Here is a 114,960-nt window from a genome sequence, read left to right on the forward strand (position 1 = left end):
AAACGCAATTAATTTCCCTTTTTCTGATAGCTGTTTTACGATATATTCACTATGACCTGCTCCGCCAAGCGTGCAGTCGACATATACTCCATCCGGCTTAATATTTAAGCCTTCCGCTGCTTCTTTAAGCAAAACAGTTGTGTGATTAAACATTATGACACCTACTTCTTTCTAAACTACTTAGTTATGTATACAAAAAGCAAAAAACGGTGTTTTTCTTTGATATATATACACGTTTATATTATATATCAAAGTTCAACATTATTTCAGCTATTTATATAAGAATTAAGTAGAATTTTGTCTTTTTGTCACAAATAGTGTCATTTTGTTAAAAGTAGGACATATTCGTAGAATAAAATGTAAGGAATATAAGGTTTTTTTACACAATTAGAAATAAATACCTTATAAGGATTCAATTGGTTAACATTCACCTTGTAGACTTTTTCTCTTTTCCAAAATAAAAATCCTGCTTTTCAGCAGGATTTTATTAGACATAACAGACTTTTAACTGGTGATTTAATTCGACTTCAGCACTTAGTAAATCTGACACAAATTGCATACCATAACCATTTAAATAATACATAATATTCCACATGCGTTCTTGTGGAGCATTGTAGGGACGAAGAGCAAGTTCAATTTGAGCATATTTTGAATGCTTCACATCGTGCTTAATTAGCTGTTTGGATTCGACAATCTTTTGAATGGTTTCAAACTGCTTTTGAATAATCGCTCGATTTTTAAGCATGACTTCATCAAATGTTTTGTCTTCTTTTTGAATATTTTCACGAAGAGTTTTATGAATTTTTTCGAAATCTTCTTTCGCTTTTTCAAAATACATTTCGTATGGGTTGTGAACTTCTGTCTTAAGCCAGTGCTCTCTCTCTGCATCTACACCTTCGTTCACTACGTTCGAAAGGTCTAACTGAAGTTCATCCATATACTTCTCGATATGTCTTTCTACGATTGCATAGGATAACCTAGGGACCACGGGAGGCATTTTAAAGCTAAATAAAGAAAATGCTTTTTCAAGCTCTGCCCAATACGCTACTTCCCCCGGACCTGCAATAAATGCAAGGGTAGGAAGTAAGTACTCCTGCATAAGGGGTCTAGTCACAACGTTGTTACTAAGAAGCTCAGGCGTTTGTTTAGCAATTTGAACCAGCTCTTCTTTAGACAGCGCGAGTTCATTTTGCTTTCCAACAAACTGCTCTTGTTCTGCATCTCTTTCTAAAAGTACTCTGTTTTCATTGTGTGAATAAAAGAGATGAGCCGTTTCTTCTCCCACTTCAATCATTCGTCCATATTGTTTTTGAATCTCTGTTTGCTGTTCCATAACGGCTGACGATAATTTGTCATTTTGTTCAATTAACGTCACAAAGAAAGAAGATTCAATGCTGCGCACTTCTTTAGAAGCTGCATCCATTAAAATAAGACCTGACTCTGCGAACATTGTGGTAACCAAATGAGCAAAGAAATCGACATAGGTACGTGATTTATCTAACGCTTCTAAAACAAAGTGTAATACCTGGTTTGTATGCGCCGTTTCGTTAAACGTTTGAAATACATCACGAACCCAGCTTCTACAGGCCTCATGGTCTAGTTCAATTTGAGAAACCATTTGCTTTTTCTTTAAAGAATGCTTTAGCGTTTTCTTTAAAAGCTGGTTTTTATGCTCTGTGTATACATGGTTGATCTCAGCAAAATCATGATCTTCTCCAGCAATCCAAAATACCGGAAGCACGGGCACGTTTAAAGCTTCCTCTTGTTGTTTAGCTAGGAGCACAATTGAAATCACTTTATGAATGGTGTACAAAGGACCGGTAAGCAGCCCCGCTTGCTGACCTCCAACGACCACTACGCTGTTAGGATCTTTTAGCTTTTCAATATTTTCAATCGTCTTAGAAGATGCTCCGTAGCGCTTATTAAAATCAAGCAGATACTCAGCAAGCTGTTCTCTTGGATAAGACTGCTTTTGAACATCCGCTAAACGTTTTTCATATACGTCTTTTTCGTGTATATTATAATGAAAAAAGGAAAGTGCTTGCTTTTCACCTTTTATGTAATCGTTCGTTAGTTTGTTTCCCGCCTTTAAAGAGACGTCTGTAATCTCCATGAAAGAACTTCCTTTCTTTTCCTAATACTTATATTCTCTACATATAGCTTCATTATCCATAATGTAACTGCCCACGTCTAGTAACATGCTTTACAGAGAGGAAATACGAAAAGCGATTCCACCTATATTTAATACAATATGTGCAATAAGAAACAAAACAAAATTCATCCGAAAGAACCCTTTCGCGATAAGCTTCATTTCTAAGTCATGTTTGACTTTCCAATGTACAAACATCATAATCATTGCTACAACTAAAAGGACTAACGCAATCAACCACAAAAAAGAGTGCCCGAAAATTTCCACAGCTGCATAATGCACGGAAAAAATAAGAAAAACCGTAGTAACGTACGTTGCTATGTGGACAGATTTCCTTTTATTTTTCGTCAGTTTGCGTAAAAGCATGTATAGAATAAAAAAACCAACGAGCGGCAGAGTGACAAACGTCGCAAAAACTCCAGCAATAAAACTTCCCATGTTAATCACCCTTTTCTTCTTCGATTCCTTTTATTGACCCATATAAAAAGTCAACAATAGGCGTCGACGTTCTTTTTTCAGCAGCTTGTGTTTGAATATAGCCTAAAATAGCATCAATTTCTGTTTGCCGCCCCTCCTGTATATCTTTTAGCATAGAAGATTGATTTGTACTCGTGCGCGAACAAACCCCCAGCGCATTTTCCCAATAATTAAAAGCTGAATCCAGTTTTAACACAGCCGCAATCTCTTCAAACAATAGACGCATCGTTTTATAAAAATAGCTGTTGTGAATCAGCTGCCCATTTTTTACCCGATACAGCGCCGTAAGAGGATTGATAAGCGCATTTACAACTAATTTCTTCACCAGCATCCCATACCAATCTGTTTCAATCACCCAAGGAAAATTCACAATTGGCAAGATAGACTCCATTTCTCCTCTGTACGAAGCAATACGGGTTGTTCCTATTCCTGTATGATGGACGCTATCCATATTTGTACGCATTGCCCCGTGTTCAACTGTACCCAAATAGAGAGTGCTCTGGGGGAGATTTTTAAGAATTTCAATATGGCTCATACCGTTTTGGATAAACAAAAGGGGAGTATGTATAGTAAGGGTTTTGATAAAAGGAATAATCTCTTTTAAATGATACTGTTTTACAGTAACAATGATTAAATCTGCTTCTTTTATGCTTTTTTCTAGAGGGATAGCACTGACTTTTTTAGTGTGATGTTCCCCTTGTCTATGTAAGGTAATTCCATTTTCGTTAATACACTTTGCTTGAGTTTTTGTTTTCGTATACAAGGTTACATCATAACAATCTGATAAATACGCGCTAAACAACAGACCTAATGATCCGCCTCCAATAATACCTATAGTTTTCATCGTATTTTTTGTTCCTCTTTCTATTATTGAGTTTCATTTTAGCAAAAAAATGCTTTGAATTAAATGCATTCTTAAAATTTTACCTATTCATATAGCCCGTGTGATTAAAAATCACCGGGCTTGTTATAAATTATTTAGAGTGATCCCGTTTTTTTCTATTATACGGGATACACCGGATGTTTACGACGGCTAAAGGTCACATTCTTTGTTTCATATAATCGAAAGCGGTCAATTAAAGTTCGACGCAGTTCGTTAGCAGGAACGATGTCGTCAATAATAAGTTCAGAAGCCAGCGTATAGATATCAATGTGTTCTTTATACTCCTGCTGTTTCTGTTTAACAAACATAAACCGCTCTTTCGGATCTTCAATTTCATTAATTTTATTAGAATAGACGGCATTTACTGCCGCTTCAGGACCCATTACGGCAATTTGAGCAGTAGGTAATGCAAGGCAGCAATCCGGTTCAAAAGCTGGACCAGCCATAGCGTAAAGCCCTGCGCCATAAGCTTTGCGCATAACTACGGAAATTTTAGGAACTGTAGCTGAACTCATCGCTGCAATCAATTTTGCTCCATGTCTAATGATGCCTGCTCTTTCTACTTTGGTTCCAATCATAAATCCAGGTACATCCGCTAAAAATAGCAAAGGAATATGGAAGGCATCGCACAGTTGAATAAATTTTGCGCCTTTATCTGCTGAATCTACAAACAGCACTCCTCCTTTGACCTTCGGCTGATTGGCAATAATCCCTACTACTTTTCCATCTATTCGTGCAAGCCCTGTTACCAATTCGGCGGCAAACAGTTTTTTCACTTCAAAGAAGCTCCCTTCGTCAATAAGGGTATCAATTGCTTCATAGATATCAAATGGAACATTTTGATTCTCTGGAATTAGTTCTACTAAATCCTTTGTCTGCTTAGGCTCTTTAGCTTTTTGTACTTTAGGCTTCTCTTGATAGTTTTGTGGAAAGTAGGTTAAATAAGATTTGGCATACGAAATAGCTTCTTCTTCAGAATAAGCTAACACATCTCCACATCCGCTAACGCTGCAGTGCATATGTGCTCCTCCCATTTCCTCTAGCGTAACCTTTTCTCCAATAACAGCTTCGGCCATACGTGGCGAACCTAAGTACATAGAAGCGTTTCCATCTACCATCACAACAATATCACAAAATGCAGGGATATATGCTCCTCCAGCTGCTGACGGACCGAAGAGCAAACAAATTTGAGGAATGACGCCGGAAAGTTTTACTTGATTGTGAAAGATCCGTCCAGCGCCTCGACGGTTTGGAAACATATCTAATTGATCCGTAATACGTGCTCCTGCAGAATCCACTAGGTACAGCAAAGGCACATGCAGTTTTTCTGCTACTTCTTGAATACGAATAATTTTCTCTACTGTTCTGGCCCCCCAAGACCCTGCTTTTACAGTAGAGTCATTAGCCATTACACAAACTGTTTCACCGTTTACTTTTCCAATTGCGGTTACAACACCGTCTGCCGGCAACCCTTCGGCTTTATTATTTGCAAACATGCCGTCTTCTTCATATTTCCCGTCATCAAATAAAAGCGCTAAACGATCTCTTACAAAAAGCTTCTGTTGTTTTGCAAGTTTCTCTTTGTACTTCTCCGCGTTGCCACGCTCTACTTTTTGACGATTTTCATCATATTTTTTCTGAGATTCACCTGTATGTATCATGATATCTCTCCTTTATGAGTTATGAAATAGTCACCAAAACGTCGCCTTCGTTCACAAAATCCCCCACGGCTATATGGACAGTCTCTGCAATACCAGCTTGATCGCTTTCAATAGGAATTTCCATTTTCATAGATTCTAATACAACAACAACTTCTCCTTTGGCTACACTTGCACCTTGCTGAACAAACACATTAAATACCATGCCTGCCATTGTCGCTTTGATTTCACTCATTGTGGTGCTCCTCCTTTATTTAATACGGTTGATAATAACGATGTGTTATAGGTGCCTTTTTCATATAACTCTTCATTTAACAACTGCTTAAATAGAGGAATATTCGTTTTGATTCCCTCTACAACAGCTTCCGTAAAATATGATTTAGCGAGTTCAATTGCATTTGAACGCGTACGACCAGTAATGATAACTTTTGCAATCATTGGATCATAAAAAGGTGTAACCGCATTCATATCACTGTAGCCACTGTCTACGCGCGCATAGGTTCGCTCCGGCAAGTGATAACCCGTAATTTTTCCCGGAGCCGGTAAAAAAGTAAACGGATCTTCTGCATAAATTCGAAATTCAATGGCATAGTTATTTGCTGCTATTTCCTCTTGCAGACGAGGAAGCTTTTCTCCGCGCGCAGCTAAGATCTGCCACTTAACTAAATCGACCCCTGCAATTTGCTCGGTGATCGGATGCTCAACTTGCAGCCGCGTGTTCATTTCAAGAAAATAAAAATTTTCGTCTTCATCCACGATAAACTCCACCGTACCTGCATTATAATATCCGATTGCTTTAGCCGCTTGAACGGCTTGGTTTTGCATGGCTTGTCGCGTACTTTCTTTTAAAGAAAGCGCAGGGGCTTCTTCAATCACTTTCTGATTTCTTCTTTGTACGGAACAATCGCGTTCAAAAAGATGAACGACATTACCATGCTGATCTCCAAACACCTGTACTTCGATATGTTTTGCATTTGTGATAAGCTTTTCAATAAACATTCCTTCTTGACCAAAATATGCTTTTGCTCTTGCTTTTGTGGAGGCATACACTTGTTTTACTGCTTCTTCGTTATCGCAGCGCACCATCCCAATTCCGCCGCCGCCTCCGCTTGCTTTTAACATAACGGGATATCCAATTAGACTCGCTACTTTACAAGCCTCTTCAACTGACGTCACATCGCCTTCGCTGCCGGGGACAACAGGTACACCCGCTTCTTTCATCGCGGCACGAGCAGCAATTTTGTCGCCCATCATCGAAATGATTTCGGGAGAAGGACCGATAAAACAAAAACCTTCATCAATCGCTCTTTTAGCAAATGCACTATTTTCCGATAAAAATCCATACCCAGGATGAATGGCATCTACTTTTTCTTCATGACTAATTCGCAGCAATTCTTCTACATTCAAATATGACTTTTGCACAGGAGGCTCTCCAATTCGACGTGTTTTTGTAGCTGCTTGAACATAAGGAAGCTCTGCATCTGCATCGGAATAGACAGCCACCGTTTCAATGCCCATTTGTTTGCATGTATGAATAATACGAAGAGCAATTTCTCCTCGATTTGCAATCAGTATTTTTTTCACCTTTCTCTCCCCTTTCCTCAAATTTCTACTTCCCCCCATATAATTCTACAATAATTTTAAAACTCCTCTACAATTTTTGAAAACGCTTTCTATTTGAATCTCACTTTCCTTTTGCTTCCTTTCTAAAAAGTGATGCTTATAGTAATGTATTCTTCGTATTTAACTGAAAGAATTCATTTTTCCTCATGCGCATTGAATATTCGTTCACCAATCATGAAAACAGAATATTTTGTGTTTTTGTTATATAATATTAGATGAACGAACCAAGCCAGTTCGTTTGTCTAGCAAGGAGACATAACAAGGGGGATATGGGATGAATTACGAAGTGAAGCATTTAAAAATTAATTTTAAAACGCTAGAAGAGTTCAAGAAATTCAAAGAATATGGCATTCAAGAACTTTCAATGCTAGAAGAATTACATGCCAAAATTTCCGATAATGAAATAAATTCTCCGTTTTACGGTATTTATTTTGGAAATAGCTTAGTGGCTCGGATGAGTCTCTATAAGCGAAACAAACAGTACGATCAATATTTCGAGCCGCCTCAAACGTATATTGAAGTGTGGAAACTCGAAGTGCTCAGCGATTTTCAGCGCAAAGGATTGGGTCAAACGCTCGTTGAATACGCCAAATCCTTTCAATTACCTATCAAAACAAGCCCACGAGTAAAATCGAGTGATTTTTGGTCAAAAATGGGGTTCGTACCTGTAACGTATGATATCGATCGTGATTTGGGAGAAAACCCTCTTATTTGGCTACCAAACGGTGTAAGCGAACAAAAATAAACAGCTGATTTCCAGCTGTTTATTTTATATCTATGTGGTATATATGATCAACATGAAGTAGGGAGCATTCAAACTGTCGCTTTACTTTTGAACTTTTTCTAAATTTAAATTTTTATCCACTTGAAATTTCACTTTTCTACTTTTTTCATCCTCTTTTAATACAACCATTTTACGAGCCCTCTCCATAATTTCAATAAGAGCTTTATAGTCATCTTCTACAATTAACAAGTTGTTTTGCAAAGCTTTTTTTTCTTTTTCCAAAATCGTTACTTTCTCTTGTAAACGTTCAATCTTTTGCTGCAGTTCTTCATTAGCTTCGAGAAGCTCTGACGAGTGCCTTTGCCCTTGATCTACATTTTCTAAATATTTAATTACCTCATTAAGCGAAATATGTTTCTCTGCTTCCATATATGATAAGCGTGCAGGCTGCTCGTCATCTTTTGAAACAGTTCTTGCTTTTAATTCTTTTCTCTGTTTTTTCGCAAGATCAATACCAGTCTTGTATTGTTTGCGCACAAAAGAATTCCAGCGGAAGCCACAAGCTGCTGATGTTCGTGTAAGTTTCTTCCCCACTTCTTCAAATGCAGCTAGCTGAGTGCCACCTTCACGTATATGACGCAGTACAATTTCTGCGAGTAATAAATCTTCATCATGAGTCCATGCATCTTGACGAGAAGAAGTCATTTTTCTATCCCTCCTTATCCGTACTTATTAAATGAATATGCACCTACTAGATAAGATAGACTATTGTTCCTCTTCTCAATCAAGAAAATCTTTCATATACTTTGAAGCAAAATGGGAAACCCGTGATTCTTTCATCTTTCGCTTATTCACTATATTGCTATGGAAATGCAGTTCATAACTATGTTTTTTTAACGATGACCTTTTGAACCGCTTCTTCATGCTCAGGCGACTCCCACAATATCGAACAGCGATGAATTTCTTGTTCCATCCGATTCCAAACCCGGCTTTGCTCCCATTTCTCAATAGCGATTTCTTTGTAAGCTTGCAATACCTGGGTCGGTTTATGAGTGATAGGCGCTAACCACTCCTCACACCTCATAGTTAGCTCTTTAAACGACGTGACATAGGAAAGAAATCCAATTTGCTTTGCTCGTTCTACTCCATACAGCTGAGCACTGTAGATCATTTCCATCGCCTCTTGATAACGCAGCTTTTCAAGAAGAATGGTTCCTCCTCCCCAGCCTGTTGTAATTCCTAAATTCCCTTGAATAAAGCCCATTTCGCTATGTGTTGCACTTATACGGAAGTCACATGCAATCGCAAGCTCACATCCTCCTCCAACCGATGTTCCATTCAAAAGAGCAACTGTTGGTTTTGGGAGTGTTAAAATCTCATAAAGAATTTTCCCCATTTTCGTTAACATTTGAGACGCCTCTTTCGAAGTCTTTAGCTCATGAAATACGCTTAAATCTCCTCCGCTGCAAAATGCGTCTGAACCAGCACCTGTAATTACAAAAGCTTTTACTAACTGATCATGTTTCACATAATCTACAGCTTGCTGCAGTTCATTCATAACATCATAATCAATAGCATTACGCTTTTCAGGACGATTAATCACAAACGTAGCAATACCTTGGCTTGTAGTAAACAGCTCGCTTTTTTTCATGCTTTTTCCTCCTTATAGAAAAGATATAAATCCTTTTACAACAGTAATTGTTTATTTAAAAAGAGTTCTTGTTCTATAAAAAAAATCCTTCTCTTCCAAAGGACAGAGAAGGAAAAAAGGCAAAAAAAAATAAAAGACCCTTAAGAGGGTCTTTTATTTAAATAAGCAATTATTTGCTTACTACGTCATTTCCTTTGTAAGTACCACAAGCTTTACATACGCGGTGTGATAGTTTCATTTCACCACAATTTGGGCACTCTACCATACCAGGAACTTGTAATTTAAAGTGCGTACGACGCGTTCTTTTCTTCATTTTAGATGTTCTTCTAAAAGGTACAGCCATTATTCCCACCTCCTTAAAAGAATTTTAAAATCATATGAAGGCCCGAAAGCCGGATCTTCGCATTTTTATTTCTTTTTGTCTTTAAAGAAATTTTCGAGTACGGCTAAGCGGGGATCTACTTTTTCCTGCTTTTCTTCTTCGGTAACAACTTCCCAGTCTTTTCCTGACTGTGGAGCTGCTCCTGCCGCTTGCTGATTTTCACTAAATACCTGCAGAGGAATTTCAACAATAATTAACTCTTGAATCAAAGGTTGTAAATCAACCGTTTCTCCCTCTACAATGCGTACTTCAGCATCTTCTTCATAATCAGCATTCACATTCAATAAAAACGTTTCAGTTGCGTTAATTTCAAACGGATACGGAACGTCAACTAATGTACGAGCACAAGGCAACGTCATTTTTCCTGAAATTTTAAGGTGAAACGTTACTTTCGAAGAACTAATGTCGGCTCTTCCTTTCACGTTTACATCTGACATTCTACGAATTTGAGGATCAGCATTCATAAACTCTTTGCCGTCAATCACTTCGTCAAATGTTAGACCTTTATTTTGCAACTGATACAATTGATGTATTGTCCATTTCATTGTTAATCACCTCAAGGCAACAAAGGTTATTATAGCTTTCACAAGATTATTTGTCAATATTTTTTCTTTACACTATAATGTACTTAAATATGCTTTTTTGTAAAAATTTCTTACTTTCATAAAAAAATGTTTTTAAAACAAAGAGCTAGACTAAAAATAATAAATTAAAAGGAGACATTATGCAAGCAGTTGGAATAATTGTCGAATATAATCCTTTTCATAACGGACACGCTTATCATTTGCAGCAAGCGAAACAACAAACCGGAGCAGATTGTGTGATTGCTGTGATGAGCGGGCACTTTTTGCAGCGCGGAGAGCCTGCTCTTGTATCAAAATGGTCCCGCACAAGAATGGCTTTAGCCGCTGGTGCAGACTTAGTCGTTGAATTACCCTATGCTTTTTCTACTCAGAAAGCTGAAACATTCGCAAGCGGCGCTATTTCTATTTTAGAATCCCTTCGCGCTGACTTTATATGCTTTGGCAGCGAAAATGGCAATATTGACTCATTTACCCGCACCGCTGATTTGCTCGAAGCTCATGAATCAGAACTATCCGCTTTAATTCAACAAGAGATGAAAAAAGGGAACAGTTATCCAAAAGCAGCTTCCAATGCTTTCTTACAGCTTTTCACGAAGGCTCCTATTGATCTATCTCAGCCAAATAATGTGCTTGGAATGAGCTATGTAGCTGCCATCAAAAAACAGCATGCATCTATTAAACCATATACAATCACTCGAATTCAATCACATTATCACGATGATTCCCTGTCTTCCTCTTTTATTTCAAGTGCTACAAGCATACGTAAAGCTATTTTTGACAGCAGCAGCCATGGGGACCTGAGCAAGCACATGCCAGTTAGTACGGCAAATGAATTAACAGCTTACAAGCAAGCACACGGACAGTTTCATCATTGGGAGCATTATTTCCCATTTTTGAAATACAAATTATTAACTACTCCGCTTTATGACTTACAGCGTATTTATGAAATAGAAGAAGGTATTGAACATCGGCTCCTATCTTATATTTCTTCAGCTACTTCATTTGAAGATTTTTTAACAAATGTTAAAACGAAGCGATATACGAGAACCCGTTTACAGCGCATGTGCGTTCACCTTTTAACCAATACAACAAAAAGTGAGATGCAACAAGCTGATCCTTATATTCGCTTATTGGGAATGTCAAAGACAGGACAAGGCTATTTAAAAACGATTAAGAAAAAGCTGTCCCTTCCTATTGTATCCACTGTATCGCAATGTAAACTAAAAGAAATTGATACCGATATTAAAGCGACACATGTTTATAGTATGCCGTTTCAAGAGCCTCTGCGCTCTCAATTTATGAAACAAGAATACACGCAGCCTCCTATCATTTGGCCATAAAAAAATCGTCTGCAAGAGACGATTTTTTATGGTTTCAGCTTTTCCAAATACGTTACGGCGTCCGAAAATGAATCTACGGGTACAATTTTCATATCACTGTCTATTTTTTTAGCTGTCTTCACTGCTTCTCGGTAGTTAGAGCCCGCAGCCCCTTTTTCATTTGGTGCAAAGAAAATCTCTGCTCCTTCTTTATCTGCGGCTACAATTTTTTGCGAAATACCTCCGATTGGTCCTACCTCTCCTTTATCATTGATAGTCCCTGTACCTGCAACGCGATGGCCTTTTGTCATGTCCTCTTTAACAAGCTGATTATAAATTTCAAGCGAGAACATCAGTCCAGCTGAAGGCCCTCCTATTTTTTCAGTATCAATATGTATATCGGGCTTAACTTTTAGTTCTTGGTTCGTTTCTAAGGCAATTCCTAGGCCTACTCGTTTCGGCTCGTCAGGGAATGCTTTAACTTTTAGAGTATGTTTGCTTTCTTTGCCATCTCTTTTTACATAAATTGATACTGAATCTCCTGCTTTTTTAGTCGATACGTAGTTGATTAAGTCCTCAGCAGTTTGAATTTTTTTCCCGTCTACTTTCGTCACTACGTCTCCAACATGAAGTTTTCCATGTGCAGGCATATTTTCTACGACATATGTAACATATACGCCTTTATTGAGATAGGAAACGCTCTTTCCAGCTGCTTCGTATGCTACTGAAATAGCAGCATTTTTTGACGTATCCATCATATGTAATTGCCTTGTCGAGTAATCTTCATCGCTTTCACCTTGCTGCAAAATTTGCTTTGTAGGGAAAATTTCATGAAAGTCCTGTATTTTCGCAAGACCATATGAAAGAGGAGTTGCTCTGCCCATTCTTACAGTTGTCAGCATAAACGTCCCTTTTTCATGGTATCCATCTTCTACCTTAATAATAGGCGCAAGTTCTTCTGCCATTCCAGGCTTTGTAATGTAGTACGGCAAAGGATAAAAACAAAGCATTGCCACCACTGCAATAACAGCCAAATATGCCAAAATTCTAATTCTAGATTTCACTTTTTCTGTTCTCCTTCCAATGATCAATTGCTTGCAGGATAGAAGGCAACTGCTCATGTGCTGCTTGTTCACCAATTGAAATCATTTCTTGAATGTTTGTAAACGCTCTGGAACTAAAAGTATCGAGATTAGGACGAATCATAATGTCTGAAGCAATGGTCCGATGAGCTACTAGCTCATCTTGCAAAATATCTAAACTTTGCATAATGACATCAAAAATAGAGCTGATTTCTGCATTCACTTTCGCTTTTGATACATCGACTCCAATGACAATATCAGATCCCATTTCTTTTACAACCGATACAGGAATACGGTCCACTACCCCGCCGTCTACAAGCAATCGTCCATCAATTACTTCGGGAGCAAAGATTCCTGGAATTGAAATACTTGCTCTCACCGCTTCAGCGATAGGTCCTTTTTTAAACACCACTTTCTCTCCTGTTTTCAAATCTGTCGCTACAATGGCAAACGGTACAGATAGCTGTTCAATGGTTCTATTCTGCGTAAAGGTGCGAACCAACGATTTTACTCTGTTTCCCGTAATAAATCCCATTTTAGGCACGGTAAAATCCAAATAATACTTTCGTTTGAACGTTAGCGCCATTTTATAAAGAGTTGCCAGTTCAATACCTGACGCATATAGTGCACCAACTAAAGCTCCCATGCTGCTGCCAGCTAGAAAATCAATAGGAATGTTATTTTCTGTTAGCGTTTTGATTACTCCTAAATGTGCAAAACCTCTAGCTCCACCTGAGCCTAACGCAACTCCTATTTTTGGGCTTTCCACTTTACCTGCCCCCTCGTTTTACCTTATAGACTTCTAAAAATGTAAAAACATTTGATGAGCTTCTCTATCATTGTTGCCCTGTATTCGGTAGGACTATTCTTCATTTTCTATTTGTTCATTTAGTATGAAGCTAAAGATATGTTTTGCTCAATACACGGTGGTTATTAAGCATTATACTATACTGAAGGTTGTTTTAAGAAATTCTTACTCTTCGCTTGCTGCATATACGTTTTTTTACTCCTTGACTATCCTAGGAGTGCATTGATTTATGTATATGAATTGTATTTCCAAATGTGACAAGACGCCTTTTTATTCAATATGAATTTATTTTCTCCTTACTCATAGGCATAAAGTCGATGCATAGCTTCGTATATTGATATATAGAAGAACTTGTACATTCGCCTAAAACTCCTCATTTCATTCATATCAAGATGACGTGAGCTTAGAAAAGGAGATGAATCGTTCGTTGAATAAATCAATGGTGAAAACACTTCTGCTCGGGACGAGCGTAACGCTTCTCGCTATTGCGCTTATTGTATATCCAAAAGAAGCGCTAGAAGGTTCAGTAAGAGGTCTCAACACATGGTGGAAGGTCGTCTTTCCTTCTCTGCTGCCCTTTTTTATTGTTTCAGAAATGCTTATTGGGTTTGGCGTAGTGAAGTTCATTGGGATCTTATTAGAGCCGTTTATGAGGCCTTTATTCCGAGTACCTGGAGTAGGGGGTTTTGCTTTAGCAATGGGCATGGCTTCTGGGTTTCCTTCAGGTGCAAAAATCACTTCCCGGCTGCGTCAAGAAAAGCAGCTAACAGCTATCGAAGCTGAAAGACTCGTATCATTTACTAACTCATCTAACCCTATTTTTATTTTTGGAGCTGTGGCAGTTGGCTTTTTCCACAATCCAGCTGTCGGTATCATATTAGCTCTCTCACATTACATAGGGAATATTTGTGTAGGATTGGTGATGCGGTTTTATGGATCAGCAAAACCGAAAGGACAAGTAACTCAAAAACCTTCTTTATCGTTAGCTTTTCATGAAATGCATAAAACGCGTTTAAAAGATAAGCGTCCTATCGGGAAGCTTCTAGGAGATGCGGTTACTTCTGCTGTTCAATCTCTCTTAATGATTGGCGGTTTTATCATTTTATTTTCTGTATTAAACAAACTTTTATATGTTACTCATATCACGGCCGTTTTAAGCAGCGGTCTAGCTTATTTATTTTCCCTGTGTCATATAGGGCCTGAACTGAGCCTTCCCTTTATTTCAGGGCTTTTTGAAATCACACTAGGAAGCCGTCTAGCAAGTGAAGCACCAGACACGCTGCTGTTTCATCAAATTATCATCGTTAGTTTTGTATTAGGCTTCAGCGGTTTCTCCGTTCAAGCACAAGTGGCTAGCATACTCGCCGAAACAGATATTCGATTTTTCCCGTTTTTTATTGCACGCATTTTTCACGGCTGTTTTGCGGTAGTATTCACTATCTTTCTATGGGGTCCTCTTCGAGAATCCATTACTACTTTTCAAGCATCTGAAGGAGCACTGCCGGTTTTTTCTCACTTGGAGTCCGTTACGATTCTATCGCAGTGGCTAAACGTGTACGGTCCGCTCTTAACGATTTTTACGCTGTGCTGCTATATTTATATATATTCAAAACGAACGTTTCTTCATCGTTCCCAGTAAAAAAAGAACGCGACGTTTTCTTATCGGCAAAGAAAACGTCACGTTCTTTTTTATCTTATTTTTGAGACAGCTGTTCAAATTTTTCCGCAAGCGCTTCTCTAACAGGGGGAGGAACTAATTCAGAAATATTCCCCCCATATTTAGCTACTTCTTTTACAATACTAGAACTTAAAAACGAGTATTGATTATTTGTCATCATAAATAACGTTTCGATTTCTTTATCTAATACGCGATTTACAGATGTAATTTGCATTTCGTACTCAAAATCCGATACTGCACGTAAACCTCTTAAAATGGTCTTTGCCTGCTTTTCTTTTGCATATTCCATTAATAATCCGCTGTACGACTCTACTACCACATTAGGAAGTGATTTTGTTACTTCTTTCAGCAAAGCTACTCGCTCTTCCCCTGTAAATAGAGGACTTTTTGAAGAATTATTTAAAACAACCACATAAATCGTATCAAATACATTTGCGCCTCGTTTAATAATATCAAAATGTCCATTTGTAACTGGATCAAAGCTTCCTGGACAAACAGCTATACTGCCCATACGTATCCCCTTTCTACATCTAACAGCTCATTGATTTAGTCAACTGATTCTTCTTTTTTGTATGTATAAATAGAAACACCAATGATACCGTACGTTTCGCTTTTTATTTTTTCAAATAAACCAATCTCATCATCTAACTGTACATCATGAGAATGCTCCGCTACAATAATTCCTGTTTTTGCTAGAAGATTTTCTTCACTTACCGTTTCGATAAGCGCTTTCAACTTTTGTGCTTTATACGGTGGATCAAGCAAAAGTAAATCGACAGTCAGCTCCCTTTTCTTTATCGCTTTCAGTGCACGTTCTGCATCATTTCGATACACTTCAGCGCGGTCTTCTAACCGGCAAGATGCTAAGTTTGCTTTAATCGTCTGAATCGCTTTGCCATCCCGATCCACAAAAATGACTTTATCTATTCCTCGGCTTAGAGCTTCAATTCCCAAGCCACCGCTTCCACCGAACAAATCAAGAGCTGTTCCACCTTCAAAAAACGGTCCAATCATATTAAAAATAGCTTCTTTCACCTTATCTGTTGTAGGGCGGGTTGAGTATCCTGGAACCGCCTTTAACGCATGGCCTTTATATAAACCTGCTACTACTCTCATCCTTATCACTACCTTACTTTTACTTCCTTATTCTTCATTATCCTAACATATTTTGAATTACAAAGACTAGCAAAAATCCTCAATTTATTCAATGCTGTATACATTCTATGCAGTAACCAGCAGCTTGCTTTTATGCTGGACTTTTACGGCCGTGTCCTTAGATACACTGATTCTTTTCTAAAAGATACACCTATGAAGATCATTCGGCATTTCGTTCATAGAAGAATTCCTTTACTTTAATATGTCATAACAAACGTAAATTTACCCTTTTTCTCTGTTATGTTATCAGTCTTTTATGTATTAAAAAGTGAATTTCACAAGACAGGTATATGAACGTTTAAAACGGACATACTGACTAGTAACAACATCATCTAACCGATGTTGTTGCCAACCGCGGAGAAGACTTACGTTTCCCCATAAGTTCTTCCTCCGGTTTCTCCTCTCCCTTTGCCTTCATCAAGGTGCATGTAATCGCAGAGGTGATTATACCCCTTTATTGAAGGGCCCTACAATGAGTAGTTGTAGGGGTTTTTTTATTTACTCTTAAAATATTCAGTGATACATTAAACTACGTGAGTTTGCTTTTTTAATACATAAAGGGGGAAATACATATGATTCAGCGTTTTATTGAGCTCGGAGAAGGGTATTCAGATATTTATGAGCTGTTAGAGATTGTCAAAAGCAACAAACACCGTCTTGCTCATCTTATTATGCTGCGAACAGTAAAAGAAGATCGACAAGTAGCTTCTTTTGTCGCTGTCTTGCACCCAACAGCTGAAGGGAATTTCCAACCGCTTTACGTTTGCCGAGAAGGAATTGTTTTAAAACAAAACGACAGCAAGCGCGTTGAGTTATTTAAACGAGCTGCTGAGGAAGCGGGAAAAGAAATTGTGGTACTCGATGTCAAACCATCTACTACATTTCCAGAAGCAGCACTCTACTATCAGCACCTTATTGGCATTTTGCGAATGAACCGCTTTATTCCGCCAATGCAATAATCTCATCTGATCCCTGCCTATTCGTTTACGAAGGGCAAGTAAAATAAAAAAAGGAATGTAAATAACATTCCTTTTTTGTTTAAATTCCTATCTTATAGTCATATTCCTTCGCCTTATCCGGCTTTGAATTTTCGAATTCTGTTTTTAAAAACGGCCGATAAGAAGGATCTACTTTCTTCACAAAAGGTAGAGACTGAAGTTTATGGATTGTTTTTTCAATGCCATCTTGGTTGCAATATAAGACAACATACTTTAATTCTTTAGATACGTAATGTACATTTCCGTACTTTCGCAATGCTTTTGCTTGCTTAACAGAATGCACATACGCCACAATTCCTTGACGTTCAACAAACATATTTAGTTCCCCTTTTGCATACGTTATATTGGTTTTCTTTATCATAAATTCTTTTATATGAAGTAGGTGCTTTATGTATGAATTTAGATGATATCTGGATGCTCTTTCTTACTCATTTTAACGAGCAGAGAGCTATTGAACAAGTCATTTTCAAAAAAATCACAAATATACCCTTTTTGTATATAAACACATCAATTAAGCGTAGAAAAATAGATGAGCTTCTAGAAGCTTCATCTATTTTTGCTACATCCAATACAAATGCTACGTGGCGCTCAACTTTTGTCAGAAGTCAGCATCTTACTTATGTTTATCAGCATAGGTTTTACGTTCCACAGCGTAAAATGGCCTGCTGCGGAAATTCCTGTGCTGATTGCGTTCGATTTATACAGTGAACGGCTTATGCGCTGCACCCACAGCTTCCACCAGATCCGCAGCCACCGCCGCAGCTGCTTCCCGTATCAAAAAACGGATTTCCCGTTGGTACTTTCACATGCTCTGAAACAGCTTGACCAAGGATAACGCTAATTTCATCAAGCAGCTTTTGTAATTCACTTTCTGCTTTTTTGAACGCAGCGATTGTCGCGTGTAAATCAACTTGACGCTTTACATCACGTACTTGTCTCGTAATGGTTTTATAATCAGGATGATATTTTCCAAATCGCTGAACATCCTCATACTGTTCCTTTATTTTCACAAATTCAGCAATTAATGCCTGTGCATGTGAATCTTTATTTAATCTATATAAACATTGACGATAGTTCTCGGCTACGTCTGATTGTAGCACCATGTTCGCTACGTGATCAGACTCATCGAGTAATTCAACAGTTCTCATTGTTGTCAGCATGGCTGTGCACCTCCGTTTTTATCTTATCACGTTTTGGAGCTAAAGAAAAAGAACTTGCTAAAACAGCTTACACTGATTTACTACAAGTTCTACTTTTTAACTATATAATTTCAACCGTAAAGGTATTCCTCACTTGATAACTTTCTTCTTTAGATTTCATCAGTTCAATTGTAACAGTATGAGATCCTTTTGGAAGATCACTTAAAACAAAGGCTGCTTGCTTCATTTCTTTAAATGGTTTTCCATCTACTGTAATTTGAAGGAATCCACTCTCTGTTGAAAATGAAAACCCGTTTAGAATACATTCGACGTATACATTCTGTCCTTTCACATGCTGGTGTACCATCAGTGAAGGTTTTGTATTCATTGTACCAAACGTTTCAGCTGCCCGCGGTTGAGAGGAAATTTTAGTTTCAGGTTTTGGTTTATCATGGTTGCATCCTAGCAGAGAAACTACACATAAGGCCGTCGTTAATAGTAAGCGCATAATACCATTCCTTTATCATTCGTTTCTCCATAGTGTTTACAAACTCTTTGTTTTTACTCATGACGTGCAAAAATCTCTGCATCGCTATGTATGCAGAGATCATTGATTTTTCATGGACTGAAACATATGAAACATCATGTTTGCCATTTGAATCGAATTCGAAAACTTTTCGACTTTATGAGGAATCGTTTGTTTGTAGTAGTGCTTAGATTCTAATTCAAATTTCTCCAGTTCTTCAGGATTTCTAGATAAACGCCGGTACCACATTGGCTGTTCACGAACGAAGTCGTTGAGTTTAGGACGAGACTGCATATACTCGTATATATCTTTTCTCATTGCGTTTAATCTTTCCTAAAGCCAAATGGATTCCCTGGCCCGGAAGCTGCTCCTCCACCGGATGGCTTAGATGGCTGAAATTGCTGCAGTACTTGTTGAATATTGGAAATAGCTGAATTTACATTTGTGATATGATTTTGCATTTGATTCAAGTCCATGTTTTTCAGCGAGGATACGATTGTACCCATGATATCTTTTTTCTCCTCTGTTGCAGCAGTTGGTTCAGCCTTTGCACTTTCTTCTGAACGATATGCCTCCCACATTGGATCTTCTGCACCGAATAAATACCAATCTTCATAAAGCTCTTTCCACGTTTTTTGCTGCTTTCGAACCTGTTCTACTAATTTGGGATGTGATTTTACAAATTGTTTAAATTCCACAACGGACGGATGAAGCTCTCGTTTGGTTTCCTTCACAGTCACTCACCTCATACTTAAATATAGCCTACTATATCTTAGAAAAAGAGAGCTTGTTTCGTGCGCCTATTTCAAAAATTTTTTATAGCTGTTTTTTTGAAGAAGCACGAACTGTGAACCAGTATGTAATGAAAATAGATAAAATGCTTAGCCAAAATGTAAAATAACCAATTTCAGACATATACGCATTGAGCATGCTGTATCTTGGCATCATAGAAAAAACGTAATCAATGATATCATTATGTACAGCCCATACAGCGGCAACAGCTACATGCCATAATTTAATGCGGTAAAACGGTACGTACAAAAGCCCTTGAAAAGCCATTGCTGCATGAGAAGCCATTAACATAAGCATCATCCAATCAATGTATCCTGTTAACACATAGACCAATACATTCATTACGACGGCCCAAATCCCGTATTTAAACAGCGTGATCATGGCTAAAGCTTCAAACAGTGAAAAATGCTTTCCAAGTAAAAGACCGATAAGTACAATAACAAAAAACAAGCTTGCCGTTGGACTATCAGGCACAAATAATAAAAACTTCTTAGGTGTTTCCGCTAATTGACTTCCATACCAAATATATCCGTAGATTGTTCCTAGTATATTCACAATCAGCAAAAGCGTTAAAAAACGCTTATCTTTTAAGGTATACCATAACCAAGCCATTTAGAAAGTCTCCTTTACATTTAATCTCTTCTTTATTATGTACAGTTTTTGAACAATAGCAAGCACCTATCTCATTGATGTAAAACACAGCATTAAATAAATTCAAAAAAACCAGCCCTTTGGCTGGTTTTCATTATTCTTTTCCTAAGTTGCCGACAAACTCCGAGAGCGTTTTCAATTCTTTATCTGAACCTTTGAAAACACCTTTTGGCATATTGCCTCTACCATTTTTTGCGATCTTGGCGATTTCCTCAGGAGATAAATCAATTCCTGTTAAAGCCGGAGCCGCAGGACCTCCCTGTAAGTTATCACCATGACAGGTTAAGCACGTTTGCTTTTGCATGATTTTGTAGCCTTCTGAATTTTTGTCAATCGCTACTTCTTCTCTAATTTTCCCTTGCTCTTCACGCGCTTTCCAGTCCACCTGTGTCGCTGACTGCCACGTTAGGAAATAGACTGCTGCTATAGCCAAAAGCATGAATCCTGTTGCAAACGGCCTCTTAGCTGGTCTTCTTTCTGGTCCTCGATCAATGAACGGAGCAAGCATTAATGCGCCAAATGCAATCCCTGGAATAATAAATGCACCTATAATATTATATGGACCAGAAGCAAATGAATATTTAAGCAATTGATATAGGAACAAAAAATACCAGTCAGGAAGAGGCAAGTACCCCGTATCAGTCGGATCGGCAATACGTTCAAGAGGAGATGGATGAGCGATGGTTAAACATAGATAACCGATTAAAAAAACTGCCCCTACCATCCATTCTTTTAGTAAAAAGTTTGGCCAGAATGCTTCTGTTTTCCCTGGAAATTCAGAGTAATCTTTTGGAATATTGGGTTTTCGTTCTGCAGGAACACGTGAATCTCCAACAAACTTCATCCCTTTACCACGATGCATGTTCTCCCTCCTTTTTCTCACTGTTCTAGTGAAAGTACTAACAACGGAGTATGTGCTTGATGCATATGATGACTAGTGTGATTGAATACTTCTTGAATAAAGTGTATAAAATTTTATAGTGGTCCTGAAATTCCTTGTTTACGAATCATTAAGAAGTGGGCACCCATTAAGCCAAGTAGAGCTCCGGGTAAAAAGAATACGTGAATGGCGAAAAAGCGAGTTAGTGTTTGAGCACCAACGATGTCTGGATGTCCTGAGAGTAATGTCTTCACTTGCTGGCCTATAATTGGTGTGGATTCAGCAATTTGCAAACCTACTTTCGTTGCAAATAGCGCTTTCATATCCCACGGCAACAAATAACCTGTAAAACCTAAACCTAACATAACAAAGAAAATTAACACACCCACAATCCAGTTTAACTCGCGGGGTTTTTTGTATGCTCCTTGGAAGAAAACACGCAGTGTATGTAAAAACATCATGACGATAACCAAACTTGCTCCCCAGTGATGCATACCTCGAACAATTTGTCCGAAAGCGACTTCATTTTGCAGATAATAAACGGATTCCCATGCATTTTTTATATCTGGTACATAATACATGGTTAAAAACATGCCTGATAAAATTTGAATAACGGTAACAAAAAACGTTAATCCACCAAAACAATACACAAATGCTGAAAAGTGATGTGCAGGATTTACGTGCTCTGGCACTTCATGATCGGCCACATCTCGCCATAAAGGAGTAATATCTAGCCGTTCATCCACCCAGTCATAGATTTTATTCAACATTTTCTATGCCCCTCCTTGTGGTTTGGCTTTTCCTAGATATAACGTACCGCCTTTTACTTTTTGAACGTATACATCTAACGGTCCCATCGGTGGTGTCCCCGGTACATTTTTACCGCTTTTTTCATACATTCCCCCATGACAAGGGCAGTAGAAACGGTGTGGATAGTTTTTGTCACCAGCCCAGTTAACCGTACAGCCTAAATGCTTACAAATTGGTGACAGCGCGACGATTTCACCTTTATCAGTTTTGTACACCCAAGCCGATCTTGGCTCTTCTGATTTATGCCACGCATCCACTTGCTTGATTTTAAAATCGACACGTTTCGGCTCTTTTGTAATGTCTTTAACCTGCGCCACAGCTACTAAATCCTGACCCGCTTCTTTTTCTAAAATTGGATCTACTGCGAAGCGCACCATTGGCATTAACATTCCAGCAGCCATAAATCCCCCTACACCAGTGAGCGTATAGTTTAAAAACTGTCGTCTTGATACCCGATCACCCATGCTTTTCCCCCCTTTAAAAAAGTTCAGTCCAGAGAATTTTGGACACATGATGGACCATTCTATTAAACTAGGACATAATCATGATATATTAATATTTCTGGAAGGTCAATACAATAAAAACCTAAAACATGGAAATAATCTTTATTTTTCTAAATTTTTCGTCATTATTTTGTTTGCGCTTCCATTACTTATTCTACAGTCTTTTTAAACACTCCATTTCTCTAAAAAAATCGGCAGGAGCTGTTGAACTTGTTCATGTATGAGCGTATACTTATGCGACTCGTCTATATGCTCAAGCGGTAAAGCAGGTATCCAAATGCAGTGAGCCCCTATTTCTTTTTCATATTGCAGCCAGTCTCGGTCGCTAGTAAGCACAAAAAGATGTTTGACTTCATTGTCATTTATATGCTCATTCCAACGAAGTAATGTTTCATAAACAGCAGCTACTCCATCTTTTTTTAAATATGTAAAACTAGGTGTTAAAATCACTCTTCCTTTAAATTGCCTCTCTAACTCTTCAGTAAGAGCAGTCGTATATTCACTCATAGATGCAGTAAGCTTTAAATCTTCTCCGAAATCAATCGGAATGAGTGGAACCAATACAGTATCAACATAACTTTTGGATTGTAAGTATACATCCATTTCCTTGGCCTGAAGCTTCAACTTCCTTCTCCTCTCAGCAAGCCCGCTAAAGCTTGTCTTATTTATTTTCCAAAATGAATAAGGAGATAAAAAAAGAGATTGACCTTTTTCTAAGAAGCTAGCCAATCCCTCATTTATCTACTGTACATAATGGTTATTTAAATATTCGCTTAAGCGCTGAAATTCCTCTTTATCGTTTTCATCTAATGCTTTATCAATTAGTTCCATGATTTTTGATCGCTGAAACTTCTGAATAGATTCTTCCAATATTTGCTCAGCTAATACTCTGTCTTTTTCATTTGTTTGATTAGCTTTTGGCATATACGGATTGTCTTCCAGTACAGCCACATATTGAGGCGATGAATACAACGATCGGAAGTTTAATTGAATATAAATGTCTTCTTCTCGATTCAAACGAATATCATGAAATGATTTTTCTGCATCAGTTGTCATGATATTTTCTTTATAAAAACGAAATGGAGGGTCTTCCACACAGTGCGTAGACATCACCATCCCGCGAGGACAAAACTGTGCTTGCTCAACGAAGTGAACTCGTTTCATCAATTGATCATGGCTCATCAAATAATTTAAAATCCATACACATTCTCTTCGCTTCAGCTGATAATTCGTTAAAAACCAGCGAACAAATTCTTTTTTCTCGTTGACAGTAACAGGGGTCGTCATATTCTCACTTCCCTCCTCTGTGTTTAAACTCTCAGTTAAAACACCTTTTACAGTTATTTATTCCACACGGCAGCAATAAAATCCTCTGAACTATTATTTATTCTTCTAATTGAAATAATATGTCTTGAATTTCATCTACTGTTGGATCCATTGCTAATAAGGCTTGGAAAATCCCCTTCGCTTTCGAGCGCTGTCCTTCTTCTAATAAGAAGTAGCCATACTCTTCTAAAAACGCATACTCTTCTTTAAAAACAGTGTATGCAGATTCGTAGTATTTTAGCGCTGCTTCATAATTTTCTAATTCTTGGTGAGCTTTTGCTAAATCCCATTCAAAATGAGGATCATGCTCATTATATTCTTTGGCGTGCTCGATATTCTCTACTACATCTTCATATCTCTCTTGACTCATATAAAGTTTAGAGAGAGTTAAAATGGCTTCAATATACCCTGGATCTAGTGCAATCGCTTGTTGAAATGCCGATTCAGCCTCTTCTTCTAGACCGCGCTTTAATGCTATCTTCCCTTTAAAAAAGTAAAGTTCTTTTTGAAATTCATCCTGCGCAATACCTTCGTTAACAGCCACCGCAGCCTCTTCTAGCATCTCTTCATGTTCATATGATTTTGCTAAATATAAATAAAGAGAATGGTACTCACGGTCTAGCTCTTTTAGTTCTGTGAACTTTTCAATAGCGGTCTGATAATGACCTGCTTGATACGCTGAAATCGCATATTCAAATAGTGTGTTAATCTCAAGCTTATCTTTTAGCGCTTGATCAAAGTAAGGAAGCGCTTCTTCGAACTGACCGATACCTGCTAAACTTTCAGCTAATCGCTGACGAAGATCTGTGCCGTTAAATTCTTTTTCTGTTTTTAGCAGCGTTTGATAAAAAGGAATCGCCTTTTGATAAATTCCTTGACTGCTGTAAAATTCACCGAGCCCAAAATCTATAACCGGCTCATTTGGAAGCATTTTTTTCGCTTGCATTAATTTTTGCTCACTTACTTCACTAAGGCCTTGCATTTGATATAAGTCAGCTACAAGAAGCAGAGCTGGCACGTAGTTATCATCTTCGCTGCTAATTTGATTTAAAATATGAATCGCTTCTTCTTCTTCTTCTAAATCGATAAGCATTTCAGCTTTTAATAAATACAGCTCGCCTTCTTCTGGGTATTTAGCGATGAGCTCGTCTATTAAAGGCAGCGCATCATTTACTAGTCCCCACTCTTGAAGCTGTTCAGCCATTAAAAATTTTTCTTCGTCTGTAGCTTTATCTTTCAATTCATGAATAAGGGCAAGACCTTTTTCAATTTCATTGGATTCTACGTAACCTATCGCGCGGTCTAGTTCTTTCACACACAATTCTCCTTTATTATTACATTCACTTTTTATATACAAATAAAACGAATTAATTTTCTATTCTTTTCAAACCGAAGCAAGAACACATGCTTCTATACACCATGATAAAATAGTTTGAGCGTTTGTTCAACAAATCAATTTGAATACGCTTACATTTTTCAAATAAAAATCCGAACGAGTTTGATTCTCTATTAAGAACATCAATTCATCGTTCGGATTTTCCTTCAACCAAAATGCGCTTGTTCCAGCCTCTTTCTTATTCGCTTAGTTTATCAAGATCTTCAAAGAAAGTAGGATAGGAGACGTGAATAGCTTCACTTCTCATTAGTGTTACCTCTCCCGTTGCAATGGCTGCTGCGACCGCAAGCATCATTCCAATTCGATGATCTCCATAGCTGTCTACTTCACCACTTTTTAGAGCCGCCTTGCCTTCAATGATGAGGCCATCAGCTGTTGGAGTAACAGAGGCACCGAGCTTGCTTAACTCCGTTGCAACCGTATCGATACGGTTCGTTTCTTTTACTTTTAATTCTTCGGCATCTTTAATAACTGTTTTCCCATTGGCCTGAGTCGCCAAAAGAGCGATTACTGGAATTTCATCAATTAAACGAGGAATTACATCCCCCCCAATTTCAATCCCTTTCAACTGAGACGTTTCAATCGTCAAATCGCCAATAGGCTCTCCATTTTGAATACGTTCATTAGAAATTGTAAGGCGTGCACCCATTTGCTGAAGCACATCAATAATACCTGTTCTTGTAGGGTTGAGCCCGACGTTTTTCAAAACGATTCGGCTGTTTGGAACAATGGCTCCTGCAACAAGAAAGAACGCGGCTGAAGAAATGTCACCAGGTACGTATACATCCGTTCCGCGCAGAGATTGTCCTCCTTCAATGCTTACAGTCGTTCCATCTACCTCTACGTCTACTCCAAAGGCGCGAAGCATACGCTCTGTATGGTCCCGTGATGTAAAAGGCTCGGTTACTTTTGTTGTGCCTTCCGCATGAAGTCCCGCTAGTAAAATCGCTGATTTTACTTGTGCACTTGCTACAGGAGAATGGTAATGAATTGCTTTTAAAGCTCCTCCTCGAGTGGATAAAGGCGTATATTGGCCGTGCTCACGCCCATCAATCTTTGCACCCATAGAGCGCAGGGGCACCGTAACGCGGCTCATAGGACGCTTGGCAATCGACTCATCTCCAATTAGAGACGTATGAAATGGCACACCTGCAAGAATCCCAAGCATTAAACGAGTAGTCGTTCCTGAATTTCCTACATCTAAGATAGAAGCAGGTTCACTTAACCCTTCGATACCTTTACCTTCTACTTCGACATACTCGTCTTCTCTTTTAATCGATACGCCCATCTTTTCAAAACACGAAATCGTACTTAAGCAATCTTCCCCTGCTAAAAAATGATTAATCGTTGTTTTCCCTTCTGCCATCGCTCCGAACATCACAGCTCTGTGAGAAATCGATTTATCTCCAGGAATAGAAATTTCTCCTTGGAGAGATGAAAGATTAGTTTTTAATTGTTTTCCACTCATTTCATTCACACCTTTCGTACATTAAGAAATAAACGTCTGATATTGATGCTGATGGAGACACGCTCTTGCCCGCTTTCTATCTTCCTCTGTTTGAAAGCTCAAACGTAATACTCCGTATATGTCTTCTCGTGTTTCTAAAATTCGAATGTTTGTAATACTGATTTCATCTTCTGCTAAATAACCCGTTACTTCTGAAATAATCCCCGGATAGTCAGGAACATCCACATAGAGATCATAAAAGGATGGAATCGCTCCTTTGGTTCGTACAGGAAGCTGATCTCTAAATTGTTTTGCTTGTGAAAAATATGTATAGATATCGTTCGCGTCTTTTCGTTCGATCATATTTCGCACGTCGTTCATTTCTTCAAGCCAGTGGTCAAACATTGAAAGAAGCGCATCCTGGTTATGAAGCAAGATATCTCTCCACATCGCTGGACTGCTTGAAGCAATACGTGTAATATCACGAAACCCTCCAGCTGCAAGCTGCGAAACTAGCTGGTTGTCTTGTTGGTAATATTCTGCTTGATGAACAAGGCTTGCAGCAATAATATGAGGAAAATGGCTGATGACACCCGCTAATTTATCATGTTCTTTTGGTGACATCACAATAATTTTAGCTTTTGTACCACTTAGCAATTCCTTTAAACTGCCTAAAGCCTCCGAAGAAGTAGAAGATGAAGGTGTTAATACATACATTGCATTTTCAAACAAATGAGCTTTAGAAGCAGCTACTCCGCTTTTATGAGACCCAGCCATTGGGTGACCGCCGATAAACTCAATACCTTTAGCAATAAGAGCTCCCGCTGTTTTCACGACCTCTTCTTTTGTACTTCCTACGTCTGTGACGATAACAGACTGTTTAAGCGTAAAATATTCTAACTGTTTTAGCACTTCCGCTGCTTGAGTGACCGGAATGGCAATAACAATATAATCCGCTTGCTCCGCGCCTTGTTGTAAAGAAGAAGCCGCTTGGTCAATTACACCTAGAGTTTTGGCAAGCTCCAGCTGCTCTTGATTAATGTCAAAACCTATTACATCAAGATGATGATGCGTCTTTTTTATATTAAGTGCCAGCGATCCTCCAATTAACCCCAAACCTATAACAAAAACATTTTCTTTCACTTTCCTTCACCTCATTGTACATATGAAGATGAGAGTGTGAAATCACACTCTCATCTTTTACTATATTAGGTATTAAGCTTTCGCTGCTGCTTGGTTAACAAACTGCTGAAGCAATTCAATAATTTGTTCATTTTGTTCTTTTGTTCCCACTGTAATACGAACGGAAGTTGGGAAGCCTAATGCATTCCCTGAACGAACAATAAATCCGCGTTGCAATAAAAATTGAAACACTTCATCGCCTTGACGGCCAAAATCGATTAGAACAAAATTAGTGAAAGACGGATAATAGTTTAAGCCATTCTTATCACAGAAAGCATAGTATTGCTGCAAACCTTCTTCATTTTTCTTTTTACACTCTTCAATGAACGCTTGGTCTTCAAGAGCAACGATTGCTGCTTTTTGAGCCATGCGGCTTGTATTAAAAGGTTCACGAGCCGGCTCAATTTTTTGTAGCAATGATTCGTTTGCAATACCGTAACCAATGCGCAAAGAAGCTAAGCCGTATGCTTTTGAAAATGTGCGAAGTACAATTAAGTTTTCGTATTCATTCAAAAACTCTACCGTATCCGGATAGTCGGCTTGATCTGCTGCATACTCAAAATAGGCTTCATCCATAACGATTAATGTATGCTTAGGAACTTGTTTCATAAAAGAAATTAACTCATCGCCCTTCACATACGTTCCCGTTGGATTATTAGGACTGCATACCCACACAATTGTCGTATTTTCATCAATTGCACGAAGCATAGCATGTAAATCATGATCTCCGCCGCGCAGCGGTACTTCACGAATTTCTGCACCTTCAATTACGGCATTGTGCTTATATTGAGGAAATGACGGCGTCGGCATGACAGTATTGGTATCAGCCGATAGCAAAGCTCGGCAAATAATTTGAATGACTTCATCAGACCCATTTCCAAAAATCAGCTGATCTTGCTCTACGCCTACGTGCTTTGCTACTGCTGCACGCAGTTCAGCTGCATAGCCGTCTGGATAAAGCGCCATATTTTCGATTTCTGCAGCAATCGCCTCTTTTACTAAAGCAGAACTGCCGTAAGGATTTTCATTAGACGCTAATTTTACAACGCGATCTAAATTAAATTCACGCTTTACTTCTTCAATTGGCTTACCTGGTTTATATGGAGATAAAGTTAGTAATTGTTCTTTTACCTTCAACGTGTTACACCTCGCATTTTTGTATAGGCGAAACGATGGATGCAACATACTCCTCAATTTGATTTAATCCGTCTCGGCGTGTATCCTTATTTAAAAGAACTTGTTCAAGCTGGCCAATTTTATTAACAATTGCACTTCCAATTACAATGCCGTCGCTATGTTCTTTTAATACCTCTACTTGTTCACTTGTTGAAATCCCAAAACCGACGGCAACCGGTATAGAAGCTGCTGCTTTCACATCTTCTAAAAAGGTGCCAATATCAGCTGGCAACGTAGAGCGAACCCCAGTAACGCCTAAAGACGACACGCAATATAAGAAGCCCGTTGCATCTGCAGCGATTTTTTGGATACGCTCTTTAGATGTAGGAGCAACCATTGAAATGTAGGCAACTTCATTTTCAGCGGCAAGCTCTCGGATACGGCCACTCTCTTCGTACGGTAAATCCGGAATTAGCACTCCATCTATTTCATTTTCTCGCATTAACGCGAAAAAGGATTCTAAACCTAATTGTAACACAGGATTAAAATAGGTAAAGAGAATTACCGGTATTTTCACACCTTTTTTTCTCATCACCGATACAAGCTTAATGGCTTTTGAAATAGACATGCCGCCAGATAAAGCTCTTTTAGACGCCTCTTGAATAATTGGACCATCTGCTAAAGGGTCAGAATATGGTACGCCCAGCTCTAAAATAGAAGCACCTTGCTTTTGCAAAGACAAAGCAATTTCCACCGTTGCATCTTCATGAGGATCTCCTGCCGTAATAAATGGAATAAACAATGTTTCATGTTTAGGTAGTCTCGCTTCAAACGTATTCATGTTCTTCTTCCTTCCCTTCTAGCAAGTTTACTAATGTATGAACGTCCTTATCTCCTCGACCTGACAAGCAAATTAAAATGGTTTCTTCTTTCGTCATGCTTTTGGCCAGTTCAAATGCTTTTGCCAACGCATGGGCGGACTCAATAGCCGGGATGATTCCCTCTGTTTTCGCCAGCAGCTGAAGAGCTTCGATTGACTCATCATCCGTTACACTTTCATATTCTACTCGTCCAATAGATGAAAGGTGAGAATGCTCTGGACCGATACCTGGATAATCCAAACCTGCTGAAATAGAATAAGGCTCTGTAATCTGACCATTTTCATCTTGAAGTAAATACGTGAGCGTTCCGTGAATAACACCTTTTGTGCCTTTAGCCATTTTAGCAGCATGGAGGGCTGTATTTAGTCCTTTCCCTCCTGCTTCTACGCCGATCAAGCGTACATTTTCTTCTTTAATAAAATCATAAAACATTCCGATTGCATTACTGCCGCCTCCGACGCATGCCACGACAGCATTCGGAAGTTTGCCTTCTACCGCTGTAAACTGTTCTTTTGCTTCTTCTCCAATAATTTTTTGGAAATCTCGAACCATTTTAGGATAAGGGTGCGGTCCAATGGCCGAACCAATTAAGTAAAAATGATCTTCGCAATGTTGAACCCAGTAGCGAATTGCTTCATTTGTTGCATCTTTTAGCGTTTTTGTCCCAGAAGTTGCAGGAATGACTTCCGCTCCTAGAAGCTTCATGCGAAAGACGTTCAACGCCTGACGTTCAATATCTTCTTCTCCCATGAATACTTTACATTCCATTCCGAACTTTGCAGCTACTGTAGCTGTGGCTACCCCGTGCTGACCCGCTCCTGTTTCAGCAATAATTTTTGTTTTTCCCATACGTTTAGCAAGTAAAATCTGTCCAATGGCATTATTGATTTTGTGAGCACCCGTATGATTTAAGTCTTCACGTTTCAAATAAATTTTTGCTCCGCCGAGCGTTTCGGTAATATTATCAGCATATGTTAAAGCTGTTGGTCGCCCAGAGTAGTTAACAAGTAAGGATAGATACTCATCTTTAAATGCCGGATCTTTCATTGCTTGATTCAAAGCTGCTTCTACTTCTTCAAGTGGCTTCATTAATGTTTCAGGTACGTATTTTCCGCCAAATTCACCAAAGCGGCCAAATTCATCAGGATGATTGTATGTCATAGTATGATCTTCCTTTCAATCTCTATAATTTTTGTATAGTCCTTCGTTCCATTTGTTTCAATACCGCCAGAAATATCAATCGCCCCAGGCTTGTAGGGTAACAAGTTCTCAATGTTACAAGCATTGATTCCTCCAGCAATAAAGCATTTTTTACCTAACCTTTGGGCAGCTGATTCATACTGAGGAACGAAACTCCAATCAAAAGCGACGCCCGTTCCTCCAAATTGTTCTTTAACCTTGCTATCAATTACATACCCGTCAGCCTTTTCATATACATGCATTTGCTGCACCGTTTCTTTATTGTGAGGGAGCGCTTTCCATACTTCATATCCACGCTGCTTTAACCGACGTACGTCCGCAGCTGTTTCTTGCCCGTGGCACTGAATTACATCTAAATTTGTTACGGAGGCAATTTCAAGTATTTGATCTACCGGTGTATTAACAAATACCCCTACTAGCGAGACTTGTTTTTTTATTTCATCCGTTACAAACTCATTTACTCGTTCAGGCTTTACATATCGTTTACTTCTAGGATAGAAAATAAAGCCAATGTGAGTAGCAGCCGACTTTTCGATTAAAGCTATATCTTGTTTTGATCGAATACCACAGTACTTAATGAGCATATTCACTTTCCCCAAACAGCTTTTCAATCGCTTTGGTTTGATTATCCTGTCTCATAAGCGATTCCCCTACTAAAATAGCTTTTGCTCCCGCTTCTTTTACGTAGGAAACATCATCGTATAAGTAAATTCCGCTTTCACTCACTAGCAGCTGATTTTTCGGAACATGCTTGGCTATTTCTTTGGTCTGCTGCACGCTGGTTTCAAACGTGTGAAGATTTCGATTATTAATACCAATAATCTTCGGGGTAAATACAGCTAGCAGCTTTTCAAGCGTTTCTAGAGAATGCACTTCTACTAAACAATCTAACTCTTTTTCAGCAGCTTGAAGATAAAGCTCTTGCAATTTTAATGGTTCAAGTACTTCTCCAATGAGTAAAATAGCATCAGCACCGATTCTTGCACTTTCTTCCACTTGAATGGAATCAATGATGAAATCCTTGCGAAGCACAGGGATAGAGACATGCTGTTTAATGTCACTTAAAAACGTTCGGTTTCCTTGAAAATAGTGCTGATCTGTTAACACAGACAAAGCATCTGCTTTCCCTTTCTCGTAGGCTTTAGCAATTTCCACAGGCTGAAAATTCTCTTTTATTAATCCTTTGGAAGGAGAAGCTTTTTTCACTTCTGCAATAAGAGCCAGCTCTCGATTCGGATTTGATAAAGCGTCTAAGAATGATCGTTTTGCAACATTTTGCTGTTCGGGTAACTGTAAGTTTTGAATTTCTTCTTTTTTTGTTTCAATAATTTTATTGAGCATGTTCAACCACCTTTTTCGATTTCAATCGTTGTAATTGTGTGTATGCAGCACCTGATTCAATTGTTTCTAAAGCTACAGCTACTCCTTCTTCAAAAGTAGAAACGTTTCCGCTAACGTAAATAGCTGCAGCAGAGTTTAATACGACTGCGTTTTTAGCAGTTACATTGCTTTTATTTAAAAATAGCGATTCAATAAGCTCGGCACTCGATTTCGCATCTTCTACCACTAAGTCTTCAAGCTTCCCTCTCTGTAAGTGTACATCCTCTGGTGCAAGCGTATATTCTGTAATGACATTGCCCTGTACTTCTACAACATCCGTTACAGCCGTGGCACTGATTTCATCTAAACCGTCTCTGCCCGCAACCAGAAGGACGTGGTTAGCTCCCAGTACAACAAGCGCTTCTGCTAATTTTCGTGCAAGCTCAATGGAATAAACGCCAATTACTTGCTTTGTGCAGTTAGTAGGGTTTGCTAATGGACCTAATGCATTAAAAACCGTTCTAAATCCTAATTCCTTTCGAGTAGCAGCAACGTGTTTCATAGCAGGGTGATAAAGCGGCGCAAATAAAAAGGACATATTGAGGTCAGCCACCGCATTTTTCACTTCTTTTTCATTTCCTTGAATCCATATATCCAGATGTTCTAACACGTCGGCGCTTCCGCTTTTAGAAGATACGGCTCGATTCCCATGTTTCGCAACCTTTACTCCCGCAGCAGATGCCACAATTGCACTAGCCGTTGAGATATTAAACGTAGAGGCCCCGTCTCCTCCGGTACCGCATGTATCTACTACGTTTAATTCTTCTAGAGAAATAGCATTCATATTATTTTTCATACCTCGGACAAAACCAACAATTTCATCGACGGTTTCTCCTCGGTACGTTAAGATGGTTAGTACGCTAGCAATTTGAGCTGCCGGGACTTTACCGTTCATAATATCATTCATAATTTTTTCTGCTTCTTCCGCTGAAAGTGACTCACCGCGCAAACACTTTTTTAACAATTCTTTAAACATATACATCCTCCTTTTTATCGTAGATGTCTTGGGCTAATTGAATTGTTTTGATTAAAGCGCTAGCTTTATTGCGGGTTTCTTTCCACTCAAGCTCCGGTTTTGAGTCAGCAACCACTCCTGCTCCAGCCTGGATATAAGCGGTCTGATCTTTCAAAAGAATGGTCCGAATCGCAATGCACGAATCAATGTTTCCATCAAATCCGAGATATGCTACGGTTCCTGCATATACATTTCGCGCCACTGGTTCAATTTCATTTAAGATTTGCATCGCTCGCACTTTTGGAGCGCCAGATACGGTACCCGCTGGAAATGCAGAAAGCAGCGCATCAATGGGATGTACTTTTTCGTCAAGGCGCCCTGTCACTTTAGAAATCAAGTGCATGACGTGCGAAAAGTTAACCTGCTGCATTAATACTGGTGTTTGGACACTTCCATACTGTGCAACTCGGCCGATGTCATTTCTTGCTAAGTCCACGAGCATATAGTGTTCTGCCCGCTCTTTTTCATCGTTAATTAAGTCTTCGTATAAGCGCGCATCTTCTTCTGCATCCCTGCCACGTCTTCTCGTTCCTGCAATCGGATGAATTTCTAAATGGCCGTTTTCAATTTGAATCAACCGCTCAGGAGAACTTCCAATTAGCTCCACGCCTTTTACTTTCACGTAAAATAAATAAGGAGAGGGATTAACTAATCGCAATACTCTGTAAATATCAAATCCAGCTACGGTCGTATCAATTTGAAATCTCTGCGACAATACGGCTTGAAAAACATCTCCGCTTTTAATGTATTCCTTAATTTTTTCCACATCTTGCACAAATTTATCTTTTTGGTATGACGATGTCACGCCTTCAAAGCTAACTTCGCGCTGCTCGCTTTCAAACATCATTGGCTTTTCTTTCACCGTCTGCGCTATTCTTTCAACATATCTATTGATCTCTGCTAGAGCTTCACGGTATTTTTCTTTTTTCTGCTGCTCTTTGTCTTGCTCATTAAGCTGAATGTAGTGAATCACCATAAGCTCTTTTGTTTGATGATTGTACGCAAGCATCGTTTGACAATAGATAAAGTGAAAAGTAGGCATGTTCAAATCATTTTGGGCATGTACGTTCACTTTTTCAATTTGCGATACGGCGTCGTAGCTGATAAACCCTACTGCTCCTCCTTTAAAAGGAAGTGCAAGGTCTGGTACTTTCACTTTCAGCTCTTGCTGAATTTTACAAAACACCTCTTTAAAGCTGTCTCCTTGCAGCATAGGCTGAAGCTGCTTGTTTTTTGCTAGATAGCTTCCGTTTTCTTCCTCAACATACAAAAATGGATTTAAGCCAATAAAAGAATAATTGGACCATGGTGATGATTCATCATTACTTTCAAGCAAATATACGGCTTCATCTTTTACTTGTTGAAAAAGATCAACAGGTGTCATGCTATCGATAAATATTTTTTTTATAATTGGAATGGTTAAATACTCTGTAGAGTCTTCTAAAAAAGAAGTATACGTGTTCGTCATATCTTTCAATCCTCCATTTCATGGAGAATGAGAATAGATGAGGTTATATAAAAGAGGATATAATAAATAAACCCAAAGACACATCAAAAATGGGCCTTTGGGTATACGAATGGTAAAATTCACTCAACTAAACTCTGCTCAACTGTCTCATTCTCGTCTACCCTAATCTCAACTAAACTGTCTATTGTTTTCTCATAACTAAAATCTCTAAACTAACTTGTTACCAATTGTAGTACGTTTCAAATTCATTTGTCAACTACTATCTACTTGACTTTAGACGAAACTAAGCTTTAAGCTCTTCATTCAGCAGTTTAAGAATCACTTCATCTTCTACTTGTTGAACAAAAGGTTTGCCTATGCCTTCAAGCAGTACCATGTGAACATTGCTTGATTTAGACTTCTTGTCCGCTTTCATTCTTACAAGCAGTTTTTCAGCTGAAAGATGGTTTGGGACAGACGTCTTGTAGCCAAATTTTTCAAACCATTTCGCAATGTCGTCCACAGAGAACTGACTTTTTTCAAGAACATTGCTGACTTTCATAGCAAACAGCATACCAATCGCTACGCCTTCTCCGTGACTGATTTTTCCATAGCCGCACTCCGCTTCGATCGCATGCCCTAGCGTATGTCCAAAGTTCAGATGAGCGCGAACGCCAGCTTCTGTCTCATCTTCTTTTACAACAGATGCTTTGACTAAAATACCGTTTTGAATAGCATAAATTAATTTTTCATCTTTTAAATCAGTCAGCGATTGTATATTTTGCTGGAGCCATTTATAAAATTCTTCATCGTGAATAAAAGCGTGTTTAATCACTTCTGCAAAACCGGAACGCCACTCTCTTTCGGGAAGCGTTTTAAGAAGATCAATATCATAAACAACCGCTTCAGGCTGATAAAAAGCACCAATCATATTTTTTCCAAGCTCATGATTAATGGCTACTTTACCGCCTACAGCACTATCGTGAGCAAGAAGCGTTGTTGGCACTTGAATAAAAGAAATTCCTCTCATATAAGTAGCGGCTACAAATCCAGCTAAATCGCCTACTACCCCTCCGCCAAAAGCAATAACGAGCGCATTGCGGTCAAGCTGCTGTTCGAGCGCAAATGTCTGACAATCGTAGTAATGTTGAAATGACTTTGCATGTTCACCGCTTGGCACTACGTATTTAGCCACTTTAAACTTTGTATCGATCGCTTTTACAACCGCTTCTCCATAATATGAATCTACAGCTGAATCGGTGATGATTAACACGGACGACAGATTAGGTTTTACACTCTCGATAATAGAAGGCAGCTTTTCAATTAATCCATTTCCTAAATAAAGAGGATATGTTTTGGATAAAGTTTGAATATCAATTTGCAACATTAAAACTCCCTCGCATGTGCACGCATTTTCTCAATATTTTCAGCAATTAAATCAATTCGGTCTTGTCCAAACTGTTCGATTAGCGCATCAGCCAATTCCCAAGCTACAACGGCTTCTGCTACAACGCTTGCCGCCGGCACAGCGCAGCTGTCTGAACGTTCGATGCTTGCCTCGAAGGCTTCTTTTGTTTCAATATCAACACTTTTTAACGGCTTGTAAAGCGTTGGAATAGGCTTCATTACTCCGCGTACTACAATTGGCATACCTGTTGTCATGCCGCCTTCAAAGCCGCCTAAGTTGTTTGTTTTACGGGTATACCCGTTCTTTTCATCCCATAGAATTTCGTCATGAACTTCGCTTCCTGGTCTGCGAGCCGCTTCAAATCCAATCCCAAACTCAACGCCTTTAAATGCATTAATGCTCATAACAGCTGCAGCAATCTTCGCATCTAATTTACGATCGTAATGAACATAGCTGCCTACTCCTGCTGGCACGCCTTCAATAATAACTTCTACTACGCCTCCGATAGAATCGCCATTTTTCTTAGCATCATCGATTGCTTGCATCATGTCTTTCTCAACAGCTGAGTCAAAACATCTTACTGGAGAAGCTTCAGTGACTTCTTGAAGTTCCTCTAAGCTTTTGTATTGAGGCGGATTTGCCTGTACGCCGCCAATTTCTAATACATGTCCAGCTACAGAAATCCCGAACTGAGCAAGAATTTGACGAGCGACAGCACCTGCTGCTACCCTTACAGTTGTTTCGCGAGCTGAAGAACGTTCTAATACATTTCTCATATCGCGATGACCATATTTAATAGCGCCGTTTAAATCGGCATGCCCTGGTCTTGGTCTTGAGATTTTACGCTTTACTTCTTCTGATTCTTCTTCAGAAATTGGCTCGATGCCCATAATTTTTGTCCAGTGTTTCCAGTCGTTATTTTCTACCGCTAACGTAATAGGAGATCCTAGCGTATAGCCGTGGCGGACACCGCTTAAAATTTCCGCTTGATCTTTTTCAATTTGCATACGTCTTCCGCGACCATGACCTTTTTGTCTTCGCGCTAAATCTGTATTGATGTCTTCGGCTGTTAAAGGAAGCCCTGCCGGAACACCCTCTAAAATAGTAGTCAATTGTGGACCATGTGATTCTCCTGCTGTTAAATATCGCATAATCGTACCTCCGCTTAATATGTATTATTCGTCAGAATTTTTCCATTTTTAAATATGACTATACCATACTATAACATAAGAATGTACAAAAAGTTTCACCTCAGCTTTTAAGAAACCGCTTCAGGTTGTCTCGATTAAATGGTCTTTACTTTTCTGTAAAAAAACGTATCAGCCGTTTCAAATCCATACTTTTGCGGAGTAAAAACCTGCTCTGTGCTACCTACAAATAAGATACCGCCAGGTGCTAAAGCTCTGCTAAATTTTTCATATAAAGCATGCTTTGCTTCATCTGTAAAATAAATAAGCACATTTCGACAAACAATCAAGTCAACGTTTTTTGGAAAAGAGTCTGACAGTAAGTTATGTTTCTGAAAAACAACTGTTTTTTTGATTTTTTCATCTAATAAGTACCCGGTTCCTCTTTGTTGAAAGTACTTATTTTTCATCGAAACAGGCATCTCCTGAAGTGAACGTTCATCATAAAAGCCTATTTTTGCTTTTTCGATCACTTTTTCATCCAAATCAGTCGCTAATATAGAAATACGCGAAAGAGGAAACAATGTTGATAAAACCATCGCTAGTGTATATGGCTCTTCCCCTGTTGAACAGGCAGCGCTCCACACTTTCAGGTCTGTTTTTCCTTTTACAAGAGCCGGTAAAATTTTTTGCTCCAATATATCCCACCGCTGATAGTTACGATAAAACTCTGAAACGTTAATCGTCATCCGATCTAAAAACTCCTCAAACAGTTCGCTGTTACTGCTCATCGCTCGATAATATTCAAAAAAACTAGAAAAACCTTTTTTTTCATAAAGGGAGGTGAGGCGGCGTTTCATTTGAGACTGCTTATATAGTGATAAATCAATGCCTGTTTTTATTTTTATTTTCTCCACAAACGCGTCGTATTCGTCTATCATTTTCGACTCTCCTTTCTCATTTCTATACGTTTATGTTAGACGTATAAGGAAATAAAACCTTTATATACGCTTATCTTCTTATTAATATATCGGAATACATTGTGAAAATGTTTATGTAGAGAGATATTCGCAATCAATAGCCTAGGACCTATGTATAAACACAATAAAAAAGACGAATGAAAATTCATTCGTCTCCTTGCGCTATCTAAATTAGTAAATCCAAGCGTCTGCGTCTTTTTTATAGAAAGTCAGCTCTTCACTTTCAAAGAATAAGCTGATTTCACGCTCCGCACTTTCTGGTGAATCTGAGCCGTGAATAATATTCTTATCAACAATCAGTCCATAATCACCTCGAATAGTTCCAGGAAGCGCTTCTTGAGGGTTAGTTTTCCCCACCATTTGACGTGATACTGAAATCACGTTTTCACCTTCCCATACCATAGCAAAAACTGGACCTGATGTGATAAATTTCACTAACTCACCGAAGAAAGGTTTCTCTTTATGTTCACCGTAGTGTGTTTCAGCTAATTCCTGCGAAATATGCATAAGCTTAGCTCCGACTAATTGAAAACCTTTTTTCTCAAAGCGAGAAATAACCTCACCAATAATGCTTCTTTGTACCCCGTCTGGTTTGACCATTAAAAACGTTTTTTGTATCATTTTACTCTCCACCCCTGAAGTTCATGATATGTAAACAAGTTTTGAAAGCGCAATCACACCTCATGAAGATATTAACATTGTTTCGAGCAGTTTACAACTTATGAAAGTAAATAAATCAAAATTTCCGTTTTCCAATGTACTTCGCAATTTGATGCAGCGTTTTTTTCGCCTTGTTTGGCGGCAGTTCTTCTAAAATGCTCATCGCTTTTTGCAGATAACGATCGCTCATCTCAAATGAACGTTCAATGGCGTTAGAAGATTTAATATCAGAAATAATTTCATTGATCAGCTCTTGCTCATATTCCCTCTCGAAAAGCTGTTCTACTTTATCTCGAAACTCAGCATTTTCAATGGCATACAAAACTGGCAGCGTAATATTTCCTTGCAGTAAGTCGCTGCCAACTGGTTTCCCAAGCTGTTCTTCTGATGAGATAAAATCTAAAATGTCATCGGTAATTTGAAATGACATTCCCACGTAATATCCAAACCAAAATAAACGTTTATGTATATCTTCAGGAGCTCCCGCTGCAATTGCACCTAACTGACAGCTTGCAGCAATTAGCAGTGCCGTTTTACGTTTAATTCTACGCAGATACACGCGTAAGTTTTGGTTTAGATTGTATTTGTCCTTAATCTGTTCAATTTCACCGAGCGTTAATTCCACCATCGTATTAGATAAAATTTTATGTGCTTCCACATCTTTAACCTCACTCATAACTTCAAGCGCACGAGCAAAGATGTAATCCCCTGTATACATAGCAATACGATTGTCCCATTTTGCCTTAATTGTTGGTTTTCCGCGTCGCTTATCAGCGTCATCAATAACATCATCATGAACAAGAGACGCCATATGAATCAGCTCAAGCGCTACTGCCACGTGTTTGATTTGGTCGATGTTGTAATGCCCAAATTTAGCTGCCAACAAAACAAATACAGGGCGAATTCGTTTCCCCCCTGCTTGTAAAAGGTGAAGAGAAGCATCTGTGATAAGTGTTTCATCGGTATGAACAGTTTGTTCAAGTTCTTTCTCAATAAGGGTAATATCCGTATTCAAAAAAGCGTACATCATTTTTAGTTTCATTGGACTCACCTTGCATTATATATTCATTCTTTACTCCTTATCCTACAGGCTGTTGCACCTGTAGGACAAGCTTTTTCTCTTTTATCGTTTGTACCCTAGATGCATCGCTGCTACTCCACCTGTGTAAGATTTCACTTCAACATCTGTCAAACCGGCTTCACGGAACATATCAGCCAATTGCTTTTGACCTGGAAAGTCCCTTGCTGACTCTTGAAGCCATGAATATTCATCATAGCTTTTAGCGACCATCTTTCCAAGCGCAGGCATAATATACTTAAAGTAAAGCAAGTACATTTGTCGGTAGCCGATCATCGTGGGCTGAGACGTTTCAAGGCACACCACTTTTCCGCCAGGTTTCACGACGCGCTGCATTTCCTTTAAAACTTGAAGGTAATCGGGCACGTTGCGCAGTCCGAATCCAATCGTTACATAGTCAAATGAATTATCTTCAAAAGGAAGTTCCATTGCATTGCCATGTAGTAAGGTAATATTTGAAAAAGGTGAGTTTTTTACTTTCTCTTCACCAATCTTTAGCATATTTTGACTAAAATCCAGGCCAACTGCCTCTCCTGTTTCTCCAACTGCTTCAGCCATAGCTAGCGTCCAATCCGCAGTTCCGCAACAAACATCTAAAGCTTTTGTTCCTTTTTGAACATTCATTCGCTTCATCGTATCTTTGCGCCATGCCTTATGACGCTGAAAACTAATAACAGAATTCATTTGATCATAATTTTTGTATATTTTTTCAAATACGCCATGGACACGCTGTTCTTTTGATTGCTGCATATCTCTATCCTTCTCCTACGACATTTTTCAGCACTTCTAAGCTAGATGTAAGTTCATCTAAGTGCTCTCTTAAAAACTCATTCATCACAAATTCACTTCGTAAGTATCCTCTAACAATGTTTACAGACTGTTGAGTATACGAATAAAGGTATTCTTTTATTTGTTCTTGATTCATACCAATTTGTTTGCAATAGTTTAGCAAGAGAGTAGACTCTTTATGCTGCAATGACTTTAATTGCTTTAATATCCCGTTCAAATACGCTGCATGTTTTAAAAGTTCTTTCCACTCTTCACGTTCAAAATAGTCACATAAGCATCTTACAAACGATGATTCTGCTGCTAAAAAACTATTCATAACGTCGTGTGGATTAGTAGAGCGATTGTTATAAATGTGTATCTTAGCGATATTAATTTCTTTAATAGCAGATGCTATAACTTTCATTAAATTCAGCTGGTTGCTTTGAGCTAAATAGTAATAGTACAGGCCGCTGTAATAATCTCCGGCCAAAACTACCAGCTGCCGCTCATGCAGCTTTCCTTCATTTCCGCTAACATTTTGAGTGGAGACTAGATCGTGGGTATCAAGTGCGGTTTGAACGAGCATCACAGATAGCACAGAGCTGTTCTTTTTTTCTTCTTCCATTGAAAGAGTATCTAAGAACGAACACATGTACAGTAATCTATTTTCATCAATACGCGGATGATGAATATATTTTTTTACATATGGATGACTTAATTCAACATGAAGCTGTTCTTTCATGTTGGCCACAATATCATAGATGGTTTTTACGCTCATCATCCTTGTCTCCCTTTCCATCACTATTTGTTTAAAGTTCTTTTAACTCCAAATCGATAGTGTCAATTATAACATAATTACATTATAAAATATCCTTTAAATTCTTTTGAAGCTTTTTCACGGTTTAAATCATTTAGCTGCTCATCCGCTTGAACACCGTTCATCTACATACCATCTGGATTTCTTAGACAGTAATTTAAGATATTGCTTTTAGTTTCACCATGTTTTTCCTGTTCTTATTCATTTATTTTAAATATAAATAAAAGCAGGAAAATCCCTGCTTATTTTTTCGTATCGGATTCAATTTCTCCGTGAACAGTCTGAATGACGGCTTTGCCACGAATTTTAATTGCGGATGTATGCTCAGTAAACTGCGCAATCATTACTTCGCCTTTATCTAGTTTTTCTGAATGATGAAATCGCGTATCTGCTCCTCGCGTTAAGCCAATTACGTTAACTCCATCTTCGACCGCTTTAATGACAATATACTCCGGCGTTCCTTTTTGTGTCATATTCTCTTCTCCTTCATCATCCACATTATGATTTAATCAGTGATAAAACTTCAGCTCTAGAACTTGCATCGTGTTCTAACACTCCGCGTACAGCAGAAGTGATTGTCATAGCTCCAGGCTTTTTAATGCCTCGCATGGTCATACACATGTGCTCTGCTTCCACTACTACCATTACCCCGTGCGGCTCTAATGTTTCTACAATAGAATCCGCCACTGTAGATGTAATTCTCTCCTGAAGCTGAGGACGTTTCGCAACAGCTTCTACTGCTCTTGCCAGCTTACTTAAACCGGTCACTCGTCCGCCTTTTGGAATATACGCAACATGAGCTTTTCCATAAAAAGGCACTAAGTGATGTTCACACATAGAGTAAAAGGGAATATCTTTTACAAGCACTAGCTCTTCATGATCTTCTCCAAAAACTGTTTTAAAATGTTCTTTTGGATCTTCATTCAACCCGGAAAAGACTTCCTCATACATTTTAGCTACTCGCTTTGGTGTATCTAATAATCCTTCACGGTTTGGATCTTCGCCAATTGCTTCTAAAATTAGTCTCACGGCTTGTTCGATCTGTGGTTTATTTACAGATGACATGTTGTTGCCCTCCAATTCGTTGCATTACGACTTTATGAAAAAAATTCTAGCATATGTATATACCAAAGGCAAAAAAGAAAGGTCGCAAATGTGCGACCTTTCAAAGCTCTTCATCAACGGCTATGAATAAAGCCATTTTATGTAGATATTATTTTACAGCATCTTTAAGAGCTTTACCTGGTTTGAATGCAGGAACTTTGCTAGCAGGAATTTCGATTTCTTCGCCAGTTTGTGGATTGCGTCCTTTACGAGCAGCACGTTCACGTACTTCGAAGTTACCAAAACCGATAAGTTGAACTTTGTCCTCAGCTTTTAAAGCTTCTAAAATTGTATCGAAAACAGCATCAACTGCTTTTGTAGCATCCTTTTTTGAAAGCTCACTTGCTTCTGCAACAGCATTAATTAATTCTGTCTTGTTCATGCCATTCACCTCCTCCCAAAATCGGATCATATAATAACTAAAAACCTTGTTAGAAAAGGAATCTAGTAATTCGTTATATCTCATTCTTTAACAAAACAAATGGATATTATACATAACCTATGTATCGACAAGCCTAATCATAAACGATTGAACTAAATAATTCAATGTTTTTCATTCATCTGCCGTATGTATGTAGTGAAAACAGTATGATCGATCGATTTCTGTTAAAAGATTAACATATTGAACAAGGCATAGCAAGCAGAAAATAACGCAGGAACAGGATAACCACGCGATCTATCACAATATATGTAAAGTTTTGTATGATCTATCCAAAAAGAAGAGGCTCCTTTATGAGGAGCCTAACGTTACATGCTTATAGAATAATCGCGATTAAACCTCCGGATCCTTCGTTAATAATCCGTTCTAGCGTTTCTTTTAACTTATATCGTGCATTTTCAGGCATCAGCGACAGCTTTCCTTGAATTCCTTCTCTTACAATTGAACTTAGAGAGCGGCCAAATATATCTGAATTCCAAATTGAAAGCGGATCATCTTCAAAGTCTTGCATCAAATAACGAACTAATTCTTCGCTTTGCTTCTCCGTTCCGATAATCGGCGCAAATTCTGATTCTACATCCACTTTAATCATGTGTATAGAAGGTGCCACTGCTTTTAAACGAACTCCAAAACGCGATCCTTGGCGAATAATTTCAGGTTCATCAAGGCTCATATCCGAAAGCGAAGGTGCAGCTACACCATAACCCGTTTGTTTAACCATACGAAGGGCATCAGAGACTTGATCATACTCGGTTTTTGCATGCACAAAATCTTGCATTAACTGCAGCAAATGATCTCTTCCGCGAATTTCTACTCCTACGATTTCTTTCAAAATCTGGTCGTATAAGTCATCTGGAGCATATAAGTCAATTTCAGCAATTCCCTGCCCCATCTCAATTCCGGCTAATCGAGCCTGATCGATAAATTCAAACTGGCTAAATTGCTCTACTACCCGTTCAACGTCTCTCAGCCTCTTAATATCTTTTACCGTTTCTTTAACGGCTTCTTGATAGCTTTCACGCAGCCAATGTTTATCTTTTAAAACCATTACCCAGCTTGGTAGATTAACGTTGACTTCTAATACAGGGAACTCGTAGAGTGCTTCTCTTAATACGTTCATCACATCAGTATCGCGCATGCTTTCCACGCTCATCGCTAATACTGGAATATCATATTTTTCATTAAGCTTTGCACGAAGCTTTTCTGTATCAGGATGATATGGCTGTACGGTATTAATAACCATGATAAATGGTTTGCCTACTTCTTTTAATTCATTAATGACGCGCTCTTCTGCTTCCACGTAATCTTGACGAGGTATATCTCCAATTGAGCCATCTGTTGTAATGACGACACCAATCGTCGAGTGTTCTTGAATTACCTTTCTCGTTCCAATTTCAGCCGCTTCGTGAAATGGAATGGGTTCTTCATACCAAGGTGTATTGATCATTCGAGGTCCGTTTTCATCTTCGTACCCTTTAGCCCCTGGCACCGTATATCCTACACAATCTACTAACCGTATGTTAACTTCTAGCCCGTCATCTACCAAAACATTAACTGCTTGATTCGGTACGAATTTCGGCTCAGTTGTCATAATCGTTTTTCCAGCTGCACTTTGTGGTAGTTCATCTTGTGTGCGAGCTCTTTCTGCCTCGTTCTCGATGTGAGGCAGGACCACCAGCTCCATAAATTTTTTAATAAATGTAGATTTTCCTGTTCGAACTGCTCCCACCACACCTAAATATATATCGCCTCCTGTACGTTCAGCGATATCTTTAAATACATCCACCTTTTCCAAAAGATCCCCTCCGATCTATGAGTTCATGGAATATGACATCCATTGCGAGAGTAAATTAGGACACTATATAGTTATGACGTTGTCCTATTAAAATATGACTTTTGATAGAAAAATTTATGATTTTTTTCATGCACATGCTGACTTAGTCATTCTGATTATCATTATTGGTGTACAAGAAAGAGAAAACCCCTTCTCTCTGAATATTATTCAAGGAGAAGGGGTTCATGACTTATTTTTTAAAAAATATTGGTTCATTCTTATCGTTGACTGTATAAGGAAGAGAGTAAGCAGGTACAAAATCACTGTTTTCCACAAGGAGCTTTCGTATATCTTCACCAGGTTTGTAGGAGCTTTTATGCTTTTGAATGGCATCATACAAATCAGGACGATAATCTACAAATACATCTCCCTGCCCATTAACAATTAAAGAAAGACTATTCCCTGTATATGGGCTAGTAACGACAGGAGGCTCTTTCATATTCAATTTTTTATAATTAATAGAGAATACGCCGGGAGCGATGACGTCTTTAAACGGTACGTACCCTTTATGATTTTGACGGTATATATTCAAATGTACGTTAACATCTTGAATCGTATCCGCCATCCGTAAGTCTAATAATTTAACCGTGGGCTTTGTTTCTGCATCCACAAGTACGTACGCAAATACCCCTCCGCTTTCATATGAATTTCCAGGTGCGTCTTGCATGTATCTAGGAACAATTTTCGTAAAGTCAATCGGATATTTTTGATAAATCGGCGTGTCCATATCTTTCGTTTTTATTGGCAATAAGCCTCCGCTTTCTTGTTTAAATTGATCAACCGCCGTTTGCACGGAAGCAACTTGATCTTTATAAGGAACTTGATTTTGAGACATTCTTTCCGTCGGGTACAAACAACCGGATAATACAAAAATGGTTAACCCAACAATAGACGTTAGCATGAATTTTTTCATTTTTCTCACCCTACCATATGTACATTAAGCATCTGTCGGCCCGCTGAATACAACAATTACCATAATAAGACCTGCTACAATCATAAGCGAATAGGCAATGAAAGCGAGTACAATTTTACCAATGCGGTTCGTAATTTTATAACGACTAAAGTAAATAGAAAATACCGAAATAAACATAAATACAATGGAGCCCAATGAAATCCACATCTTTAACAAACCTGGCGACAAATTGCATCCACTCCTTTTTTCACCGTTATTATAACATAAGGACTTATAGTTAAGATGGATATTGATAGAACTTTCTAAATTAACTATTTATTTACCTTCCAGTGATTCATGGTCTATAGTAATTACTTTCCTATTAAATTGACAAATTCCTGCTTTTTCACATAAAAAAATCGAAGCGAAGGGGGCTCTTCGCTTCGATCATAACTAAATATTCCCATACTAACAGTTCTACTCATCTTTATTTACACGTTATTTTATGCAAGTAAATGATTTTGGGTATCACCAATTGCCTATTTTTTCATATTTCTTTGCACTTAATTTAATTTTTCTCCTAAAACATTCGCTAAATCTTCCATTTCATGTGTTTTAGTACGAGACATAAGCGCGTCTACTGCATCCTTTGCCTTCACATCATTAAACAGTACATTATATAAAGCATCAGCAATCGGCATTTTTACGTCATATTTTTGAGATAGCTGGTAAGCTGCTTTCGTGGTGCGTACACCTTCTACAACCATTCCCATATTTTCTAATACTTCGTCTAAATTTTTGCCTTTTCCAAGAAGATTACCAGCGCGCCAATTTCGAGAATGAACGCTTGTACACGTTACAATCAAGTCTCCAATCCCCGTTAAACCTGAGAACGTCAGAGGATTAGCACCAAGCACAGTACCTAAACGAGCGATTTCAGCCAAGCCACGAGTCATAAGAGCGGCCTTCGCATTGTCACCATATCCAAGTCCATCCGTGATACCAGCAGCAAGAGCAATAATATTTTTTAACGCTCCCCCAATTTCCACACCAATCACATCAGGATTTGTATAAACACGGAAGTACTGCTGATTATTAAATAAATCCTGCACTTTTTCTGCTGCTTGTATGTTTGTTGAAGCTGACGTCACAGTTGTCGGCTGCCTTCTACTTACTTCTTCAGCATGACTCGGACCTGATAAGACAACGATGTCTTTTGTATCAATTTCTTGTTGAATCATTTGAGATATACGTAAAAGAGAATCCGGTTCAATCCCTTTACTTACGTGAACAATTGTAAATAGTTCATCGGTAAGGGATTTTAGCTGCTGCAACACTTCACGAATCGCCTTCGTTGGAACAGCTAAAATAAGGGTTTCAACACCTTCTATTGCCTTTTCTAATGACGTAAAACCTTTAATCTGATGAGGAAGCTCTACACCAGGCAAATATTTTTCATTCTTATGCGTCTCGTTGATTTGATCAATGACTTGTTGTCTATGTCCCCAAATGCGAACATCGTGTCCATTTTCCGCCAATACGAAAGCTAATGCAGTTCCCCAGCTTCCTGCTCCTAGTACAGCTATTCTTTCCACGCCGATCACATCCTCTGTTATTTTCTTGGTCTTGCAATAATTTTAATTGGAGTTCCTTCAAATCCAAAAGCTTCACGAAGCTTATTTTCTAAGAAACGTTTATATGAAAAATGCATTAGCTCAGGATCATTTACAAACACAACAAAAGTTGGCGGCTTAATTGCTACTTGAGTTGTGTAATAGATTTTTAAGCGGTTGCCGTTGTGAGTAGGCGTAGGGTTCATTGCTACTGCATCCATAATCACATCATTTAAGATGCTTGTTTCTACACGTACCGCATGGCTTTCGCTTGCAAGATCAATCATTGGCAATAGCGTATGCGTACGTTTTTTCGTTTTAGCTGAAAGGAATACAATTGGAGCATATGTTAAGAACTGAAAATGCTCACGTATATTCTCTTCAAATTTTTTCATTGTTTTTTCATCTTTTTCTACTGTATCCCATTTGTTTACAACGATGACAACAGCTTTTCCAGCTTCTTGTGCATAGCCAGCAATCTTCTTATCTTGTTCAATAATACCCTCTTCAGCATTTAATACAACTAAGACAACATCTGAGCGTTCAATTGCCTTTAATGCGCGCAGTACGCTGTATTTTTCAGTACTCTCGTACACTTTTCCACGCTTTCTCATTCCAGCTGTATCAATAACAACATATTCTTGATCTTCTTTTGTAAACTTTGTATCAATGGCATCGCGTGTCGTGCCGGCAAGATCACTGACAATAACACGGTCTTCACCTAGAAGAGCATTAACTAATGAAGATTTCCCTACGTTAGGACGACCAATCAATGAAAATTTAATGACTTCTTCTCCGTAATCTTCGTCTTTTTCTTTTGGAAAGTGCTTAGCTGCCTCGTCTAGCAGGTCACCTAAACCTAAACCATGCGTTCCTGAGATTGGGAACGGTTCTCCATATCCTAGTGCGTAGAAATCATAGATTAATTCTCTCATTTCAGGATTATCTACTTTATTAACAGCTAGGACAACGGGCTTTTTGGATTTGTATAAAATTTTCGCCACTTCTTCATCAGCTGCAGTAATTCCATCGCGTCCATTTACTAGAAAAATGATTACGTCCGCTTCATCAATTGCAATTTCTGCCTGCTGTTTGATCTGTTCTAAAAATGGCTCATCTCCAATATCAATACCGCCGGTATCAATAATGTTAAAGTCCACATTCAGCCACTCACCTGAACTATAGATACGATCACGAGTTACACCCGGAATATCTTCTACAATAGATACTCGCTCTCCTACAATTCGGTTGAAAATTGTTGATTTTCCTACGTTGGGACGACCAACAATCGCAATAATTGGTTTTGGCATACGATTCTTCCCTTTCCTTGATCTTTTTTATGTATCGGCAACCAGTCTTTAATCGACTAAAGGTATTTATCTACATGTACAAATAAATAAGATCATTCTTTTTTCAAAAATTGAGGCCATGCAGCGTGGCATGACCTCTACTAATCGATCATAAGCGATAAAGCAGGCTTTTTATCAGCTCTATTTTACATCAAGCTGATTAACTGCCTATCCGCTGAATAAGCATTACTCTTTCAATCAAACAATTTTATCAAAAATCACCGGTAACAACAATATAATTTTACGAAATCTCTTCTTCTATTTGTAAGTACTTTGCTTTTGCCTGTGAGACTTCAGCACGTACAAATCTAAATAAGCAGAGAAATAAACCAGCATCTCCCAAATAAACATAGCTCCTACTGCTGTTGCTAAAACGTCGAGTGTCCGAAGAGACCCTACTTCATAAGATGCAATATCTCGAATGACAACTGCGTATAAAAAATCTCCTCCAACTACACCTAAAATGAGCGCTGCGAATCTTTTTTCAGCATCTTTAATCACCATAAAGCAAATATATAAGATAAGTCCAGTCAAAATCCACTTACGGTCAATAAAAATCCATACAGGATCATAGAGCTCAAGTAAACAAAAACCAGCATAGGCAATTATTATTATGCCGCATACAATAACATAATATAACTGCTGAAACCTGCTGTAGCCTGAAGCATAAACACACGCTACCCCCACTAAAAACAAAGCGGTATAGCTACATGAAAACTGAGCCATATGCATGTTCATTCCGCTTAGGAGTATACTGATTAATATAATGGCTGCTACCTTCCAACGCCTAAGTGTTTTGGGCATAAGAAAAGTCGTAACAATCCATCCCATCCACGAAAGCCAATAAAAGAAAATTCCGTCCACTGAATATGGCACCTCCTCTACCTGTCATCAGTATGTATCAATTTGGTAAAACTTAATCGGAGTTTTAGAATAGAACCTCTTATTTTGGACAACCTATCAGAAAAAAGGAGGGAATCTAAAATGGGAAAAGATCGTCAAGAGAAAAAATTAAAAGAATCAAAACGAGTTGAATCTGACCGTGATCAAGGACTTCACTATCCGGGAGCAACTAGCTTGCAAAGTCCTGAAGAAGCGCGCGAGTTAAATGAGCATAAATAAAAAAATGCGCTGACTAAGTCAGCGCATTTTTTTATTTTAAAACTGGATGTGAAACAGGATAGGAACGTTCTTTCTTTCCTGTAAACAAAAAGAGAACTCCTCCCACTAACAATAGTGCTCCTGACAAATAAAACCCGAATTCCATACTTCCAAGTTTATCTGCAAAATATCCGGTAATGTAAGGTGCAAAGATCGATGACAGCATGCCGCTGAAGTTGAAAAAACCGTACACTTTAGAGTACATGGACGATGGAGTAATATCCGCCATATACGAAATCAAAATCGGATCTAATGCTAATTTACCTATCAAACCGTACACAATTAAGCCGATTAATAGCCAAGAATAACTCTCTGTATAGGGAATAAAAAATTGACACAAAGCGCCCGCTACTGACAAACTCACAATTAATGCTTTTTTATTTGCAATTCGATCAGATATATACCCAAAGAAGATTGCTCCTGGAATGGACGCCCAAGGTACTAAAGATGCTATGATGCCTGTTTGAGACCCTTCTAAGCCTCGCGAGTGCTGCAAATAATAAGGAAGCCAAGTCAGCATCCCAAAAAATCCGTAAAGAGAGCAGAAGATTAAAATGTATACGAAAATATGATTTTTTGTAAATAATACTTTTAGCGACTGCTTTGTTTCTTTATTTAGCGAATTTTTTTCTTGATCCCTTTGCTTATCTTTTACAAAGAAAGCTATTAAAATAGCTATTACTATAGTTGGAATAGCAAATAAGTAAAAAGTAAACTGCCAGTCTTTTTCTAACGTATATGTAATGTATGTAGAACCGATAAAACCAAGTGATATACCAAAAGCCATTCCACTATTAATGAGCGCCGACACTAAACCTCGGTATCGTTCAGATGTGATGCTCGAAGAAATTCCGTATTGTGAACCATAATACGTTCCTTCTCCAAGTCCTGTCAGCGCCCGCATAAGTAAGAACATACCGAAAGTAGTTGTAAGTCCTGTAACAAATGTGGCAACTCCAAACAAGATGTATCCAGCTACTAAGATCTTAACGCGACCAAATTGATCTGCCAAAAAACCCGTTGGAATTTGCATAGCTGCATATGCTGCAAAAAATACGGTAGACATTAGCCCAAGTTCAGATTTATTAAGATCCCACTGCGCACCGATATCTCCCATAACCGGAGATAAAATATTACGATCTGCATACATGAAAACCCAACCTAAAAAGAAAAGAAAAATTGTAAATATAGGATGTCCCTTTTTCATCACGCCACCTCTTTTTTCTGATTTTTCTGTTTGTTTTACTTATTATAAGGGGCTAACGTTTGGGATTTCATGCTTTTTGTCACTTCTTCTGCCAACATTTTTTGTTTTTTTAAATGAAAACGCGATCATTCATCTTTTAAAGAAATAAAAAAGCACGCAGTCAACTGCATGCTTTTTTATGATCTGTTATTAAATGTTTCTATAGATACATTTCGCTGAGTCAGCCAACTATGGGTATCCCCTGTAATAACTAGAGGCATTTGCTGAAGCTTAGCAATAGAGGTTGCTCCTAGCGCAGCCATGATGAACGTTAACTCCTCATGCAGCTCGGCTATCTCTTCTACAACTGCTTCTAAACCAGACTTCATTAAAATAGATAAAAAATATCCTGCCATTCCCGTTGCAGAAGCTCCTAACGCAATAGACTTAGCAATATCCATAGAGGTTTGAATACCTCCCGAACCAATAATGGACATACCTTCTACGTGCTGAGATACTTCTGCTAAAGAAGCTGCTGTGGAAATTCCCCAATCATTAAAGAAGTGAAAATGTTTTGCTCGTCTTTCATTTTCGATTTTCGAAAAATTGGTACCACCGTACCCACCAATATCAACGATTTCAACACCAACATCTTTAAGCTTTTGCACTGCTTGAGCGCTCATCCCAAAACCTACTTCTTTGACAATTACAGGAACGGTTACTTCTTGGACAATGCGTTCAATACGACGTAATGCATCGGTAAAATCACGATCTCCCTCCGGCATGACCAGTTCTTGTATAACATTTAAATGAATTTGAAGTCCATTTGCTTCAAGCATATCAACTGCTTTTTTAGCTTGTTCAACTGTAGCTTCACTGCCTAGGTTGGCAAAAATAATTCCGTTAGGGTTTTCTTGACGCACTACTCTGTATGATTGTTCTTCCTTTTCATCTTTAATCGCAGCCATCTGCGATCCAACGGCCATTGCTAATTGACCATGATGAGCAATTTGAGCAAACGAACGGTTAATCCGTTCCGTTTCTTGTCCGCCTCCGCCCGTCATAGCATTTATAAAAATTGGCGAACTTAACAAAAGTTCGCCAATTTTTGTATCAATATGAACATCGTGCACGCCAGTATTTGGCAAGCTATTATGAACGAAGCGAATATCATCCAGCCCGTGCAGCCGATGCTGTCCCGTTTGAATCGCATGATGAATGTGATCAATTTTACGTTTTGCTCTGCTCACAAATCATCACCATTACTTATCTTAATTTTTTTAATTGATCCCCAATCATATCACCTAATTGGAAACCTTTTGACTCTTCTTGTAATTCATAGTCACCGTAATCTTCTTGTTCTTCTTCCTCAAGATCACGAATGCTTAACGAAACGCGTCGTTCTTGTTCATTCACATCAAGTACTTTCACCGTCACTTTTTCGCCTTCAGAAAGCACTTCATGCGGTGTCCCGATATGCTTATGGGAAATTTGAGAAATGTGTACAAGTCCTTCTACTCCAGGTAGAACTTCCACAAAAGCTCCAAAAGATACAAGTCTTTTAACGGTTCCATCTACTACATCACCTTGGCGAAGCTTCGTAGAAATGTTGGACCATGGACCTTCTAACGTATCTTTAATAGATAATGAAACACGCCCCGTTGATTTGTCAACAGACAATACTTTGACTTTCACAGCATCTCCCTCAGCTACTACATCTGAAGGTTTTTCTACACGCGTATGTGAAAGCTGAGAAATGTGCACTAACCCATCTACTCCGCCTACATCTACAAACGCTCCAAAGTCTGTTAAGCGCTGAACGGTTCCTTCTAAAACCTGACCTTCTTTTAATGACTCAAGAACATTTTCTTTTTGTTGTACAAGCTCTTCTTCTACAACTGCACGATGCGAAAGGATCACGCGATTTTTTTCTTTATCTAATTCCACTACTTTGACCGTAAGAGTTTGATCTTGATACTCTGCAAAATCATCAACGAAATGAGTTTCAACAAGAGAAGCTGGAATGAACCCTCTTACACCAATATCTACTACTAATCCGCCTTTGACAATTTCTTTGACTACCGCTTCAAACACTTCACCTGAAGAAAGTTTTGCTTCTAAACCATCCCATGCTTTTTCAGCATCTACAGCTCGTTTAGATAGCACAAGCAAATCGTCTTCCACTTTAATTACTTTCGCTTCGACTTCGGCACCTTCTTGGATTACATCGCCTGCTTTTTCAATATGTAAGCTCGCTAATTCACTAATTGGAATAATACCGTCTAGTTTGCTGTTAGGTACATCTACATACACTTGCTTTTCTTCTACTTTTGTAATAGTACCTTTTACTGTTTCTCCTACTTCTAATGACGTTACCTCTACTTGATTCATATCTTCTGTCATCGTCTTTTCCTCCTCCAATATCCATCTACAATATGTATTCCCTTGTAAGAGTTCTTCACTCTTTTAGCTCATCATTATTGTATATAGCTCTGTATAGAAAAAACTCTCTTTGTTACTAACTTCTAATAAATAGAATCTTTTGTCAAGTCATAAGGTTACAAACTATTGATATTTTTCAATTAATTCACCAATGCTTTTCATAATAACTTCGGTCACTTCGTCGGCTGATGCTTTTCGTTCGCGAAGCTCATCCATCTGAATTGGCGGTCCGTACACTACTTTTAACCTTGCAAAACGCTTGTATGGACCAATAACAGCGCAAGGCACAACAGCTGCTTTTGAACGCAAAGCAAAAAAGCCTACTCCAGCCATCCCTTTGCCTAATTCCCCATCTTTACTTCTTGTTCCTTCGGGAAATAATCCAAGCACTTTTCCTTCTTTTAAAATCTTTAACCCTTGGCGCAAAGCTTCACGATCTGCCATCCCGCGCTTTACAGGGAATGTTTCTAACTTTGGCAGAACCGTCTTCAGAAAAGGTGCTTTAAACAGCTCTGCTTTTGCCATAAACGAAATAGGTCTTGGACATGTCACACCTACAGTAGGCGGATCTAAGTTGTCAATATGATTTGAACAAAGTAAAACTCCGCCTTCTGAAGGGATATTTTCTGCACCGATTACTTCATAACGATAAACTGGTGTTAAAATGCCTTTTACAATGGCACGTGCAAACATATAAAAGCTCAAAATCATCCAATCCTTTCTTTTGTAATAGAAAGTATTTTTTCTACAACTCCTTCAATCGATAAGGAAGTTGTATCGATTTCAATTGCGTCTTCAGCTTTTTTAAGAGGTGCTACTTCGCGCTCAGAATCCAGCTTATCTCTGCGGGCAATTTCTTCTTTTAAACGCTCTAAATTTGATTCAAAACCTTTTTTTATGTTTTCGTCATGGCGTCGCTGTGCTCTTTCATCCACAGACGCTAATAAAAAGATTTTAACTTCTGCGTGAGGAAGCACGTGTGTACCGATATCACGTCCGTCCATTACAACGCCTCCATCTTTAGCAAGGCCCTGCTGTCTCGCTACCATCTCTTCACGAACTGCACGATGTTTCGCTACGAGGGATACAGAGTTAGTTACTTCTGCGGAACGAATTTCACTTGTAACATTCTGCCCATTTAAGATGACTACCTGTCCAGATTCAGACGGCTTTAAATCGATGACTGTTTCGTTAAGTAAATGCAATAGCTCTTCTTCATTTTGCAAATCTACCTGGTTTTTCTGCGCTTGATACGTTAGAGCACGATACATCGCTCCTGTATCAACATAAATATATGATAAGGTTTCTGCTATAATCTTTGCCACTGTACTTTTCCCAGCAGCTGCAGGACCGTCAATCGCGATTGAAATTTGTTTTTCCATAAGTGCCTCCCTTAATTTCAAAACAGGAACAAACCACTTTCATCTTTTATACAATGAGCCATTTTATATGAAGCGTTTATAAACGAAAAAAAGAGCAGGGGGTCTTCTCCTGCCTGGTGTTCACTGCATGTTTCTTTCCTAGTTATTCTACCATACGTCCGACTACTGGTCGAATGTTTCAATAATTTTATTAAAATTATTTTTGCTAACTCCCTCATACTGAATAACCTTTGAGAAATATGTACTGTGACTGCTAGATAGTAAAATACATTGAGCAATTATTAAAAACACAAATTGAATAACCACTAATTTAATTAAAATTCGTTCTATTCGATTCACCTTTTTTCTCCTTTTGTAAGAAGTAATACCTTTGCTTACAGTTTAGGAAAGAGAAGTTTTTTTTATACGCTAAAGAAGACCTTTTCTTCTTAGGTCGAGCTGACGCTTTAAGGTATAACGAATCATCATTTCTTTCGTTTGTTTTTCCATGTCCATAAATTTAATAGATAGCTGACCTACTTTACAAGAAGTCGGGGCGGTAATTCGTACAACTTCCCCTTTTAATTCAAGATGCTGCAAAGCTCCCTCACGATTAGGAAGACTTAATCGTACAACAACCGAATCTTTCTCATTAAAAAGCAGCGAGTGATGGAAGGAGCCGGCTATTCCACCTGCACTGATGTTTTTAGTCATGATTTCCATTACATCCTGCTGTTCTTGCTCACTTTCTATCACCGCCTTCACTGTAAGCGGCACACGGAAAAAATTTCTTCTTTGGATAGATTTTAACTTTTTATCGCCCGGTTAAAAGAGCTTCACAACAGGTATGCCTTTTATTTCACGACCTGTTACTTCAGTTGGAAAAGTATATACATTTTGATCATATCCAATAAACGTAGCAAGCAATTTTGTACCTTTTAGTAAAAAAGCACTTCGCTGCGTTTCTTCATTTAGCGGATAGCTAATATAAATCACGTCTTCCGTAAACTCAACTACTTTACATCGATATGTTTGTTGTAATGTAGACTCTCTGTGCCCGCTCTCTAACGTCAGCCTCATTCCCGCTTTTATCATCTTCTCTCTCCTTCAGTTCCACTATATACACTTTTTCCCTTTATTTAAACAAAGTCAAATATGTTTATTTTGTAAATATAAATTAGTCATTTAGACTCAGTAAAATATTAAAAAACACAAAAACCGGTGTCTATAGACACCGGTTTTTACCAACTTTACACTTCATTATATAAAGGTTCTGAGTTTTGCAGTTTTTCGACTTTTTCTTCAAAACCCGTATCAGCATTGATGAAAATACGATACGTATCATTTTTTATTGTCCCTAAAAACTCATAGCATAGCACTTCTTCGTTTAAATCATTCGTAATAATTGCCAAGCGGTCTTCCATCACTTTTACATTCGAATTCAGCTTGGTTTTTGCCTGTTCTTTCGAAATTTTAGGTTTTGGAATATCTCTTGTACGATGTTTTAATAAGAAGTCTTTAGCTGAGAAACCAATCACAGATCCATCTTCTAAAGACATTTTCATTTTAACTGAATCCGGATAAATCCGAACTCCACTTTCCGTTTGCTCTACGAATGTAAAGACTCCCATGTTATCATATTGAGCGCTTTCAGCCATTACTAGGCTTTCAAAACGATGATCTTTTAAAAACTTAGTCGCTTTGTTCATAGCATCGTTTAAACTAATATTTTGTTTTTTAATATCTCGATCTTCGAGCACCCAAAGCGGATAACCACCTTTTTGTGTAATATCCATATACGTCTCTTGTTTAGTCTTTGGATCTGTAATGGTTAAGCTGTACACCTCATAATCAGCGTCTTTTCCGCTCTTTACAATATGAATTTGTTCATTTCCTTTTAAATTCAAAAACGAACGCGCCACTTGTTTTGCAACATCTTCACTAACTTCTCTACCTTTTAATTGATGAAAAGCGTTTTTTTCCTGCTCATTCGTTGCATTCATAACGCCCAAATCTGTTTCGGCAAAAGAATCCATACTTTTTTCCACGGTTTTTAATCCGTCAATAATCGTATTGTCACCTTGCTTTTCTTTTGTGGCTAGGGCTAGTTCAACATCCATCCAGCGCAAGTTATTATCAATGACTAGATGCTGTACTTGGCGCATTTCATTTTGAATTTCACCTGACTGATCATAAAGCGAATTTAACGTTTTATACTCTTTATCTGTTAAGGGTGCTTTGCTTAAATCCCTTACCGCCACTTTGTACGTAAAGTCACCAACATCTGAAAGAAACTCTTCTGTTTTATTGAACGGCAAAAGCGATAAAGGCAGCTGTCCTACATTGTTATGAGCTTCAGAAGTTAAACGCCATACTTCTGCAAGCGCGGGCGAAAGCTGATCTCTCGAACTCATGGCGAGCGTGCCACCGATTTTATCATTTAATAAATCTAGCTGATATGATAAATCATGAAATGCTCGTTGATACGTATTCTCTGCTTGAAGCAGCACAGCATCTTTTTCTTGATGTTCGCTGTACCCCCAATAGCCTACACCTACAACACCAATAGCTAATAATACAATTAAAATTGTGCGAATCATGTTTCCTTCACCTCTTTTTATCGACAGAAAATGTGTTTCCCGATTTGCTTAATTTGAGGACGTGACCAAATCCATGCGCTTGTTGCTGTATCCGGATTAAAGTAATAGATAGCATTCCCAGTAGGATCCCATCCGTTAATCGCATCCATAACCGCTTTTTTAGATGTTGGATTGGGTTCAAGCCAGATTTGTCCATCTGCTACGGCAGTAAATGCACGCGGTTCAAAAATAACTCCAGCAACTGTATTTGGAAATGACGGACTGTTAACTCGGTTCAAAATAACGGCCGCTACGGCTACTTGGCCATTATATGGTTCACCCCGTGCTTCACCATGCACAGCATTTGCCATGAGCTGAATATCATTTTGTGAAAAGCCGCTTGGTACATTCACCGCTGTTGGCTTTTGTGCTTTTTCTTTCTGTTGTTCAGAATTTCCTTTAGACGTATTACGCTGCGGCTGACTGGCAGGTTTTTTTGCTTGAGAAGATCCGCTTTGTGCTTTTTGCTGACCATTGTTCCCGCTGGTACTGCTTCCTTTAGACTGCTGATCAAGAGGCCGACCCCCATAGTGCGTAAACTTATTTCCTTTTCTAATTTGATTTTTCACATAGTTTTCGTGATATTTTGTTGCGTTGGCTAATTTAATCTTTGTTTGCCAGCCTGCTAAACCGTCAATCTTTTTAATGCCAAATTCATATTGAAAATTGCGCAGTGCCCAGTATGTGCTCCATCCAAATACACCGTCAATTTTCCCATTGTAATAACCTAAATACTGAAGTCTCGACTGCAGCTCAATAACGTCATCTCCAACTGCTCCGTGTTGAATGACTTGATTTGAAAACGCGTGAGCGGCCTTTGGACTCACAACGGACGCTGCAATAAATGAACATATGCATATGAGACATGCATACTTTTTAAAACATCGAAATGATAACATGACAAAACCTCCTACATCGTATGTAACTGATAAGATGATAGGAGTATTTTTTGTAAAGGTTGTTTTTTTATACAAGATGCGCAAAATTTACCGAAATGAAAAAACTCAGCTCGTAAATCTCTCAAAAAAGATTTACAAGCTGAGCCTAGACAATTGATGGCTGTTTGGCCTTTTTTACTTTTCTTAACGCCAGCCACCATAAATAAATCATAAATGGAATAATAATAAATACCCAATGATCCATTGTTTTTAAAATATAATCATATGTTCCATGTAAAATGAGCGGCGCAAATACGGAGTACAGCGTCCACTTCGTTTTTTCCTTTCCTTCAGAAAACTTTGCTTTCCCTAAATAATACCCCATAATGACGCCGAATAAAGCATGACTAGATACGGGTAAAAAGGCTCTTCCTAGCGCTGATTCTAGACCATTTGCAAATAAATATAAAATATTTTCAACGGTAGCAAAACCTAATGAAACAGCTGCCCCGTAAACAATTCCATCATAATGCTCATCAAATTCCACATGCTGATAAATCGTGAAATATAAAATGAACCATTTGAAAAATTCTTCTAAAAAGCTTGTCGTAAAAAATGCTTGAAGAAAAGGTGATTGAAAAACGTGTTCTTCACCAAATACATATTGAATAAACATAATTGGCAAAACAAGCATTGCTCCAAAAATAAATGTTTTTAATACCATTGAAATAGGCTCAGTTTCATATTCATCTTTCAAATAAAAAAAACTTAACAATGCCAATCCTGGCGCAATGCCTGCAGATACAATCGCCAACATAAATAGCGCCTCATCTCCTCTGTTTTTTTTAATAGTAACATGTTATCTTTAGGATGAAAATTTCCGTCTATAATGTCCTTATCTTTATATGTAAATGCTCACATAACTTGCTGTCGATTTACAAAGCCTAACAAAGACCTTAAACAAGTATACCAAAAAATGTATCATACTTATATGAAAAATTGAAAGGAGCTCTCTATGAAAACTGTTTATATTCTTCACACCGGCGGCACAATCTCTATGAAAGAAGACATGGCAACTGGATCGGTAACACCAGATATTCAAAACCCGCTTCACCGCTCCACATCATCTGTTTCAGGTATGGCCAATGTGATTGTAGAAGAAGCATTTCATCTCCCTTCTCCTCACATTACTCCTAAGGAAATGCTTATACTTTCAAAAAAAATACGCGATAAAATTAATGAAGGCAAAATTGATGCAGTCGTGTTAACTCACGGTACGGACACCCTGGAAGAAACCGCTTATTTTTTAGATTTAACAGTGCATACAGATATTCCAATTGTCTTAACTGGAGCCATGAGATCAAGCAATGAAATTGGTTCAGACGGTCCTTATAATTTTATATCTGCGGTTCGGGTGGCTATTAGTGACGGTGCAAAAGGAAAAGGTGTCTTAGTTGTGATGAACGATGAAATTCATACCGCTGAAAATGTGACCAAGACCCACACAAGCAACGTGGCGACATTTCAAAGCCCTCAGTACGGGCCAATAGGATTAATCACAAAACGCGGCGTATCTTTTCACCACATGCCTACAGAACACGAATTTTATCCTGTCAATCAGATAGATAAACAAATCACTTTATTAAAAGCTTATGCAGGAATGGACGACCATTTATTTCAAGCAGTGGCTTCAATGAATGTTGATGGACTTGTAATTGAAGCCCTCGGCCAAGGAAATCTACCTCCTCTCACAATTCCAGGCATTCAATTGCTTTTGGAGCGAAAGATACCCATCGTACTCGTTTCCCGCTGTTTTAATGGAATTGCTCAAGATGTATATGGATATGAAGGCGGCGGCAAGCAGTTGAAAGAGATGGGCGTTATTTTTTCAAATGGCTTAAATGGTCCTAAAGCACGCATTAAACTGTTAGTTGCTCTCCAAGTAACAACGAATCATGATGAACTGCAGCAGCTATTTAATCATTAGTAAAACAACGCATAGAAGCCTATGCGTTGTTTTTGTTGATAATATGAGAAGCAATTGATTTTCCATGAAAACGTCCATTTTCGATAAAAATCTCATTAGCATTGTTTCCTGCAGCAATCACACCAGCGATATAAATTCCTTCCACGTTTGTTTCCATCGTCTCTTCGTTAAAAGAAGGGCGGCCTGTTTCATCATCTAATTCCACACCCATTTTTATTAAGAACGAATGATCAGGATGATATCCAGTCATCGCAAAAACGAAATCATTACTAATCGTAGATTCTTTCCCTTCCTGTTCATATGTTACCGTTTCATCCGTTATCTTTGTTACATGAGCATTAAAATGCATCCCAATTGTTCCATTTCGAACCAGAGCCTCAAATTCAGGCAATATCCAAGGTTTTACGCTAGGTGAGTAATCTGAGCCACGATAAATAACCGTCACCCTTGCATCACACTTCACCAATTCCAGAGCTGCATCGACGCTAGAGTTTTTTCCGCCTATAACGACTACATCTTTATCAAAGTACGGATGCGCTTCTTTAAAATAATGAAATACCTTTGATAAATCTTCACCAGGCACATTCATATAATTAGGATGATCGTAATAGCCCGTAGCTATAATGACATTCTCCGCTTCATATGTCTCTTTAGATGTTGTGACAATAAATTGGTTTTCCGCTTGTTTGTCTACTTGCAAGACACGTTCAAACGGCTGAATTCGAACTTGCCTGCGCTTCACCACTTCTCGGTAGTAAGCAAGAGCTTGGTTGCGCATAGGCTTACGATTTTCGGTAATAAAAGGGACATCCCCTATTTCCAGTTTTTCACTCGAACTAAAAAACGTTTGGTGGGTCGGATAGTTATAAATTGCATTCACGATATTTCCTTTTTCAATTACAAGGGCATCAATACCTGTATGTTGAAGCTCAATAGCTGCTGAAAGGCCGCATGGTCCTCCGCCAACAATAATTACTTTTTCTTTCTTCATGCCTGTCACTCCTTCAGTTGTAAACGCACCTTTTTTTTATTTTAACGCAGTGTAAAACAAAAAAATCTCCTCATTAATGATAGGAGATTTTTTCTATTTACGCAATTGTTCTGCTGTTCTGTTTTTAAATCCAGCCTCTGAAACGAGAGCCTTCTGCCATTTTTCTTACGCCTATCATATAAGCAGCTAGACGCATGTCGACTTTTCGAGTTGTAGAGGTTTCGTAGATGTTATTAAATGATTTAACCATTACTTTTTCAAGCTTTTCTTCTACTTCTTCTTCCGTCCAATAATAACCTTGGTTATTTTGCACCCATTCAAAATAAGAGACTGTTACACCGCCGGCACTTGCCAAAACGTCTGGAACTAATAAAATTCCTCTCTCTGACACGATGCGCGTTGCTTCAAGAGTTGTTGGTCCATTTGCTGCTTCTACTACAATACTCGCTTGAATGTTATGGGCATTTTCTTCTGTAATTTGATTTTCAATCGCAGCTGGAACTAGGATGTCGCAGTCAAGTTCAAGCAGCTCTTTATTGCTGATTGTATTATTGAATAATTTCGTTACTGTACCAAAGCTATCGCGTCGATCTAATAAATAATCAATGTCTAAACCGTTAGGATCATGCAGCGCTCCGTACGCATCGGATATCCCTACAATTTTAGCCCCAGCGTCGTGCATGAACTTAGCTAAAAAGCTTCCTGCATTTCCAAACCCTTGTACTACTACCCGTGCACCTTGTAATTCAATGCCTCGTTTTTTCGCTGCTTCACGAATACAAATAGTTACTCCTTTTGCAGTCGCTGTTTCACGGCCGTGTGAACCACCTAAGACAAGGGGCTTTCCAGTAATAAAGCCCGGGGAGTTAAATTCATCAATCCGGCTGTATTCATCCATCATCCAAGCCATAATTTGTGAATTTGTAAACACATCCGGCGCTGGAATATCCTTTGTTGGTCCAACAATTTGGCTAATCGCACGAACATATCCGCGGCTTAAACGCTCTAATTCTCCAAAAGACATATTTCGAGGATCACAAACAATTCCACCTTTTCCTCCACCGTAAGGAAGGTCAACGATTCCACATTTTAAACTCATCCATATAGATAGAGCTTTTACTTCTTTTTCAGTTACGTTTGGGTGAAAACGAATTCCGCCTTTCGTAGGACCAACTGCATCGTTATGCTGCGCTCGGTGACCTGTAAAAATCTTAACTGATCCGTCATCCATACGAACAGGAATTTTTACTGTCATCATTCGTAATGGCTCTTTTAATAGTTCATACACTTCATCAGGATAGCCTAGTTTTTCTAACGCTTTATGTATCACTGTTTGTGTAGATTTTAAAACATCATGCTTCTCTTCTTGACTATTTTTACTGTCTTGCATCTTGTCGGCTACCATCTGTAAACCTCCTAAAATGTATCGAAAATTATTCGTTTTTAATTGAATGGTGCTTCTTTCATGACATAGTATACACCCTTAGTTTTACATTGCAAAGGAAAATATCGAACTTTTAGTATTTTTTGTGTTCTCCTAAGAAAACGCTTCCAATAACTTTACAAGGTATGCTACAATGTTTTAAGTCTGCCTCTTTTCTAGTATGCTTTAATCGTCTAAAAAAAATAAAAAACACCCGGTGATAAAGAGCACTTTCAACAACTTTGTACAAGCTGAAAGTGCAGCCACTCTTATTTTAATAAAAGTGCTTTATCCTTCACGGGTGTAATTATTTCAATTAAACAATTAAGAAAAGACAGAATTAATATACTCCAAAGCTCTCTTTTCTACTAACATTTTTCCATATTCATTTACGCGGTGCTTTGTAATTGTAGAGGGATTTCCATACTCCGCCAAAACCGCAATCATATTCCCAACTTCAGCCGGTGACAGCATGTGATAATCCAACAGCACGTAAAAACGTTTTTCAAATGAATAGAGCACGCTATCCGTATCGTAAAAGTTTGACATGCGTTTGGTCAGCTGAATGACATCTTCAAATGAATCAAACTCAAAAAACATGTCTTCGCTTTCATCTAGCATGACCTGCATTTCAATGAAGTCTTCGAACTCGTCTTCATCGAACTCACCGTAGCTGGTTTCTTCTTCATACTGCTTTGTCACAAATACAACCATTCCCTGTGCTTGAAGTGAAAAAACTTCTACCGAAAGAGAATTTGTAGGTTCAAAGTTCAGTTCTTGAGAAGCTTGCTCTATCATCTCACGAAAAAGCTGTTTTACTTTGAATGTATCTGTCCATAGATCTTCTTTTGTTAACCCTCTTTCTTTTAAATCATCGTAGGTCAAAAAAACTTTTAGCTTATTATAGTTTAATCGTTCAAGCCTCATTAGCGTCCCTCCCCGCTTGCACTCATAACCACATGGTTCGATAATGCAGTATATGTATTTTTTGGAAAACGGTTCGTGATGTTTACTTACGAGTTTACAGGTTTATGATAGGAAAGACAAGCTATTCTCAATCAATTTCTGCTAATTTTTTTGTTAGCCAGCTGTTCCACTCTTCTTTTGTATTTCCTAAAATAAACGGCTGGGCCTCGCCTTTTCTTTTGCTATCTAAAACATCAAACACATAACCGCCTAATCCTACTTTAAGATGGGGGAATTTCTTTATCATTTGGTTCGTCAAGTTTAGTGTTTTCTCGGCATTTTCCAACATTGTGCATGACATAAATAAAAATGTTGGGTCTACTTCTTTAACAATTAACTCGACATCTTTATCTTCAATGCTGCTTCCTAAATAAATAACTTCAAACCCTTTACGGCGTAAAAATAGCGTAAAGACTAGGAGTCCCACTTCATGTGTCTCATTAGGTCCGCATACAGCAATCGCTTTAGGTAATAAGCCATTTGAAGGCAGCGAATAAAAAATCATGCTGATACGCGTTTTTAATACTTGAGTCGTATAATGCTCATGAGCACTTGTAATTTGCCCTTTTTCCCACATATCTCCAACCGTCACGAGTAGAGAACCCAAAATATCAATAACCACTTTTTCTACCGAATACAGGCTAAAAGCATGATTAATTAAATCCTGTGCTTTTCCTTCTTCAAAAGATAAAAGCATCGTTAACAGCTCATCCCTAATTTTTTGAGGGGAATCTACTTCTCCTTCTTCTTCAAACGTTCCTACTGTACTGCTTTCCGTTTCTAATAACGAAACCGCTTGACTGATGGTAAAACCTCCGCTCACTTTTTCCGTGAGCCATTTTAATTTCCGCAAATCTTCCTCTGTATATAACCGATGCCCCGAATCGTTGCGGACAGGATTTAAAATTTGATAACGTCGTTCCCATGCACGCAAAGTTCCCGGCTGGATTCCGACCATATTTGAGATGGCTTTAATATTATACTTCCCTTCGTGAGCCATACGTAACCTCCAACTACTCTTCGTGAACTGTATCTATTAATTGAATTATAGGATAAGTTATCCTGTGTGTAAAATTTGTATATGCTATGTAAAGAGTTTGTTCAAGGCTATTCTTTCCTTTTTAAAGTGATATAATGCGTTTGGGCTCTAGCTTGTAAACGGAGAGGCAAAGAGGTTGTACCATATCCGTTACTGACAAAAAGAGGAATCTTTCTTTTTTCTTTCAGCCCTCCTAATTCATACATACCCAAATTAAATAAGCGTATCTGTCCCCCGTGTGTATGCCCGCTCAAAATTAAATCTATTTTTGATTCTTCATCTACATAATAGATAACATCAGGATTATGGCTTAGAAGAATGGTAAGCTGTTCAGGTTCAATGGAAGAAACAGCTCTCTTTAGATTCATCTGACCTTCTGATAAATCATCTACCCCCGCAAAGTGGCATGTAGTACCATATTTAGAAACGGCAAAGACATGCTCATTTTTAAGGGCAATAACTCCTTCATCTTTAAGCATCTGCTTCAATTGCATCTGACTTACTTCGTAATCATTATTTCCCCACACAAAATAGACGGGTCCTAGCGTTTTAAGCTGTTGAATATTTTGACGAGCCCGCACTAAAGGGACTCCTCCTTCTAGTAAATCACCGCCTATGATCACAAAATCTACTTCGTCCGGTATTTTTTCCAACAGATTCGACGAAACTGTTCGCTTATGTATATCCGATATAAAAAACAGGCGCAAAGGCTGCTGATTTTTAGGAAATCTTGATAAATGAATCGTTCTTTCTTCGACATATGTACGATGGGCTTCTGAAAACATAAAAATCAGCAAGCCTATGCCTAACGCTAAAACAATTAAAAGAATAACCATATATTCTCCTTCTTTTCATTTTATACCTGATGTGTTTCCTTTAAAGAAGAAAGGGCATAAATTATCGCAATTGTTAACAAACCTACTACTTGATAAAGTGCAATGGCACTTAACGATAAAATTCCTATCACACATAGACATGAAACAAGGTATTCATGCCATTTTACCTTATAGCCTTTTAGAAGCAACCGACTTTGCAGAAACACTTTACGAACTGCCGCCGACAGACAAAAAAGAGCCGTAAAAAACAAGATTATAACACTAAACACATCTAACGGATGTAAAATCATTTGAATAAGTAAATAGGTTAACGAAGCTTTTGAGCCTACAGCCGTTAAACTGCTGATATAATAACTGCATAACCACGCAGCCAGCAAGTTAAACCAATCCCTCACAAAAAAACCCCCTTCACTAAACTTCTATGTAAAAAGAGGCTTTTTCATGCGATTCTATTTGTTTTCATGATATAAATTAATTCCATAGGTTGACTGCATCCAGCGGAACGTTTCTTTTCGGTGCTCCCATGTTTCAGGCGTCGCCCATAGCTCTTTGCTTCTTTTAATAATCTCACAGCGCAAATCTTGAAAAGTCTTTTCTGCTTTCTCGCTTTTTTTCTGCAGCTGTACAGTATAAAAGTAAAGTGAGAAGGTAAGCAATAGAAACATCAAATGTCCCATGTTGCCTAACAAAAATGAAAAAAATTCGCTAAACGTCCTAAAAAAACCGCTTTGAAATATGAAAAAAAAGTAGCTAATAACAGCCGTTACACTGGCTAAAAACAAAAGCTTCCATTTTTTCTCTTTAGCTTTCAGCTTATTGACTGTCTCTTTTCTTTTAATAACGCTAGCTAATATATATTGAAGTGTTTCATCGTTTTCAAAGTCTACCACTTTGTTTTCCATTATTCCACCCCCCCTCTTATGCTAGTACAACATATGAGGGAACATAAAAGATTATGTGGGGAGTATTGAAAATAATGGCTGTTTCCTTAACCTTTACTGAATTAATTCTTTTGGCTGTGCAGATTCCCCTTTTGATTTTCGGATCTGCAGACCCAATAAAAAATCAATGAGAAAATGAGTAAAAATCGTGACATACAAATTTTCAGTCCACCAAAAAAGCAACCCTATTAAAAAGCTTAAAAACACAACCGAAATAAAAAGAAACCACTTTTTTAAATATCGAATGTGAACGAGTGCAAATACAATACTCGCCCAAATGAGGCCAAACTGAACTTGTATAACCCCTCGAAATAATATTTCTTCTGAACATGCAACGATTATGCAAATAAGGATCAGATGAGGAACAGAACGATTAGCAAATAAACGTTCATTGATCCCTCCGTCATCGTATAAATGCTCAGGTACGCATTTCATTAGAAGTATATCTCCTCCTACTACAAAGAGAGCCGTTCCTCCCCCGTACAATAAAATAGAAGACCAATCCAGCTGAAAAAACTGCAAAAAGGAATTCCACGAATCGAATGTAAAAAAACCGATGCCTAAAGCAATGAAGCAGATGAGCAGCTGTGTTACATATAAATTTTTAACTAGCTCTGCATCTGTCATGGATGAAATAAGCTCTTGCTGTGATTTTGCCATTATATCTCTCCTTGACGAAGCAAACGAGCTAATTCTAATTCCCAGCCTTGAAATGTCCATTGCTCCTGCTCACCATTTGTTTTTTTATAGTTTTCTAAATCCAAGCCGCAGCAATCGCAACAATTCTCAAGCTCTGATTTTCCCGTTTCATCGAAATAGCCAAGCAGCACGTGACGACGGCATTCTTTTGTCTCAATAAACCCCTTCATCGCACGATACTTGTCATGTTTGTTTCGAAGACGTTTATTTACAGCCGCAACAATCGTTTCATGCAGCGATGCAGGAATTTTCCAGGGTTCGACATATTCATTTTTCACTACATTTTCTTTGTACAAATAATAACGAATAAATCGCCAATGTGTTTCTTGAACACCCACTGTATAAAGAAAGTGAGACTCTACTTGTTTTAAAGGAATGGCCTGATCATGGTTTCGTAAATACGACAAGCAGTATAAGATGGTATCTGAAGAAGGAAGCTCAATTTCAAGTAAAGAATGAGCAAAATCATCGTCTCCTTCAGCATAAAGCAAGATCGCAATACTGTTTCGCTGATCACGTCCACTTCTTCCAATTTCCTGTACATATGCTTCTAACTGCGTAGGTGTATGAAAATGAATAACAAAGCGAACATTCGATTTGTTAACCCCCATTCCAAATGCACTTGTGCAGCAAATGATATCAAGCTGATTTTCTAAAAATTGCTGTTGAACAAGCATTCTTTCATTCGGTTCCATTCCCCCATGGTAATACTGCACTCGCTGTATCCCATTTTCCTTTAGAAGCTGCGTTAATGCTTCTGTCCAAGATCGGCTGGAACAATAGATAATTCCCGGACCTTGCAGTTCACTAACGTACATCAGTAATTTCTCTTTTTTTTCTTCAATACTTGCAACAAAATCAACTTCCATCGCAATATTACTTCGATTCATGGAATAGATGTGCTCGTTGACAGCAGGAAGCGATAAGTAGCGCTTAATATCTTCCACTACTTCCCTAGTCGCAGTTCCCGTTAGTGCCAGACATAGCGGACTGCCAAGTTCCTTCCATATATCTCCTAGCTGTAGATAATCTAAACGAAAATCATGTCCCCACTGAGAAATACAATGCGCCTCGTCCACAACGAAAAGGCCTACCTTTGCCTGCTTTAATGCTTCTACTACAACAGCATTTTGCAAAATTTCAGGAGATGCATAAATAAAACGATAAAAAGCTAAATTTTTTAGCGCTCGTTGTTTTTCTTCTTGTTGTAGGAAACTATTTAAGGCAATAACTCGCTTTTCTCCGCTTGCCTTTAGTTGTTGAACTTGATCTTCCATCAGTGAAATTAAAGGAGATACAATCAGCACCGGTCGGTTCAACAAATAAGCTGGGAGCTGATAGCACAATGATTTTCCTGTTCCTGTAGGCAGAACCGCTAACACATTATGACCGGTTAAAATATCTTGAATAATCTCTTTTTGTCCTATTCGAAATTGGCTATAGCCGAATTGTTTCTGTAGAAGTTGTTCTATCTTCACATCAAACACCACTTTTTTTAGTATCAGGTAAAATGTTTTGCTAATACGAGACGAATCTGAAAATAGGTAACGTCGTCTTTTACTTCTTCTTTTATCACCTTTAATTTATTTGTACGCAAACCTTCAAAAGCTGAGATAATTTTTTCCTGCTGCTTAGGCGATACGTATGCATCGATTGAAAAAGATGGAACAAACAGAGCTAATTCTGCAATATGATCTTCAATTGTACTTTCTTTCAAACGCCTTATATAAGCAATTTCTTCAAGCGTCTTGCCTTTTTGAAGCCAGCTATACGTTTTTAACGTCGAGCTTGTCAAAGGCAATTCTAAATATAGATCACGTAAAAAAGAAGACAGTACATGAAAGCTTTCATTATTTTTACTTACTTTTTCAATGATATGGTGAATAACCCCTAAAAGTTGAATATGAACATAATGCTCATCGAGTTCATATTGATATGCTAACTGATTTTTTGTAAAGCCTACTCTTTGGTATCCAGTCAGCTGCAAAACAAAAAGAGACGCGTCCCGTTCCGTGCAACCTTTCAAACACATTCGGAGCTCTTCGAATAGCTCGGCGGCTAACTCTTGACGCGTTTGCTTTTGAGACATAATATACGTTTTGACCCATTGAATGACCTCGGCATTTTTGGAAATGGGTAAAAACCCTTTTTGAAAATACTGTAGGTTTGATAAGGTCTGAATGAACAAAGTGATTCTTGCTAAAAATAATTGAGTACTGCTTGCGAATTTCCATCCGTCTAAAGCTGGATGAAAGGGTCGAGCCGTCAGTTCACCTTCAAGGCGTGCTTGTCCCTTATCTGTCATCACATACTTTTGATTTTCAGTTTCTTCAATATACTGCTGTTCTTTTAGATATGCAACGCAGGTTTCAAAAGACCGTTTATCTAAGTAAACAAATGACTGAAAAAGAAACGAAATTCCAAAAATTTTTCCGTCTTGAATCGTTTGAGCTGACTTTTTACCTGTTAATAAATGATAAATACCATAGGCGGTTCGCTCACCTTTTAACTGTTTTATACAAAATAAAATGCTAACTTGAATATAATTCAAAGGTGTCAACTTCCTTTCTCATTCATTGTACCAAAAGTGACCAATAGCATGTGAGATAAAGGCTTTTTAGCTCTTTCCTTTATGTATCAAAACGTTTGGGTAAGTGAAGAAACCTTGATTTGATAAGCATTCTCAGTGACTTTTCTATTGAAAAGTTTTATAAATCATTTTACAATGAATAAGGAGAAATTTCACTCTTGATTCGCCAAGAGATTATATAATGAGAAATTTTCGAACACTTTACAGGAGGTCTTGTTATGCCAAAATATACAATTGTTGATAAAGATACTTGCATCGCATGCGGCGCTTGCGGAGCAGCAGCACCAGACATTTATGATTATGATGATGAAGGTATTGCATTCGTAACATTAGATGATAACCAAGGTGTAGTAGAAATTCCAGAAGATCTAGAAGATGATATGATGGATGCAATGGAAGGCTGCCCTACGGATTCAATTCGCGTAGCGGATGAAAAATTCGAAGGCGATGCTAATAAATTCGAATAAGTATGGAGCAAACCTGTAGTGTACATGCTGCAGGTTTTTTTATATATAAAAATCGCTCTCCCCGGGAGAGCGATTGAATTAAACAGCAATGCGACGTGTGATCCATTGCTTCATTTTTGAAAACAATAAGACAAAGATAACCCCTGTTGCTGCTCCTTTTATTAAGTTAAACGGCAAAATACCTGCAACGATATATTGACGTGCTTGTTCACTAGACATTTCTGGCGATTGCAAGAAGATTGTATACGCTGGTAAGAAGACATAATAATTTAAGACAGCCATGAGTACCGTCATTACCACCGTACCCGTAACCAAACCTATCGTTACACCTTTAGCTGTTTTAAATCGGTTGAACATGTATGATACAGGAAGAACGAACAGTAAACCAGCCACAAAGTTCGCCACTTGACCAACTGGAACCCCTGTAGCACTTCCTTGAATTAAATAATTCAATAAATTTTTTATTCCTTCTACTATAACAGCAGCCATCGGTCCAAATACAAGTGCTGCTACGAGTGCAGGAATTTCGCTAAAATCAATTGTTAAAAACGGAGGTAATCCAGGAATTGGAAAATTAATTATCATTAAAATATAAGCAATACTACTTAACATTCCTAGTATGACCAGCTTTTGAGTTTTCTTACTTTGTTGCATCTTGCCTCTCTCCTTCTTTGTGATCCACTCTTCAAAGAAGAAAGGTTCAACTTTATATCCCCACGCAAAAACCTCCCAACAAATGATTCGTTGAGAGGAGACATGGCAGGCATATTTAATAAACGTTCATCACATTAGGTTTTGAACGCTGAACCTCCACCTTCTCCCATCCAGACTGTACTGTCGGCTTTGGAATTTCACCAAATCTGCTCGTATGTATTACATATAAGCTCGCGGGCTCAAAACAATTTGTTTTTTACCGCCGGTCGGGAATTTCACCCTGCCCCGAAGATAGACCAATATTTAATTATGAATTTATTATATGTTATCTCGAATTAAAAGTAAATAAAGAAGTTTTTTAATTCCTATTAAATTGATGTCTTTTATAAACTTCATTACTGTTTTATATGTAAAATAAGGAAATAAGTGCATAACCAACAGCATTATAACATATTTATAGTTTCAATTTTACGTTTATAATTGTGTATTTGATAACTAATCGTAAAGTTTGAAAAATATAATTGACAGAATTTTTTTAACATGGTAAATTATCAAATATTTGATGATAGTAAAATCCAAGGGAGATGTTCACGTCATGTATAATGTATTAGTAGCTGATTCAATTAGCAATGAAGGTCTTGCTCCACTACTTGAAGCTCCTCATGTGAATCTTACGCGAAAAAAAGTTGAAGAAGTTGAGAATGATTTGCATACGTACGATGCGCTTTTAGTACGGAGTGCTACGACGGTTACAGAGGATTTGCTGGCAAAAATGCCGAATTTAAAAATTGTTGCTCGCGCTGGAGTAGGTGTCGATAATATTGATATTGAAGCCTCAACCAAACGAGGGGTTGTCGTTATTAACGCGCCGAACGGAAATACCATTTCAACGGCGGAACATACATTTGCTATGATGGCTAGCTTGTTTCGGCATATCCCCCAAGGAAATGCTTCAGTCAAAGCGCGCGAATGGAACCGCTCAGCATTTGTTGGAACAGAGCTTAATCGCAAACACCTGGGCATTATCGGATTTGGACGAATTGGCTCAGAGCTTGCCAAACGCGCAAAAGCCTTCAATATGAGCGTTCACGTTTACGATCCTTTTTTAACCTCTTCCCGAGCTGAAAAGCTAGGCGTAGAACTATTATCCCTGGATGAATTACTAGCAGCAGCGGATGTTATTACCGTGCACACTCCACTTACCAAAGAAACAAAGGGATTGCTCAATCGTGACACGTTAGCCAAAACAAAGAAGGGTGTGTTTTTATTAAACTGCGCACGCGGCGGGATCATTGATGAAAAAGCCTTAGTTCATTATTTAGAAATTGGCCATGTTCAAGGTGCAGCTATTGACGTATTTGAAGTTGAGCCGCCGATTGATAACCCTTTGTTACATTTTGATCAAGTTATTACAACTCCCCATTTAGGAGCTTCTACAAAAGAAGCCCAGCTTAACGTTGCTGAAGACGTGGCACATGACGTTTTGCGTTTTCTAGAAGGTAATCCTGTAAGCTCATCCATTAATTTACCAACGCTTTCTAAAGAAGTTTTTGAAAAAATTCAGCCGTTTACGAGCCTTACTAAACAAATGGGAGCTATCTTATCTCAATGCATGCGAGAACCTGTTCAGCATATCTCTATCTCCTACGGAGGTACAGTGACGGATTTGGAAACCACTTATATTACACGAAGCTTATTATCAGGCTTTTTAACTCATCGTATCGACTCACCTGTTAACGAAGTCAATGCTTCTATGATTGCCAAAGAACGAGGAATTACATTTGGTGAAAAAACATCGGAAGATACGCAAGGATATTCCAATATGATTGACGTTACCGTAACAGGCGAACAGCGTACATTTACCATTACGGGCACCTATATAGCCGGCTATGGACCTCGAATTGTTAATATTGATTCGTTTGATATTGATTTTTATCCGGAAGGACATCTTCTTTATATCCGTCATAGTGATCAGCCTGGAGTTATTGGAAATGTAGGGAAAGTACTTGGAGATTTACGTATTAACATTGCTACCATGCAAGTGGGCCGTAAGCAAAAAGGCGGAGAAGCCATTATGATGCTTACGTTTGATAAACTTTTAGATGATTCTGTCATCGCTTCGTTAAAACAAACAAACGAAATTGTGACCATACAGCGTATTGAATTGTGACATTGAAAAAAAGAGCCTGAGCGGCTCTTTTTTTTATGGACTTATTTTTAACACTTGTCCTGCATTTAACATCGTATTTTCTAAATGATTCCACTTTCTTAGCTGATCCATATCTACTTCATATTTGACTGCAAGCTCAGATAATGTATCTCCTTGATGGATAAGAATACAGTTATCAGAAGTCTGATGTAACTGCTGAAAAACCGTGGCAGCTAAATCGCTTTTTACGTATGCAGATAGTTTTTGCTTGTCCAATTTGGCAAGTGGGTTTACTGCATTGGTTTTATCCGGATTCCACCTTCCTTGATGAACTTCAAAATGCAAATGTGCACCTGAAGATCGCCCTGTATTGCCAACTCGTCCAATGTTTTGACCTGCGGCTACACGATTTCCTTCTGCAACAAAACGTTCCTCTAGATGAGCATAGACCGTTTCGTATCCATTTGTTTGTTTGATAAAAACAACCTGTCCATATGTATTTGAATAATAAGAGCGGCTCACCACTCCTTTTGCAACAGCATACACCTGTGTACCAACAGGTGCTGCTATATCAATTCCAAAGTGTTTGGCGTGACGTGAACCAAATATATCAGTTAAGACTCCTTCAACCGGCCACTCCCACTGCTTCTCTTCTGCTTTTACCATTTGCCCGCCCAAAAATAAAAGACCTATACACAATCCCATTACTAATACAACCAATATTCTTCTTAACACGTCAATCATGAAGAAAGAACCTCCTATGTAGATCATTGCACACAAAACATACTATATGCCAATTCCTTCTCTTTTAGACTTGTTTATAGAAAAAACAAAGAGATGTGATTCTCCACTGAATCACATCTCTTTGTTATTCTTATTATTTCAGCCGAACAAGCTGTTATTTAGCATGTGTTTACTTTGGCAGTTTGATAAAGAAAGTTGTTCCTTCATTTAATTCACTTTCAACCGCAATGATCCCTTGATGTGCCTCCACGATATTTTTGGCGATTGCAAGCCCAAGACCAGTTCCTGACTTCCCTCTTGTTCTGGCTTTATCCGCTTTATAAAATCGTTCAAATACAAATGGAAGATCTTCTTTCGGAATGCCTGCTCCTGTATCTTGAACAGAAAGATGGATTTCGGATTGACTTTTATCAAGATGCAGCTTTACTTCTCCGTAGTCATCCGTATGACGAATAGCATTATCAATTAAGTTTGTCAGCACTTGTTCCATACGGTCTGAATCAATCATCGCCTCAAATTCATCTTCTACTTTTCCATTAAGAGACAATTTAATATGTTTTTCTTTAGCTAACCCTTGAAACTTACGCAAAACACGTTCTGTAAATTCAACCATTGCTACAGATTCTAAGTGAAGCTGCACATGTCCCGCTTCCATTCGCGCCAAATCTAAAAGTTCATTTACAAGCCGGCCCATACGGAGTGATTCATCATAAATCACCTGTGCAATTTCTTTCTTTTCTTCATCCGTACTTGCAATATCGTCAATAATAGCTTCACTATAACCTTGAAGCATAGAAATAGGTGTACGCAATTCATGAGACACGTTTGCAATAAAATCTTTTCTCGATTTATCAAGTTTACGCTCTTCAGACATATCTCGTAGTACGGCTACAGCACCGCGAATTTTCGTTTGATTATAGAGCGGTGACATTAAAATGACCCATGTTTTCCCTTGAATTTTCAATTCTGCACTTCGCTCGGTTTCAGTCTCTACTACCGTTTGAAACAAATGGACAACGTTTGCTGGAAGCTCCGGCACCTGCTGATTGTTGACATCCTGCTCATAATACCAAGTCTGAAGAAAATGCTCCGCTGGGGGGTTGGTAATTAAAATCGATCCGTCTCTACTAAACGTAATAACACCGTCTGCCATACTGCTTAAAATACTTGAAAGCTGCTCTTTTTCCTGATTAAGCGCATTGAGGTTAAACTTTAACTGCCTGCCCATTTGATTAAAAGCAATCGCTAACTCTCCAATTTCATCGTGAGTTAAAATAGGTACTTTTGTATCAAAGTTGCCTTTTGTTACTTCAAATGCCGCCTGCCTCATTTTTCTAAGAGGCGCTGTAATTCGAGTGGATAAGAAAAAAGCAAAGATAGTAGTTAAAATAATAGCAATACCTGCAGCCAATAAAATGAACTTAGTCGTATACTGAGCGGGTTCTTCAATTTCAGAAAGAGATTGATACAAATAAACGCCGCCTGTCGGTTTGTTATCTTTCATTAAAGGTACACCGACAACAAACATTAAAGGTTCATCACTCGTGTCTTTCTTTGTGGTCATGTACATTTTTTCCCGTATTACTTTACCTTTTTCAACCACTTGATTTAGCTGATCGTTTTGTTTAACAATGGCCGAAATAGCTTTCTTATTTTCTTTATCAGGATGGGTGGAATGCCAATAAAAATCTTTGTCTTGAACAATAACTACACTTGCTTGGTCTGCAAGTTCACGAGCAATGGATAGTCCTAGTTTTTCATCGTCCGTTTCCTGCACAATGGTAGAGATTTTAGCAGCTGTTTTAGTTAAACGGTTTTCTGCATCTACAACATGATAATTTTCAAAAAACTGAAGCAATAAAATAGTCAAAATAAATAAAACAAGCGTGACGAGCAATAGGATAGTAAACCATAGTTTACCAACTACACTTCTCCAAAACATCAGTTATTTTCAACCTCAAATTTATACCCTACTCCCCATACGGTTACAATCATTTTCGCCGCTTGTGACGATACACGATTTAACTTTTCACGCAAACGCTTGACGTGCGTATCTACCGTACGAAGATCTCCAAAGAAATCATAATGCCATACTTCACGCAGCAGCTGTTCTCTGTCATATACTTTATCTGGCGTTTTTGCAAGGTAGCATAATAATTCATATTCTTTTGGAGTTAAGTTAACTTCTTTTCCGTCTGCTGTAACGCGATGTGCATCATTATCAATCGTTAAGTGATCAAAGACGATAAGATTTTTCACGCTCGTTTCTGGTTGAATAAACGTTGCTTGAGAGGAACGTCGAAGCAGTGCTTTTACGCGAAGAACCACTTCTCTTGGGCTAAACGGCTTAACGATATAATCATCTGTACCTACTTCAAACCCTTGGACTCTGTTTACTTCTTCCCCTTTGGCTGTAAGCATGATAATAGGAGTTGCTTTTTTCTCCCGAATTTGTTTACAAACCTCAATACCATCTATGCCGGGCATCATTAAATCCAATACAATCAAATCATAGTCTATGTGTAACGCTTTTTCGATTGCTTCATGCCCATCTGCTGCTTCTTCAATGATGTATCCTTCTTTTTCTAAGTACATTTTTAACAATCGTCTAATGCGATCTTCATCGTCTACTAGCAGTAATCTTTGTTCGTTTTGCATGTATTTTCAACCTCCTAGTCTTAGTGTACAAAAAAAAACCAGCGAGTTCTACTTATGATACCCAAACAATGTGACAATTCGTGAACACCTTTACGAAAAACAGCTGTTTTTACCAAAAAGAGGTTGAGACGCAACGAAATCCATGCAATCTACAGCTGAATAAATAAAATAAAGAAGCTAGTAGGGATCGCTTGTTCCACGGCTATAAGCACCTACATACACGAACTTTGCGTTCACCATCTCAATGAAAAAATCCGAACGAATGAGATTCTCCATCAAGAAGCTCATTCGTTCGGATCTTTCTTCAACTAAAATATCTTCGTTTCAGGCTCTATGCTATTATTAAAGGTTACGCATATGAATGTAAACCTGCAATAATTAGGTTCACAGCCACTAAGTTGAACATAATGATGGCAAATCCGCCAACTGCCAGCCAAGCTGATTTTTCACCGTGCCACCCTTTCGACAGCCGAAGATGAAGAAAAGCGGCGTAAAATAAAAAGGTGATCAGCGCCCACACCTCTTTAGGGTCCCACCCCCAAAAACGCGTCCAGGCCATCTGAGCCCAAATCATAGCGAAAATAAGTGCTCCTAGTGTGAAAATAGGAAATCCAATCGCCACTGCTCTGTAGCTTACTTCATCAAGCAAGTCGCTGTTTACCTGTTTCACAAGCGGCTGCAGCGCAGCTCCAATTCGCTTCCGTAAAATAAGACGAATCAGCCAATATAAGACGAATCCACCAGCTAACGACCAAATGACCGTATTTAATTTTTTAGCATTGATAATAGCGGGCATATCAATAAGCGGCTGTATATCGTTCCCATCTGTCCATTCACTTTGATGCGGCCCCACTAGCGGAACCATATGATACACGGCTTGCTCTTGTTCTCCACTTTTATTAATCCAATTAAATGATGACTCGTAGTGTGCCGCATTAAAAGCCAGCGTCACCGCTACAAACCCAAGAGTACTAATAAGCGTATACAGGATGAATTCCAGCCAAAATGCTTTTTTATTTCGCTTGGATTGGTCAATCGTTTTGATTAAATAAATCAATCCTGCAACAAAGCTAATAGAAAGCACGGCTTCACCCGTAGCTGCGGTTGTAACGTGAATATGCAGCCAATTCGTTTGCAGAGCCGGTATCAGCGGCGTAATTTCAGTTGGAAACATGCTTGCATAAGCAATGATCAAAAGAGCCACCGGCAATGCAAAAAGTCCAAGCATGCTAAGACGATAAATAAAGTAAATAACAATAAATGCGCCAACAAGCATCATGCCAAAAAACGTCGTAAATTCAAATAAATTACTAACAGGAGCGTGGCCTGATGCAATCCATCTTGTAATGAAGTAGCCAATCTGTGCAATAAAGCCGATGATGGTAACCGCAATTCCAAACGTTGCCCACTTTGTTTTCTTTTGAGCTGCTCTCTTATCTCGAATAGCTCCTCCGAAAAAAAAGGTTGCAACTAAATAAGCAATAAACGCCACATACAGTAAATTACTACTTATACTCGCGTAATCCATGCTTTTTCCTCCTATTTTGTTTCTTTATCATTTTGGTCCTTCAGCTGTGTAAGGGATGTTGATTCTAATAAACCATTTAGTTCTTTTTTAAGCCCATACCAGTTTTTATTTGTATGTGCGGCCAACCATATCTCATTATTGACTTTTTGAATCCACATGCGGCGATGATTCCAATACATCCCTTGAATTACACCAATCATAAAGATGGCTCCGCCAACTCCTAAAAACCAAAGCGTATAGTCTCTGCGAACAGTTAATCCCGTTACATTTTTCGTTTCCACACCAGCAAAGGTCATTTTATAATCGTTATTTCCTAGGGGCTCCAAGTTCTCTCTAATTCCAACAAAAGCAACTTCACCTTTTTTATGCTGAGGGGTAATCATTTTAAATACAAAAGCCGGATTGTTAGGCACTCTGGTCTTTGTATTTGGATTTCCTTCATCATCAAAGAAAAAGTCTGGAAAGTAACTCATGAGCTTGACTTTATATCCGTTTTTTAGATCATATGTTTCTTTTGGATTATGTAAATCTACTGTAAGTGAACCAACGTTTCTATTTGCATTTTTATCTGTTAAATGGAAAGACATAGAGCTAAATTCATTTAACTTGAAATCCACTTGGTACATGGCATATCCTTCAAACTTAAGCGGCTGATTCACACGAATCTCTGAATCTTTTATTTTCTTTAACTTTGGATCTGCTCCCGGTATAAGCTTTCCTTCGCGCTTATACAGACTAACATCCGCTTCATATTTTTTGGCTACTTTATTATTCCCTGCACGATCAATTGCTTCTTGAAACACAGCGTTTTCGCTATCTTTATCATACATTTCAACAGTAAAACGATGGTTTTTCAAAAAATACTCTCCGTTCGTCCCAGGAATAACTTTTGTTTCACCTTCACGGATCCAAAGAACTTCATCTATATACATACCTGGTACAAACCTAAGCATAGCACCTAGTAAAAAGATAATGAGACCGATATGATTAACGTATGGACCCCATCTTGAGAAGCGTCCTTTTTCAACCAGCAGATTGCCGTTTTCTTCACGAATAGAGTATCTTCTTTTTTTAAGCATACTTTTTACATGTTCATAATCTTGATCCGTCCACGATGATGAAGTGGTATATAAACGCTGTCTTTTTAAGAAGTTTGGATGTTTTGTTACACTCTGCCTTTTTAGAGCTCGGTACAAAGGCACTACTCGATCTAAACTGCAAATGACTAACGACATTCCTAAAGCAGCAATTAAAAGCAAGTACCACCACGATTCGTAGAGATGATGAAAACCTAACTTATAATAAAGCTCTCCTGTCCATCCATATTCCTTTTGGTAATACTCATCTGCTGTCACATTAGGAGGTATGTAAGCTTCTTGAGGATAAATGGTTCCGACTGCAGACGCAACAAGCGTCACGATAATGATCCAAATACCTACTTTTACAGAAGAGAAAAAGTTCCATATTTTATCGATAACTGTTTTATTGTACGTTTGCGATCGCCTTGCGCTTCCTTCATAACGCATATCTACTAATTTATCAGTTGTTTCTTCTGCAATCGGCTTACCACAGGCTTCACACAAAATCGTACCATGCGGGTTAACGTGTCCACATTCACATTTTACGTGTTTCATTGTCAACACTCCCTATGGTTTAATTTCTTCCATATATTCTTTTATTTTAGATTCTTCCAATCCCCCAATAAAACTGTCTACAATCTTTCCGTTTTTATCAATTAAAAATGTAGTCGGCAGAGGATCTATTCCGTATGCACCCAACACTTGTGAATCTTTATCCATCAAAATCGGAAAAGATAGCTCATACTGTTTAGCAAATTGCTCTACTGCTATATTCGTTTCTGCAACGTTAACAGCTAGAATTTCGACACCTTGCTTTTTATATGATGCATACTGCTTTTCCATAGCCGGCATCTCTTGTTTACAGGGCTTGCACCATGTTCCCCAAAAATTCAAAAAAACTCCTTTGCCTTTGTAATCTGATAGCTGATGAGTTTCTCCATTAACATCTCTTAATATAAAGTCAGGTGCCTTATCTCCTACTGATACCTTTTGTTTATCAGCAAAAAATTGAGCATAAAGGGTATATCCAACCGCGCACAGCAAAACTGCCAATATAACTGTTCGAATAATCAAGCGCTTTTTTTTCATGGCATGAACTCCTTTTAACCGCTTTCAATACGCTTTTTTCTACCATTATATCATTTTTGTGGTAGTGGCTTTCCAATAATATTTCGACGTTTCTGTGAAGTCTTCCTCTCATTCTACAAGTTCGACATTTTTTCAAAAAACCTTGCTTGTTTTTCTAATTCACGACATTTTTCATAAAAAAAACAGGTAAGTGAAAATTACTTACCCGTTTGAGACATTGAATATAATTGTTTGACTTCATGCGCTGTAAGCTCACGAGCTTCTCCTGCATTTAATCCGCGTAAATCTAAAGGTCCGTAGCGTTCACGTTTTAATTTTAAGACAGAATGCCCAATTGCATCGAACATGCGACGTACTTGACGATTTTTCCCTTCATGAATCGTCAATTCCACAATCGCCGTCTGCTTGCTTTTATCAATAGAAAGAACTTTTGCACGAGCTGGTGCTGTTTTTCCGTCCTCTAGCATCACACCGCGCTGCAGCTGTCTGATTTTTTCACGACTTGGAATTCCTTTAATTTTAGCCACATACACTTTGTCCACTTCAAATTTAGGGTGCATTAGCTGATTAGCAAATTCACCGTCGTTTGTTAAAAGAAGTAAACCCGACGTATCATAGTCTAGACGTCCAATTGGATAAATTCTTTCTTCTACATGTGGAAAGAAGTCAACGACTGTTTTTCTTCCCTTGTCGTCGTTAGCAGCTGAAATTACGCCTCTTGGTTTGTATAACATAAAATAAACGGGCGCTTCGCTTTCTACAGGCACTTCGTCTACTTCAATTTTATCGTTAGGACCTACTTTCGTGCCCAATTCTCTTACAACTTTTCCATTTACTTTCACTCGGCCTTGGCCGATTAATTCTTCAGCTTTACGTCTTGATGCTACACCTGCGTGAGCAATCACTTTTTGTAATCGTTCCATTAACACTTCACCTCTTGTAACATCTTACTTGTTTACGAAGTAATACACAAGTGTATTTGCCACCCAGAGGTAGAATTTTCGATTTCTTACCGGCCAAACACAAGGATTACAATGACAACTGAGGCAATAATTCCTACCAAATCTGCCAGTAAACCAACCTTCAGCGCATCTCCCATTTTTTTAATGCCAACCGCTCCGAAATAAACCGTTAAAATATAAAATGTGGTATCTGTACTTCCCTGCATGGTCGATGCCAAACGACCGATAAAAGAATCAGGTCCGTATGTAGAAATTAGATCCGTCGTGATACCAAGAGCAGCCGTTCCAGATATTGGTTTGATAAGAGCTAAAGGTACAATTTCAGCCGGAACGCCGACTGCTTGCAGCATAGGTTTTAAAACAGATAAGAAAAAATCAAGCGCTCCTGAAGCCCGGAAAATAGAGATGCTCACTAACATGCCGACTAAGTAAGGAATGATGGAAAAAGCAATTTGTAATCCGTCTTTCCCTCCCTCTACAAACTTTTCATACGTAGGAATTTTTTTATAGGTTCCATAAAGTAAAATGCATCCTACGATAAGAGGAATAAACATCAATGATACTTGATTAAGCATAGTCATTTTCGTTTTCCTCCTTTTCGTGTACGTCGATAATAAAAGAAGCGATCAATGATGATAGCTCCTATCGTAGCTACAACAGTTGCTAAAAGCGTGGTACCGACAATTTCAGTAGGATTAGCCGAGTTATACGTAATCCGAATGGCAATAACTGTGGTTGGTATAAGTGTTAAACTGGTTGTGTTAAGTGCTAAAAGTGTGATCATAGAACGGCTTGCTTCGTCTCTATCGCCGTTTAGCTTTTTAAGCTGCTCCATCGCTTTAATGCCAAGAGGAGTTGCCGCATTCCCGAGCCCAAACATATTCGCCATCATATTGGACAATATATACCCTAAGGCCGGATGATCTTTTGGAACATCAGGAAAAAGTCTTGTAATGATGGGTCGAAACAGTTTCGCTAACTTGTCGAGAAGTCCTGCACTTTGAGCAATATTCATCATCCCTAACCAAAAGACCAGCACGCTGATTAACCCAATGCTGATGGTCACTGCTTCGCCTGCTCCTTGAAAAATTGCTTTGTTTACATCACCAATTTTTCCATTTATAATCGCAAAAACAATTCCGATAATGGTCAGCAGCATCCAAATAATATTAACCATCTGTTTTGGCTCCAGACTGAATAAACATTAATCGCTTCACTTTATCAAAAAAACCTTTTTGCTGCTCGGACTGCTTTTCGAAATAAATTGGAACACTGTCAATCGTCTCTCCACTTCTATAAATATCGAGCTTTCCTACCACATTTGGAACTTCCCCTGTTTCTTTCCACTGCTTTTTAGGCTGAATTAACGTTGTTTTTACTTCTACAGAGCTTTGTTCTTTCTTTGTGAGCGGATAGACGACATTTCGTTTAATATACAGCTGATCTTTATAGAAAGAATTTTTTATATCGGCCAATTCTCCTTTTGAAGCTAAACTGGTCATATCATATTTATCAAATGCATTTTCATACATGGAAATGTGATCGTTCCAATCATCTGGAGCATTAATCGTTACGGCAATTAAATCCATTCCATCTTTTGTAGCAGTTGTCACAAGCGTTCGTTTTGCTAATTTTGTATACCCTGTTTTTCCGCCAGTACAGTATGCATATAGTGTTGTCAGCAGTTTATTTTTGTTTTTCCACACTCGATCCCATTTCTCTTCAGGATGCTTCATTCGATAGACTTTTGTTCCTGAAATCTCTTTGAAAATTTTATTATTCATTGCATAGCGCATGAGCAGAGCCATATCGTGCGCGGTTGAGCGATGATTTTCATGATCGTCTAATCCGTGCGGATTTTGAAATGTTGTATTTGTCATGCCAATTTCTTCTGCTTTTTTATTCATCAAATAAACAAATCCATCTTCGCTTCCTCCAACGGATTCTGCGATAGCTACAGCAGCATCATTACCTGAACGAAGCATCAAGCCATATACTAAATCTTTTAATTTTATTTTTTCACCTTCAACTAAATACACAGAAGAACCTTCAACACCAACTGCGCTGTGGCTCACAGTAACTGTTTTATTTATTTTGCCAGATTCAATCGCCAGTATTGCTGTCATAATTTTTGTAATGCTAGCAATTCGGCTAACTTGATCTGCATTTTTAGCATATAACACTCTCCCTGATTTCTGTTCCATCAAAATAGCACTATGAGCACTTACGCTCCCCGCTGCAGATGATATGGAAGGCCAACCGCTGAGACATAGCAATACAATAAATAGATAGATGATACTTTTTTTGCTTCTTTTCATGTCATCCCCGTCCCTCTACCTGTTTGTACAAGTTTATGCTCGTCTTTTTTGGTTATGAATGAAAAGATTTGTCCATACAAAAAAGAACATAGAAAAAACTCTATGTTCTTTTACATTTTCACTTCATTTCTTGAAACGATTGAAAAAACAAATCTGCTTCTTGATCGGTTCCTTCTTGTAATAAATCTTCTGGAAGCGGCGGCAGCTCTTCGATACTTTTAAGGCCAAAATAGCCTAAAAATTCTTTTGTCGTTCCGTATAAGATGGCCCGCCCCGCGCCTTCCGCTCGTCCCACTTCCTTTAATAAAACTTTTCCAATTAAAGTTTGAAGAGGTCTTTCCGTTTTCACTCCGCGAATCTCTTCGATTTCAGCTCTTGTAATTGGCTGCTTATACGCTACAATAGCTAACGTTTCAAGCGCTGCTTGTGATAATGATTGATTAGCGGGAGCTTCTACGAGCTTCTCAATATATGGTGCATAGTCTTTTTTTGTGACAAGCTGATAGGCCCCTCCTATTTCAACAAGTGTAACTCCTCTGAACTTACACTCTTGCTTTAAGCTCTCCAAAGCACCTTGAATGTCTTCATGAGGCTTTTCTATAATCTCAGCTAGCCGGCTAATAGATAGACCTTCATCACCAGAAACAAAAAGCAAGCTCTCAATAATAGCCTGTAGATTATTCGTTGTCATTCCTCTTCATTCCTTTCTCGATACGATACATAAAGCTCGTCTAGATTGTGCTGCTGTTCCACAACGATTTCATTTTCTTTCATTAATTCCAGCACAGCTAAAAACGTTACAACAATATGATCACGCTCTTGATAAGGAAACAGCTGATAAAAACTTTTTTTCCCTTTAAAGGCTTTTAATTCATTCACAATTTCACTCATGCGCTTGTCAATTGGAATGTCTTGCCTTGCTATTTTCGTCTGCATAGGCTTTTTATTTTGCTTTCGTTTCATCAACTTTTGAAAAGCACTTAGCATATCATACAGTGATATATCCAATCCTTCATCCTGAGGCTGCGTACGTTCTTCTGCATTTATTTGCACATTACTTGGAGGTTTTGTATACACATGACTTTGGTCTTCTTCCAGCTTTTGAAGCTCTACAGCCGCTTCTTTAAACTTTCGATATTCAATTAAGCGCTGCATCAATTCTTCACGCGGATCTTCTTCATCGACCATTTCAATTTCATCCATATCTTCTTCATACGTAGGCAGAAGCATTTTACTTTTAATTTGAAGCAAAGTTGCTGCCATGACTAGATATTCACTGGCAACGTCTAGCTGAAGCTCATTCATTGTATGTATAAACATCATATATTGCTCAGTAATTGTCGCTACTGGGATATCGTAAATATCAATTTCAAATCGGTTAATCAAATGCAGAAGAAGATCTAAAGGTCCTTCAAACGCATCTACTTTTACACTATACTCCACTTTTATCTCACCAACACTTTTCAATTGCTTATCATTTCTGCTGCTTTATATAACGTTACTATCATTAGTATAGAGGATTATAGACACATGTCCAATACAAATTAACGTAAAAATAGGTCATTTGCCCATACAAAAAATTCAAACATACATATGATGTCAAGGTAATAAGATTTTGAAATGGCTGAAGGAGGAACTCGCATGGGTGAAAAATCTTGTGGATACGGTAGCGGTTTCGCTTTAATTGTTGTACTGTTTATTTTATTAATTATTGTTGGTTGTTCTTGCTTACGCTTCTAACCACACATATTGAATAAAAACAAACGTGTTCACCATACCTTGAGCACGTTTGTCTCTTTAAAGGCACCGCGCTGATGAATAGCTAATTTTTGTGATACACTACATATAGAGCCTTACCAGGAGGGAACAAGATTGTATTCACAAGCCTATATTGATTATTTAGTTCATTTTCATGGCGACCGGGATTACTTTGAATGTCATGAACTGCTAGAAGAACACTGGAAAAAAGACGAAAGAGGACACCGCAATATTATTTGGGTTGGCCTTATTCAAATTGCTGTTTCACTCTATCATCATCGACGCCAAAATTTCACTGGAGCCAAAAGAACGATGCAAAAGGCGCTGGCAATTTTAACGAAGGAAGAAGAAAATATTACGCAGCTTGGACTTAATTATCCTTCACTGCTTAAACTTCTTCGCAAACAATTAGCTTTAATCGATACCTATCAGCCATATAAAAGTATTAACTTGCCCATTGAAGATCCAGCATTATTACGAGCTTGCAAACAAAGAAGCACTGATAAACAGCTTGTCTGGTTATCAGCTTCTAATCTGCAAAATGATGCGATTGTTCATCGTCACAGCACGCGAGATCGGTCAGATGTGATTGCGGAAAGACAAGCGAACTTATTGGCAAAACAAAACAACAGGTAGCTTCTAGCTACCTGTTGTTTTATGATGACTAAGATGTGAAAGAAGCTTTCACACCTCACCTAATCATGCTTTTTTTTATTCATCCGCCTGACACTTTTCATAAAACGGAGCGATGATTTCACTCGGCTTAATTTGTGCAGTCGTGTACATTTCTTTAAGAGCTTTAATCATTTTTTTGCCAATACCCTGTTGGCGGTGTGAAGGGTTTACACTGACGTGTTGAACCTCAATCAAACTTTTATCGAGCATGGAAATGCCAACAATCCCAATAATATCTTCTTCTTGCTTCCAAAGATACAGCTGCCAATGTTCGTTTTGCTCATATTCTTTCATCGTTTGTTGAAGTTTTTTTAAATCTTTTTCCGTAGGTACAAACGATAGAAGACCCATGGCAATTTTTTCATAGTTTCGTTTATAGCGAATAAGCATACGATTCTCCCTCGTCCTCAAACTTTCCTACAAATTAATGCGCTGCGTTTTTTACTGCTTTTATCATACAAAATTTATAAGTAAATAGCAATATTACACAAAAGCTTGTCCTATGTCATGCGTGTATGAGAAACCTAATCTATTACGCTTTTTGAGCTGTTGCGCGAAGAAAAAACGCCGTAACCCCCTATAAAAGGTTGTTATGACGTTTTATCAGCTAATATCCATTTATAGCAGTATGCTCTTATTCTTCCCAGACTTTTACTTCTTTCATTACGTCGCCATTTTTCATTTTTAACACTGTATCAAGTCCTTCTGTTACTTTTCCAAATACAGTGTGAACACCGTTCAAATGAGGCTGTGGCTCATGAACAAGAAAGAACTGACTGCCGCCTGTGTCTTTACCAGCATGTGCCATTGATAGAGAACCCGCTTCATGTTTGTGAGGGTTTCCTTCTGTTTCACATTTAATTGAGTAGCCAGGGCCGCCAGCACCTGTACCAGTTGGGTCTCCTCCTTGAGAAACAAATCCAGGGATAACGCGGTGGAACGTTACGCCGTTGTAGAATCCTTCATTAGCTAACTTTTCAAAGTTTTCTACTGTTCCTGGTGCTTCGTTAGGAAATAAATCGATTAGAATTTTTTCGCCATTTTCCATTAGAATACTTGCTTTTTTCATATAAATGACCTCCAATATATGTATTAGTACCGCTATAGGCTCTGTTTCCCCTATCAAAGCGGCAAAACGTAAAAGTTGTAAGTGCCACCTAGAGTAGAACACTTACATTTATAAACTCACTCTATTCTACTACAAACAAGCTCATGAATTCAATGAATGCACTTCTTCACTTTCTTCTCGTAGGGCTCTAAATAAAAAATAGTAGTTGTGAGATGAAACTTTTTATAGTATCATCCGTCTAATACAGTGATAGAGATACATAGATTTCATTTCATATAGAAATCTACGCCTCTAGACTGATTTATCGGAAAATGATGAATTGACTCTGTTACTTCAGACCTGCCCGTATTATAATAGGGCAAGTATGGGATTAAAGGAGGAAAAAGGTTTGAAATTAACGATAAAAGCAATGATGGTGACATTAGGTCTTCTTCTATTCCTAACCGCACCCTTAAAAAGTTTTGCAGATGCTGCTCCGGGCGATGTTATTATTACATTAGGTCAGGACTTAACCAGCTCTCAGAAGCAACAAGTATTAAATGACCTTGATGCACCAAGCAATGCTCAAACAGTAACCGTGACAAACCAAGAAGAGCATGAATATTTAGGTGACTTTATTCCAAAGGCTACTATTGGTTCTCGTGCTATTTCATCTTCTAGTATTACCCTTGGTTCAAAAGATTCAGGTTTAAGCGTATCAACTCAAAATATTAATGGTATTACAGACGACATGTATATTAATGCTTTGATGACCGCCGGTGTTAAAGATGCAAAAATCCAGATTACCGCTCCATTTGAAGTATCTGGTACAGCTGCTTTAACAGGTATTATGAAAGCATATGAAGTTCAAACAGATCAAAAAATCCCAGAAGAAGTAAAAAAAGCAGCCAATGAAGAGATGGTCCAGACCTCTGAGCTTGGTGAAAAAATCGGTAAAGAAAAAGCAGCGCAGTTTATGGCAACGATTAAAGAAGAAATTGCCAAAGAAAATCCTCAAACAAAGGACGATTTACGCACGTTAATTCAGCGAGTGGCTGATGATTTAGGTATTAAATTAACAGATTCAGAGCTTAATACACTTGTTGATTTTTTCAATCGTTTAAAAGATATGAACATCGATTGGAATCAAGTAAAAGACCAACTTTCCGCGACAAAGGAAAAAGTAACAACATTTCTTCAGTCAGAAGAAGGCCAATCATTTCTTGATAAATTAAAGCAATTCTTTGTTGATATTATTAATGCTATTAAATCGTTATTCTCATAAAAAAAAGAGCCTCTTGAACAAGAGGCTCTTTTTTACGTTAATCACTCGTTACTTTTTTACCGTCACTTTGTATTTCACATCATTTTTTACAAGGTCTTCATACGTTTCCCGTTTTACGACTAACTGTGCTTCTCCATCTTCTACGAACACGACAGCTGGCTTTGGCAAACGATTATAGTGACTTGCCATAGAATAACCGTATGCGCCCGTACAAAACATCGCTAATAAATCATCTGGGTTTGCTTTTGGGAGTTGTACATCCCACATCAGCATATCCCCCGATTCGCAGCACTTACCCGCGATGGACACGAGCTCATCACTTTCATCATTCATTCGATTGGCAATGACCGCTTCATATTTCGCTTGATACAGCGCAGGACGGATATTGTCGTTCATTCCTCCATCAATCGCTACATATTCACGTACATTAGGTACATGCTTACGAGAACCAATTGAATACAGGGTCGTTCCAGCATCTCCTACAAGAGATCGGCCGGGCTCAATCCAAATTTCAGGAATTTCTACCTCTAACTGTTTGGACTGCTTTTTGACCTCTTCTATAATAACTTCCACATACTGCGAAACAGGAATAGGCTGATCTTCTTCCGTATAACGAATGCCAAAGCCGCCGCCTAAATTTAGTACTTGCGGAACAAATTTTATACGTTGTTTCCACTCTTTCATTTTTGCAAAAAGCTTTTGAGTCGCCATAATAAATCCGGTTGTTTCAAAAATTTGAGATCCTATATGACAGTGAATACCTAAAAGTTCTAGCCCCTTGCTATTTTGTACAAGACGCACAGCTTCGTCTGCTTGACCGTTTTGAAGATCAAACCCAAACTTCGAGTCTTCCTGCCCTGTCAAGATATAATCATGTGTATGAGCTTCAATTCCGGGTGTTAACCTGAGAAGAACAGGCATCTTTTTTTGATACTGTTCCGTTATTTCCTGAAGCAATGCAATTTCATAGAAATTATCAACTACAATGCAACCTACATCTTCTTTGACGGCCATTTCTAGTTCTGCTCGGCTTTTATTGTTTCCATGAAAATGAATACGTTCTTTCGGAAAGTCACCTGCTAAAGCCGTATACAGTTCTCCTCCCGAAACAACGTCTAACGAAAGACCTTCTTCATGAACGACTTGGACCATGGCAATTGTAGAAAAAGCTTTGCTTGCATAAGCGACCTGTGCTTTTACCCCATGCTTTTCAAATGTTTCTTTAAATCCTCTAGCACGCTGCCGAATTAAAGCCACGTCATATACGTAAAGGGGTGTTCCAAAATTTGATGCTAATTCAACCGTATCAACTCCACCAATTTCAAGATGACCCTGCTTATTTATGCGACTTGTTCCGTGTAAAAACATGTTTAGACCCCGTTCCTGTGTATAGTGTAAAAAAGACAGTTAACGGCAATTCGCTGCTAACTGTCTAAATATTTATTATTTTCCATATTTAAAACAAATCTATCACATCTTCATACAGGTTTCAACCACATATTTTGTTTAAGGTTTTGCAGGCTGGCGGTCTTTGTCCTGCGGATGTACAATACTAGGACGCGGATTTGCTCCAGGAACCGGTGTACGAATGATAATCTGCCATAAAGCCTGCGGGTTGAATGGAAGAAACGGCCACAAATAAGGCGTATTCAATGATTTTAGACGCACCATATAGAGAATGATACACGTTGTTGCAATAAGAAACCCTGGAGTATGAAAGGCCGCCACAAAAATTAACAGAAATAATCGCAGCATTTTATTTGCCACTGCTAACTCGTAGCTTGGCGTTGAAAAAGAACCAATGGACGCAATAGCTACATAAAGAATCACTTCTGGAACAAACAATCCTACATCAATGGCAATCTGTCCAATGAGTGCTGCAGCAATCAAGCCCATCGCCGTGGCAAGCGGTGTCGGCGTATGAATGGCGGCCATCCTCAGGAACTCAACCCCTAGATCGGCTAAGAAAATCTGGATAACTGTCGGAATGTTTGTTGTTTCGTTTGGCCCAATAAATTGCAATTTTGCCGGCAGCAGATCTGGTTCAAGTACAAATAACAGCCATAACGGCAATAAGAAAAGAGATGCAAGAATTCCTAAAAATCGTATCCAGCGGATAAAGGTACCGACAGAAGGAGCCTGCCTGTATTCTTCTGCATGCTGCACGTGATGAAACAGCGTAGTTGGTGTAATAATAACGCTTGGTGACGTATCGGTAATAATAATCACATGCCCTTCTAGTACATGGGCTGCTGCTGTGTCAGGGCGTTCTGTATAGCGTACCATCGGAAAAGGATTAATTCCTTGTTTGACTAAAAACTCTTCAATGGATTTGTCAGCCATAGGCAAACCATCTACATCGATAGCTTCCAGTTCATCTTTTATCAGTTTAACCAGTCCTGGATCAGCTACCCCCTTTATGTACCCAATCGCTACGTCCAGTTTCGAACGTTCGCCTACCTTCATAATTTCAAAACGAAACCTTCCGTCACGGATTCGTCTTCTCGTTAACGCTGTATTGATAATGATATTTTCAGTGTATCCATCTCTTGCTCCGCGAATCACTTTCTCTGTATCCGCTTCCTCAGGCGATCTGCCGGGATACGTACGCACATCGACTTCAAAGCCAACTTCTTCACCGTCAATTAAAACGAATAGCAGTCCTGATAAAACCGACACCATTCCATCATCCAGCGTCTTTAAAGGCTTGACTTGCTGATGAATAAGACGGTTTTCAACAATATCCTTTAGCTTTGCTCGTTCAACTTCATTATCATTAATTTGAACGAGCACTTTTGTAATTTCAATAATAAATGAACTGTCGCATAATCCTGTTACATAGTAAACATGAACTTCTCGATCCAAAATAAGTAGTTTACGCACGCCCACATCAAAACTTGTGTTCATACTAGCGTTTTCTTTGAACCACTGATCGTTTTTTTGTACCTTCGAAAAAATAGCTGTTTTCTGCTCTGCTAGCTTACCCAAACGAACCGCTCCTTTCTAAAATAAGTCTTGCTGCTTTTTCTGTAATAGGACATCCCAGTTTAACATCATCCATCCTAGCCATTTTGCCGATATCCCCTATTCCTACAACTAAGGGAATATCGAGCTGATCCAAGCAGTAAACTGTATCTCCATTAATTCGTCCGACTTCTAACTCTTGAATTCCGCTTTTATCCACGCCGTAATGCGATATTTCCCCAAAACGATCAATGGTCACATCCACTCTTGTCCATTCGCTTTGATGAGTACGTGACGCAACAGCAATCACTCCAAGAACTTCTACTTGAGGATGCTTTGCTACATGGAGCAAAGCAATTTCCCCAGGTCCTTCCTCTAAGAAACCGCTATCGTCAAACATTACAAAGACGGGATCATATGGTGCTTGAAGGATTAAATTTACCGTTTGACTACCTGTTAACGTAGTAGGGTTTCCATATGATCTCGAAATGCATCTGCCACCAACCGATTTAGCTACATGCTCAATTGCTTTGCGTGCATATTCATCGCCATCGGTTACAATAATGATCCTTCTTTTTTTCATAATCTTTTATCCTTTCGGCTTAAAGATTAACGCGATAATAAAAGCAAATAAAATAGCTGCTGAAATTCCAGCCGAGGTAAGTTCAAAAATCCCAATCCCAATCCCGATAAATCCATGGTCATCCGCTTGCTTCATCGCTCCGTGCAGCAAAGAATGACCAAAGCTTGTAATTGGAACCGTTGCTCCGGCGCCAGCAAATTCAATTAACTTATCGTAAAGACCAAATCCATCTAAAATCGCTCCTGCAACTACAAACGAACTCATAACATGCGCTGGAGTAAGCTTAGCAAGATCAAGCAGCAGCTGCCCAATAACGCAAATGATTCCTCCTACAACAAAAGCTATTACATACTCCATTGATCATCCCCCTCCCCAATATGTTCTAAGACGACGCCATGAGCAATTGTTGGAATTGACTCTTTTTGCTGAATCATCGTTGGACTTAAAAGAGCTCCTGTTGCTACCATAAACACTTTCTTTAAGTTTCCTGATTTTAATTCATTTAAAATATGCCCATACGTGACAATAGCGGAGCAGCCGCAGCCGCTTCCTCCTGCAAATACATTTTGATCAGGACGGTATACCATTAATCCGCAATCATTATGGTTGGTTGATATATCGTAGCCTTCGTCCTTGAGCAGCTGTTTTAAGATTGGACTTCCTACACCAGATAAATCTCCTGTTAAAATAAGATCATACTCGCTTGGAGCAACGTTTAAGTCTTCCAAATGTCTTTGAATGGTATCTGCAGCAGCTGGTGCCATAGCAGAACCCATGTCGTTTGCATTTTTAATTCCATAATCCATTACCCGACCAATCGTTGCAGAAGTCAGACGCACAATACCTTTTTCTTTTGAGACCAGCGCTGCCCCTGCTCCCGTAATGGTTGCCGTTGCTGTATCTGGTTTTTGTCCTCCGTACTCGGTAGGATTTCTAAATTGGCGCTCAGCCGTTGCGTTATGACTGCTCGCTGATGCAATAACACGATTAGCAAACCCTGCATCTACAAGAGCTGCTCCTGTTGCGAGCGTTTCCATTGATGTGGAGCAAGCGCCAAACATGCATAGAAATGGAATTTGGTTATGCCGCGCTACAAAATTAGCCGTTACGTTTTGATTTAATAAATCTCCAGCCAAAAACAAATCAACGTCTTCATAGGATAAATTTATTTTTTGCAAGCAGGAATCAATGGACTCCGTCATCAGTCTTCTTTCAGCCAACTCCCAGTTGTCTTCTTCACAGTGCAAATCTTTATGTGTAATATCAAATGTTTCTCCTAACGGTCCATCTGCTTCTTTTGGCCCTACTGCTGTTCCTGTCGCATTAATATAAATAGGATTTTCATAAACCCACGTTTGTTTTCCAGTTTTTCTCATAATCCCCCTCTTTTCATAGCAAATAAGTTTTAAAAAGGTAGCGAATAATTCCTACAATGTAAGCCGAAACCGTTCCAAATACAATGACGTTTCCAGCCAGCTTGAACATGTTTGTCGCAACTCCAAGAACAATTCCTTCACTTCGATGTTCAAGCGCTGCACTCGTCATGGAATTGGCAAAACCCGTAACAGGAACGGCTGAACCTGCACCTGCAAATTGACCAATACGATCATATATCCCAAACCCGGTTAAGAGCGCAGATATTAAAATAAGGGTTGCAACGGTAGGATTACCTGCATTTTTTTCATTAAAGTCAAAAAATGCAATATAGAAATTTTGAATTGCCTGTCCTAATGTACAAATGATTCCCCCTACCAAAAAGGCTTTTAGGCAATTTGCCACATATGAAGGTTTAGGCTGAAATGGTTTAATGCTTTCTTGATAGTTATCTTTTAATTTTTGATTATTTGCCATGTTACATACATCCTTTTCTTATTGATTAACAAAATAAATCCAATGAAATAATGATCCGCATACTTTGCCTAGTACAATGGCCATTAACAATAAAATAAGCTTGCCTTCCATTCCTATTCGTTTCGTTAACGTCGGCAATACATTAAGCACTTCTGTTAACGCTGCTGCCAGCATCCCAATAAAAATACCGCTGGTTAAACCTATGATCATAATAAGCAACCCCGGAAACTGCCACGTGTATTGATGAAGACTGCACCATCCGCCTGTAACAGCACCACCTACGACTCCCCACTCATATGCTTGAATGTATTTCATGGTTTTAGTCAGCTGCATTAAACGCGGGATGATGCCCAGCACCGTTAAAAATGCTACAAACCCAGCACCTGCAGCCAGTCCTCCCGCAAGTCCAATTACAATGGTCATCACAATGTTAATGATCATCAATTTTTTTCATACTTTCTTTATTCTCGTGCATAATGACGTATTGATCTAAGTCTTGCTGGTAATTAAACATTTCGACTTCGAGAGGACTAGGCTCTTCATTAATTCGTTTTCTAAAGACATGGTTAAAAAACAGAATCATTCCCAGGCCTAAACCGATAGAGTAAGGCACTTGAATCAGCAAAGGCTGCTTATCTCTCAGACCGGTCAGCATGTAAAACAATTTTTGATGTACTTGTCTCATGCTCACATCTTCGTGAAAGTTCATAATTGCCAAAGCAGCTCCGATGAAGAGAAGAAACCAAACAGCTAGAAAAAACAAAAAGGAATATTGTTTCTTTTTATACATGACCTCTACAATCGTTTGAGCGGGTCCAATCGTCTGAATGTCTAAATGCGGATACCGAGAGGCAACTTTTTCAATTACCTTCATTAAATCAACAATGATAATATTTCGATCACTCATACTTACTTGATATACAACTAGCTTTTCAATTTGCTTTTGAACAGAATCTCCTGCTATAACCATTGCTAATTGTCCAATATTTACAGCTTCATCAGGTTTTACTTGAATACGATGTCTCATTTTAAGATAAAGAACGTTTTCCATTCATATCACACCTTACGATTCATTATCTCCCTGTACGTGTAGTATGGATTTTCTTAAATTTTCTAATTCACGTTTCTGAACAGACCATTAATTACCAAATAAAAAAGCAATCCGTTTCACTATTCTTCTTTGAATAGCAAAACGGATTGCTTCTTAAGTATTACGTATCATTCATATGCAGCTTCATTTGTTTTAAGATTTTCTTCTCAAGCCTCGATACCTGAACTTGAGAAATTCCCAGCCTTGCGGCCACTTCGGACTGAGTTTGATCTTTGTAATACCTCAAATAGACAATGAGCTTTTCACGCTCATCAAGTTCTTCAATTGCTTCTTTTAAGGCAATTTTATCAAACCACTTCGCTTCCGTATGATCAGCAATTTGGTCAAGAAGGGTAATTGGATCTCCATCATTTTCATAGACGGTCTCGTGAATAGACGAAGGAGCACGATTAGCTTCTTGAGCTAGCACTACTTCTTCAGGAGTGAGATCCAAATGTTCTGCAACCTCAGCGACTGTAGGGACGCGTCCAAGTAATTTGGAAAGCTCGTCTTTTGCCTTACGTATTTTATTGCTCATTTCTTTCAGAGAACGGCTAACCTTTACCGTGCCATCATCACGAATAAATCGCTGAATTTCACCAATAATCATTGGAACAGCATATGTTGAAAATTTAACATCATACGATAAGTCAAATTTATCAACGGACTTTAATAGCCCTATGCACCCAATTTGAAATAAATCATCGGGCTCATAACCACGGTTAATAAAACGTTGAACAACCGACCAAACGAGCCGCATATTTTTTTGGACGATTGTATCTCGTGCAATTTGATCACCTTGCTGACTGCGCTTGATGAGGTCTTTAACTTCATGATCCTTTAAATACGGTTCGTTTTTATTTTTTTTGACCTCCACATCCATTGGCAAGTCTCCTTAATTACATAGCGCTTTACTATTTGTTAAGTGCTTTTTTAAATATAAGGTCGTACCTTCTAATACAGTAGACTCCACTCGAATTTCGTCCATAAAGTTTTCCATTATGGTGAAACCCATTCCAGAACGTTCTAGATCTGGTTTGGTTGTGTATAAAGGCTGCTTGGCTTCATCCACGTTATCGATACCAATTCCTTCATCACGAATCATCAGCTCGACTACACCGTCTTCATGAAGCGTCACAGAAATATATACCACACCATCCGGATTGCTTTCGTAGCCGTGAATAATAGCATTTGTTACTGCTTCAGATACGACTGTTTTAATTTCTGTTAACTCATCCATTGTTGGATCTAACTGCGTAATAAATGATGCTACCGTGACGCGGGCAAACGATTCATTTTGACTAAGCGCGGAAAATTGGAGGTTCATTTGATTTTTCATTATGCCACCCCCAATTTTTGAAGCGCGTTTTCTTCATTAGGTTCAAAACGAATAATTTTAAATAAGCCTGACATATTAAACAAACGTTCTACGGCGGGAGAAATAGCGCATACAACCATTTCCCCGCCGTTATTATGAACCTGTTTGTATCTCCCTAAAATAACCCCCAAGCCAGAGCTGTCCATAAAGGTTAAATGCTGTAAATTTAAAATCAAATGGCTGATAGATTCCTTCTCTATCGCTTCGGTGATCTTGCTTCTTAGCTCTTCTGCCGTATGATGATCTAATTCTCCTGTTAATCGAACCAACAAGACATCTTGTTTGAATTCCAATTCAATCGAAAGACTCACTATACAAACCTCCTCGGAAATCTTATAGTCAGTCTTTCGCTGCCGACAGAATAGAATCCTTCTCACCGACAAAACTAGTTCTATTTCGTCACATTTAGCTGTTTACGATGTTTGAGAGAAAATAGAGAATGTACGTTTGAATATCTTCCACCAAGAAGCAGCATCAATATCTTCTTTTGCAAGAAGCGGTGAAGAACTAACTACTTTGTTATCCTTCTTAATGGTCAACATTCCAATTTTGTCGCCTTTTTGAATAGGCGCATTTAGCTTCTCGTTCATTTTCACTTCTGTTTTAACGTCTTTGGCTGCATTTCCTTTTTTCAATAAAACCGAAATAGGCTCGGACGTAACAGCTGTTACCTGATCTTCGCTACCCTTGTTTACATCTATCTTGGTAATAACGTCTCCTTTTTTGTATAAAGGCTTCGTTGTATATTGACTGAATGCGTAGTCTAACATTTTGGTTACTTGATTATTGCGATCTTTTGGCGTGCTTGCACCGAATACAACCGCTAACACACGCATATTTCCCTTTTTAGCGGTAGCTGTCAGGCAATACTTAGCTTGACCTGTAAATCCGGTTTTGAGTCCATCAACGCCGGGATAAAACTTTACTAAGCGATTTGTATTTACTAACCAAAACTTCTTATCTGTATCCGTGCGCAAATAAGCTTCGTATTTACTTGTATAGTTAATAATTTTTTCATACTTTAGCAGCTCTCTGCCCATCATGGCCATATCATGAGCTGTACTATAGTGATTTTCTACGGGCAGGCCTGTCGGATTTTGAAATTTTGTATGAGTCAAACCAAGCTCTTTCGCTTTTTGGTTCATCTTTGCTACAAATTTTTCTTCTGATCCAGCTAAATATTCAGCCATTGCCATAGAAGCATCGTTACCGGAACCTATCGCAATCCCTTTCAGCAAATCATTTACCGTCATTTCTTCTCCGGGCTCTAAAAAGATTTGTGAGCCTCCCATTGAAGCGGCATATTCACTTGCCCGCACTTTATCTTTTAAGGTAATTTTCCCTTTATCCAAAGCCTCCATAATTAAAATCATTGTCATAATTTTAGTCATACTGGCAGGGGGAAGTTCTTGATTACTATTTTTTTCGTATAGAATTTTTCCTGTATCCCGTTCAATTAAAATAGCTGACCTAGCACTGTCAGCAAGCTCGGAATTCTTTTTTTCTGCGGCTAAAACAGGTTGCGTCATAAGTGGAAATAAAAATATGACAACGAGTAACTTTACAATAGTTCGCTTCATCTCCACAAACCTCCATTCTTTATACAACCTATTTTTTCCAAGGTATAATCGATTTATACTAAGGGAAATAAAAAAAGCATCGAGAAATTCTCGATGCTTGAAGTCATATTTTCTTCTTATTTTTGATAAGCTGGAAGCTGCTTTACTACTTCTTTTACAAGCGATAAAAACTGCTGTTTTACTTTTTCAGTCGTTTCAATTACTTCTTCATGATTTAACGGCTGATCTAAAATACCAGCTGCCATATTAGAAATACAAGAAATACCTAGCACTTTCATACCTGCATGGCGTGCCACAATAACTTCTGGCACTGTAGACATACCGACCGCGTCTCCCCCGATAATGCGAAGCATACGCACTTCAGCAGGCGTTTCATATGTTGGACCTGTATTTCCTACATATACACCTTCTTGTAAGGCGATATTTAAATCAGCTCCTACTTTCTTCACTAATTGACGAAGATCCTTGCAGTAAGCAGTTGACATATCCGGGAACCTTACTCCGAAATCAGAGTCATTAGGTCCAATCAAAGGATTGGTTCCAAAATTATTAATATGATCAGAAATAATCATTAAGTCTCCTGGATTAAAGGATTCGTTTACTCCGCCCGCTGCATTCGTTACAATCAACGTTTCTACACCGATTTCTTTCATTACGCGCACTGGAAATGTTACTTTATCAAGAGCGTACCCTTCATAAAAGTGAAAACGTCCTTGCATAGCTACAACTGGTACGTCATGAATAGTACCTATTACTAATTGGCCTGCGTGACCTTCAACTGTTGAAACCGGGAACTCAGGAATGTCGTTATACGGAATTTTTACCGCGCCTTCAATTTCGTCAGCTAATACCCCTAGTCCAGAACCTAAAATAAGCCCAATTGTTGGTGTAACAGCTGATTGATTTTTAATATATGCTGCTGCTTTTTCAATATATTCTTTTTTCATACTCCATTCCCCCTGCTTAATTCAACTCTTTTAAAAAACTTTTTCCATGTTTAGGCATTGCTACGCCAAAATTTTCTGCTACCGTTGCGCCAATATCCGCAAACGTTTGACGAATAGAAAGTTCTTTTCCTTCTTGCATGCCTTTATTGTACACAAGAAGCGGCACGTATTCACGCGTATGGTCTGTCCCATGATGAACAGGGTCATTTCCATGATCCGCTGTAATAATCAATAAATCATCTTCTTTTAATAAATCAAATACTTCTTCTAAGCGTGCATCATATTCTTCAAGTGCTTGCCCATATCCTTGTGGATCGCGGCGATGACCATAGAGAGCATCAAAATCAACTAAATTTAAGAAGCTTAAGCCTGTGAAGTCCATGTTTAATGTATCAACTAGCTTATCCATGCCGTCCATATTCGATTTGGTACGAAGAGATTTTGTTACCCCTTCTCCGTCGTAAATATCAGAAATTTTACCGATAGCAATAACATCGATGTCATTGTCTTTTAATTCATTCATTACAGTACGTCCAAAAGGCTTTAATGCATAATCATGACGATTGGATGTACGTGTAAAATTACCTGGTTCACCTAAAAACGGGCGAGCGATAACACGTCCAATCATATATGGATCATCAAGCGTTAATTCACGAGCAATCTCACAAATTTTGTACAATTCATCAATTGGAACAATTTCTTCATGAGCAGCAATTTGCAAAACAGAATCTGCTGATGTATAGACGATTAAGTCACCTGTTTCCATATGCTGTTTTCCTAGCTCATCCAAAATTTCTGTACCAGACGCTGGTTTGTTCCCAATGATTTTTCGACCTGTTTTTTCTTCTAATTGTGAAATCAGCTCTTCTGGAAATCCATCTGGAAATACATTAAAAGGCGTATCAATATTAAGGCCCATAATTTCCCAATGACCTGTCATTGTATCTTTTCCTGCAGAAGCTTCCTGCATTTTTGTATAGTAAGCCAACGGTTTTTCGGCTTTATCAATTCCTTTAATTTCACGGATATTGCTTAGGCCAAGCTTAGCCATATTAGGCATACGAAGACCGTTGCAGTGCTCTGCAATATGACCAAACGTATCAGCACCTTTATCATTGTATTTTTCAGCATCCGGTGATTCACCGATACCCACTGAATCCATGACAATTAAAAATACGCGTTTATATGTATGCGCCATTTTATTCCCTCCAAATATCAATTTATTTATTCTCTATAAAATTCCCGTTTGGAAATAATTTAACCATCTTCTCTTATTGGTCAGAAGTCTGACCTCTCTATTAGTATAGACGCTTTTTATTTTTTTGTACACATGAATGAAAGTGTTTTCAATCAAAAAAACCAATGTCTATGAACTCATTGGACATTGGAATCTTCCTACGCTCGCGGATGAAACTGATTGTATACATCTTTTAAACGTGCTTTTGTAACATGTGTATAAATTTGAGTGGTCGAAATATCCGCATGCCCGAGCATTTCTTGAACGGCCCTCAAGTCCGCGCCGTTCTCTAACAAATGAGTAGCAAACGAATGCCGTAACGTATGTGGAGTTAATTCTTTTTCAATTTTTGCTTCAGAAGCTAACTTTTTTAATATTTTCCAAAACCCCTGCCTTGTTAAACGCCTTCCGTGATGATTAACAAAGAGTGCTTTGTCCTGTTCCTTTTGCTTTGTTAAAACACTCCGGCTATGCTGTAAATACTCTTCGATAGCCTCCGTTGCCAACCTTCCGATGGGGACAATTCTTTCTTTATTTCCTTTTCCGATACAACGAATAAATCCCATCGTCAAATGTGCATCATCAATATTTAAGTTAACGAGTTCAGACACACGAATTCCAGTAGCATAAAGCAACTCAAACATCGCTTTGTCTCGTATGCCAAAAGGCGTCGAAGTATCAAACACATTTAACAGCGCCTCTACTTCTTCTGCATTTAGCACTTTTGGCAGCTTGCGCTCAAGCTGCGGGGTATCAATATGAACGGATGGATCTGTATCCGCTGCTTTTTCTCTTAGTAAGAATTGATGAAAAGATCTAGTTGAAGCCACATGTCTCGCAATCGTTTTAGATGACTTTTGCTGATCACTTAAATATTTCAGAAAATTAACGATGTGAAGTCTTGTTACTTCATTAAATGATTTCAGCTGCTCTACATGCTCTAAATATTGAGCATACTTTTTTAAATCTCTTTCATACGAATCAATTGTATTTTTCGCTAGTCCCCGCTCTACTACTAAATAATGAATAAAATCTTGAATTTGATCATTCAATAGCCTCTACTCCCCGTTTTGATAAAACATAAATAAACGCTCTAGCCACGTCTGATCTTTGTTCACACTTGCTTGCATGACCTTAACTGCTGAACCCGACGGCTCATCATAACGTTTATAATTTTGATACTCTTGAGATACCCATATCATTCCAAAATAAAACAAAAGAGTAAACCCGGTAAATAAGATAAATACTTTACATGTATTATATACCATTTCAGCCCATGATTTCATGAAACAATTCCTCCAATTTTTGATTCTATTAGAAGATATGCCAATTAGGACAGGTTTTATACATGTTTCTTGCCTTTATACACTGAGTTCTCTCCTGATGATTTCCTTTCTTTCTATAAAACCATGTAGCTTATAAACTCGTTATTTTTTATTTATGTACAACAAAAAACCTTCTCCATTAGGGAAAAGGCTTTTACTGCTTGTCTTCTTTATCCTGACAGCGATGGCAAATGCCATGAAATGTCAAGCGGTGATCTTTAATTTTAAAATTCCATTGCTTTTCCACAATTTCTTCAACGTCTTCAAGCAAATCTTCTTGAATTTCGTCCACAGATCCACATTCCATACACACAAGGTGATGATGAAAGTGTGCGGCTCCTTCTTGTCTTAAATCGTAGCGAGAAACGCCATCGCCAAAGTTTATTTTATCAACAATTTTAAGTTCAGTTAACAATTCTAACGTACGATAAACAGTTGCCAATCCAATTTCCGGAGACTTTTCCTTGACGAGGAGATATACATCTTCGGCACTTAAATGATCCTCTTCATGTTCAAGAAGTACTCTTACAGTCGCCTCACGTTGAGGTGTCAATTTATAGCTAGCTGAGTGCAACTGCTGCTTAATTCGCTCAATTCGACTTTCCATAATTATTCCCTCCCTCGCCATTCACTAATCCATTATATCAGATGTGTCGAGGGTGTCAAAATAAAGTTATTATTAATAAGAAAAAAGAATTCTTTTTACTTAATACTTATTCTTACTTATTTAATAGAGCCATTACACTTTTCATTAAAGTAGGTGATACGTAAGCTTCAATTGTAGCTGCACAGGCAACCAAACATATCATAGCAATCATGGTTCCGCTGTAGCGTAAAAATGAGGCGGAAATAGGCTCCGCTGCTTTTTTAAAAAACTGCTGCCGCACAAGCTTCAAAGAAAAGGCAACTGAAGCTGCAGACAAGATCAGAAATGCCGGTATGAGAAAGATATTTTGCGGCATAACAGATACAAAAGATAGCGCAAAACCAGAGAGTCCCATTTGATTGACTAAAAAGCCTACGGTAAAACCAATCACCATTCCTTTTAAAAACAGCAGAATTAACACTACAGGCAAACCAATAATGGCGATTCCTAATATCCAAATGAGCCCTAAGTATTTAACATTATGAAAAAAACTTTGCTGAAACATTTCAACGCTGCTTGCTACTTCTCCACTCTTTACCTGTCCGAAAAACCGGTTTAAATAGAAGTACAGGTCTTCTTTTTGATCAAGCGTCAAACTATTTACAACAATAGCCCCAAAAATGATTCCCATTAAAAACAGCACGGTCACAAACAAATAAATAGAACTGTTTTCTTGAAAATGTCTTGCATACGATAATGGCAATTGTTTTTTTCTCATCGTCTTCCTCCTATTAATCGCTTAATAGAGTGTATGATAGAGTACAAAAACTATGCCAAGAATCTTTTGAATCTATCAAATAAAAAAAGAGAATGAGACATAATAAAATCAACCCAATCTAAATAAGATCAAATGAGATAGTATGGATGGCTTGTGAAACGGCTGTCGATTTCCATGCAAGGCTTCGCTTTCCGCGGGCCGCCGGTGACCCTCTTCGTCGCGTACGCTTCTGCGGGGTCTCACCTATTCCGCTTTTCCCGCAGGAGTCTTCGCCTTGCCCTCCAATCAACCGCTAGAACCAACTATATAAATGAAATCTACATTCACCATCACCTTAAAAAAATCCGAACGAATTTGATTCTCCATCAAGAATCTCTATTCATCGTTCGGATTTTCCTTCAACTAAAATATGGTTGTCAAACATTTTTTTAGTTAGAGATACACGCATGCCTGTTTTTTCTCACATCAAATGACGTTTCAATGTAAACCTCTAAATTGCTAGATTGCCGTTCGTATGTAAAAGAAAAAACTCTCTTACTCTCCTAATCCGCTTTTTAACTGTAAGTACTGCACAGCATAGGCTGTTTTTGCATCATAAATTTCCTTGTTTTGAATAAGAGTAAGCGCCTCATCTACCGTAACTTCCATCACTTCAACAAATTCATCTTCGTCTAATTCCGCTTTGGTGGTCATCACTTTTAAATCTTCCGCTAAATAAAGGTGCACCAACTCATCCGCAAAACCTGGTGATGTATAAAAAGAAATAATATGGCTAAGCGAATCTGTTGTATAGCCTGTTTCTTCTTCTAACTCACGTTTTGCCGTCACAATCGGCTCTTCTCCTTTTTCTAGCTTGCCGGCTGGAATTTCGACTAAAATACGATCCATCGGCCTGCGATACTGTTTGACCATAACCATTTTATGGTCGCTTGTTAACGCAATGACAGCTACGGCTCCAGGGTGCTTAACTACTTCTCTTGTACTCGTTTTTCCGTTTGGAAGCTCTACTTCTTCTAAGTACAAATCAATCACTCTGCCTCCAAACAGCTTTTCAGAAGACAGCATTTTTTCTGTTAAATGATCCATTTTCTACACCTCGTTCTATTTTTTTGACTCTTACATATATTCTATCATACGAACCTTGGGAGGTAGAAAAAATGAAAGTTTATGTTCACGAGAAGCAAATAATTTTGGTCGGTAAAGCATGGGAAATCCAGCAAAAGTTAAAAGAATACGGCGAACAATTTCAGTATGTCGATGAATGGACGAACGCTATCTCTCAAAATTTTAATTCTTACAAACAAGCAGACTGCAGACACTAATTGTGCTGCAGTTTTCTAATCTTCTTATTTGAGTTTCCCTCTATCATAGCGCTACAATAGATAGAAACAAGTAAAAAATAAGGAGTGACATATATGGAAAAAAGACACTTAGGTACTTCAGACTTGCTTGTCAGTACATTAGGTTTAGGGTGCATGTCTCTTGGAACGGAACAAAAACACGCTGTCAATATGATTGATGAAGCTCTCGAATATGGCATTAATTATTTCGATACAGCAGATTTATATGATTTTGGCTTAAACGAGGAGTTTGTGGGACAAGCCCTAAAAAAACGCAGAAATGATATTATTTTAGCCACAAAAGTGGGGAATCGCTGGAATGATGCAAAAGACAGCTGGACATGGGATCCGTCTAAAGCTTATATAAAAGAAGAAGTAAAAGAAAGCCTGCGCCGTCTTCAAACAGATTACATCGATTTATATCAACTGCACGGAGGAACCGTTGAAGACAATATTGAGGAAACGATTGAAGCATTTGAAGAATTAAAACAAGAAGGCGTCATTCGCTACTATGGCATTTCATCTATCCGCCCAAATGTGATTCGAGAGTATGTGCAAAATTCTTCTATTGTTAGCGTCATGATGCAATACAGCTTGTTAGACAGACGCCCTGAAGAAAGTGCACTTCCTCTTTTACATGACAACGGCATTAGCGTTGTAGCCCGAGGTCCAGTAGCCAAAGGGCTGCTAACCGAAAAAGGAGAGCAAAAACTTGCTGCATTCGAGGACAAGGGCTATTTAGATTATAGCGGTACGGAATTAGCAAAAACGCTAGAAGAATTTCGTCACGTACGACCAACTCACTCTCTAAACTCAACTGCACTTCAATACTGTTTAGCTAATCCTGCGGTAGCCTCAGTTGTAGCAGGAGCAAGCTCTTCTTCACAGCTTCGCGAAAACGTCAAAGCTGTCGAGACCTCCCCGCTACAGCCTACTGAAGTTAACAAGCTGCAATCGATCTTTAAAACAAATCAATATGAAGCTCACCGTTAAAAAATAAAAGCGCCTTTACCGGCGCTTTTATTTTTTAAACTCGGACCAGTTCATATCACTTTCATTTAACAGTTCTTCAAACGATTTATTTTTTTCTTTTTCTTTTCGAATTCGAGCAGCTTCTTTACGCTCTGTTTCTTTCTGCTCTTCTTCTTTTAAAGAAAGCGCCTGTTTTTTAGCTTGAAGCTGTTTTAATAAGCTATCATTTAGCTGATCTTTGATACTAAGCTGATCACTTTGTTTTTGTGCTGATTGTTTTTGCTTTTTTTTAGCCATCACAATTCCCCCGCTACTTTAATTGAGAGATATTGTATCATATCCTTGCTTTTGTTACCAAAAATCAAAATGCATCTAGTTTTACATGTTCATCAATGATTAAAGTTGGCTCTGTAGATTGTTGAATATCTTCTACCGTATAACCTTTCGCTACTTCGACAAGTTTTAGGCCTTCTGCCGTAATATCAATGACCGCTCGATCTGTAATAATACGATCTACTACCTCTTTTCCTGTCAGAGGGAGAGTGCACTCATTTAAGATTTTAGGTTGGTCTTTTCTCGTCACATGTTCCATAATGACAATGATGCGCTGCGCTCCATGAACTAAATCCATTGCACCGCCCATTCCTTTAATCATTTTCCCAGGAATCATCCAGTTAGCCAAGTCACCAGTTTTTGAGACTTCCATGCCTCCTAAAATCGCAATATTAATATGCCCTCCGCGAATCATGCCAAACGATTCAGCACTGTCGAAGTAAGAAGCCCCTTTTGTCGCCGTGACGGTTTCTTTACCTGCATTAATTAAATCAGGATCTACTTCTCCTTCTTTCGGATATGGTCCAATGCCTAACAGACCGTTTTCGGACTGAAGCACCACCGTTTTATTATCTGAGATATGATTAGCCACAAGCGTTGGAATACCAATTCCAAGGTTTACATAAAATCCGTCCAAAATTTCTTTTTCAGCACGTTTTGCAATTCGCTCTCTCACGTTCACGCCGTTTTCAATCATGAAAAATCTCTCCCCTTTTGTTATTTTTGAACGGTTAAACGCTCAATACGTTTTTCTTGTTCACCAATAATTAACGATTGAACATATACACTAGGTGTGTGGATAATATTTGGATCAAGTGAGCCTGTTGAATGAAGTTCCTCCACTTCTGCTATCGTCACTTTTCCTGCTGCTGCAATCATTGGGCTGAAATTGCGCGCTGTCTTGTTATACACTAAGTTCCCCATATGATCGGCTTTCCAAGCTCTAACCAAACTAAAATCAGCTTTTAACGCCTCTTCTAGTAAATATTCTTTTCCATCAAACACGCGAACTTCTTTTCCTTCAGCAATGGGTGTTCCCACTCCCGCTGGTGTATAAAATGCAGGTATGCCCGCTCCGCCGGCGCGAATCTTTTCAGCTAGCGTGCCTTGAGGTAGCAATTCTACTTCAATTTCTCCTGACAATACTTGTCTTTCAAACTCTTTATTTTCTCCCACGTAAGAACCAATCATCTTTTTAATTTGTTTGTTTTTCAGAAGCAGTCCAAGTCCCCAGTCGTCTACGCCGCAGTTATTTGAAATTACGGTTAAATCTTTTACCCCTGTTTCAACTAACGCTAAAATCAAATTCTCCGGAATTCCACATAAACCAAAACCACCGACCATAATCGTAGCACCGTCGTGAATATCTTTCACCGCTTCTTTAAACGACGTATGTACTTGTTTCATACATAACCACCCCTTCGTTATTTTTGAAAACGCTTTCTAATCTATTATAAAAGATTTTTATTTCTTTTTAAATATATATATAACTGAAAATTATAATTTAATCATTTTTTTGTCAAAAAAGTTATATTACTAGACAAATTAAAGGAAAAACAAAAACGCCACGAGTTCCAAAGCTGTATGTTTGGAATCTGTGGCGTTGTGATATAGCTTTAATGTTTGTTAAAACTATATCAAATTAAGGACGTTCAACGATTGTTGCAACGCCTTGGCCTCCGCCAATACATAACGTTGCTAACCCAAGTTTTGCGTCGCGTTTTTGCATTTCATGAATAAGTGAAACTAGGACACGTGTACCACTTGCACCAATAGGATGTCCAAGCGCAATTGCTCCACCGTTTACATTTAAAATATCATGATTAAATTGAAGTTCACGATCCACAGCGATTGACTGTGCAGCGAATGCTTCGTTCGCTTCTACTAATTGAACATCTTCTAATGAAACAGCAGCTTTTTCCAGCGCCTTTTTCACTGCGCTTACAGGACCGATTCCCATAATGCTTGGGTCTACTCCGGCAGTTGCATTACTTTTAATTGACACTAATGGTGTTAGGCCTAACTCGTCTGCTTTTTTACGGCTCATTACCACTACTGCCGCTGCACCGTCATTGATACCAGATGCATTACCAGCTGTTACAGAACCGTCTTTTTTGAAGGCAGGACGTAGTTTCCCTAAGCTTTCAGCCGTTGTGCCTGCGCGCGGGAACTCATCTTGTTCAAAAATAGTTACTTGACCTTTTCTTCCAGGCACTTCTACTGGCACGATTTCATCTTTAAAACGACCAGATTGAATAGCTGCTTCTGCTTTTTGCTGACTTGAAGCTGCAAACGCATCTTGTTCGTCACGAGTAATTTCATATTTATCACACAGATTTTCAGCTGTAACGCCCATATGGTAGTCATTAAATGCACACCATAATCCATCTTGAATCATGCTGTCAACTACTTTTTGGTCGCCCATTTTAAACCCGTTGCGTGCATTTTTTAATAAGTATGGTGCTTGGCTCATGTTTTCCATTCCACCAGCAACAATCACATCAGCATCCCCAGCAAGAATCGCTTGTGTAGCGAGATGTACTGCTTTTAGTCCTGATCCGCATACTTTATTGATGGTTAATGCTGAAACAGTTTCAGGTAAACCTGCTGCTAAAGTTGCTTGTCGTGCTGGATTTTGTCCTAAACCTGCTTGTAAGACATTTCCCATAATAACTTCATCTACTTCGTTTGCTGATACCCCTGCTTTGTTTAAAGCTTCTTTAATTACAGTACCACCTAAAGTTGTTGCGGATACATTTTGTAAGCTTCCCCCAAAGCTGCCGATTGCTGTACGTACAGCGCTTACAATGACTACTTCTGTTTGACCCATGTCGAAAACCTCTCCTTACTGTTTGATTACTGTGATTAACTGTCACCTGTATTAATTTCGACATCGCTTGCGAAATTCCTCTTTTTTTGTAAAAATTTATAATTTTTATTGAATTTTAATTTTTTAGAATTAAAATAAATATTAGTAAGCGTTTACAATGTAGGAGGAGAGCGGTTTATGGGATTTCCTGAAAAAGTAACAATTATAGAAGTTGGTCCACGAGATGGCCTTCAAAATGAAAAAAATTTTGTTCCAACTGAAAAAAAAATTAATTTTATCAAAAAATTAAAAGAAGCTGGACTATCCGAAATCGAAATTACATCCTTTGTTTCTCCAAAATGGGTTCCTCAAATGAAAGATGCTTCTACTGTTGCAGATACATTTCAGCCTGATACATGTCGAAACATTGTGCTTGTGCCGAACCAAAAAGGCTTGGAAAAAGCACTGCAAGCTAATTGCCGCTCCGTTGCGCTGTTTATTGGCGTAAGCAATACCTTTAATCAAAAAAATATTAACAAAAACACCAAAGAAGCTGTACAAACGCTGCTTCCTCTCATTCAGCAGCTCAAGCAGCAAGAATGTTTTATTCGAACTTGCATTTCCACCGCCTTTTATTGCCCGTATGAAGGAAAAATACATGAACGCGACGTGCTGGCCCTTTGCGAAAGCTTTGTGAAGGCTGGAGTGAATGAGCTAAGCGTTGCTGATACAATTGGCATGGCAAACCCTAAAGATGTATTTTCACTTTTCTCGAAATTAAAACAAAACTTTCCCCACACGCTACTTGCTGCGCACTTTCACGATACGAGAGGATTAGCCATTGCAAATATCTATGCAGCTCTGCAAGCCGGTATTAACAGGTTCGATTCATCCGCTGGGGGGTTAGGTGGATGTCCATTCGCTAAGGGAGCAACGGGAAACGTAGCTACGGAAGATCTCGTCTTTATGCTTCATGAAATGGATATTTCCACTTCTATTAATGAAGAAAAGCTGCTCGAAGCGGTCGCTTTTATCGCTCCTCACATTTCAAGACCGATTGAAAGCAAGCAATACTCTTTATTTGCACAGCGTTAAAAATTAGGTTTTTATGAGAGCGATGCTATAATAAATAATAGCTATATTAACAAAAGGAGCCGCTAATCATGAAAAAATGGCTATTATTAATAGGAAGTGTTTTCGGAGCATTTGCCGCTCTTGGCATCTTTTTTACAAATCAAATGATGTACATCCGTAAAAAGACCGACAAAGTTATTATTGACCGCGATACGGAAGATGGCTTTTATGATGAGAAAGTCTATAGCACTCTTCCTAAAGAAGCATTTGTGCTTCCTTCTTCTCTAGGCTATAACATAGCTGGGACCGTTATTAAACAATACGAAAACAACCGATTTATGATTCTTTCGCACGGAGTTACAGTTCATTCACTGAACTCTATGAAATATGCTCGGCTTTTTCTAAAGCTTGGATGGAACGTCGTTCTTTATGATCATCGCCGCCACGGCAAGTCTGAAGGGAAAACAACGAGCTACGGCTATTATGAAAAACTGGACCTTCAATCCGTTGTTCACTGGGTAAAAGAACAATTCGGTTCAACTATTTCCCTCGGGATTCACGGGGAATCTATGGGAGCTGCGACCACTCTTTTGTATGCTGGAATGGAAGACGGAGCTGATTTTTATATTGTCGACTGCCCTTTTTCTGACTTAGAAGAACTTCTTGCCTATCGCTTAAAACAAGATTTCCACTTACCAAAACAGCTTGTGATGCCAGCAGCTAATATTATTTTAAAATGGCGAGAAGGCTACTCATTTAAAGACGTATCACCTATTTCAGTCGTAGATCAAATCAAACATCCTGTTCTGTTTATCCATAGTAAAGAAGATGACTATATTCTTCCTAAAATGACGGAGCAGCTGCATGCCAAAAAAATGGGAGCAAAACGGATGTATTTAGCACCTGTAGGCACTCATGCCCGCTCGTATGCTGATAATCCAGAGGAATATGAACAAGTTATTGAATCATTTTTAGAAAAAATACAAAAAGAAGCGCTTTAAAGCGCTTCTTTTGTTTTATCGATAAATGACATGCGCGGATTTAAAATTTGAGAAGGACATTTTAGCATAAACGCATAGGCACTTTCATTGTAGTCAATCGTCATATTATCATCTAAAAATACTTGCTTTGTTTTTTCGACAAGAACAGGAACAAAATTCGTCTCAATGATTACATCATCGCTCTCTTTTTCATCAACAATCCATAGCGTCGTTACACCGCTCACAACACAGCCGCATCCATCTGTATCGTATTTTAATTTTAAATATAGTGAAGAATCTTTCCCGTACTTTTCTTGTACTTTTGCTATCGCTTTATCAGTAAAGGTAATATTCATTTTCCTTTAACTCCTTTTAAACTAATTGTATAAACAAACGAAAATTGCTTATATAATGAGTATAATACACATCTCGCTTTCATTAAACTCTGGCGCTTCATATAGATGTGTACAAAAAGGAGGTTTTTTTATGTCAAAAGTACAAATTAAAGTAATGGATAACGGCTCTTTCCGTGTCACTGGAGACGTTGAATTAATTGATGCAGACGGCAACAAATTTGAAACAAAGCCGACATTTTCACTATGCCGATGTGGCCAGTCGCAAAAGATGCCCTTTTGCGACGGAAATCATAAAGGAAAATTTGACTCTTGTGTGCGCGCTGCAAAAATTTTAGACGAGCAGTAGATTCATAGAAATACAGCCTTACTGAACGAAACCATTAACGAAAAACATTGATAACCTGTGGTTAAAGCACAGGTTATTTTCTATTAAACGCATCCCCTGCCAATTTCTCTACGAGCCCCGGGGCAAGCTGATACATCTTCGAGCCTATATTCATCCACTTAGGCAAGTTGACTTCTCGTTTTGGCTTCCCAATAATATTGACCGTTTTTTCAGCTACGTATTGAGGGGTTAACATAAACTTTTCTACACTTTTTTCATAGTTTCCTGATTGATCTGCTATTGAAAAGAAGTTGGTTTGAATAGGACCTGGATTCACTGCCGTTACATAGATATCTGTTTTCGCTAATTCCATTCGCAGGCTGTTGGTAAACCCTAGCACGGCATGTTTAGAAGCTGAATAGCCACTGGATTTAGGTGTCGCAAGTTTGCCTGCTTGAGAAGCAATGTTAATAATATGTCCTTTGTTTTCTTTTAGCATATAAGCTAAAATTTCTTGTGTACATGCAATCAATCCAATAACATTGACTTGAAACATTGAGGCAATTGTCTTAATCGATGCTTCTTTCACTTCTTCAAATACACCAAAGCCTGCATTATTAATCAGGACATCAACACGCTTAATTTCACTCATCATTTTCTGAACGACTCTATTGACTTCCTCTACGTTCGCTACGTCAGCTTTGTATATGTAAGAGGTAATCCCATATTTTTGACTAATTTGCTCGGCTACTCGGTGCAGCTTTTCTTCTGTACGTGCAAGTAAAACGGGGACGCCCCCTCTTTTGGCCACTTCATAAGCTAAATGCTCTCCAAGACCTCCTGAAGCGCCTGTAATCACGACATGTTGGTTCTTTAACGAGGATTTCAAATATAACACACCTTTTTTATAAGTTAAGAGCACACAGAATAAATAAGCGTACTTTCTTTTTCATGTGTACTGATTTTATTGGCATCTTCTAAAAAATCGAGCTGACCAATTGTTTCAGAAAGAGTTAGCCCTAGTTCTTTTTCATAAATAGTAGGAAAGAGCTGTTTGCAAATATCAAACGCTGTTTGAGGACGTTCTTTTATCATGCCAAGCACTTTATCCGCTCGGTCGCTTTGCTTTTGTAACCGCTCTTGTACAAGTTCGCGAACATGTAACACTTCATCTCCATGACCTGTATAGATACAGTTTATCTCTAAATCAAGCAGACGTCTTAATGAATGATTATATTGAAGAAGCGTTTTAGGTCGCTCGCCGCTTGGTTTCATAGGAGGTTCAATGAGCGGATTAGATGAAATATGCTTTAACAGTAAATCTCCTCCAATCATAACCGCTGTTCTTTCATTGTATAATGCAATATGGCTTTGAGCATGACCTGGTACTTCAAGTACTTTCCAACTCTCTAGGTCCGGAATGTAATCTCCTTCCTGCACAGAAGTTGTAAGAGAACGATGACATGAATACTTCATTGATGCTTTTAAACGTTTTAAATAAGGGCGAAACCTTTCATCTACGCCGGCTTTCATAAAGTGGTCTTCAAAAAACGCATCGTACCACTCAAAAAAATCTGGATTTTGGGAGATCCAAGGCTGATTTTTTGCATGACCGACTATGGCGATATCTTTATGAAAAAAATCAAGCATTCCTACGTGATCAGGATGGTGATGAGTTAGGACAACTTGCTTAATATCATCTGGTTTTAATCCTATTTCATTAAGCTTTTCTTTAAATACAGACCACGCCGCCTCCGTTTTAATACCAGCATCGATTAACGTAACGGTCTGACCTTTTATAACAAAAACATTCACATCTCCTACCGCAAAAGGAGTAGGCAGCACAATTTTATATAATTGCTCATTCATCTGTATTTTTGCTCCTTTACCATCGCATTTTCTTTTAAGTTTACACGATTTTTCCTGTTATTTATACAATTGCATTCGTTTTCTGAAAATTACATTGACATCCTTCTCTTTTTCATTGCATAATGACAGAAATATAGTGAAGTTTTATTCATATCTTTAGATAACTATGCATTTTATAAAGAAGAGATACACAAACACAAACCTTTAACAGATACTGAAATCTCAGTATCTGTTTTCATTGGATAGCAAATGACTGGAGGAACTTTTAATGAAAACGGATTTAAACATCGCCTTTATTGGAGCTGGATCAATGGCTGAAGCTATGATCTCAGGGCTGCTGTCAGATAAAAAGCTTCGCCCCAATCAAATCACCGTAACAAATCATAGCAACGATAAAAGACTTCACGAACTTCGAAACGCCTATGAAATTAACATTACGCGTAATCATGCCTTGTTAATCGAAAAAAGCGATATCGTCGTGCTTGCTATTAAACCAAAAGACGTAGCGGAAAGCATTGATACGATTAAGTCCTATATTCGTCCGCACCACCTCGTTCTCTCTGTTTTAGCAGGTGTATCGACTGCCACAATTGTAAACTTGTTTGACCAAGAAGTAGCGGTTGTAAGAGCTATGCCAAATACATCGGCCTCTATTGGATTATCGGCTACAGCCATTGCACCCGGCAAGTTTGCTACAGCAGAGCATATGAACGTTACTACTGCTTTATTTGAAACGATTGGTACGGTTACAACTGTAGAGGAAGAGCAGCTTCACGCTGTAACAGGACTATCTGGAAGCGGCCCAGCGTATGTCTACTATCTAGTAGAAGCAATGGAAAAAGCAGCTGAAAAACAAGGCTTGGATACGTCAGTGTCAAATGAACTAATTCTTCAAACTCTTATCGGTGCTGCAGAAATGCTGAAACAGTCACCTAAAACGCCAGCCGTACTTCGAAAAGAAGTGATGAGTCCGGGCGGCACAACAGAAGCAGGAATCGAACAGCTTATTTCTCATAACTTCCAAGAAGCCATGATGCAGTGTATTGAACAAGCTACAATTCGCTCCAAATATTTAGGAGATACGATTGACGAAAAAATCTCGAGTAAACGTTCGTAAAGGTTCACCTCTTTCTAAAAAAAGAAAGAGGTTTTTTTATGATTAAAAATGGATAAGCAGATTATGTGAAAGAAAATTCAATGCGGTGATATAATAACTTTTGTTTAGAGTATCGAAATAATTGGAGGTTAAACCGAATGACAACAAAACTATTTTCACCTTATACAGTGAAAGATGTAACATTAAAAAACCGAATTGTGATGTCACCAATGTGTATGTATTCATGCGAAAAGGAAGACGGCGTAATAACTGACTTTCATATGGTTCACTACACAACTCGTGCGGTTGGACAAGTAGGTCTCATTATGGTTGAAGCCTCAGCTGTCGTGCCACAAGGTCGTATTTCAGCTCAAGACTTGGGAATTTGGAATGATGAGCAAAGAGATGGATTAACGAAACTTGTGACACAGCTAAAAGAAAACGGTGCAAAAACGGCCATTCAACTTGCACATGCAGGACGTAAAGCAACTGTTGAAGGCGATATTTATGCTCCTTCCGCTATTGCTTTTGATGATAAAAGTAAAAAACCTGTGGAAATGACCACAGAACAAATTCATGAAACGATTTCTGCCTTTAAAGAAAGCGCTCGACGCTCAAAAGAAGCTGGGTTTGATATTATCGAACTTCACGCTGCACACGGTTATTTAGTACATCAATTTCTATCGCCGCTAAGCAATAAACGCAGCGACGAATATGGCGGCAGCGCAGAAAATCGCTATCGTTTCTTAAAGGAAATTATTGAAGCTGTGAAAACAGAGTGGGACGGCCCTTTATTTGTCCGTGTTTCTGCTTCTGACTATACAGAAGGCGGATTAACAGTCGATGATCACGTTGCATTTGCAAAATGGATGAAAGAACAAGGCGTCGACTTAATTGATGTTAGTTCCGGTGCTCTTGTACACGCTCCAATCAACGTATACCCTGGCTATCAAGTGCCGTTTGCAGATAAAATTAAGCAGCAGGCAAATATTGATACAGGCGC

134 protein-coding genes and 1 riboswitch (2 of these 135 cut by a window edge) are annotated in these 114,960 nt (G+C 38.4%); of the genes, 19 read left to right on the top strand and 115 right to left on the bottom strand.

Annotation, left to right across the window (positions count from 1 at the left end; genetic code table 11):
* The 7 genes from rsmH to OK414_RS22405 all read right to left on the bottom strand — a co-directional run.
* A protein-coding gene (rsmH, locus tag OK414_RS22375) for a 16S rRNA (cytosine(1402)-N(4))-methyltransferase RsmH (protein WP_013084858.1) crosses the window boundary here: on the bottom strand, positions 1-153 show its start. The gene continues 783 nt to the left of window position 1, outside the view; the window shows 153 of its 936 coding nt (coding positions 1-153); the start codon lies at positions 151-153; its stop codon lies beyond the left edge, outside the window.
* A 334-nt stretch (positions 154-487) separates the two neighbouring features.
* Positions 488-2,113, bottom strand: coding sequence for a bacillithiol biosynthesis cysteine-adding enzyme BshC (gene bshC / locus OK414_RS22380; RefSeq protein ID WP_034649136.1), 1,626 nt, complete (start codon positions 2,111-2,113; stop codon positions 488-490).
* Positions 2,114-2,203: 90 nt separating this feature from the next.
* Positions 2,204-2,587, bottom strand: a complete 384-nt coding sequence (locus tag OK414_RS22385) for a DUF3397 domain-containing protein (protein WP_034649135.1) — start codon at positions 2,585-2,587, stop codon at positions 2,204-2,206.
* A gap of 1 nt (position 2,588) precedes the next feature.
* Positions 2,589-3,470: a 2-dehydropantoate 2-reductase gene (locus OK414_RS22390; RefSeq protein WP_263045069.1), complete on the bottom strand. Its 882-nt coding sequence runs from the start codon at positions 3,468-3,470 to the stop codon at positions 2,589-2,591.
* Between the two features lie 158 nt (positions 3,471-3,628).
* The gene (locus tag OK414_RS22395; RefSeq protein WP_013084862.1) at positions 3,629-5,170 is read right to left on the bottom strand and encodes an acyl-CoA carboxylase subunit beta; all 1,542 of its coding nucleotides are present in this window, start codon (positions 5,168-5,170) and stop codon (positions 3,629-3,631) included.
* A gap of 19 nt (positions 5,171-5,189) precedes the next feature.
* Positions 5,190-5,402: a biotin/lipoyl-containing protein gene (locus tag OK414_RS22400; RefSeq protein WP_013058971.1), complete on the bottom strand. Its 213-nt coding sequence runs from the start codon at positions 5,400-5,402 to the stop codon at positions 5,190-5,192.
* Positions 5,399-6,751 (bottom strand): acetyl/propionyl/methylcrotonyl-CoA carboxylase subunit alpha, encoded by a 1,353-nt coding sequence (locus OK414_RS22405; RefSeq protein ID WP_205661914.1) that lies wholly within the window; start codon positions 6,749-6,751, stop codon positions 5,399-5,401. Before OK414_RS22405 ends, OK414_RS22400 begins: the two co-directional genes overlap by 4 nt.
* 313 nt (positions 6,752-7,064) lie before the next feature.
* Between OK414_RS22405 and OK414_RS22410 the strand changes: the two genes are divergently transcribed.
* The gene (locus OK414_RS22410; RefSeq protein ID WP_013058973.1) at positions 7,065-7,535 is read left to right on the top strand and encodes an N-acetyltransferase; all 471 of its coding nucleotides are present in this window, start codon (positions 7,065-7,067) and stop codon (positions 7,533-7,535) included.
* 81 nt (positions 7,536-7,616) lie between these two features.
* On the opposite strand, the gene OK414_RS22415 is transcribed toward OK414_RS22410, so the two are convergent.
* The 4 genes from OK414_RS22415 to OK414_RS22430 form a co-directional block, all read right to left on the bottom strand.
* Positions 7,617-8,219: an RsfA family transcriptional regulator gene (locus OK414_RS22415; protein ID WP_013058974.1), complete on the bottom strand. Its 603-nt coding sequence runs from the start codon at positions 8,217-8,219 to the stop codon at positions 7,617-7,619.
* A gap of 178 nt (positions 8,220-8,397) precedes the next feature.
* The gene (locus OK414_RS22420) at positions 8,398-9,165 is read right to left on the bottom strand and encodes an enoyl-CoA hydratase/isomerase family protein (RefSeq protein ID WP_013084864.1); all 768 of its coding nucleotides are present in this window, start codon (positions 9,163-9,165) and stop codon (positions 8,398-8,400) included.
* Between the two features lie 169 nt (positions 9,166-9,334).
* On the bottom strand, positions 9,335-9,508 hold the full coding sequence (gene rpmF, locus OK414_RS22425; protein WP_013058976.1) for a 50S ribosomal protein L32: 174 nt from the start codon (positions 9,506-9,508) through the stop codon (positions 9,335-9,337).
* Positions 9,509-9,573: 65 nt separating this feature from the next.
* A complete protein-coding gene (locus OK414_RS22430) occupies positions 9,574-10,092 on the bottom strand; it encodes a YceD family protein (protein ID WP_013084865.1) in 519 nt (172 codons plus the stop codon).
* Positions 10,093-10,271: 179 nt separating this feature from the next.
* Between OK414_RS22430 and OK414_RS22435 the strand changes: the two genes are divergently transcribed.
* Positions 10,272-11,471 (top strand): nucleotidyltransferase, encoded by a 1,200-nt coding sequence (locus tag OK414_RS22435; RefSeq protein WP_016765452.1) that lies wholly within the window; start codon positions 10,272-10,274, stop codon positions 11,469-11,471.
* Positions 11,472-11,497: 26 nt separating this feature from the next.
* On the opposite strand, the gene OK414_RS22440 is transcribed toward OK414_RS22435, so the two are convergent.
* Together OK414_RS22440 and OK414_RS22445 are read right to left on the bottom strand one after the other, a co-directional pair.
* Positions 11,498-12,514 (bottom strand): SepM family pheromone-processing serine protease, encoded by a 1,017-nt coding sequence (locus OK414_RS22440; RefSeq protein WP_317620586.1) that lies wholly within the window; start codon positions 12,512-12,514, stop codon positions 11,498-11,500.
* Positions 12,504-13,301, bottom strand: a complete 798-nt coding sequence (locus OK414_RS22445) for a patatin-like phospholipase family protein (RefSeq protein ID WP_047930807.1) — start codon at positions 13,299-13,301, stop codon at positions 12,504-12,506. The genes OK414_RS22440 and OK414_RS22445 overlap by 11 nt, the downstream gene beginning before the upstream one ends.
* Positions 13,302-13,767: 466 nt before the next feature.
* Here OK414_RS22445 and ylbJ point away from each other — a divergent pair, with 466 nt between their 5' ends.
* The gene (gene ylbJ / locus OK414_RS22450; RefSeq protein ID WP_034649115.1) at positions 13,768-14,979 is read left to right on the top strand and encodes a sporulation integral membrane protein YlbJ; all 1,212 of its coding nucleotides are present in this window, start codon (positions 13,768-13,770) and stop codon (positions 14,977-14,979) included.
* A 55-nt stretch (positions 14,980-15,034) separates the two neighbouring features.
* On the opposite strand, the gene coaD is transcribed toward ylbJ, so the two are convergent.
* Together coaD and rsmD are read right to left on the bottom strand one after the other, a co-directional pair.
* The gene (coaD, locus tag OK414_RS22455) at positions 15,035-15,529 is read right to left on the bottom strand and encodes a pantetheine-phosphate adenylyltransferase (RefSeq protein ID WP_013058982.1); all 495 of its coding nucleotides are present in this window, start codon (positions 15,527-15,529) and stop codon (positions 15,035-15,037) included.
* A gap of 35 nt (positions 15,530-15,564) precedes the next feature.
* Positions 15,565-16,134: a 16S rRNA (guanine(966)-N(2))-methyltransferase RsmD gene (gene rsmD / locus OK414_RS22460; protein ID WP_034649113.1), complete on the bottom strand. Its 570-nt coding sequence runs from the start codon at positions 16,132-16,134 to the stop codon at positions 15,565-15,567.
* Between the two features lie 611 nt (positions 16,135-16,745).
* Between rsmD and OK414_RS22465 the strand changes: the two genes are divergently transcribed.
* Positions 16,746-17,132: a methylthioribose kinase gene (locus OK414_RS22465; protein WP_263045070.1), complete on the top strand. Its 387-nt coding sequence runs from the start codon at positions 16,746-16,748 to the stop codon at positions 17,130-17,132.
* A 79-nt stretch (positions 17,133-17,211) separates the two neighbouring features.
* Here OK414_RS22465 and OK414_RS22470 read toward each other — a convergent pair whose 3' ends face one another.
* The gene (locus OK414_RS22470) at positions 17,212-17,487 is read right to left on the bottom strand and encodes a YlbG family protein (protein WP_013058985.1); all 276 of its coding nucleotides are present in this window, start codon (positions 17,485-17,487) and stop codon (positions 17,212-17,214) included.
* A 77-nt stretch (positions 17,488-17,564) separates the two neighbouring features.
* On the opposite strand from OK414_RS22470, the gene OK414_RS22475 reads away from it, so the two are divergent.
* Positions 17,565-17,879, top strand: coding sequence for a hypothetical protein (locus tag OK414_RS22475; protein ID WP_016765456.1), 315 nt, complete (start codon positions 17,565-17,567; stop codon positions 17,877-17,879).
* 5 nt (positions 17,880-17,884) lie between these two features.
* On the opposite strand, the gene OK414_RS22480 is transcribed toward OK414_RS22475, so the two are convergent.
* From OK414_RS22480 to OK414_RS22655, 36 genes are all read right to left on the bottom strand, one after another.
* Positions 17,885-18,331, bottom strand: coding sequence for a YlbF family regulator (locus OK414_RS22480; protein ID WP_016765457.1), 447 nt, complete (start codon positions 18,329-18,331; stop codon positions 17,885-17,887).
* Positions 18,332-18,431: 100 nt separating this feature from the next.
* Positions 18,432-18,818 carry a hypothetical protein gene (locus OK414_RS22485; protein WP_016765458.1) on the bottom strand — a complete coding sequence of 129 codons (387 nt, stop codon included), beginning with the start codon at positions 18,816-18,818 and terminating at the stop codon, positions 18,432-18,434.
* Between the two features lie 99 nt (positions 18,819-18,917).
* Positions 18,918-19,154 carry a YlbE-like family protein gene (locus tag OK414_RS22490; RefSeq protein ID WP_013058988.1) on the bottom strand — a complete coding sequence of 79 codons (237 nt, stop codon included), beginning with the start codon at positions 19,152-19,154 and terminating at the stop codon, positions 18,918-18,920.
* Between the two features lie 5 nt (positions 19,155-19,159).
* A complete protein-coding gene (locus OK414_RS22495; RefSeq protein WP_034649107.1) occupies positions 19,160-19,570 on the bottom strand; it encodes a YlbD family protein in 411 nt (136 codons plus the stop codon).
* Between the two features lie 82 nt (positions 19,571-19,652).
* Positions 19,653-20,240, bottom strand: a complete 588-nt coding sequence (locus OK414_RS22500; RefSeq protein ID WP_013058990.1) for a DUF1405 domain-containing protein — start codon at positions 20,238-20,240, stop codon at positions 19,653-19,655.
* A gap of 133 nt (positions 20,241-20,373) precedes the next feature.
* Positions 20,374-21,141, bottom strand: a complete 768-nt coding sequence (locus tag OK414_RS22505; protein ID WP_034649101.1) for a menaquinol-cytochrome c reductase cytochrome b/c subunit — start codon at positions 21,139-21,141, stop codon at positions 20,374-20,376.
* Positions 21,142-21,254: 113 nt separating this feature from the next.
* A complete protein-coding gene (gene qcrB, locus OK414_RS22510; RefSeq protein WP_013058992.1) occupies positions 21,255-21,929 on the bottom strand; it encodes a menaquinol-cytochrome c reductase cytochrome b subunit in 675 nt (224 codons plus the stop codon).
* A 3-nt stretch (positions 21,930-21,932) separates the two neighbouring features.
* Positions 21,933-22,433 (bottom strand): ubiquinol-cytochrome c reductase iron-sulfur subunit, encoded by a 501-nt coding sequence (locus tag OK414_RS22515; protein WP_013058993.1) that lies wholly within the window; start codon positions 22,431-22,433, stop codon positions 21,933-21,935.
* A 204-nt stretch (positions 22,434-22,637) separates the two neighbouring features.
* Entirely contained in the window at positions 22,638-23,096 is a 459-nt protein-coding gene (locus tag OK414_RS22520; protein ID WP_230586508.1) for a YpiF family protein, read from the bottom strand.
* Positions 23,097-23,213: 117 nt separating this feature from the next.
* A complete protein-coding gene (locus OK414_RS22525) occupies positions 23,214-23,759 on the bottom strand; it encodes a ReoY family proteolytic degradation factor (RefSeq protein WP_013058996.1) in 546 nt (181 codons plus the stop codon).
* 97 nt (positions 23,760-23,856) lie between these two features.
* Positions 23,857-25,113, bottom strand: a complete 1,257-nt coding sequence (locus OK414_RS22530; protein ID WP_263045071.1) for a tetratricopeptide repeat protein — start codon at positions 25,111-25,113, stop codon at positions 23,857-23,859.
* 259 nt (positions 25,114-25,372) lie between these two features.
* Entirely contained in the window at positions 25,373-26,662 is a 1,290-nt protein-coding gene (aroA, locus tag OK414_RS22535; RefSeq protein ID WP_047930811.1) for a 3-phosphoshikimate 1-carboxyvinyltransferase, read from the bottom strand.
* 21 nt (positions 26,663-26,683) lie between these two features.
* Positions 26,684-27,784: a prephenate dehydrogenase gene (locus OK414_RS22540; RefSeq protein WP_016765465.1), complete on the bottom strand. Its 1,101-nt coding sequence runs from the start codon at positions 27,782-27,784 to the stop codon at positions 26,684-26,686.
* 72 nt (positions 27,785-27,856) lie between these two features.
* The gene (gene hisC / locus OK414_RS22545; RefSeq protein ID WP_034649089.1) at positions 27,857-28,960 is read right to left on the bottom strand and encodes a histidinol-phosphate transaminase; all 1,104 of its coding nucleotides are present in this window, start codon (positions 28,958-28,960) and stop codon (positions 27,857-27,859) included.
* A 4-nt stretch (positions 28,961-28,964) separates the two neighbouring features.
* Positions 28,965-29,780: a tryptophan synthase subunit alpha gene (gene trpA, locus OK414_RS22550; protein WP_013084883.1), complete on the bottom strand. Its 816-nt coding sequence runs from the start codon at positions 29,778-29,780 to the stop codon at positions 28,965-28,967.
* The gene (gene trpB, locus OK414_RS22555) at positions 29,767-30,981 is read right to left on the bottom strand and encodes a tryptophan synthase subunit beta (RefSeq protein ID WP_013059002.1); all 1,215 of its coding nucleotides are present in this window, start codon (positions 30,979-30,981) and stop codon (positions 29,767-29,769) included. The genes trpA and trpB overlap by 14 nt, the downstream gene beginning before the upstream one ends.
* Positions 30,978-31,604, bottom strand: a complete 627-nt coding sequence (locus OK414_RS22560; protein ID WP_016765467.1) for a phosphoribosylanthranilate isomerase — start codon at positions 31,602-31,604, stop codon at positions 30,978-30,980. The genes trpB and OK414_RS22560 overlap by 4 nt, the downstream gene beginning before the upstream one ends.
* On the bottom strand, positions 31,594-32,361 hold the full coding sequence (gene trpC / locus OK414_RS22565) for an indole-3-glycerol phosphate synthase TrpC (protein WP_016765468.1): 768 nt from the start codon (positions 32,359-32,361) through the stop codon (positions 31,594-31,596). Before trpC ends, OK414_RS22560 begins: the two co-directional genes overlap by 11 nt.
* On the bottom strand, positions 32,351-33,376 hold the full coding sequence (trpD, locus tag OK414_RS22570) for an anthranilate phosphoribosyltransferase (protein ID WP_034649083.1): 1,026 nt from the start codon (positions 33,374-33,376) through the stop codon (positions 32,351-32,353). Before trpD ends, trpC begins: the two co-directional genes overlap by 11 nt.
* Positions 33,369-34,883 carry an anthranilate synthase component I gene (gene trpE, locus OK414_RS22575; protein WP_016765469.1) on the bottom strand — a complete coding sequence of 505 codons (1,515 nt, stop codon included), beginning with the start codon at positions 34,881-34,883 and terminating at the stop codon, positions 33,369-33,371. Before trpE ends, trpD begins: the two co-directional genes overlap by 8 nt.
* Positions 34,884-35,166: 283 nt before the next feature.
* Complete coding sequence (gene aroB / locus OK414_RS22580; RefSeq protein ID WP_034649081.1) at positions 35,167-36,249, bottom strand: 3-dehydroquinate synthase; 1,083 nt, start codon at positions 36,247-36,249, stop codon at positions 35,167-35,169.
* On the bottom strand, positions 36,249-37,421 hold the full coding sequence (gene aroC / locus OK414_RS22585) for a chorismate synthase (RefSeq protein ID WP_013059008.1): 1,173 nt from the start codon (positions 37,419-37,421) through the stop codon (positions 36,249-36,251). The genes aroB and aroC overlap by 1 nt, the downstream gene beginning before the upstream one ends.
* Before the next feature lie 134 nt (positions 37,422-37,555).
* Complete coding sequence (locus tag OK414_RS22590) at positions 37,556-38,338, bottom strand: CheR family methyltransferase (protein ID WP_263045072.1); 783 nt, start codon at positions 38,336-38,338, stop codon at positions 37,556-37,558.
* Positions 38,339-38,548: 210 nt separating this feature from the next.
* Positions 38,549-38,998 (bottom strand): nucleoside-diphosphate kinase, encoded by a 450-nt coding sequence (ndk, locus tag OK414_RS22595; protein ID WP_013059010.1) that lies wholly within the window; start codon positions 38,996-38,998, stop codon positions 38,549-38,551.
* A 115-nt stretch (positions 38,999-39,113) separates the two neighbouring features.
* On the bottom strand, positions 39,114-40,079 hold the full coding sequence (hepT, locus tag OK414_RS22600) for a heptaprenyl diphosphate synthase component II (RefSeq protein WP_013084891.1): 966 nt from the start codon (positions 40,077-40,079) through the stop codon (positions 39,114-39,116).
* Positions 40,080-40,160: 81 nt separating this feature from the next.
* Entirely contained in the window at positions 40,161-40,865 is a 705-nt protein-coding gene (locus OK414_RS22605; RefSeq protein ID WP_013059012.1) for a demethylmenaquinone methyltransferase, read from the bottom strand.
* A gap of 4 nt (positions 40,866-40,869) precedes the next feature.
* The gene (locus tag OK414_RS22610; RefSeq protein WP_026106690.1) at positions 40,870-41,664 is read right to left on the bottom strand and encodes a heptaprenyl diphosphate synthase component 1; all 795 of its coding nucleotides are present in this window, start codon (positions 41,662-41,664) and stop codon (positions 40,870-40,872) included.
* Positions 41,665-41,942: 278 nt separating this feature from the next.
* Positions 41,943-42,173: a trp RNA-binding attenuation protein MtrB gene (gene mtrB, locus OK414_RS22615; RefSeq protein ID WP_013059014.1), complete on the bottom strand. Its 231-nt coding sequence runs from the start codon at positions 42,171-42,173 to the stop codon at positions 41,943-41,945.
* 25 nt (positions 42,174-42,198) lie between these two features.
* Complete coding sequence (gene folE / locus OK414_RS22620) at positions 42,199-42,765, bottom strand: GTP cyclohydrolase I FolE (protein ID WP_013059015.1); 567 nt, start codon at positions 42,763-42,765, stop codon at positions 42,199-42,201.
* A 148-nt stretch (positions 42,766-42,913) separates the two neighbouring features.
* The gene (locus OK414_RS22625; RefSeq protein ID WP_013059016.1) at positions 42,914-43,186 is read right to left on the bottom strand and encodes an HU family DNA-binding protein; all 273 of its coding nucleotides are present in this window, start codon (positions 43,184-43,186) and stop codon (positions 42,914-42,916) included.
* 373 nt (positions 43,187-43,559) lie between these two features.
* Complete coding sequence (gene spoIVA, locus OK414_RS22630; protein ID WP_013059017.1) at positions 43,560-45,038, bottom strand: stage IV sporulation protein A; 1,479 nt, start codon at positions 45,036-45,038, stop codon at positions 43,560-43,562.
* A 229-nt stretch (positions 45,039-45,267) separates the two neighbouring features.
* Positions 45,268-45,990, bottom strand: coding sequence for a hypothetical protein (locus OK414_RS22635; protein ID WP_034649076.1), 723 nt, complete (start codon positions 45,988-45,990; stop codon positions 45,268-45,270).
* Between the two features lie 24 nt (positions 45,991-46,014).
* Positions 46,015-46,218, bottom strand: coding sequence for a DUF2768 domain-containing protein (locus tag OK414_RS22640; RefSeq protein WP_013059020.1), 204 nt, complete (start codon positions 46,216-46,218; stop codon positions 46,015-46,017).
* A gap of 314 nt (positions 46,219-46,532) precedes the next feature.
* On the bottom strand, positions 46,533-47,564 hold the full coding sequence (locus tag OK414_RS22645; RefSeq protein ID WP_013084894.1) for an NAD(P)H-dependent glycerol-3-phosphate dehydrogenase: 1,032 nt from the start codon (positions 47,562-47,564) through the stop codon (positions 46,533-46,535).
* A gap of 17 nt (positions 47,565-47,581) precedes the next feature.
* Positions 47,582-48,892, bottom strand: coding sequence for a ribosome biogenesis GTPase Der (gene der, locus OK414_RS22650; RefSeq protein ID WP_013084895.1), 1,311 nt, complete (start codon positions 48,890-48,892; stop codon positions 47,582-47,584).
* Between the two features lie 297 nt (positions 48,893-49,189).
* Positions 49,190-49,795, bottom strand: a complete 606-nt coding sequence (locus OK414_RS22655; protein WP_034649071.1) for a hypothetical protein — start codon at positions 49,793-49,795, stop codon at positions 49,190-49,192.
* 120 nt (positions 49,796-49,915) lie between these two features.
* Here OK414_RS22655 and OK414_RS22660 point away from each other — a divergent pair, with 120 nt between their 5' ends.
* Positions 49,916-50,053, top strand: a complete 138-nt coding sequence (locus tag OK414_RS22660; protein WP_013059024.1) for a YpzI family protein — start codon at positions 49,916-49,918, stop codon at positions 50,051-50,053.
* A 31-nt stretch (positions 50,054-50,084) separates the two neighbouring features.
* Here OK414_RS22660 and OK414_RS22665 read toward each other — a convergent pair whose 3' ends face one another.
* The 11 genes from OK414_RS22665 to prsW form a co-directional block, all read right to left on the bottom strand.
* Entirely contained in the window at positions 50,085-51,299 is a 1,215-nt protein-coding gene (locus OK414_RS22665) for an MFS transporter (RefSeq protein WP_034649069.1), read from the bottom strand.
* A 176-nt stretch (positions 51,300-51,475) separates the two neighbouring features.
* Positions 51,476-52,528, bottom strand: a complete 1,053-nt coding sequence (gene fni, locus OK414_RS22670) for a type 2 isopentenyl-diphosphate Delta-isomerase (protein ID WP_034649068.1) — start codon at positions 52,526-52,528, stop codon at positions 51,476-51,478.
* Positions 52,529-52,544: 16 nt separating this feature from the next.
* Positions 52,545-53,681, bottom strand: a complete 1,137-nt coding sequence (gene rpsA, locus OK414_RS22675) for a 30S ribosomal protein S1 (RefSeq protein ID WP_013059027.1) — start codon at positions 53,679-53,681, stop codon at positions 52,545-52,547.
* A gap of 162 nt (positions 53,682-53,843) precedes the next feature.
* Positions 53,844-54,431, bottom strand: coding sequence for a lysophospholipid acyltransferase family protein (locus tag OK414_RS22680; protein WP_034649065.1), 588 nt, complete (start codon positions 54,429-54,431; stop codon positions 53,844-53,846).
* Positions 54,428-55,102 carry a (d)CMP kinase gene (gene cmk, locus OK414_RS22685; protein WP_034649064.1) on the bottom strand — a complete coding sequence of 225 codons (675 nt, stop codon included), beginning with the start codon at positions 55,100-55,102 and terminating at the stop codon, positions 54,428-54,430. Before cmk ends, OK414_RS22680 begins: the two co-directional genes overlap by 4 nt.
* A 162-nt stretch (positions 55,103-55,264) precedes the next feature.
* Complete coding sequence (locus OK414_RS22690) at positions 55,265-55,441, bottom strand: YpfB family protein (RefSeq protein WP_013059030.1); 177 nt, start codon at positions 55,439-55,441, stop codon at positions 55,265-55,267.
* 69 nt (positions 55,442-55,510) lie between these two features.
* Positions 55,511-55,882 carry a flagellar brake protein gene (locus tag OK414_RS22695; RefSeq protein WP_263045153.1) on the bottom strand — a complete coding sequence of 124 codons (372 nt, stop codon included), beginning with the start codon at positions 55,880-55,882 and terminating at the stop codon, positions 55,511-55,513.
* A 24-nt stretch (positions 55,883-55,906) separates the two neighbouring features.
* A complete protein-coding gene (locus tag OK414_RS22700) occupies positions 55,907-56,176 on the bottom strand; it encodes a flagellar brake protein (protein WP_263045073.1) in 270 nt (89 codons plus the stop codon).
* A gap of 155 nt (positions 56,177-56,331) precedes the next feature.
* On the bottom strand, positions 56,332-57,681 hold the full coding sequence (gene ypeB / locus OK414_RS22705) for a germination protein YpeB (RefSeq protein ID WP_013084901.1): 1,350 nt from the start codon (positions 57,679-57,681) through the stop codon (positions 56,332-56,334).
* A gap of 17 nt (positions 57,682-57,698) precedes the next feature.
* A complete protein-coding gene (gene sleB / locus OK414_RS22710; protein WP_095378777.1) occupies positions 57,699-58,619 on the bottom strand; it encodes a spore cortex-lytic enzyme in 921 nt (306 codons plus the stop codon).
* 145 nt (positions 58,620-58,764) lie between these two features.
* Positions 58,765-59,415, bottom strand: a complete 651-nt coding sequence (prsW, locus tag OK414_RS22715; protein WP_013059034.1) for a glutamic-type intramembrane protease PrsW — start codon at positions 59,413-59,415, stop codon at positions 58,765-58,767.
* A gap of 198 nt (positions 59,416-59,613) precedes the next feature.
* Between prsW and OK414_RS22720 the strand changes: the two genes are divergently transcribed.
* Positions 59,614-60,585 (top strand): asparaginase, encoded by a 972-nt coding sequence (locus OK414_RS22720; protein WP_013084903.1) that lies wholly within the window; start codon positions 59,614-59,616, stop codon positions 60,583-60,585.
* A gap of 19 nt (positions 60,586-60,604) precedes the next feature.
* On the opposite strand, the gene OK414_RS22725 is transcribed toward OK414_RS22720, so the two are convergent.
* From OK414_RS22725 to OK414_RS22770, 10 genes are all read right to left on the bottom strand, one after another.
* Positions 60,605-61,576 carry a YpdA family putative bacillithiol disulfide reductase gene (locus OK414_RS22725; protein ID WP_047932128.1) on the bottom strand — a complete coding sequence of 324 codons (972 nt, stop codon included), beginning with the start codon at positions 61,574-61,576 and terminating at the stop codon, positions 60,605-60,607.
* A gap of 124 nt (positions 61,577-61,700) precedes the next feature.
* The gene (locus tag OK414_RS22730; RefSeq protein ID WP_404932054.1) at positions 61,701-62,966 is read right to left on the bottom strand and encodes a Glu/Leu/Phe/Val dehydrogenase; all 1,266 of its coding nucleotides are present in this window, start codon (positions 62,964-62,966) and stop codon (positions 61,701-61,703) included.
* A 357-nt stretch (positions 62,967-63,323) separates the two neighbouring features.
* On the bottom strand, positions 63,324-63,926 hold the full coding sequence (locus tag OK414_RS22735) for a genetic competence negative regulator (RefSeq protein WP_013084906.1): 603 nt from the start codon (positions 63,924-63,926) through the stop codon (positions 63,324-63,326).
* A gap of 127 nt (positions 63,927-64,053) precedes the next feature.
* Entirely contained in the window at positions 64,054-64,965 is a 912-nt protein-coding gene (locus OK414_RS22740) for a MerR family transcriptional regulator (RefSeq protein WP_016765484.1), read from the bottom strand.
* A 107-nt stretch (positions 64,966-65,072) separates the two neighbouring features.
* Positions 65,073-65,840, bottom strand: coding sequence for a metallophosphoesterase (locus tag OK414_RS22745; protein WP_263045075.1), 768 nt, complete (start codon positions 65,838-65,840; stop codon positions 65,073-65,075).
* Between the two features lie 20 nt (positions 65,841-65,860).
* Entirely contained in the window at positions 65,861-66,235 is a 375-nt protein-coding gene (locus OK414_RS22750; protein WP_095378781.1) for a hypothetical protein, read from the bottom strand.
* A gap of 54 nt (positions 66,236-66,289) precedes the next feature.
* Positions 66,290-66,742: a DUF2663 family protein gene (locus OK414_RS22755; RefSeq protein ID WP_034649044.1), complete on the bottom strand. Its 453-nt coding sequence runs from the start codon at positions 66,740-66,742 to the stop codon at positions 66,290-66,292.
* A 93-nt stretch (positions 66,743-66,835) separates the two neighbouring features.
* Positions 66,836-67,441 (bottom strand): CPBP family intramembrane glutamic endopeptidase, encoded by a 606-nt coding sequence (locus OK414_RS22760; RefSeq protein ID WP_263045076.1) that lies wholly within the window; start codon positions 67,439-67,441, stop codon positions 66,836-66,838.
* Positions 67,441-68,958 (bottom strand): RecQ family ATP-dependent DNA helicase, encoded by a 1,518-nt coding sequence (locus OK414_RS22765; RefSeq protein WP_034649041.1) that lies wholly within the window; start codon positions 68,956-68,958, stop codon positions 67,441-67,443. Before OK414_RS22765 ends, OK414_RS22760 begins: the two co-directional genes overlap by 1 nt.
* Positions 68,959-68,981: 23 nt before the next feature.
* On the bottom strand, positions 68,982-70,031 hold the full coding sequence (locus OK414_RS22770) for a helix-turn-helix domain-containing protein (protein ID WP_034649038.1): 1,050 nt from the start codon (positions 70,029-70,031) through the stop codon (positions 68,982-68,984).
* A 257-nt stretch (positions 70,032-70,288) separates the two neighbouring features.
* Here OK414_RS22770 and OK414_RS22775 point away from each other — a divergent pair, with 257 nt between their 5' ends.
* Complete coding sequence (locus OK414_RS22775; RefSeq protein ID WP_013059046.1) at positions 70,289-70,537, top strand: ferredoxin; 249 nt, start codon at positions 70,289-70,291, stop codon at positions 70,535-70,537.
* A gap of 78 nt (positions 70,538-70,615) precedes the next feature.
* Here the strand turns inward: OK414_RS22775 and OK414_RS22780 are convergent, their stop codons facing one another.
* A complete protein-coding gene (locus OK414_RS22780) occupies positions 70,616-71,191 on the bottom strand; it encodes an ECF transporter S component (RefSeq protein ID WP_263045077.1) in 576 nt (191 codons plus the stop codon).
* A gap of 154 nt (positions 71,192-71,345) precedes the next feature.
* Positions 71,346-71,488, bottom strand: a riboswitch (FMN riboswitch).
* 298 nt (positions 71,489-71,786) lie between these two features.
* Between OK414_RS22780 and serA the strand changes: the two genes are divergently transcribed.
* Positions 71,787-73,361: a phosphoglycerate dehydrogenase gene (serA, locus tag OK414_RS22785; RefSeq protein WP_034649034.1), complete on the top strand. Its 1,575-nt coding sequence runs from the start codon at positions 71,787-71,789 to the stop codon at positions 73,359-73,361.
* 33 nt (positions 73,362-73,394) lie between these two features.
* Here the strand turns inward: serA and OK414_RS22790 are convergent, their stop codons facing one another.
* The 12 genes from OK414_RS22790 to OK414_RS22845 form a co-directional block, all read right to left on the bottom strand.
* On the bottom strand, positions 73,395-74,084 hold the full coding sequence (locus OK414_RS22790) for a peptidoglycan DD-metalloendopeptidase family protein (RefSeq protein ID WP_034649031.1): 690 nt from the start codon (positions 74,082-74,084) through the stop codon (positions 73,395-73,397).
* 169 nt (positions 74,085-74,253) lie between these two features.
* On the bottom strand, positions 74,254-76,026 hold the full coding sequence (locus OK414_RS22795; protein ID WP_013084918.1) for an ATP-binding protein: 1,773 nt from the start codon (positions 76,024-76,026) through the stop codon (positions 74,254-74,256).
* Positions 76,026-76,742 carry a response regulator transcription factor gene (locus OK414_RS22800; RefSeq protein WP_013059051.1) on the bottom strand — a complete coding sequence of 239 codons (717 nt, stop codon included), beginning with the start codon at positions 76,740-76,742 and terminating at the stop codon, positions 76,026-76,028. The genes OK414_RS22795 and OK414_RS22800 overlap by 1 nt, the downstream gene beginning before the upstream one ends.
* Positions 76,743-77,091: 349 nt before the next feature.
* Positions 77,092-78,270 (bottom strand): c-type cytochrome biogenesis protein CcsB, encoded by a 1,179-nt coding sequence (gene ccsB / locus OK414_RS22805; RefSeq protein ID WP_016765494.1) that lies wholly within the window; start codon positions 78,268-78,270, stop codon positions 77,092-77,094.
* Positions 78,271-78,281: 11 nt separating this feature from the next.
* Positions 78,282-79,904: a cytochrome c biogenesis protein ResB gene (locus OK414_RS22810; RefSeq protein WP_034649027.1), complete on the bottom strand. Its 1,623-nt coding sequence runs from the start codon at positions 79,902-79,904 to the stop codon at positions 78,282-78,284.
* 12 nt (positions 79,905-79,916) lie between these two features.
* Complete coding sequence (resA, locus tag OK414_RS22815; protein ID WP_013059054.1) at positions 79,917-80,438, bottom strand: thiol-disulfide oxidoreductase ResA; 522 nt, start codon at positions 80,436-80,438, stop codon at positions 79,917-79,919.
* A 197-nt stretch (positions 80,439-80,635) separates the two neighbouring features.
* Positions 80,636-81,361 (bottom strand): pseudouridine synthase, encoded by a 726-nt coding sequence (locus tag OK414_RS22820; RefSeq protein WP_013059055.1) that lies wholly within the window; start codon positions 81,359-81,361, stop codon positions 80,636-80,638.
* 86 nt (positions 81,362-81,447) lie between these two features.
* Positions 81,448-81,981, bottom strand: coding sequence for a spore maturation protein (locus OK414_RS22825; protein WP_013084923.1), 534 nt, complete (start codon positions 81,979-81,981; stop codon positions 81,448-81,450).
* On the bottom strand, positions 81,978-82,577 hold the full coding sequence (locus tag OK414_RS22830; RefSeq protein WP_013059057.1) for a nucleoside recognition domain-containing protein: 600 nt from the start codon (positions 82,575-82,577) through the stop codon (positions 81,978-81,980). Before OK414_RS22830 ends, OK414_RS22825 begins: the two co-directional genes overlap by 4 nt.
* Positions 82,570-83,718, bottom strand: a complete 1,149-nt coding sequence (locus OK414_RS22835; protein ID WP_034649021.1) for a D-alanyl-D-alanine carboxypeptidase family protein — start codon at positions 83,716-83,718, stop codon at positions 82,570-82,572. The genes OK414_RS22830 and OK414_RS22835 overlap by 8 nt, the downstream gene beginning before the upstream one ends.
* A gap of 118 nt (positions 83,719-83,836) precedes the next feature.
* Entirely contained in the window at positions 83,837-84,409 is a 573-nt protein-coding gene (gene scpB / locus OK414_RS22840) for an SMC-Scp complex subunit ScpB (protein ID WP_016765498.1), read from the bottom strand.
* Positions 84,406-85,161: a segregation/condensation protein A gene (locus OK414_RS22845; RefSeq protein ID WP_013059060.1), complete on the bottom strand. Its 756-nt coding sequence runs from the start codon at positions 85,159-85,161 to the stop codon at positions 84,406-84,408. Before OK414_RS22845 ends, scpB begins: the two co-directional genes overlap by 4 nt.
* Positions 85,162-85,359: 198 nt before the next feature.
* Here OK414_RS22845 and OK414_RS22850 point away from each other — a divergent pair, with 198 nt between their 5' ends.
* Together OK414_RS22850 and OK414_RS22855 are read left to right on the top strand one after the other, a co-directional pair.
* Positions 85,360-85,458 carry a YjcZ family sporulation protein gene (locus tag OK414_RS22850; protein WP_170836726.1) on the top strand — a complete coding sequence of 33 codons (99 nt, stop codon included), beginning with the start codon at positions 85,360-85,362 and terminating at the stop codon, positions 85,456-85,458.
* Between the two features lie 132 nt (positions 85,459-85,590).
* Entirely contained in the window at positions 85,591-86,112 is a 522-nt protein-coding gene (locus OK414_RS22855; RefSeq protein WP_095378787.1) for a DUF309 domain-containing protein, read from the top strand.
* 75 nt (positions 86,113-86,187) lie between these two features.
* Here OK414_RS22855 and OK414_RS22860 read toward each other — a convergent pair whose 3' ends face one another.
* A complete protein-coding gene (locus tag OK414_RS22860) occupies positions 86,188-86,541 on the bottom strand; it encodes a GNAT family N-acetyltransferase (RefSeq protein WP_013059063.1) in 354 nt (117 codons plus the stop codon).
* 244 nt (positions 86,542-86,785) lie between these two features.
* The gene (locus OK414_RS22865; protein WP_013059064.1) at positions 86,786-87,220 is read right to left on the bottom strand and encodes a peptidylprolyl isomerase; all 435 of its coding nucleotides are present in this window, start codon (positions 87,218-87,220) and stop codon (positions 86,786-86,788) included.
* A gap of 388 nt (positions 87,221-87,608) precedes the next feature.
* On the opposite strand from OK414_RS22865, the gene OK414_RS22870 reads away from it, so the two are divergent.
* The gene (locus OK414_RS22870; protein ID WP_013059065.1) at positions 87,609-88,484 is read left to right on the top strand and encodes a DUF1002 domain-containing protein; all 876 of its coding nucleotides are present in this window, start codon (positions 87,609-87,611) and stop codon (positions 88,482-88,484) included.
* Positions 88,485-88,532: 48 nt separating this feature from the next.
* Here OK414_RS22870 and lysA read toward each other — a convergent pair whose 3' ends face one another.
* The 20 genes from lysA to OK414_RS22970 form a co-directional block, all read right to left on the bottom strand.
* Positions 88,533-89,852 carry a diaminopimelate decarboxylase gene (gene lysA, locus OK414_RS22875; RefSeq protein ID WP_016765500.1) on the bottom strand — a complete coding sequence of 440 codons (1,320 nt, stop codon included), beginning with the start codon at positions 89,850-89,852 and terminating at the stop codon, positions 88,533-88,535.
* Positions 89,853-89,990: 138 nt separating this feature from the next.
* The gene (locus OK414_RS22880) at positions 89,991-91,472 is read right to left on the bottom strand and encodes a spore germination protein (RefSeq protein ID WP_034649016.1); all 1,482 of its coding nucleotides are present in this window, start codon (positions 91,470-91,472) and stop codon (positions 89,991-89,993) included.
* Complete coding sequence (locus OK414_RS22885; RefSeq protein WP_016765502.1) at positions 91,465-92,031, bottom strand: stage V sporulation protein AE; 567 nt, start codon at positions 92,029-92,031, stop codon at positions 91,465-91,467. The genes OK414_RS22880 and OK414_RS22885 overlap by 8 nt, the downstream gene beginning before the upstream one ends.
* A gap of 6 nt (positions 92,032-92,037) precedes the next feature.
* Positions 92,038-92,388, bottom strand: a complete 351-nt coding sequence (gene spoVAE / locus OK414_RS22890; protein WP_016765503.1) for a stage V sporulation protein AE — start codon at positions 92,386-92,388, stop codon at positions 92,038-92,040.
* Positions 92,376-93,407 (bottom strand): stage V sporulation protein AD, encoded by a 1,032-nt coding sequence (gene spoVAD / locus OK414_RS22895; protein WP_013084932.1) that lies wholly within the window; start codon positions 93,405-93,407, stop codon positions 92,376-92,378. Before spoVAD ends, spoVAE begins: the two co-directional genes overlap by 13 nt.
* Before the next feature lie 13 nt (positions 93,408-93,420).
* Positions 93,421-93,882 (bottom strand): stage V sporulation protein AC, encoded by a 462-nt coding sequence (gene spoVAC / locus OK414_RS22900; protein WP_013059071.1) that lies wholly within the window; start codon positions 93,880-93,882, stop codon positions 93,421-93,423.
* 18 nt (positions 93,883-93,900) lie between these two features.
* Positions 93,901-94,323, bottom strand: a complete 423-nt coding sequence (locus tag OK414_RS22905) for a stage V sporulation protein AB (RefSeq protein ID WP_016765504.1) — start codon at positions 94,321-94,323, stop codon at positions 93,901-93,903.
* Entirely contained in the window at positions 94,313-94,933 is a 621-nt protein-coding gene (locus tag OK414_RS22910; RefSeq protein WP_016765505.1) for a stage V sporulation protein AA, read from the bottom strand. Before OK414_RS22910 ends, OK414_RS22905 begins: the two co-directional genes overlap by 11 nt.
* A gap of 160 nt (positions 94,934-95,093) precedes the next feature.
* Positions 95,094-95,855 (bottom strand): RNA polymerase sporulation sigma factor SigF, encoded by a 762-nt coding sequence (gene sigF, locus OK414_RS22915; protein WP_013059074.1) that lies wholly within the window; start codon positions 95,853-95,855, stop codon positions 95,094-95,096.
* A gap of 12 nt (positions 95,856-95,867) precedes the next feature.
* Positions 95,868-96,311 (bottom strand): anti-sigma F factor, encoded by a 444-nt coding sequence (gene spoIIAB, locus OK414_RS22920; RefSeq protein ID WP_013084935.1) that lies wholly within the window; start codon positions 96,309-96,311, stop codon positions 95,868-95,870.
* On the bottom strand, positions 96,311-96,661 hold the full coding sequence (spoIIAA, locus tag OK414_RS22925; protein WP_013084936.1) for an anti-sigma F factor antagonist: 351 nt from the start codon (positions 96,659-96,661) through the stop codon (positions 96,311-96,313). The genes spoIIAB and spoIIAA overlap by 1 nt, the downstream gene beginning before the upstream one ends.
* Before the next feature lie 102 nt (positions 96,662-96,763).
* Positions 96,764-97,930, bottom strand: coding sequence for a D-alanyl-D-alanine carboxypeptidase family protein (locus OK414_RS22930; RefSeq protein ID WP_025750447.1), 1,167 nt, complete (start codon positions 97,928-97,930; stop codon positions 96,764-96,766).
* A 116-nt stretch (positions 97,931-98,046) separates the two neighbouring features.
* Positions 98,047-98,877, bottom strand: coding sequence for a purine-nucleoside phosphorylase (locus OK414_RS22935; RefSeq protein WP_095378789.1), 831 nt, complete (start codon positions 98,875-98,877; stop codon positions 98,047-98,049).
* A 16-nt stretch (positions 98,878-98,893) separates the two neighbouring features.
* On the bottom strand, positions 98,894-100,075 hold the full coding sequence (gene deoB, locus OK414_RS22940; protein WP_013084939.1) for a phosphopentomutase: 1,182 nt from the start codon (positions 100,073-100,075) through the stop codon (positions 98,894-98,896).
* Between the two features lie 197 nt (positions 100,076-100,272).
* On the bottom strand, positions 100,273-101,166 hold the full coding sequence (xerD, locus tag OK414_RS22945) for a site-specific tyrosine recombinase XerD (RefSeq protein ID WP_264363546.1): 894 nt from the start codon (positions 101,164-101,166) through the stop codon (positions 100,273-100,275).
* A gap of 6 nt (positions 101,167-101,172) precedes the next feature.
* On the bottom strand, positions 101,173-101,400 hold the full coding sequence (locus OK414_RS22950) for a YqzK family protein (RefSeq protein WP_013059081.1): 228 nt from the start codon (positions 101,398-101,400) through the stop codon (positions 101,173-101,175).
* 193 nt (positions 101,401-101,593) lie between these two features.
* The gene (locus OK414_RS22955; RefSeq protein ID WP_013059082.1) at positions 101,594-102,046 is read right to left on the bottom strand and encodes a Fur family transcriptional regulator; all 453 of its coding nucleotides are present in this window, start codon (positions 102,044-102,046) and stop codon (positions 101,594-101,596) included.
* Between the two features lie 112 nt (positions 102,047-102,158).
* Complete coding sequence (gene spoIIM, locus OK414_RS22960; RefSeq protein WP_013084941.1) at positions 102,159-102,803, bottom strand: stage II sporulation protein M; 645 nt, start codon at positions 102,801-102,803, stop codon at positions 102,159-102,161.
* Positions 102,804-102,921: 118 nt separating this feature from the next.
* Positions 102,922-103,092 (bottom strand): hypothetical protein, encoded by a 171-nt coding sequence (locus tag OK414_RS22965; protein WP_162837682.1) that lies wholly within the window; start codon positions 103,090-103,092, stop codon positions 102,922-102,924.
* A 245-nt stretch (positions 103,093-103,337) separates the two neighbouring features.
* Positions 103,338-103,889, bottom strand: a complete 552-nt coding sequence (locus tag OK414_RS22970; RefSeq protein ID WP_013059084.1) for an NUDIX hydrolase — start codon at positions 103,887-103,889, stop codon at positions 103,338-103,340.
* A 71-nt stretch (positions 103,890-103,960) separates the two neighbouring features.
* Here OK414_RS22970 and mciZ point away from each other — a divergent pair, with 71 nt between their 5' ends.
* Entirely contained in the window at positions 103,961-104,125 is a 165-nt protein-coding gene (gene mciZ / locus OK414_RS22975) for a Z-ring formation inhibitor MciZ (protein ID WP_034649009.1), read from the top strand.
* A gap of 93 nt (positions 104,126-104,218) precedes the next feature.
* Positions 104,219-105,136, top strand: coding sequence for an aldo/keto reductase (locus tag OK414_RS22980; protein ID WP_263045078.1), 918 nt, complete (start codon positions 104,219-104,221; stop codon positions 105,134-105,136).
* A gap of 27 nt (positions 105,137-105,163) precedes the next feature.
* On the opposite strand, the gene OK414_RS22985 is transcribed toward OK414_RS22980, so the two are convergent.
* The 4 genes from OK414_RS22985 to OK414_RS23000 all read right to left on the bottom strand — a co-directional run bounded on the left by OK414_RS22985 (position 105,164) and on the right by OK414_RS23000 (position 108,278).
* Positions 105,164-105,412 (bottom strand): YqkE family protein, encoded by a 249-nt coding sequence (locus OK414_RS22985; RefSeq protein ID WP_034649007.1) that lies wholly within the window; start codon positions 105,410-105,412, stop codon positions 105,164-105,166.
* A 64-nt stretch (positions 105,413-105,476) separates the two neighbouring features.
* Positions 105,477-106,145 carry a 3-oxoacid CoA-transferase subunit B gene (locus OK414_RS22990; protein WP_034649004.1) on the bottom strand — a complete coding sequence of 223 codons (669 nt, stop codon included), beginning with the start codon at positions 106,143-106,145 and terminating at the stop codon, positions 105,477-105,479.
* A gap of 20 nt (positions 106,146-106,165) precedes the next feature.
* Complete coding sequence (locus OK414_RS22995; protein ID WP_013084945.1) at positions 106,166-106,855, bottom strand: CoA transferase subunit A; 690 nt, start codon at positions 106,853-106,855, stop codon at positions 106,166-106,168.
* A gap of 235 nt (positions 106,856-107,090) precedes the next feature.
* A complete protein-coding gene (locus tag OK414_RS23000) occupies positions 107,091-108,278 on the bottom strand; it encodes an acetyl-CoA C-acetyltransferase (RefSeq protein WP_013084946.1) in 1,188 nt (395 codons plus the stop codon).
* 177 nt (positions 108,279-108,455) lie between these two features.
* On the opposite strand from OK414_RS23000, the gene OK414_RS23005 reads away from it, so the two are divergent.
* Positions 108,456-109,352: a hydroxymethylglutaryl-CoA lyase gene (locus OK414_RS23005; protein ID WP_034649002.1), complete on the top strand. Its 897-nt coding sequence runs from the start codon at positions 108,456-108,458 to the stop codon at positions 109,350-109,352.
* 68 nt (positions 109,353-109,420) lie between these two features.
* Positions 109,421-110,332, top strand: a complete 912-nt coding sequence (locus OK414_RS23010; protein ID WP_034649000.1) for an alpha/beta hydrolase — start codon at positions 109,421-109,423, stop codon at positions 110,330-110,332.
* On the opposite strand, the gene OK414_RS23015 is transcribed toward OK414_RS23010, so the two are convergent.
* Positions 110,329-110,667 carry an iron-sulfur cluster biosynthesis family protein gene (locus OK414_RS23015; protein WP_013084949.1) on the bottom strand — a complete coding sequence of 113 codons (339 nt, stop codon included), beginning with the start codon at positions 110,665-110,667 and terminating at the stop codon, positions 110,329-110,331. The genes OK414_RS23010 and OK414_RS23015 overlap by 4 nt on opposite strands.
* A 130-nt stretch (positions 110,668-110,797) precedes the next feature.
* Between OK414_RS23015 and OK414_RS23020 the strand changes: the two genes are divergently transcribed.
* Positions 110,798-111,013: a CDGSH iron-sulfur domain-containing protein gene (locus tag OK414_RS23020; protein WP_013059094.1), complete on the top strand. Its 216-nt coding sequence runs from the start codon at positions 110,798-110,800 to the stop codon at positions 111,011-111,013.
* Positions 111,014-111,086: 73 nt separating this feature from the next.
* On the opposite strand, the gene OK414_RS23025 is transcribed toward OK414_RS23020, so the two are convergent.
* Entirely contained in the window at positions 111,087-111,881 is a 795-nt protein-coding gene (locus OK414_RS23025; RefSeq protein WP_034648997.1) for an SDR family NAD(P)-dependent oxidoreductase, read from the bottom strand.
* 23 nt (positions 111,882-111,904) lie between these two features.
* Positions 111,905-112,861, bottom strand: coding sequence for an MBL fold metallo-hydrolase (locus tag OK414_RS23030; protein ID WP_034648994.1), 957 nt, complete (start codon positions 112,859-112,861; stop codon positions 111,905-111,907).
* Between the two features lie 268 nt (positions 112,862-113,129).
* Here OK414_RS23030 and proI point away from each other — a divergent pair, with 268 nt between their 5' ends.
* Both proI and namA read left to right on the top strand, forming a co-directional pair.
* On the top strand, positions 113,130-113,978 hold the full coding sequence (gene proI, locus OK414_RS23035) for a pyrroline-5-carboxylate reductase ProI (protein WP_013059097.1): 849 nt from the start codon (positions 113,130-113,132) through the stop codon (positions 113,976-113,978).
* 137 nt (positions 113,979-114,115) lie between these two features.
* Positions 114,116-114,960, top strand: partial view of an NADPH dehydrogenase NamA gene (namA, locus tag OK414_RS23040; protein ID WP_013084952.1) — the 5' portion only. Its footprint extends 172 nt past the window's final position; only the first 845 of its 1,017 coding nucleotides appear in the window; its start codon is at positions 114,116-114,118; its stop codon lies off the right edge, out of view.

Source organism: Priestia sp. JV24 (genome assembly GCF_025910025.1).
GTDB classification, from domain to species: Bacteria; Bacillota; Bacilli; order Bacillales; family Bacillaceae_H; genus Priestia; species Priestia megaterium.

Bases quoted from the DNA above. Each gene is read 5' to 3' on its own strand.
- bshC (WP_034649136.1), bottom strand. From the start codon at position 2,113: ATGGAGATTACAGACGTCTCTTTAAAGGCGGGAAACAAACTAACGAAC.
- OK414_RS22385 (WP_034649135.1), bottom strand. From the start codon at position 2,587: ATGGGAAGTTTTATTGCTGGAGTTTTTGCGACGTTTGTCACTCTGCCG.
- OK414_RS22390 (WP_263045069.1), bottom strand. From the start codon at position 3,470: ATGAAAACTATAGGTATTATTGGAGGCGGATCATTAGGTCTGTTGTTT.
- OK414_RS22395 (WP_013084862.1), bottom strand. From the start codon at position 5,170: ATGATACATACAGGTGAATCTCAGAAAAAATATGATGAAAATCGTCAA.
- OK414_RS22400 (WP_013058971.1), bottom strand. From the start codon at position 5,402: ATGAGTGAAATCAAAGCGACAATGGCAGGCATGGTATTTAATGTGTTT.
- OK414_RS22410 (WP_013058973.1), top strand. From the start codon at position 7,065: ATGAATTACGAAGTGAAGCATTTAAAAATTAATTTTAAAACGCTAGAA.
- OK414_RS22415 (WP_013058974.1), bottom strand. From the start codon at position 8,219: ATGACTTCTTCTCGTCAAGATGCATGGACTCATGATGAAGATTTATTA.
- OK414_RS22420 (WP_013084864.1), bottom strand. From the start codon at position 9,165: ATGAAAAAAAGCGAGCTGTTTACTACAAGCCAAGGTATTGCTACGTTT.
- rpmF (WP_013058976.1), bottom strand. From the start codon at position 9,508: ATGGCTGTACCTTTTAGAAGAACATCTAAAATGAAGAAAAGAACGCGT.
- OK414_RS22430 (WP_013084865.1), bottom strand. From the start codon at position 10,092: ATGAAATGGACAATACATCAATTGTATCAGTTGCAAAATAAAGGTCTA.
- OK414_RS22435 (WP_016765452.1), top strand. From the start codon at position 10,272: ATGCAAGCAGTTGGAATAATTGTCGAATATAATCCTTTTCATAACGGA.
- coaD (WP_013058982.1), bottom strand. From the start codon at position 15,529: ATGGGCAGTATAGCTGTTTGTCCAGGAAGCTTTGATCCAGTTACAAAT.
- rsmD (WP_034649113.1), bottom strand. From the start codon at position 16,134: ATGAGAGTAGTAGCAGGTTTATATAAAGGCCATGCGTTAAAGGCGGTT.
- OK414_RS22465 (WP_263045070.1), top strand. From the start codon at position 16,746: ATGATTCAGCGTTTTATTGAGCTCGGAGAAGGGTATTCAGATATTTAT.
- OK414_RS22470 (WP_013058985.1), bottom strand. From the start codon at position 17,487: ATGTTTGTTGAACGTCAAGGAATTGTGGCGTATGTGCATTCTGTTAAG.
- OK414_RS22475 (WP_016765456.1), top strand. From the start codon at position 17,565: ATGAATTTAGATGATATCTGGATGCTCTTTCTTACTCATTTTAACGAG.
- OK414_RS22480 (WP_016765457.1), bottom strand. From the start codon at position 18,331: ATGCTGACAACAATGAGAACTGTTGAATTACTCGATGAGTCTGATCAC.
- OK414_RS22485 (WP_016765458.1), bottom strand. From the start codon at position 18,818: ATGCGCTTACTATTAACGACGGCCTTATGTGTAGTTTCTCTGCTAGGA.
- OK414_RS22490 (WP_013058988.1), bottom strand. From the start codon at position 19,154: ATGAGAAAAGATATATACGAGTATATGCAGTCTCGTCCTAAACTCAAC.
- OK414_RS22500 (WP_013058990.1), bottom strand. From the start codon at position 20,240: ATGGCTTGGTTATGGTATACCTTAAAAGATAAGCGTTTTTTAACGCTT.
- OK414_RS22505 (WP_034649101.1), bottom strand. From the start codon at position 21,141: ATGCATCGTGGTAAAGGGATGAAGTTTGTTGGAGATTCACGTGTTCCT.
- qcrB (WP_013058992.1), bottom strand. From the start codon at position 21,929: ATGTTGAATAAAATCTATGACTGGGTGGATGAACGGCTAGATATTACT.
- OK414_RS22515 (WP_013058993.1), bottom strand. From the start codon at position 22,433: ATGGGTGATCGGGTATCAAGACGACAGTTTTTAAACTATACGCTCACT.
- OK414_RS22525 (WP_013058996.1), bottom strand. From the start codon at position 23,759: ATGACGACCCCTGTTACTGTCAACGAGAAAAAAGAATTTGTTCGCTGG.
- aroA (WP_047930811.1), bottom strand. From the start codon at position 26,662: ATGAGTGGAAAACAATTAAAAACTAATCTTTCATCTCTCCAAGGAGAA.
- trpA (WP_013084883.1), bottom strand. From the start codon at position 29,780: ATGAATACGTTTGAAGCGAGACTACCTAAACATGAAACATTGTTTATT.
- trpB (WP_013059002.1), bottom strand. From the start codon at position 30,981: ATGACATACAATCATCCTGATGAATTTGGCCGCTTTGGTGAATTTGGC.
- OK414_RS22560 (WP_016765467.1), bottom strand. From the start codon at position 31,604: ATGCTCATTAAGTACTGTGGTATTCGATCAAAACAAGATATAGCTTTA.
- trpC (WP_016765468.1), bottom strand. From the start codon at position 32,361: ATGCTCAATAAAATTATTGAAACAAAAAAAGAAGAAATTCAAAACTTA.
- trpD (WP_034649083.1), bottom strand. From the start codon at position 33,376: ATGTTTAAAGAATTGTTAAAAAAGTGTTTGCGCGGTGAGTCACTTTCA.
- trpE (WP_016765469.1), bottom strand. From the start codon at position 34,883: ATGACGAACACGTATACTTCTTTTTTAGAAGACTCTACAGAGTATTTA.
- aroB (WP_034649081.1), bottom strand. From the start codon at position 36,249: ATGTTGCAAATTGATATTCAAACTTTATCCAAAACATATCCTCTTTAT.
- aroC (WP_013059008.1), bottom strand. From the start codon at position 37,421: ATGCGATATTTAACAGCAGGAGAATCACATGGTCCACAATTGACTACT.
- OK414_RS22590 (WP_263045072.1), bottom strand. From the start codon at position 38,338: ATGATAGACGAATACGACGCGTTTGTGGAGAAAATAAAAATAAAAACA.
- ndk (WP_013059010.1), bottom strand. From the start codon at position 38,998: ATGATACAAAAAACGTTTTTAATGGTCAAACCAGACGGGGTACAAAGA.
- hepT (WP_013084891.1), bottom strand. From the start codon at position 40,079: ATGAAACTAAAAATGATGTACGCTTTTTTGAATACGGATATTACCCTT.
- OK414_RS22605 (WP_013059012.1), bottom strand. From the start codon at position 40,865: ATGCAGCAATCAAAAGAACAGCGTGTCCATGGCGTATTTGAAAAAATA.
- OK414_RS22610 (WP_026106690.1), bottom strand. From the start codon at position 41,664: ATGATGAGCGTAAAAACCATCTATGATATTGTGGCCAACATGAAAGAA.
- mtrB (WP_013059014.1), bottom strand. From the start codon at position 42,173: ATGACACAAAAAGGAACGCCGGAGTATATTGTCATTAAAGCGGTCGAA.
- folE (WP_013059015.1), bottom strand. From the start codon at position 42,765: ATGTCATCTGTAAATAAACCACAGATCGAACAAGCCGTGAGACTAATT.
- OK414_RS22625 (WP_013059016.1), bottom strand. From the start codon at position 43,186: ATGAACAAGACAGAATTAATTAATGCTGTTGCAGAAGCAAGTGAGCTT.
- OK414_RS22635 (WP_034649076.1), bottom strand. From the start codon at position 45,990: ATGAAAAAATTCATGCTAACGTCTATTGTTGGGTTAACCATTTTTGTA.
- der (WP_013084895.1), bottom strand. From the start codon at position 48,892: ATGCCAAAACCAATTATTGCGATTGTTGGTCGTCCCAACGTAGGAAAA.
- OK414_RS22660 (WP_013059024.1), top strand. From the start codon at position 49,916: ATGGGAAAAGATCGTCAAGAGAAAAAATTAAAAGAATCAAAACGAGTT.
- OK414_RS22665 (WP_034649069.1), bottom strand. From the start codon at position 51,299: ATGAAAAAGGGACATCCTATATTTACAATTTTTCTTTTCTTTTTAGGT.
- rpsA (WP_013059027.1), bottom strand. From the start codon at position 53,681: ATGACAGAAGATATGAATCAAGTAGAGGTAACGTCATTAGAAGTAGGA.
- OK414_RS22680 (WP_034649065.1), bottom strand. From the start codon at position 54,431: ATGATTTTGAGCTTTTATATGTTTGCACGTGCCATTGTAAAAGGCATT.
- cmk (WP_034649064.1), bottom strand. From the start codon at position 55,102: ATGGAAAAACAAATTTCAATCGCGATTGACGGTCCTGCAGCTGCTGGG.
- OK414_RS22700 (WP_263045073.1), bottom strand. From the start codon at position 56,176: ATGATAAAAGCGGGAATGAGGCTGACGTTAGAGAGCGGGCACAGAGAG.
- ypeB (WP_013084901.1), bottom strand. From the start codon at position 57,681: ATGATTCGCACAATTTTAATTGTATTATTAGCTATTGGTGTTGTAGGT.
- sleB (WP_095378777.1), bottom strand. From the start codon at position 58,619: ATGTTATCATTTCGATGTTTTAAAAAGTATGCATGTCTCATATGCATA.
- prsW (WP_013059034.1), bottom strand. From the start codon at position 59,415: ATGTTGGCGATTGTATCTGCAGGCATTGCGCCAGGATTGGCATTGTTA.
- OK414_RS22720 (WP_013084903.1), top strand. From the start codon at position 59,614: ATGAAAACTGTTTATATTCTTCACACCGGCGGCACAATCTCTATGAAA.
- OK414_RS22725 (WP_047932128.1), bottom strand. From the start codon at position 61,576: ATGAAGAAAGAAAAAGTAATTATTGTTGGCGGAGGACCATGCGGCCTT.
- OK414_RS22730 (WP_404932054.1), bottom strand. From the start codon at position 62,966: ATGCAAGACAGTAAAAATAGTCAAGAAGAGAAGCATGATGTTTTAAAA.
- OK414_RS22735 (WP_013084906.1), bottom strand. From the start codon at position 63,926: ATGAGGCTTGAACGATTAAACTATAATAAGCTAAAAGTTTTTTTGACC.
- OK414_RS22740 (WP_016765484.1), bottom strand. From the start codon at position 64,965: ATGGCTCACGAAGGGAAGTATAATATTAAAGCCATCTCAAATATGGTC.
- OK414_RS22745 (WP_263045075.1), bottom strand. From the start codon at position 65,840: ATGGTTATTCTTTTAATTGTTTTAGCGTTAGGCATAGGCTTGCTGATT.
- OK414_RS22755 (WP_034649044.1), bottom strand. From the start codon at position 66,742: ATGGAAAACAAAGTGGTAGACTTTGAAAACGATGAAACACTTCAATAT.
- OK414_RS22760 (WP_263045076.1), bottom strand. From the start codon at position 67,441: ATGGCAAAATCACAGCAAGAGCTTATTTCATCCATGACAGATGCAGAG.
- OK414_RS22775 (WP_013059046.1), top strand. From the start codon at position 70,289: ATGCCAAAATATACAATTGTTGATAAAGATACTTGCATCGCATGCGGC.
- OK414_RS22780 (WP_263045077.1), bottom strand. From the start codon at position 71,191: ATGCAACAAAGTAAGAAAACTCAAAAGCTGGTCATACTAGGAATGTTA.
- serA (WP_034649034.1), top strand. From the start codon at position 71,787: ATGTATAATGTATTAGTAGCTGATTCAATTAGCAATGAAGGTCTTGCT.
- OK414_RS22790 (WP_034649031.1), bottom strand. From the start codon at position 74,084: ATGATTGACGTGTTAAGAAGAATATTGGTTGTATTAGTAATGGGATTG.
- OK414_RS22795 (WP_013084918.1), bottom strand. From the start codon at position 76,026: ATGTTTTGGAGAAGTGTAGTTGGTAAACTATGGTTTACTATCCTATTG.
- OK414_RS22800 (WP_013059051.1), bottom strand. From the start codon at position 76,742: ATGCAAAACGAACAAAGATTACTGCTAGTAGACGATGAAGATCGCATT.
- ccsB (WP_016765494.1), bottom strand. From the start codon at position 78,270: ATGGATTACGCGAGTATAAGTAGTAATTTACTGTATGTGGCGTTTATT.
- OK414_RS22810 (WP_034649027.1), bottom strand. From the start codon at position 79,904: ATGAAACACGTAAAATGTGAATGTGGACACGTTAACCCGCATGGTACG.
- resA (WP_013059054.1), bottom strand. From the start codon at position 80,438: ATGAAAAAAAAGCGCTTGATTATTCGAACAGTTATATTGGCAGTTTTG.
- OK414_RS22820 (WP_013059055.1), bottom strand. From the start codon at position 81,361: ATGGAACGATTACAAAAAGTGATTGCTCACGCAGGTGTAGCATCAAGA.
- OK414_RS22825 (WP_013084923.1), bottom strand. From the start codon at position 81,981: ATGACTATGCTTAATCAAGTATCATTGATGTTTATTCCTCTTATCGTA.
- OK414_RS22830 (WP_013059057.1), bottom strand. From the start codon at position 82,577: ATGGTTAATATTATTTGGATGCTGCTGACCATTATCGGAATTGTTTTT.
- OK414_RS22835 (WP_034649021.1), bottom strand. From the start codon at position 83,718: ATGAAAAGAAGCAAAAAAAGTATCATCTATCTATTTATTGTATTGCTA.
- scpB (WP_016765498.1), bottom strand. From the start codon at position 84,409: ATGACAACGAATAATCTACAGGCTATTATTGAGAGCTTGCTTTTTGTT.
- OK414_RS22850 (WP_170836726.1), top strand. From the start codon at position 85,360: ATGGGTGAAAAATCTTGTGGATACGGTAGCGGTTTCGCTTTAATTGTT.
- OK414_RS22860 (WP_013059063.1), bottom strand. From the start codon at position 86,541: ATGCTTATTCGCTATAAACGAAACTATGAAAAAATTGCCATGGGTCTT.
- OK414_RS22865 (WP_013059064.1), bottom strand. From the start codon at position 87,220: ATGAAAAAAGCAAGTATTCTAATGGAAAATGGCGAAAAAATTCTAATC.
- lysA (WP_016765500.1), bottom strand. From the start codon at position 89,852: ATGTTTTTACACGGAACAAGTCGCATAAATAAGCAGGGTCATCTTGAA.
- OK414_RS22885 (WP_016765502.1), bottom strand. From the start codon at position 92,031: ATGAAAAAAAGAAGGATCATTATTGTAACCGATGGCGATGAATATGCA.
- spoVAE (WP_016765503.1), bottom strand. From the start codon at position 92,388: ATGGAGTATGTAATAGCTTTTGTTGTAGGAGGAATCATTTGCGTTATT.
- spoVAD (WP_013084932.1), bottom strand. From the start codon at position 93,407: ATGAGAAAAACTGGAAAACAAACGTGGGTTTATGAAAATCCTATTTAT.
- spoVAC (WP_013059071.1), bottom strand. From the start codon at position 93,882: ATGGCAAATAATCAAAAATTAAAAGATAACTATCAAGAAAGCATTAAA.
- OK414_RS22905 (WP_016765504.1), bottom strand. From the start codon at position 94,323: ATGATCATTAACATTGTGATGACCATTGTAATTGGACTTGCGGGAGGA.
- OK414_RS22910 (WP_016765505.1), bottom strand. From the start codon at position 94,933: ATGGAAAACGTTCTTTATCTTAAAATGAGACATCGTATTCAAGTAAAA.
- sigF (WP_013059074.1), bottom strand. From the start codon at position 95,855: ATGGATGTGGAGGTCAAAAAAAATAAAAACGAACCGTATTTAAAGGAT.
- spoIIAB (WP_013084935.1), bottom strand. From the start codon at position 96,311: ATGAAAAATCAAATGAACCTCCAATTTTCCGCGCTTAGTCAAAATGAA.
- OK414_RS22930 (WP_025750447.1), bottom strand. From the start codon at position 97,930: ATGAAGCGAACTATTGTAAAGTTACTCGTTGTCATATTTTTATTTCCA.
- OK414_RS22935 (WP_095378789.1), bottom strand. From the start codon at position 98,877: ATGAAAAAAGAATATATTGAAAAAGCAGCAGCATATATTAAAAATCAA.
- deoB (WP_013084939.1), bottom strand. From the start codon at position 100,075: ATGGCGCATACATATAAACGCGTATTTTTAATTGTCATGGATTCAGTG.
- OK414_RS22950 (WP_013059081.1), bottom strand. From the start codon at position 101,400: ATGAAATCATGGGCTGAAATGGTATATAATACATGTAAAGTATTTATC.
- OK414_RS22955 (WP_013059082.1), bottom strand. From the start codon at position 102,046: ATGGAAAGTCGAATTGAGCGAATTAAGCAGCAGTTGCACTCAGCTAGC.
- spoIIM (WP_013084941.1), bottom strand. From the start codon at position 102,803: ATGAGAAAAAAACAATTGCCATTATCGTATGCAAGACATTTTCAAGAA.
- OK414_RS22970 (WP_013059084.1), bottom strand. From the start codon at position 103,889: ATGGATCATTTAACAGAAAAAATGCTGTCTTCTGAAAAGCTGTTTGGA.
- mciZ (WP_034649009.1), top strand. From the start codon at position 103,961: ATGAAAGTTTATGTTCACGAGAAGCAAATAATTTTGGTCGGTAAAGCA.
- OK414_RS22980 (WP_263045078.1), top strand. From the start codon at position 104,219: ATGGAAAAAAGACACTTAGGTACTTCAGACTTGCTTGTCAGTACATTA.
- OK414_RS22985 (WP_034649007.1), bottom strand. From the start codon at position 105,412: ATGGCTAAAAAAAAGCAAAAACAATCAGCACAAAAACAAAGTGATCAG.
- OK414_RS22990 (WP_034649004.1), bottom strand. From the start codon at position 106,145: ATGATTGAAAACGGCGTGAACGTGAGAGAGCGAATTGCAAAACGTGCT.
- OK414_RS22995 (WP_013084945.1), bottom strand. From the start codon at position 106,855: ATGAAACAAGTACATACGTCGTTTAAAGAAGCGGTGAAAGATATTCAC.
- OK414_RS23000 (WP_013084946.1), bottom strand. From the start codon at position 108,278: ATGGGTCAAACAGAAGTAGTCATTGTAAGCGCTGTACGTACAGCAATC.
- OK414_RS23005 (WP_034649002.1), top strand. From the start codon at position 108,456: ATGGGATTTCCTGAAAAAGTAACAATTATAGAAGTTGGTCCACGAGAT.
- OK414_RS23010 (WP_034649000.1), top strand. From the start codon at position 109,421: ATGAAAAAATGGCTATTATTAATAGGAAGTGTTTTCGGAGCATTTGCC.
- OK414_RS23015 (WP_013084949.1), bottom strand. From the start codon at position 110,667: ATGAATATTACCTTTACTGATAAAGCGATAGCAAAAGTACAAGAAAAG.
- OK414_RS23020 (WP_013059094.1), top strand. From the start codon at position 110,798: ATGTCAAAAGTACAAATTAAAGTAATGGATAACGGCTCTTTCCGTGTC.
- OK414_RS23030 (WP_034648994.1), bottom strand. From the start codon at position 112,861: ATGAATGAGCAATTATATAAAATTGTGCTGCCTACTCCTTTTGCGGTA.
- proI (WP_013059097.1), top strand. From the start codon at position 113,130: ATGAAAACGGATTTAAACATCGCCTTTATTGGAGCTGGATCAATGGCT.